The organism is Paraburkholderia jirisanensis (assembly GCF_054782355.1).
Genome location: NZ_BAAGSQ010000033.1, coordinates 1 through 115,343 on the forward strand (window position 1 = coordinate 1; position 115,343 = coordinate 115,343).

The 115,343-nt window shown below is 64.6% G+C and carries 95 protein-coding genes (1 of these 95 running past the window's edge); 43 read left to right on the plus strand and 52 right to left on the minus strand.

Translation table 11 applies throughout. The features are described from left to right. The coding region (locus tag ACYVNQ_RS32155) for an amino acid adenylation domain-containing protein (protein ID WP_460908686.1) at positions 1 to 6,786 on the plus strand (6,786 nt) is incomplete at its 5' end. A 93-nt stretch (positions 6,787 to 6,879) separates the two neighbouring features. Here the strand turns inward: ACYVNQ_RS32155 and ACYVNQ_RS32160 are convergent. Genes ACYVNQ_RS32160 through ACYVNQ_RS32170 form a run of 3 tightly spaced genes read right to left on the minus strand, consistent with a single transcriptional unit; the run spans position 6,880 to position 10,148 of the window. Continuing rightward, complete coding sequence (locus ACYVNQ_RS32160; protein WP_460908688.1) at positions 6,880 to 8,214, minus strand: ABC transporter ATP-binding protein; 1,335 nt, start codon at positions 8,212 to 8,214, stop codon at positions 6,880 to 6,882. Positions 8,215 to 8,226: 12 nt separating this feature from the next. Beyond that, positions 8,227 to 9,978, minus strand: coding sequence for an ABC transporter permease (locus ACYVNQ_RS32165; protein WP_460908691.1), 1,752 nt, complete (start codon positions 9,976 to 9,978; stop codon positions 8,227 to 8,229). After that, on the minus strand, positions 9,978 to 10,148 hold the full coding sequence (locus ACYVNQ_RS32170; RefSeq protein ID WP_460908693.1) for a hypothetical protein: 171 nt from the start codon (positions 10,146 to 10,148) through the stop codon (positions 9,978 to 9,980). The genes ACYVNQ_RS32165 and ACYVNQ_RS32170 overlap by 1 nt, the downstream gene beginning before the upstream one ends. Before the next feature lie 1,093 nt (positions 10,149 to 11,241). Here ACYVNQ_RS32170 and ACYVNQ_RS32175 point away from each other — a divergent pair. Further along, positions 11,242 to 12,684, plus strand: a complete 1,443-nt coding sequence (locus ACYVNQ_RS32175) for a carbohydrate porin (RefSeq protein ID WP_460911159.1) — start codon at positions 11,242 to 11,244, stop codon at positions 12,682 to 12,684. Between the two features lie 133 nt (positions 12,685 to 12,817). On the opposite strand, the gene ACYVNQ_RS32180 is transcribed toward ACYVNQ_RS32175, so the two are convergent. The 3 genes from ACYVNQ_RS32180 to ACYVNQ_RS32190 all read right to left on the minus strand — a co-directional run bounded on the left by ACYVNQ_RS32180 (position 12,818) and on the right by ACYVNQ_RS32190 (position 14,941). Then, entirely contained in the window at positions 12,818 to 13,123 is a 306-nt protein-coding gene (locus ACYVNQ_RS32180; RefSeq protein WP_460908695.1) for a helix-turn-helix domain-containing protein, read from the minus strand. Then, a complete protein-coding gene (locus ACYVNQ_RS32185; protein WP_460911161.1) occupies positions 13,104 to 13,487 on the minus strand; it encodes a type II toxin-antitoxin system RelE/ParE family toxin in 384 nt (127 codons plus the stop codon). Before ACYVNQ_RS32185 ends, ACYVNQ_RS32180 begins: the two co-directional genes overlap by 20 nt. Before the next feature lie 386 nt (positions 13,488 to 13,873). After that, complete coding sequence (locus ACYVNQ_RS32190; RefSeq protein ID WP_460908697.1) at positions 13,874 to 14,941, minus strand: TauD/TfdA family dioxygenase; 1,068 nt, start codon at positions 14,939 to 14,941, stop codon at positions 13,874 to 13,876. A gap of 355 nt (positions 14,942 to 15,296) precedes the next feature. Between ACYVNQ_RS32190 and ACYVNQ_RS32195 the strand changes: the two genes are divergently transcribed. The 3 genes from ACYVNQ_RS32195 to ACYVNQ_RS32205 are packed head-to-tail and all read left to right on the plus strand — an operon-like array spanning position 15,297 to position 19,476. After that, entirely contained in the window at positions 15,297 to 17,162 is a 1,866-nt protein-coding gene (locus ACYVNQ_RS32195) for an amino acid adenylation domain-containing protein (protein ID WP_460908699.1), read from the plus strand. 56 nt (positions 17,163 to 17,218) lie between these two features. Next, positions 17,219 to 18,172, plus strand: coding sequence for a syringomycin E biosynthesis L-threonyl-[L-threonyl-carrier protein] 4-chlorinase SyrB2 (gene syrB2 / locus ACYVNQ_RS32200; protein ID WP_460908701.1), 954 nt, complete (start codon positions 17,219 to 17,221; stop codon positions 18,170 to 18,172). A 47-nt stretch (positions 18,173 to 18,219) separates the two neighbouring features. Then, on the plus strand, positions 18,220 to 19,476 hold the full coding sequence (locus ACYVNQ_RS32205) for an alpha/beta fold hydrolase (RefSeq protein ID WP_460908704.1): 1,257 nt from the start codon (positions 18,220 to 18,222) through the stop codon (positions 19,474 to 19,476). Between the two features lie 163 nt (positions 19,477 to 19,639). Here ACYVNQ_RS32205 and ACYVNQ_RS32210 read toward each other — a convergent pair whose 3' ends face one another. Both ACYVNQ_RS32210 and ACYVNQ_RS32215 read right to left on the minus strand, forming a co-directional pair. After that, entirely contained in the window at positions 19,640 to 20,677 is a 1,038-nt protein-coding gene (locus ACYVNQ_RS32210) for a cupin-like domain-containing protein (protein ID WP_460908706.1), read from the minus strand. A 404-nt stretch (positions 20,678 to 21,081) separates the two neighbouring features. Then, on the minus strand, positions 21,082 to 21,789 hold the full coding sequence (locus ACYVNQ_RS32215; protein ID WP_460908707.1) for an autoinducer binding domain-containing protein: 708 nt from the start codon (positions 21,787 to 21,789) through the stop codon (positions 21,082 to 21,084). Positions 21,790 to 22,228: 439 nt separating this feature from the next. Between ACYVNQ_RS32215 and ACYVNQ_RS32220 the strand changes: the two genes are divergently transcribed. Continuing rightward, the gene (locus tag ACYVNQ_RS32220; protein ID WP_460908709.1) at positions 22,229 to 24,634 is read left to right on the plus strand and encodes a beta-ketoacyl synthase N-terminal-like domain-containing protein; all 2,406 of its coding nucleotides are present in this window, start codon (positions 22,229 to 22,231) and stop codon (positions 24,632 to 24,634) included. A 460-nt stretch (positions 24,635 to 25,094) separates the two neighbouring features. Then, the gene (locus ACYVNQ_RS32225) at positions 25,095 to 25,700 is read left to right on the plus strand and encodes an acyl-homoserine-lactone synthase (RefSeq protein WP_460908711.1); all 606 of its coding nucleotides are present in this window, start codon (positions 25,095 to 25,097) and stop codon (positions 25,698 to 25,700) included. Positions 25,701 to 25,877: 177 nt separating this feature from the next. On the opposite strand, the gene ACYVNQ_RS32230 is transcribed toward ACYVNQ_RS32225, so the two are convergent. From ACYVNQ_RS32230 to ACYVNQ_RS32275, 10 genes are all read right to left on the minus strand, one after another. Then, complete coding sequence (locus ACYVNQ_RS32230; protein WP_460908713.1) at positions 25,878 to 26,249, minus strand: DUF4902 domain-containing protein; 372 nt, start codon at positions 26,247 to 26,249, stop codon at positions 25,878 to 25,880. A 497-nt stretch (positions 26,250 to 26,746) separates the two neighbouring features. Further along, positions 26,747 to 27,553, minus strand: a complete 807-nt coding sequence (locus tag ACYVNQ_RS32235) for a 4'-phosphopantetheinyl transferase family protein (RefSeq protein ID WP_460908715.1) — start codon at positions 27,551 to 27,553, stop codon at positions 26,747 to 26,749. Between the two features lie 574 nt (positions 27,554 to 28,127). Then, the gene (locus ACYVNQ_RS32240) at positions 28,128 to 28,871 is read right to left on the minus strand and encodes a response regulator transcription factor (RefSeq protein ID WP_460908717.1); all 744 of its coding nucleotides are present in this window, start codon (positions 28,869 to 28,871) and stop codon (positions 28,128 to 28,130) included. 35 nt (positions 28,872 to 28,906) lie between these two features. Beyond that, positions 28,907 to 30,109 (minus strand): aminotransferase-like domain-containing protein, encoded by a 1,203-nt coding sequence (locus tag ACYVNQ_RS32245; RefSeq protein ID WP_460908719.1) that lies wholly within the window; start codon positions 30,107 to 30,109, stop codon positions 28,907 to 28,909. Positions 30,110 to 30,156: 47 nt separating this feature from the next. Further along, entirely contained in the window at positions 30,157 to 33,120 is a 2,964-nt protein-coding gene (locus ACYVNQ_RS32250) for an FAD-binding and (Fe-S)-binding domain-containing protein (RefSeq protein WP_460908721.1), read from the minus strand. After that, a complete protein-coding gene (locus ACYVNQ_RS32255; RefSeq protein ID WP_460908723.1) occupies positions 33,120 to 34,151 on the minus strand; it encodes a 2-oxoadipate dioxygenase/decarboxylase family protein in 1,032 nt (343 codons plus the stop codon). Before ACYVNQ_RS32255 ends, ACYVNQ_RS32250 begins: the two co-directional genes overlap by 1 nt. Before the next feature lie 64 nt (positions 34,152 to 34,215). Continuing rightward, on the minus strand, positions 34,216 to 34,569 hold the full coding sequence (locus tag ACYVNQ_RS32260) for a RidA family protein (protein ID WP_460908724.1): 354 nt from the start codon (positions 34,567 to 34,569) through the stop codon (positions 34,216 to 34,218). A 16-nt stretch (positions 34,570 to 34,585) separates the two neighbouring features. Continuing rightward, positions 34,586 to 35,902: an NAD(P)/FAD-dependent oxidoreductase gene (locus ACYVNQ_RS32265; RefSeq protein ID WP_460908726.1), complete on the minus strand. Its 1,317-nt coding sequence runs from the start codon at positions 35,900 to 35,902 to the stop codon at positions 34,586 to 34,588. Between the two features lie 60 nt (positions 35,903 to 35,962). Further along, positions 35,963 to 36,085: a hypothetical protein gene (locus tag ACYVNQ_RS32270; RefSeq protein ID WP_460908729.1), complete on the minus strand. Its 123-nt coding sequence runs from the start codon at positions 36,083 to 36,085 to the stop codon at positions 35,963 to 35,965. Positions 36,086 to 36,105: 20 nt separating this feature from the next. Further along, positions 36,106 to 37,512 carry an FAD-dependent oxidoreductase gene (locus ACYVNQ_RS32275; protein ID WP_460908731.1) on the minus strand — a complete coding sequence of 469 codons (1,407 nt, stop codon included), beginning with the start codon at positions 37,510 to 37,512 and terminating at the stop codon, positions 36,106 to 36,108. A 330-nt stretch (positions 37,513 to 37,842) separates the two neighbouring features. Here ACYVNQ_RS32275 and ACYVNQ_RS32280 point away from each other — a divergent pair, with 330 nt between their 5' ends. Both ACYVNQ_RS32280 and ACYVNQ_RS32285 read left to right on the plus strand, forming a co-directional pair. Continuing rightward, a complete protein-coding gene (locus ACYVNQ_RS32280; protein WP_460908733.1) occupies positions 37,843 to 38,565 on the plus strand; it encodes a pirin family protein in 723 nt (240 codons plus the stop codon). Positions 38,566 to 38,611: 46 nt separating this feature from the next. Further along, positions 38,612 to 39,934: an FAD-binding oxidoreductase gene (locus tag ACYVNQ_RS32285; RefSeq protein WP_460908735.1), complete on the plus strand. Its 1,323-nt coding sequence runs from the start codon at positions 38,612 to 38,614 to the stop codon at positions 39,932 to 39,934. Between the two features lie 34 nt (positions 39,935 to 39,968). On the opposite strand, the gene ACYVNQ_RS32290 is transcribed toward ACYVNQ_RS32285, so the two are convergent. The 6 genes from ACYVNQ_RS32290 to ACYVNQ_RS32315 all read right to left on the minus strand — a co-directional run bounded on the left by ACYVNQ_RS32290 (position 39,969) and on the right by ACYVNQ_RS32315 (position 45,727). Continuing rightward, entirely contained in the window at positions 39,969 to 41,102 is a 1,134-nt protein-coding gene (locus ACYVNQ_RS32290; protein WP_460911163.1) for a porin, read from the minus strand. 131 nt (positions 41,103 to 41,233) lie between these two features. Then, positions 41,234 to 42,235: a dipeptidase gene (locus ACYVNQ_RS32295; RefSeq protein WP_460908737.1), complete on the minus strand. Its 1,002-nt coding sequence runs from the start codon at positions 42,233 to 42,235 to the stop codon at positions 41,234 to 41,236. 16 nt (positions 42,236 to 42,251) lie between these two features. Beyond that, on the minus strand, positions 42,252 to 42,989 hold the full coding sequence (locus tag ACYVNQ_RS32300; protein WP_460908739.1) for an ABC transporter ATP-binding protein: 738 nt from the start codon (positions 42,987 to 42,989) through the stop codon (positions 42,252 to 42,254). Next, positions 42,986 to 43,816, minus strand: coding sequence for an ABC transporter ATP-binding protein (locus ACYVNQ_RS32305; RefSeq protein WP_460908741.1), 831 nt, complete (start codon positions 43,814 to 43,816; stop codon positions 42,986 to 42,988). The genes ACYVNQ_RS32300 and ACYVNQ_RS32305 overlap by 4 nt, the downstream gene beginning before the upstream one ends. Positions 43,817 to 43,820: 4 nt before the next feature. Then, on the minus strand, positions 43,821 to 44,756 hold the full coding sequence (locus ACYVNQ_RS32310; RefSeq protein ID WP_460908743.1) for an ABC transporter permease: 936 nt from the start codon (positions 44,754 to 44,756) through the stop codon (positions 43,821 to 43,823). After that, entirely contained in the window at positions 44,753 to 45,727 is a 975-nt protein-coding gene (locus ACYVNQ_RS32315; protein ID WP_460908745.1) for an ABC transporter permease, read from the minus strand. The genes ACYVNQ_RS32310 and ACYVNQ_RS32315 overlap by 4 nt, the downstream gene beginning before the upstream one ends. 455 nt (positions 45,728 to 46,182) lie before the next feature. Here ACYVNQ_RS32315 and ACYVNQ_RS32320 point away from each other — a divergent pair, with 455 nt between their 5' ends. The 3 genes from ACYVNQ_RS32320 (at position 46,183) to ACYVNQ_RS32330 (ending at position 49,756) form a co-directional block, all read left to right on the plus strand. Next, a complete protein-coding gene (locus ACYVNQ_RS32320) occupies positions 46,183 to 47,784 on the plus strand; it encodes an ABC transporter substrate-binding protein (RefSeq protein WP_460908747.1) in 1,602 nt (533 codons plus the stop codon). Positions 47,785 to 47,914: 130 nt separating this feature from the next. Next, positions 47,915 to 48,874, plus strand: coding sequence for a LysR family transcriptional regulator (locus tag ACYVNQ_RS32325; protein WP_460908749.1), 960 nt, complete (start codon positions 47,915 to 47,917; stop codon positions 48,872 to 48,874). Between the two features lie 168 nt (positions 48,875 to 49,042). Further along, entirely contained in the window at positions 49,043 to 49,756 is a 714-nt protein-coding gene (locus ACYVNQ_RS32330; protein WP_460908752.1) for an SDR family NAD(P)-dependent oxidoreductase, read from the plus strand. A 127-nt stretch (positions 49,757 to 49,883) separates the two neighbouring features. On the opposite strand, the gene ACYVNQ_RS32335 is transcribed toward ACYVNQ_RS32330, so the two are convergent. Further along, positions 49,884 to 50,870 carry an aldo/keto reductase gene (locus tag ACYVNQ_RS32335; RefSeq protein WP_460908754.1) on the minus strand — a complete coding sequence of 329 codons (987 nt, stop codon included), beginning with the start codon at positions 50,868 to 50,870 and terminating at the stop codon, positions 49,884 to 49,886. 167 nt (positions 50,871 to 51,037) lie between these two features. Between ACYVNQ_RS32335 and ACYVNQ_RS32340 the strand changes: the two genes are divergently transcribed. The 4 genes from ACYVNQ_RS32340 (at position 51,038) to ACYVNQ_RS32355 (ending at position 54,193) form a co-directional block, all read left to right on the plus strand. After that, positions 51,038 to 51,628 carry a TetR/AcrR family transcriptional regulator gene (locus ACYVNQ_RS32340; protein ID WP_460908756.1) on the plus strand — a complete coding sequence of 197 codons (591 nt, stop codon included), beginning with the start codon at positions 51,038 to 51,040 and terminating at the stop codon, positions 51,626 to 51,628. A gap of 197 nt (positions 51,629 to 51,825) precedes the next feature. Beyond that, positions 51,826 to 52,887, plus strand: a complete 1,062-nt coding sequence (locus ACYVNQ_RS32345) for a catalase family peroxidase (protein ID WP_460908759.1) — start codon at positions 51,826 to 51,828, stop codon at positions 52,885 to 52,887. After that, positions 52,884 to 53,432: a cytochrome b gene (locus ACYVNQ_RS32350; protein WP_460908761.1), complete on the plus strand. Its 549-nt coding sequence runs from the start codon at positions 52,884 to 52,886 to the stop codon at positions 53,430 to 53,432. The genes ACYVNQ_RS32345 and ACYVNQ_RS32350 overlap by 4 nt, the downstream gene beginning before the upstream one ends. A gap of 467 nt (positions 53,433 to 53,899) precedes the next feature. Further along, positions 53,900 to 54,193 (plus strand): DUF4148 domain-containing protein, encoded by a 294-nt coding sequence (locus ACYVNQ_RS32355; protein ID WP_460908764.1) that lies wholly within the window; start codon positions 53,900 to 53,902, stop codon positions 54,191 to 54,193. A gap of 93 nt (positions 54,194 to 54,286) precedes the next feature. On the opposite strand, the gene ACYVNQ_RS32360 is transcribed toward ACYVNQ_RS32355, so the two are convergent. The 11 genes from ACYVNQ_RS32360 to ACYVNQ_RS32410 all read right to left on the minus strand — a co-directional run bounded on the left by ACYVNQ_RS32360 (position 54,287) and on the right by ACYVNQ_RS32410 (position 69,350). Beyond that, positions 54,287 to 56,122 carry an FAD-dependent oxidoreductase gene (locus tag ACYVNQ_RS32360; RefSeq protein WP_460908766.1) on the minus strand — a complete coding sequence of 612 codons (1,836 nt, stop codon included), beginning with the start codon at positions 56,120 to 56,122 and terminating at the stop codon, positions 54,287 to 54,289. 186 nt (positions 56,123 to 56,308) lie between these two features. Next, a complete protein-coding gene (locus tag ACYVNQ_RS32365) occupies positions 56,309 to 59,272 on the minus strand; it encodes a putative bifunctional diguanylate cyclase/phosphodiesterase (protein ID WP_460908768.1) in 2,964 nt (987 codons plus the stop codon). A gap of 133 nt (positions 59,273 to 59,405) precedes the next feature. Then, positions 59,406 to 60,173 (minus strand): N-acyl amino acid synthase FeeM domain-containing protein, encoded by a 768-nt coding sequence (locus ACYVNQ_RS32370; RefSeq protein WP_460908770.1) that lies wholly within the window; start codon positions 60,171 to 60,173, stop codon positions 59,406 to 59,408. A 455-nt stretch (positions 60,174 to 60,628) separates the two neighbouring features. Continuing rightward, the gene (locus ACYVNQ_RS32375; protein ID WP_460908772.1) at positions 60,629 to 61,258 is read right to left on the minus strand and encodes an acyl-homoserine-lactone synthase; all 630 of its coding nucleotides are present in this window, start codon (positions 61,256 to 61,258) and stop codon (positions 60,629 to 60,631) included. Positions 61,259 to 61,435: 177 nt separating this feature from the next. Next, on the minus strand, positions 61,436 to 62,167 hold the full coding sequence (locus tag ACYVNQ_RS32380) for a helix-turn-helix transcriptional regulator (protein ID WP_460908774.1): 732 nt from the start codon (positions 62,165 to 62,167) through the stop codon (positions 61,436 to 61,438). A 468-nt stretch (positions 62,168 to 62,635) separates the two neighbouring features. Continuing rightward, entirely contained in the window at positions 62,636 to 63,544 is a 909-nt protein-coding gene (locus tag ACYVNQ_RS32385) for an SMP-30/gluconolactonase/LRE family protein (protein ID WP_460908776.1), read from the minus strand. Positions 63,545 to 63,601: 57 nt separating this feature from the next. After that, entirely contained in the window at positions 63,602 to 64,399 is a 798-nt protein-coding gene (locus tag ACYVNQ_RS32390; RefSeq protein WP_460908778.1) for an FCD domain-containing protein, read from the minus strand. Between the two features lie 39 nt (positions 64,400 to 64,438). Then, a complete protein-coding gene (locus ACYVNQ_RS32395) occupies positions 64,439 to 65,389 on the minus strand; it encodes a 3-hydroxyacyl-CoA dehydrogenase (protein WP_460908780.1) in 951 nt (316 codons plus the stop codon). Positions 65,390 to 65,411: 22 nt separating this feature from the next. After that, a complete protein-coding gene (locus ACYVNQ_RS32400; RefSeq protein ID WP_460908783.1) occupies positions 65,412 to 66,539 on the minus strand; it encodes an ABC transporter permease in 1,128 nt (375 codons plus the stop codon). Beyond that, entirely contained in the window at positions 66,536 to 68,080 is a 1,545-nt protein-coding gene (locus ACYVNQ_RS32405) for a sugar ABC transporter ATP-binding protein (RefSeq protein ID WP_460908785.1), read from the minus strand. Before ACYVNQ_RS32405 ends, ACYVNQ_RS32400 begins: the two co-directional genes overlap by 4 nt. Positions 68,081 to 68,090: 10 nt before the next feature. Beyond that, complete coding sequence (locus tag ACYVNQ_RS32410) at positions 68,091 to 69,350, minus strand: ABC transporter substrate-binding protein (RefSeq protein ID WP_460908787.1); 1,260 nt, start codon at positions 69,348 to 69,350, stop codon at positions 68,091 to 68,093. Between the two features lie 307 nt (positions 69,351 to 69,657). Between ACYVNQ_RS32410 and ACYVNQ_RS32415 the strand changes: the two genes are divergently transcribed. From ACYVNQ_RS32415 to ACYVNQ_RS32425, 3 genes are all read left to right on the plus strand, one after another. Next, positions 69,658 to 70,551 (plus strand): 2-hydroxy-3-oxopropionate reductase, encoded by an 894-nt coding sequence (locus ACYVNQ_RS32415; protein ID WP_460908789.1) that lies wholly within the window; start codon positions 69,658 to 69,660, stop codon positions 70,549 to 70,551. 102 nt (positions 70,552 to 70,653) lie between these two features. Further along, positions 70,654 to 72,030, plus strand: coding sequence for a GntT/GntP/DsdX family permease (locus tag ACYVNQ_RS32420; protein WP_460908791.1), 1,377 nt, complete (start codon positions 70,654 to 70,656; stop codon positions 72,028 to 72,030). Positions 72,031 to 72,303: 273 nt separating this feature from the next. Beyond that, a complete protein-coding gene (locus tag ACYVNQ_RS32425; RefSeq protein WP_460908793.1) occupies positions 72,304 to 72,975 on the plus strand; it encodes a hypothetical protein in 672 nt (223 codons plus the stop codon). A 100-nt stretch (positions 72,976 to 73,075) separates the two neighbouring features. Here ACYVNQ_RS32425 and ACYVNQ_RS32430 read toward each other — a convergent pair whose 3' ends face one another. From ACYVNQ_RS32430 to nthA, 3 genes are read right to left on the minus strand one after another with little or no spacing between them, the layout of a single operon-like run. Then, the gene (locus ACYVNQ_RS32430) at positions 73,076 to 73,441 is read right to left on the minus strand and encodes a nitrile hydratase accessory protein (protein WP_460908795.1); all 366 of its coding nucleotides are present in this window, start codon (positions 73,439 to 73,441) and stop codon (positions 73,076 to 73,078) included. After that, a complete protein-coding gene (gene nthB, locus ACYVNQ_RS32435; RefSeq protein WP_460908797.1) occupies positions 73,438 to 74,115 on the minus strand; it encodes a nitrile hydratase subunit beta in 678 nt (225 codons plus the stop codon). Before nthB ends, ACYVNQ_RS32430 begins: the two co-directional genes overlap by 4 nt. After that, positions 74,112 to 74,855, minus strand: a complete 744-nt coding sequence (gene nthA / locus ACYVNQ_RS32440; protein ID WP_460908799.1) for a nitrile hydratase subunit alpha — start codon at positions 74,853 to 74,855, stop codon at positions 74,112 to 74,114. Before nthA ends, nthB begins: the two co-directional genes overlap by 4 nt. A gap of 245 nt (positions 74,856 to 75,100) precedes the next feature. On the opposite strand from nthA, the gene ACYVNQ_RS32445 reads away from it, so the two are divergent. From ACYVNQ_RS32445 to ACYVNQ_RS32460, 4 genes are all read left to right on the plus strand, one after another. Next, positions 75,101 to 75,793 (plus strand): nitroreductase, encoded by a 693-nt coding sequence (locus tag ACYVNQ_RS32445; RefSeq protein WP_460908801.1) that lies wholly within the window; start codon positions 75,101 to 75,103, stop codon positions 75,791 to 75,793. Between the two features lie 360 nt (positions 75,794 to 76,153). Next, on the plus strand, positions 76,154 to 78,085 hold the full coding sequence (locus ACYVNQ_RS32450) for an ABC transporter ATP-binding protein (RefSeq protein ID WP_460908803.1): 1,932 nt from the start codon (positions 76,154 to 76,156) through the stop codon (positions 78,083 to 78,085). 382 nt (positions 78,086 to 78,467) lie between these two features. Continuing rightward, entirely contained in the window at positions 78,468 to 79,853 is a 1,386-nt protein-coding gene (locus ACYVNQ_RS32455; RefSeq protein ID WP_460908805.1) for a dihydrolipoyl dehydrogenase family protein, read from the plus strand. Between the two features lie 205 nt (positions 79,854 to 80,058). Then, positions 80,059 to 81,477 carry an MFS transporter gene (locus ACYVNQ_RS32460; RefSeq protein WP_460908807.1) on the plus strand — a complete coding sequence of 473 codons (1,419 nt, stop codon included), beginning with the start codon at positions 80,059 to 80,061 and terminating at the stop codon, positions 81,475 to 81,477. Between the two features lie 25 nt (positions 81,478 to 81,502). Here the strand turns inward: ACYVNQ_RS32460 and ACYVNQ_RS32465 are convergent, their stop codons facing one another. Together ACYVNQ_RS32465 and ACYVNQ_RS32470 are read right to left on the minus strand one after the other, a co-directional pair. Continuing rightward, entirely contained in the window at positions 81,503 to 83,464 is a 1,962-nt protein-coding gene (locus tag ACYVNQ_RS32465; RefSeq protein WP_460908809.1) for an ABC transporter ATP-binding protein/permease, read from the minus strand. A 198-nt stretch (positions 83,465 to 83,662) separates the two neighbouring features. Then, complete coding sequence (locus tag ACYVNQ_RS32470; protein WP_460908811.1) at positions 83,663 to 84,541, minus strand: extracellular solute-binding protein; 879 nt, start codon at positions 84,539 to 84,541, stop codon at positions 83,663 to 83,665. Between the two features lie 233 nt (positions 84,542 to 84,774). Here ACYVNQ_RS32470 and ACYVNQ_RS32475 point away from each other — a divergent pair, with 233 nt between their 5' ends. Continuing rightward, positions 84,775 to 85,203 (plus strand): TOBE domain-containing protein, encoded by a 429-nt coding sequence (locus ACYVNQ_RS32475; RefSeq protein WP_460908813.1) that lies wholly within the window; start codon positions 84,775 to 84,777, stop codon positions 85,201 to 85,203. A 35-nt stretch (positions 85,204 to 85,238) separates the two neighbouring features. On the opposite strand, the gene ACYVNQ_RS32480 is transcribed toward ACYVNQ_RS32475, so the two are convergent. Further along, positions 85,239 to 86,165 (minus strand): hypothetical protein, encoded by a 927-nt coding sequence (locus tag ACYVNQ_RS32480; protein ID WP_460908815.1) that lies wholly within the window; start codon positions 86,163 to 86,165, stop codon positions 85,239 to 85,241. A 199-nt stretch (positions 86,166 to 86,364) separates the two neighbouring features. Here ACYVNQ_RS32480 and ACYVNQ_RS32485 point away from each other — a divergent pair, with 199 nt between their 5' ends. Then, on the plus strand, positions 86,365 to 86,922 hold the full coding sequence (locus ACYVNQ_RS32485; RefSeq protein WP_460908817.1) for a molybdopterin-dependent oxidoreductase: 558 nt from the start codon (positions 86,365 to 86,367) through the stop codon (positions 86,920 to 86,922). Between the two features lie 153 nt (positions 86,923 to 87,075). Here the strand turns inward: ACYVNQ_RS32485 and ACYVNQ_RS32490 are convergent, their stop codons facing one another. After that, positions 87,076 to 88,263: a porin gene (locus tag ACYVNQ_RS32490; RefSeq protein ID WP_460908819.1), complete on the minus strand. Its 1,188-nt coding sequence runs from the start codon at positions 88,261 to 88,263 to the stop codon at positions 87,076 to 87,078. A gap of 693 nt (positions 88,264 to 88,956) precedes the next feature. On the opposite strand from ACYVNQ_RS32490, the gene ACYVNQ_RS32495 reads away from it, so the two are divergent. Then, positions 88,957 to 89,322 (plus strand): winged helix-turn-helix domain-containing protein, encoded by a 366-nt coding sequence (locus ACYVNQ_RS32495; protein WP_460908821.1) that lies wholly within the window; start codon positions 88,957 to 88,959, stop codon positions 89,320 to 89,322. 96 nt (positions 89,323 to 89,418) lie between these two features. Here ACYVNQ_RS32495 and ACYVNQ_RS32500 read toward each other — a convergent pair whose 3' ends face one another. From ACYVNQ_RS32500 to ACYVNQ_RS32515, 4 genes are all read right to left on the minus strand, one after another. Then, positions 89,419 to 90,786, minus strand: coding sequence for a DUF2325 domain-containing protein (locus ACYVNQ_RS32500; RefSeq protein ID WP_460908823.1), 1,368 nt, complete (start codon positions 90,784 to 90,786; stop codon positions 89,419 to 89,421). A 215-nt stretch (positions 90,787 to 91,001) separates the two neighbouring features. After that, positions 91,002 to 91,601, minus strand: coding sequence for a hypothetical protein (locus ACYVNQ_RS32505; RefSeq protein WP_460908825.1), 600 nt, complete (start codon positions 91,599 to 91,601; stop codon positions 91,002 to 91,004). Between the two features lie 144 nt (positions 91,602 to 91,745). Beyond that, positions 91,746 to 92,204, minus strand: a complete 459-nt coding sequence (locus ACYVNQ_RS32510) for a (2Fe-2S)-binding protein (RefSeq protein WP_460908827.1) — start codon at positions 92,202 to 92,204, stop codon at positions 91,746 to 91,748. Positions 92,205 to 92,303: 99 nt separating this feature from the next. Beyond that, positions 92,304 to 94,646 (minus strand): xanthine dehydrogenase family protein molybdopterin-binding subunit, encoded by a 2,343-nt coding sequence (locus ACYVNQ_RS32515; RefSeq protein WP_460908829.1) that lies wholly within the window; start codon positions 94,644 to 94,646, stop codon positions 92,304 to 92,306. 488 nt (positions 94,647 to 95,134) lie between these two features. Here ACYVNQ_RS32515 and mscL point away from each other — a divergent pair, with 488 nt between their 5' ends. The 9 genes from mscL to ACYVNQ_RS32560 all read left to right on the plus strand — a co-directional run bounded on the left by mscL (position 95,135) and on the right by ACYVNQ_RS32560 (position 103,242). Beyond that, a complete protein-coding gene (mscL, locus tag ACYVNQ_RS32520; RefSeq protein ID WP_460908831.1) occupies positions 95,135 to 95,602 on the plus strand; it encodes a large conductance mechanosensitive channel protein MscL in 468 nt (155 codons plus the stop codon). A gap of 122 nt (positions 95,603 to 95,724) precedes the next feature. Continuing rightward, positions 95,725 to 95,907 carry a hypothetical protein gene (locus tag ACYVNQ_RS32525; protein ID WP_460908833.1) on the plus strand — a complete coding sequence of 61 codons (183 nt, stop codon included), beginning with the start codon at positions 95,725 to 95,727 and terminating at the stop codon, positions 95,905 to 95,907. A 250-nt stretch (positions 95,908 to 96,157) separates the two neighbouring features. Further along, complete coding sequence (locus ACYVNQ_RS32530) at positions 96,158 to 97,216, plus strand: MurR/RpiR family transcriptional regulator (RefSeq protein WP_460908835.1); 1,059 nt, start codon at positions 96,158 to 96,160, stop codon at positions 97,214 to 97,216. Beyond that, positions 97,213 to 97,779 (plus strand): D-alanyl-D-alanine dipeptidase, encoded by a 567-nt coding sequence (gene ddpX, locus ACYVNQ_RS32535; RefSeq protein ID WP_460908837.1) that lies wholly within the window; start codon positions 97,213 to 97,215, stop codon positions 97,777 to 97,779. The genes ACYVNQ_RS32530 and ddpX overlap by 4 nt, the downstream gene beginning before the upstream one ends. Positions 97,780 to 97,835: 56 nt before the next feature. Further along, positions 97,836 to 99,443 (plus strand): ABC transporter substrate-binding protein, encoded by a 1,608-nt coding sequence (locus ACYVNQ_RS32540; RefSeq protein WP_460908839.1) that lies wholly within the window; start codon positions 97,836 to 97,838, stop codon positions 99,441 to 99,443. A gap of 39 nt (positions 99,444 to 99,482) precedes the next feature. Continuing rightward, the gene (locus ACYVNQ_RS32545) at positions 99,483 to 100,553 is read left to right on the plus strand and encodes an ABC transporter permease (RefSeq protein ID WP_460908842.1); all 1,071 of its coding nucleotides are present in this window, start codon (positions 99,483 to 99,485) and stop codon (positions 100,551 to 100,553) included. Continuing rightward, entirely contained in the window at positions 100,553 to 101,491 is a 939-nt protein-coding gene (nikC, locus tag ACYVNQ_RS32550) for a nickel transporter permease (protein WP_460908844.1), read from the plus strand. The genes ACYVNQ_RS32545 and nikC overlap by 1 nt, the downstream gene beginning before the upstream one ends. Before the next feature lie 3 nt (positions 101,492 to 101,494). Beyond that, positions 101,495 to 102,454 carry an ABC transporter ATP-binding protein gene (locus ACYVNQ_RS32555; RefSeq protein WP_460908846.1) on the plus strand — a complete coding sequence of 320 codons (960 nt, stop codon included), beginning with the start codon at positions 101,495 to 101,497 and terminating at the stop codon, positions 102,452 to 102,454. Continuing rightward, positions 102,451 to 103,242 carry an ABC transporter ATP-binding protein gene (locus ACYVNQ_RS32560; RefSeq protein WP_460908849.1) on the plus strand — a complete coding sequence of 264 codons (792 nt, stop codon included), beginning with the start codon at positions 102,451 to 102,453 and terminating at the stop codon, positions 103,240 to 103,242. Before ACYVNQ_RS32555 ends, ACYVNQ_RS32560 begins: the two co-directional genes overlap by 4 nt. Positions 103,243 to 103,470: 228 nt before the next feature. Here the strand turns inward: ACYVNQ_RS32560 and ACYVNQ_RS32565 are convergent, their stop codons facing one another. Then, positions 103,471 to 104,619, minus strand: coding sequence for a GGDEF domain-containing protein (locus ACYVNQ_RS32565; protein WP_460908851.1), 1,149 nt, complete (start codon positions 104,617 to 104,619; stop codon positions 103,471 to 103,473). Between the two features lie 228 nt (positions 104,620 to 104,847). Between ACYVNQ_RS32565 and ACYVNQ_RS32570 the strand changes: the two genes are divergently transcribed. After that, positions 104,848 to 105,573 carry a Pr6Pr family membrane protein gene (locus ACYVNQ_RS32570; protein ID WP_460908853.1) on the plus strand — a complete coding sequence of 242 codons (726 nt, stop codon included), beginning with the start codon at positions 104,848 to 104,850 and terminating at the stop codon, positions 105,571 to 105,573. Between the two features lie 65 nt (positions 105,574 to 105,638). Continuing rightward, positions 105,639 to 105,956 (plus strand): high-potential iron-sulfur protein, encoded by a 318-nt coding sequence (locus ACYVNQ_RS32575; protein ID WP_460908855.1) that lies wholly within the window; start codon positions 105,639 to 105,641, stop codon positions 105,954 to 105,956. Between the two features lie 88 nt (positions 105,957 to 106,044). On the opposite strand, the gene ACYVNQ_RS32580 is transcribed toward ACYVNQ_RS32575, so the two are convergent. From ACYVNQ_RS32580 to ACYVNQ_RS32590, 3 genes are all read right to left on the minus strand, one after another. Beyond that, complete coding sequence (locus ACYVNQ_RS32580) at positions 106,045 to 106,698, minus strand: glycosyltransferase family 2 protein (protein WP_460908857.1); 654 nt, start codon at positions 106,696 to 106,698, stop codon at positions 106,045 to 106,047. Beyond that, a complete protein-coding gene (locus ACYVNQ_RS32585) occupies positions 106,695 to 107,294 on the minus strand; it encodes an SAM-dependent methyltransferase (protein ID WP_460908859.1) in 600 nt (199 codons plus the stop codon). The genes ACYVNQ_RS32580 and ACYVNQ_RS32585 overlap by 4 nt, the downstream gene beginning before the upstream one ends. A gap of 189 nt (positions 107,295 to 107,483) precedes the next feature. Beyond that, entirely contained in the window at positions 107,484 to 108,662 is a 1,179-nt protein-coding gene (locus tag ACYVNQ_RS32590; protein WP_460908861.1) for an acyl-CoA dehydrogenase, read from the minus strand. A 260-nt stretch (positions 108,663 to 108,922) separates the two neighbouring features. On the opposite strand from ACYVNQ_RS32590, the gene ACYVNQ_RS32595 reads away from it, so the two are divergent. The 3 genes from ACYVNQ_RS32595 (at position 108,923) to ACYVNQ_RS32605 (ending at position 112,145) form a co-directional block, all read left to right on the plus strand. Continuing rightward, entirely contained in the window at positions 108,923 to 110,518 is a 1,596-nt protein-coding gene (locus ACYVNQ_RS32595; protein ID WP_460908863.1) for an FAD-dependent oxidoreductase, read from the plus strand. Positions 110,519 to 110,585: 67 nt separating this feature from the next. Then, complete coding sequence (locus ACYVNQ_RS32600; protein ID WP_460908865.1) at positions 110,586 to 110,855, plus strand: hypothetical protein; 270 nt, start codon at positions 110,586 to 110,588, stop codon at positions 110,853 to 110,855. Positions 110,856 to 110,894: 39 nt separating this feature from the next. Next, on the plus strand, positions 110,895 to 112,145 hold the full coding sequence (locus ACYVNQ_RS32605) for an HlyD family secretion protein (protein WP_460908867.1): 1,251 nt from the start codon (positions 110,895 to 110,897) through the stop codon (positions 112,143 to 112,145). A 113-nt stretch (positions 112,146 to 112,258) separates the two neighbouring features. On the opposite strand, the gene ACYVNQ_RS32610 is transcribed toward ACYVNQ_RS32605, so the two are convergent. After that, on the minus strand, positions 112,259 to 112,501 hold the full coding sequence (locus ACYVNQ_RS32610) for a hypothetical protein (protein ID WP_460908869.1): 243 nt from the start codon (positions 112,499 to 112,501) through the stop codon (positions 112,259 to 112,261). 133 nt (positions 112,502 to 112,634) lie between these two features. Here ACYVNQ_RS32610 and ACYVNQ_RS32615 point away from each other — a divergent pair, with 133 nt between their 5' ends. The 3 genes from ACYVNQ_RS32615 to ACYVNQ_RS32625 all read left to right on the plus strand — a co-directional run. Then, positions 112,635 to 112,931 carry a DUF4148 domain-containing protein gene (locus tag ACYVNQ_RS32615; protein WP_460908872.1) on the plus strand — a complete coding sequence of 99 codons (297 nt, stop codon included), beginning with the start codon at positions 112,635 to 112,637 and terminating at the stop codon, positions 112,929 to 112,931. 66 nt (positions 112,932 to 112,997) lie between these two features. Next, positions 112,998 to 115,241, plus strand: coding sequence for a VTT domain-containing protein (locus ACYVNQ_RS32620; protein ID WP_460908874.1), 2,244 nt, complete (start codon positions 112,998 to 113,000; stop codon positions 115,239 to 115,241). Next, on the plus strand, positions 115,241 to 115,343 hold the 5' portion of the coding sequence (locus ACYVNQ_RS32625; protein WP_460908876.1) for an endonuclease/exonuclease/phosphatase family protein. The gene runs 656 nt beyond the window's last position; 103 of the gene's 759 nt are visible here — the first part of the coding sequence; the start codon lies at positions 115,241 to 115,243; its stop codon lies off the right edge, out of view. Before ACYVNQ_RS32620 ends, ACYVNQ_RS32625 begins: the two co-directional genes overlap by 1 nt.

A 115,343-nucleotide genomic window follows, 5' to 3' on the forward strand; every position in this document is an offset into this window, starting at 1 on the left:
GAAGCGCTGCCCTACGCGCTGCAGCAGCGCTGCATGCAGGCACTCCCGCACACCGGCCTGCATAACCTCTACGGCCCGACCGAAGCCGCCGTCGACGTCACCAGCTGGGTCTGCTCCGACACGCTGCACCCCGGCATCGTGCCGATCGGCAAGCCGGTGGCTAACACCCGGATGTATATCCTCGATGCGCATCTGCAGCCGGTGCCGCTCGGCGTTGCAGGCGAGCTTTACATCGGTGGCGTACAGGTCGCACGCGGTTACCTGAACCGGCCGGAGCTGACCGCCGAACGCTTCATCGCCGATCCGTTCAGCGATGACGCCGATGCCCGTCTGTACAAGACCGGCGACCTCGCCCGCTTCCTCGCCGATGGCAACATCGAGTATCTCGGCCGCAACGACTTCCAGGTGAAGATCCGTGGTCTGCGTATCGAACTCGGCGAGATCGAGGCGAAGCTTGCCGCATGTGAAGGCGTGCGCGAAGCGGTTGTGATTGCCCGCGAAGACACTCCCGGCGATAAGCGTCTGGTCGCCTATCTCGCAGCCGACGACATCGAATCCGTCACCGCGGCCGCGCTACGCGTACAGCTTGCCACGCAACTGCCCGAGTACATGGTCCCGTCTGCGTTCGTCGTGCTGACCGAACTGCCGCTTTCGCCCAACGGCAAGCTCGATCGCCGCGCGTTGCCTGCGCCGGATGCTTCTTCAGTCATCACCCGCGACTACGAAGCTCCGCAAGGCGATATCGAAACCGCACTCGCTGCGATCTGGCAGCAGCTACTTGGCCTCGAACGCGTCGGCCGTAACGACCACTTCTTCGAACTCGGCGGTCACTCGCTGCTCGTCATCAGCCTGATCGAGCAACTGCGTCAGCATGGCCTGCACGCCCACGTGCAGACGGTCTTCACGTCGCCCACGCTCGCCGCGATGGCTGCGTCGGTCGAACGCGGCGAGGCTTGTGCCTTCGTCGTGCCGGCCAATCGCATCCCGGCCGGCTGCAGCGCGATCACGCCGGACATGCTGCCGCTCGTCACGCTCACGCAGGCCGAGATCGCACGCATCGTCGCGGAAGTGCCCGCAGGCGTCGCCGACATCCAGGACATCTATCCGCTCGCGCCGCTGCAGGAAGGCATCCTGTTCCATCACCTGCTCGGCACCGAGGGCGACGCGTACCTGATGCGCACCGTGCTCAGCTTCGACGCACGCGAGCGTCTCGAGCGCTTCCTCGGCGCGCTGCAAACCGTGATCGACCGGCACGACATCCTGCGCAGCTCGGTGCACTGGTCCGGCCTGCCGCAAGCGGTACAGGTCGTGCATCGCGAAGCGAAACTGCCAGTGCAAACCGTCACGCTCGACGCAACCGGCGACGCGCTGCAGCAACTGCTCGACGCGACCGATCCGCGCACGCTGCGCCTCGACCTGCAGCGCGCGCCGCTGCTGCGCGTCTACCAGGCCGCCGATCCGCATTCGGATGCATGGTTCCTGTCGCTGGTCGATCATCACATGATCAGCGACAACGTGACGCTCGAGTTGATCCTCGCCGAAATCGAAACGGTGCTGCAAGGCCGCGGCGACACCTTGCCGCCGTCGCTGCCGTACCGCAACTTCATCGCCCGCACCCGTGCGATTGCGCCGGCCGATCATGAGGCGTATTTCCGCACGCAGCTTGCGGACATCGACGAACCGACCGCGCCGTTCGGCATTCTGAACGTGAAGACCGACGACGAGCAGATCGACATCGCGGTGCTGCCGCTGGTGCCGAGCCTCGGCCAGCGCATCCGCGAATGCGCGCGGCAGCGCGGCGTGACCCCGGCGGTGCTGTTCCATGCCGCATGGGCGCAGGTGCTCGCACGCTGCACCGGGCGCGACGACGTGGTGTTCGGCACCGTGCTGTCCGGCCGTCTGCAAGGCTCGGAAGGCGCCGACAAGGTGTTCGGCATGTTCATCAACACGCTGCCGGTACGCATCTCGGTCGCACAATGCAGCGCCGCCGAACTGGTCAGCCAGACCTACCAGCGCCTTGGCGGACTGCTTGCGCATGAACAGACCTCGCTGTCGCTCGCGCAGCGCTGCAGCGCGGTGCCCGCTTCGATGCCGCTGTTCACCGCGTTGCTGAACTACCGTCTGAGCAACGTCGCCGACCGCGATACCGCCGAGCGGCTGACCTCGCAAGGCATGCACGTGCTGGCCAGCGAAACGCGCACCAACTATGCGCTGGACGTGGGCGTAGACGATCTCGGCAACAGCTTCTCGCTGCGTGCGCAATGTGTGCCCGGCATCGATCCGCAGCGCGTCGCCGCATATCTGGCAACCGCGATGGAGTCGCTGGTCGACGCGCTGCAGGGCAACGACGCGCAACCGGCCAGCGCGCTCGAAATTTTGCCGGCGCACGAGCAATACCAGTTGCTCGACGAGTTCAACGCCACCGCTGCGGACTGGCCGCACGACCAGCTGATCCACCAGCTGTTCGAAGCCCGCGTCGATGCGCAGCCGGAGGCCGTCGCGATCGTCTATGAAAACGACGCGCTGACCTACGGCGAACTGAACCGCCGCGCCAACCGGCTCGCCCACCAGCTGATCGCGCTCGGCGTGAAGCCGGACCAGCGCGTCGCGATCTGTGCGGAGCGCAGCGTCGACATGGTGGTGGGTTTGCTCGGCATCCTGAAGGCAGGCGGCGCCTATGTGCCGCTCGATCCGGCCTATCCGGAAGAGCGTCTTGCCTATATGTTGAGCGACAGCGCGCCGGTGGCGCTGGTCACGCAGCAGGCGCTGCGCGACACGCTGCCCGCAGCCGGTGTGCCGACACTGCTGCTGGATGGAACACCGGACGGCACGCAAGACGGCGTGCAAGACGCCGCCAGCAGCGACGCCCCGTTCCAGCACAACCCGGACGCCGCCGCACTCGGCATCACGTCGTCGAACCTCGCCTACGTGATCTACACGTCCGGTTCGACCGGCCGCTCGAAGGGCGTGATGGTCGAACACAAGTCGGTGGTGAACTTCTGGCGCGTGCTCGGCCAGACCACGCATCGCTACTGCCCGGCCTACTCGAGCGTCGCGGTGAACGCAGCGTTCTCGTTCGACATGTCGATCAAGGGGTTGTCGCAGTTGCTGTCCGGACATCGCGTGGTGCTGATTCCGCAGGCGGTGCGCGCAAGCGGCACCGAACTGCTGGACTTCCTCGAAAAGCACCGCGTCGACGCGTTCGACAGCACGCCGTCGCAGCTCGAAGGGCTGCTCGCGGCGGGCCTGCTCGAGCGTGCCAACTACCAGCCGGTCAGCGTGCTGCTCGGCGGCGAAGCGATCAACGCGACCACCTGGGACAAGCTGCGCCAGTCGGGCACCACGCGCTTCTACAACATGTACGGCCCGACCGAAGCCACGGTCGACGCGACCATCGGCCTGATTCCGGAGCTCGGCGAGCGCCCGAGCATCGGCTGGCCGATCGCGAACGCGCAGGTCTACGTGCTCGACGCGCAGATGCGCCCGGCGCCGATCAACGTGGCCGGCGAGCTGTACATCGGTGGCGCCGGCGTCGCGCGCGGTTATCTGGATCGTCCGGAGCTGACCGCCGAGCGCTTCGTGCCAGACCCGTTCAGCACGACGCCCGGTGCGCGCCTGTACAAAACCGGCGACCTCGGCCGCTATATCGCCAACGGCACGCTCGAGTATCTGGGCCGCAACGACTTCCAGGTGAAGATCCGCGGTTTCCGCATCGAGCTCGGCGAAATCGAAGCGCTGCTCACGCGCTGCGAAGGCGTGCGCGAAGCGGTGGTGATCGCCCGCGAAGACCAGCCAGGCAACCAGCGCCTCGTCGCGTATCTGACTGCGCACGAAGGCTACGAGCTGTCGGTCGCGCGCCTGCGCAACCGTCTGGGCGCGGCGCTCGCCGAATATATGGTGCCGGCCGCGTTCGTCGTGCTCGCCGAGTTGCCGCTCAATCCGAACGGCAAGGTCGACCGGCGCGCGTTGCCGGCGCCGGATTCGTCGGCGCTCGTCACGCGTGCCTATGTGGCGCCGCAAGGCAGTATCGAAGTGGCTGTCGCTGAAATCTGGCAGGACCTGCTCGATCTCGAACAGGTTGGCCGCTACGACCACTTCCTCGAGCTCGGCGGCCACTCGCTGCTCGCGGTGCAACTGCTATCGCGGCTGCGCAAGATGCTCGGCGTGCGGATCGCGCTGCGCGATTTCTTCGCGCAGCCGACCGTCGAAAGCCTCGCGCGCATCGTCACCTGTGCGACCCGCGCGCCGCTGCCGGCACTCGTGAAGGCCGAGCGCAGCGAGGTGCTGCCGACCTCGTATGCGCAGCAACGCCTGTGGTTCCTGAACGAGCTCGATCACGCGGCCGGTGCCGCGTATCACATGCCGGCCGCGCTGCGCCTGCAGGGTGAGCTGCAGCGTGACGCGCTGCGCGCCACGCTCGACCGTGTCGTCGCACGTCACGAGATTCTGCGTACGTCGTTCGCGGTGCACGACGATTATCCGGTGCAACGGATCGCGCCGCCGGACACCGGTTTCGCCCTGGTCGAAACCGATCTGCGCGCGCTCGATCCCCTCGCGCAGCACAACGAAGTCGAACGCATCAGCCAGCTTGAAGCGAGCGCGCCGTTCGATCTCGCCAACGGCCCGCTGATTCGCGGCCAGCTGCTACAACTGGGCGAAGCGGATCACATCCTGCTGGTGACGCAGCACCACATCATCTCCGACGGCTGGTCGATCGGCTTGCTGGTCGACGAAGTCAGCACGCTGTATGCCGCGTTCTGCCAGCAGCAGCCCGATCCGCTGCCGGCGCTGCCGGTTCAGTATGCGGACTACGCGGCATGGCAGCGCCAGTGGCTGCAGGGCGATGTGCTGAAACAGCAGCTGGAGTTCTGGAAGAGCCATCTGCACGGCGCGCCGGCACTGCTCGACCTGCCGGCCGACCGGGCTCGCCCCGCGGTGCAGAGCTACGCCGGCGACAGCGTGCCGTTCGCGCTGTCGCCGCAGTTGAGCGATGCGCTGCGACAGCTGAGCCAGCAGCACGGCACCACGCTGTTCATGACGCTGCTGGCCGGCTGGGCGGTCACGCTCGGCAGCTTCAGCGGTCAGCACGACATCGTGGTCGGCACGCCGGTGGCGAACCGCCAGCATCCGGACCTCGAGAAGCTGCTCGGCTTCTTCGTCAATACGCTGGCGATCCGCGTACGGTTCACGGAAAACTCCAGCATCGAGCAGTTGCTGGCCCAGGTCCGCGAGACCGCGCTCGCCGCCTATGCGCACCAGGACCTGCCGTTCGAGCAGGTGGTCGAAGCGCTGCAGCCGGTGCGCAGCCTGAGCCACAGCCCGATCTTCCAGGTGATGCTGAGCATGAACAACACGCCGGACGTCGAACTGTCGCTGCCGGGCCTGGCACTCAGTTCGGTGCCGCAGGCGCAGACCACCAACCAGTTCGACCTGTCGCTGTCGATGATCGACGACGGTAGCGCGGTGGCCGGTGCGCTGATCTTCGCGGCGGACCTGTTCGATGCGGCCACGGTCGAGGCGATCGGCGCGCGCTTCTGCGACGTGCTGACGGCCTTCACGGCGGATCCGCAGCAGCGCGTCGCGGATCTGGGCGCGCGCTTGCCTGCGCGGTTGCCCAAGCCGGCGCAAGCGGTGACGCATCTCGCTGCGGGCGCTGCGGGTGCTGCGGGTGCTGTGGCCGCGGCCGCCACACCGCAGGTTGAAGCCGAAGCCGTGCAGCTCCCGTACGAAGCGCCGCAAGGCAGGATCGAAAGCGCCGTTGCGCAGATCTGGCAACAGTTGCTCAAGCGCGATTCGATCAGCCGTCACGACGACTTCTTCGAACTGGGCGGCATCTCGCTGATGGCGGTGCAGATGGTGTCGAAGCTGCGCCCGCTCGGCATCCAGGCGAGCCTGCGCGACCTGTTCACGAACCCGACGCTGAAGGCGTTTGCCGCCAGCCTCGATCGTGAATCGGCGGCGAAGCATCATCCGAACCTCGTGCCGATCCGGACCGGCGGCAGCGCCACGCCGCTGTTCCTCGTGCACCCGGTGGGCGGCGAAGTGCAGTACGCGCGCAGCGTCGCGGCCGTGCTCGATCTCGACATCCCCGTCTACGGCCTCGCCGCACGGGGCTTCGCAAACGGCGAGACGCCGCTGCGCACGGTCGAAGCGATGGCCGACGTGTATCTCGACGCGATCCGTCAGGTGCAGAACAAGGGGCCTTACCGGATCGCCGGATGGTCGGCGGGCGGCCTGATCGCCTACGAAATCGCGCGCAGGCTGCTGGCCGCGCATCAGCGGGTCGAGTTTGTCGGCCTGCTCGATGCGTCGTGCCCGGCGCCGCGCGACGATGGCGTGTCGACTTTCAGCGAAATGGAGTATCTGCGCTACTGGCTGCCGCAGACCCTGCCCGAGTCGCTCGCGCAGCAGTTCGCGGCGTTCGGGGAAAGCGGCGACACGCGCGCGGCGCTCGCGTTCTGCAAGGCGCATGGGCTGCTGCCGAAGGAGATCGCGCACGACATCGAGGTCGACATGCTGCATCGTCACCTTGCGGTCGCGCATGGCATCCAGGAAGCCTTGCTGGCGTACCGGCCCGCGCCGCTCGTCGCAGCACCGGTTACCTTGCTGGCGGCGAGCGCAGTAGAACGCGCGGACCGTACGCTCGGCTGGGGTGCGCTGCTCGGCGAACGGCTGCAGGTCGTGCCAGTGGATGGCACGCATCTGACGATGGTCGAAGCGCCGCAGGTCGACAGCCTCGGCAAGGCGTTGTCGTTCGCGCTGGCGCCGAAGGCGGTCGCGGCTTGAGTGTGGCTTGAAGGTGGTCTGGAGGTAGCTTGAGCACGGCTCGAGCGCAGCGAGGCGCCGGCGGGTGGGATACGCCGGCGCCTCGTCGCCCGATCAGGACTCGACGTCTTCCAGACTGAACAGCTCGCTCTGGTCGTTGTAAGAGAAAATCTCGCCGTAACGGCCCCAGTTGATCACTGCGTCGAGCGTCTCTTCAGCGGCGCTGTCCGACAGGAAGTCTTCCAGCTCCTGCTCGAAGCGCACGCGCGGCGCCCGATGACCCGGCCGCTCATTGAGCACCTTCTTGATCCGCGCCGCCAGCGGCACATGCCGCAGCAGATGTTCGGCGAACATCATTTTGCGTTCCTGCGTGCCCGACTCGGCAAATACGCGCGCCGGCGGCGTCAGGAAGACGTCGCCTTCGCGCACGTCGGCAAAGCCCAGGTGCTGCAGCATTTCCGCAATCGGAAACAGATCGTCCACTTCCAGATGCAGCGAGCGCGCGATTTCCGGCATGTCCGCACGCCCGTGATACGGCGCAGCGGCCAGCGTCTCGATCAGACCGGCCATCAGGTTGGTCGACACATGCGGCAGGCCGCTATGCAGTTCGAGCTCCTTCCGGGTGGCCTCGCCGGTCTGGCGCGCGGTCATCTTCGCGTAGATGTCGTCCACGAGGCGCCGGAACGCCGGGTCCAGACGGTTACGCGGATGGTTGAACGGCACCTTGATCTCGGCGATCACGCGGCCCGGGTTCGACGACAGCACGAGGATCCGGTCGCACATGAACACCGCTTCCTCGATGTTGTGCGTGACGATCAGCACCGACTTGATCGGCATGCGGCCCTGCGTCCACAGGTCCAGCAGATCGGTACGCAACGTCTCGGCGGTCAGCACGTCGAGCGCGGAGAACGGCTCGTCCATTAGCAGCAGCGTCGGGTCGACCACCAGCGCGCGCGCAAAACCCACGCGCTGCCGCATGCCTCCCGACAGTTCGCGCGGATACGCGTTCTCGAAGCCGTCCAGACCAATCAGATCGATTGCCGCGAGCGCACGCTCGCGCCGCTCGCGGGCCGGCACACCCTGCGCCTCGAGCCCGGCCTCGACGTTTTGCAGCACCGTGAGCCACGGAAACAGCGCGAAGGTCTGGAACACCATCGCGACACCGCGGGCGGGCCCATCGAGCGGCTTGCCCATGTACGTGACTTCGCCGTCGGTCGGCTCGATCAGCCCGGCGATGATCCGCAACAGCGTCGACTTGCCCGAGCCCGAGCGGCCGAGCAGGCCGACGATCTCGCCCTCGCGCAGCGACAGGTTGACGCCGTCCAGAACAAGCAGCTCCTCCTGGGTCTTGTTGAAACCTCGGGTGACGTCCTTTACGCGCAGCACTTCGTCGCCGGGTACCAGTGGCGTGCGGAGCACGTCGGCGGATACAGCTTCAGGATTCAGCATGGCATTTCACTCTCAATCGAGCCGGAGCTTCGCTTCGGCATAGGCATACATCGGACGCCACAGCAGGCGGTTGAACAGCGTGACGAACAGGGACATCACGGCAATGCCGAGAATGATCTTCGGAAAGTCACCGGCGGCCGTGGTCTGCGCGATGTATGCGCCGAGACCGTGCGCGGCCAGTTTCGTGTCCCCCCACTGGACGAACTCCGCAACGATGCTCGCGTTCCATGCGCCGCCCGAAGCGGTGATCGCCCCCGTGACGTAATACGGGAAGATGCCCGGCAGCATCGCCCGACGCCACCACTGCCAGCCGCGGATGCCGAAATTGGCGGCCACCTCGCGATAATCGTTCGGATACGCGCTGGCGCCGGCAATCACGTTGAACAGGATGTACCACTGCGTGCCGAGCACGATCAGCGGCGACAGCCAGATATCCGGGTTCAGATGGAACCTGACGATCACGATCACGAACACCGGAAACAGCAGATTCGCGGGGAACGCCGCAAGGAACTGCGCGATCGGCTGCACCTTTTCGGCCAGCGCCGGACGCAGCCCGATCAGCACGCCGATCGGCACCCACACTACAGACGCAATCGCGATGAGCAACGCCACCCGCAGCAACGTAGCGAGCCCGAGCACCAGCACATGGCCGACTTCGTCGAGCGACACGCCGGTGCGCACGTACGTGACCACCCGATACACCACGTAGAGCGTGACCACAATCACGACGATCGCCCAGACGATGTCGCCAAGCTTCGACACGTTGCGGCTTTGCAGCTTCGGAAAGTTCATACGGCTGCGCGCGGGCAGCCGCATCGGCACGCGCGCGGCGTTCGCGAACAGCCAGCCGAGCGGCACCAGCAGACGGTGGATCAGCCGCGTGCGGCGAATCAGGCCGAGCAGCCACGATTCGGGCGCGTTGCCGGAGCTGGTGTTCTCCATGCGGAACTTGTCGGCCCACGCGACCAGCGGGCGGAACAGCAGCTGGTCGTACGCGAGGATCACGACGGTCATGGTCAGGATCACCCAGCCGACCGCATGCAGGTTCTTGTCGGCGATCGCCTGCGCGAGATACGCGCCGACGCCCGGCAGCGTGATCGTGTTGTCGCCCACCGTGATCGCTTCCGACGCGACGACGAAGAACCAGCCGCCCGACATCGACATCATCATGTTCCAGATCAGGCCGGGCATCGAGAACGGTACTTCGAGCTTCCAGAAGCGCTGCCACGCGGTCAGATGAAAGCCGCGCGACACTTCATCCAGATCGCGCGGCACGGTGCGCAGCGACTGGTAGAAGCTGAACGTCATGTTCCACGCCTGGCTCGTGAAGATCGCGAAGATCGCTGCCAGCTCGGCGCCGAGCACACGCCCCGGAAACAGCGCGAGAAAGAACACGACCGTAAACGATATGTAGCCAAGCACCGGTACCGACTGCAGGATGTCGAGAATCGGCACCAGCACCGTGCCCGCGCGACGGCTCTTCGCGGCGAGTGTGCCGTACACCAGCGTGAAGAACAGCGAAGCGACCATTGCCGCGAGCATGCGCAGCGTGGTGCGCATCGCATACTCGGGCAGATTCGCCGGATCGAGCGAGATGACCTGGGTCTTCAGCGCGGCGATCGGCGCCATGGTCTGGTGAAAGCCGATCGCCACCATCGCGATCACGCAGATGATCAGCGGGAACGCGACGAAGTCCCAGCGGTTGGGCAGCACGCGCCATGCGGACGCATGGGCGGTGCGGTTCGGATTGAAGCTGAAGTCCATCAGGCACCGCCGCGATCGTGGTTCGGCGCTGACGAAAACAGCGCCGTAAGGGTGTGCCAGCAGGCTGTGAATCGATGCGGCTCGCGGGCGCGCAACGCAAGCATGCTGTCGTAGTGGGCGCGCGACTCGTGGACGTGCGGCAGGTGCGGCAGGAGGAGGCCGAAGTTCATGATATTTCTCCGCGTGTCTGGCTTGAACGGATTCACGGAAAGTCGGCAGACACGCAGCTTGCGCAGTTCGAACGCGCAGCGACAGACTGTCTAGCCGCTTCCCTCGGGTAAGGGTTGGGCAAGGCAACGTAAGGGGCAACTATCACTGTCGGGCATATCGGCTCCTTTGTGCAGGTGCGCGAGACGGGCGCACGTGGGTCCAGGTGTTCTGATACGCGAGCCACTCGGGCTGGCGCTAACGAACACCATCGCGAGCGGATGAACGAATGAACGCTCGCGACGCGATGCCATGTGGACGTGCGAATCCGCTGCGTCCAGATGGCGCAAAAATCAAGGGTGCACGGAAGCGATTGACTGCGGCGCGCACCGTCTGCCTGCTGGCGAGACGGCGGCTAAGAGAAGAAAGCGCGGACGTCTTGCCGGTCAGGCAGCGAAACTGTTCGAAGATCGACTACTGCTACTGTCCAAGGCATTAGCCCCTTTTGTGACGACCGGCGAATTCTAGACACCCCTGAATACGGAAGTCAACATGATTCCATAAGCAGAGCCAGGATCGCTGCGACGCGCGTCGGCAAGTCGCGGCAATCCCCGTCTGAACGGCTGCATCAGTCTTTCGGAACCGCTGCTTTTTCACGATTAACGAAAGATTTTTGCAAGGCACATCAGGCCGCTTGCAGTCGCTTCGCTACCGCGCTTCGCGACCGCTTGTCCGGCGCGATGTTTATATGGTTTTTTTGCTTGCGGCATCGCTTGCGTGGCGACTAAAATTCGCCCGTCTTTACACAAGGAGTCCTTCGTGGACGCATGCAGTAGTGGCAGTCCGATGCCGGCTCGTGCCGGCAACCCCACCGCGAGATAGCAGCCGCAGGACCCTCTCCTTCGCCGCTCGCTCGCACTGGTCAAGTTAGCGCGCTTCATTGCCGACTGGCTTTCTGCCGGTCTGTCAGCCGCACGCTCCCTCTGTTTTTCCGCTTTTTTTCGCTGTTTTTCCGCTTTTCGCACGTCTGTCTGCGAGACGCAGTCACGTCTTCATACGTCGCCTGACCGGGTCGGGCTGGACGGGAGTGGGCTTATGTTCTTCAAATCGATCGTGATGTCTTTCGGTGGCGGGGTGATGGCGCGTGGCCCTGTCGCCGTGGTGCTGCTGACGCTCGCTATCACGCCGCCGGCGCTCGCCCAAACGAGCGGCGGTGCGACGCTCGTTACGCCGCCGGCAACAAGCGACTCAAGCGACACAAGCGGCTTCTGGGATCGCTCCAACCTGTTCGGCGACATCGGCGGCTTGCGGCCGTGGCTCGACCACTACGGTGTGACGTTCAACCTGCAGGAAACCAGCGAATATCTCGGCAACCTGTCCGGCGGGGTGAAGCGCGGCGGCGCTTACGATGGGCTGACCCAGTTCGGCGTCGCCGTCGATACGGATAAGGCAATCGGACTGCCGGGCGGCACCTTCAACGTTTCGGGCCTGCAGATTCACGGCACCAGTCTGACCCAGCGCAACCTGCTCACCTTGCAGAGTGCGAGCGGCATCGAAGCCGACAGTGCCACACGGCTGTGGGAACTCTGGTATCAGCAATCGCTTGCCGCAGGGAAGATCGACGTGAAGGTCGGCCAGCAGAGTCTCGACCAGGAGTTCATGGTGAGCCAGACCGCCACGCCATTCATCAACGCGACGTTTGGCTGGCCGGTGCTGCCATCCGTCGATCTGCCGGCGGGCGGCCCGGCCTATCCGCTTTCATCGCTGGGCGTGCGGGTGCGCGCGCGGCCCGCCGATGCATGGACGGTGCTGGCGGGTGTGTTCGACGGTTATCCGGCGGGTGGCGAGCCGGGCGACCCGCAGCAACTCAACCGGCACGGCACCCACTTCAACCTGTCCAACGGCGCGCTTGTTATCGGCGAAGTGCAATACGCGCTCAACCCGCCGTCGGCTAACGCAACCGGTCCACAACCGGTCGGTCTGCCCGGCACCTACAAGCTGGGCTTCTGGTACGACACCGGGCACTTCGCGGACCCGCGCTTTGACAACACCGGCCTGTCGCTCGCCAATCCCGCAAGCACGGGCATCGCCGCGAGTCACAACGGCAACTACAGCGTCTACGCCGTTGCCGACCAGACGGTCTGGCGTGCACGCGCGAACAGTGCGCAAGCGGTGTCGGTGTTCGCAAGAATCACGGGCGCACCGGGCGATCGCAACCTGGTCGATCTGGGCTTGAACGCGGGGGTGACGCTCGGCGCGCCGTTCGAGGGGCGCGACCACGATGTGATGGGACTGGCACTCGGCTACGCGAAGATCGGCGGACACGCACAGCGCCTCGCGAGCGACATGGCGGCTCTTGGCACAGGAGGGTATCCGTTGCGCAGTGCCGAGACCATCGTCGAGGCCACCTACCAGTACCAGGTCGCGCCGTGGTGGCAACTGCAGGCAGATGTGCAGTACGCGTTCCGTCCAGCGGGCGGCATTCCGGATCCGGACCACCCGACGGAGCGCGTGCGCGATGAGGCTATCGTTGGCGTGCGAACCAGCATCACTTTCTGAGCAATCGAGGTGACGGGCGAGCCGGTTCAGCACACCATCTCACGCCATCAGCTTCTCGAGTTCCGGGCGCGTCATCATTTCACCCATCGCCACCGCGATCTTGCGCGCACCCTGGAACACGCCGGCGGCTCGATCAGATGATGGCCTGCAAGCCCTTGTCAGCGATGATGTTGAGCAGCTTGAGGGCGGGACCGGCGGGGCGCGTGTCGCCTTGTTCCCATTTGCGTACTGTCGATGCGGTGGTGTGTAAATGATGCGCGAACACCGGCTGGCTGAACTTCAGCCGCTCGCGCAGACGCTTGATGTCGTCGGCACTAAACTCCCGCACTGGCGGTGGGCTGATCGCGTCAAACTCGCGCATCGTCACCTTGTTGATTGCACCCGCTTCATGCAATGCGGCCAGGTCGTCCCGCAGGGATTCAATGATCTTGCTCTTCACAACACACCTCCAGTAACACGCCCGCCTGCAACGCCTTCGACAACGCTACTGTGGGCAGCGTCAGGAACACCTTGCCGGCATATTGCAGTGCCCTTCTCTCTTCCTGCGTGATGTTCGCCTTGTCGCTTTTAGGGAACCCGTGCAGGAACACATAACGACTGCCGATTTTCGCCGACAGCAACGTGCGGTATCCGCCACTCTTGCCGCCGCCTGGACGTGCAACCCGCTTCTTGTAAAGGAAGCCACCCAGGTCCGCATCAATCAGACCGCTTTCCATTTCCTTGACCGCCTTGCAAAGAGCGGCATCCGGCAGTTTCTCGCCTGCCTGCCACCGTGCGAAGTCCTTGCGCTTGAGGACTTTCATATCCATTCAACTCCATTACTATACCCGAAACGGGCATACTTTTCCATCTATCCAATCCGCCGTCGAGCGAGCCCGAAGGCGACCTGCCGTGCCAGTGTCGCGACAGGCGACGCCCCCGGTAATCCCTCTCCCTGATTCGCCGGGTGAATGACGCAGCGCTGCGATCCGTCTGGCTTCTATCTGGCTAGACAAATCGGATAGCTTATCATTTCATCATCGCTGACAAGGTGAGCTACCCGACAGGAATTCACCCTATCGGTCCCGGGAACGGCCTTGCGCTGCTTGCCAGCGTTGATGCCACACCGGCATGAAAATAAAAACCCGCGGACGATCGCTCGTGCCGCGGGTCTACCCCCTTCTTCAGACAATCGGTTCAGCACACCATCTCACGCACCCATCAGCTTCTCCAGTTCCGGGCGCGTCATCATTTCACCCATCGCCACCGCGATCTTGCGCGCCCCTTCGTACGGATCGCGCGCATGCGCGGTCAGCATGTTGTCGAGCATCACGACGTCGCCCTTGCGCCACGCAAAACGCACCGCGCAGGCCTCGTACGCGTTGCCGATCAGCGCCATCGTTTCGTCGTCGATCTGCGTGCCGTCGCCGTAACACACGTTGCGCGGCATGTATTCCAGACCGACCAGATCCAGCAGCCCCTCGCGGATGCCCGGCCCGAGGCAGTATGGGTGGTGCAGTTGTACCTGATTGAAAAACGCGCGCTCGCCCGTCACCGGATGGCGGATCACCGCGGCGCACGCGGTACGCATCTGCAACGCGTCGCCGTCGAGCCATCTGAATTCGGTGCCCACCGCGCGACAGCGCGCCTCGACCTCGGCGCGCTCATCGGTCTTGAAGAACTCGCGCCACGACAGGTCCAGCTCTTCCGTGAAGGTGCGGATGTAGATCAGCCCCTTCTGCTCGAAACGCTCGACCACCTCCGCGGGCAGCGCGCCGATCATCTGGCGGATGTCCACCAGCGGTGTCGCGCCACCCTTGAGCGACGGCTGCTCGCAATAGAACCATTGCTTGCGCGGCCAGCTCTCCAGATGCGAGCTCTCGTTGTGATACAGGATCATCTGCTGCTCGGGGTACGGCGTCGAGCGGTAGATGTTCTTGCCGCCTTCTTTCTTCGGCAGGTCACCGTAGGTGCCGTGCAATCCCGGCGACAACGCCTCGGCGAACGCCTCGAAATGAGGCGGCGCCGGTAGCTGGAAACCGCGGAACAACAGCGCCGCATGCCGGCACAACGCATCGCTGACGTCGCCGCGGTGCTCTGCCGCCCATGCTACCGGGTCGAGTTCGCCCACCGGCTCGATCACCACCGGAAAAGTATGCTGCCCGCTCAACTGCGACAGCGTCACCGACGCGCCGAACTGCGCAGCCGACACCTGTAGCAGCGCCTGTTGCGCAGCGCTGTCGAACGCGGTGTGCTGCTGCTTGCTGGTCGCATTCATCGCTTCCTCCCATTCATGGACATCCTCGTAGACGGTTGCTGGATTGATCGGACGGCCACTGCCGCCCGACCCTGGCGGCCCTCACCTGGCACCTTCGCCTGGCACCCTCGCTGGCAGCCCGAAAACACGCCCGCCCATTGCAGCATCCCGCGCATGTGCTGTCTGTCACTGCAATCCGTGACACGCACGCAGGTGCCCCGATGTCCCCGAATGCCGTGACATACCGCGCCGCTTGCCGATGCTTAAATCAATCGTGTCCAAGGACTCTCGCGCCAGCCGGACGAAGCGCTGCGACAACCCTCGACCTTCGGGTGACAGGGTGCGCGCCCCTCTTCACCCTTTAGGAGAATCAGCAATGCAGATGTCTACGAGCGATAACGCGGCGGATCCGACCAGCGGGTTCAGATTCCCTGCGGATTCGCTTCCCGAAGTTTTCAGCGCCCGCGCCAGGCAGTTCCCCGCCCGCTTTGCCGCCACCGACGGCGAGCGCTCGATCACCTATGCGCAACTCGAACGCGCGTCGTCCCGCCTCGCCGCCGAACTGGTGCGCAAGGGCGTCGGGCGCGGCGCGCTAGTGGGCCTGTACATGGAGCGCAGCATCGACATGATCGCGTGCCTGCTCGGCATCCTGAAGGCGGGCGGCGCGTATCTGCCGATCGACCCGACCTATCCGGAGACGCGCATCCGCTACATCCTGAAGGACAGCGGCGTAAAACTGGTGCTGGGCACCGGCAGCAGCGTGCAAGCCATCGGCGCGCACGGCATCGACACGCTGGCGGTCGACCAGCTGGTCGCCCCCGACAACCTCACGCGCGCCGAAGAACCCATCGCGGTCCGCTGCACGCCGCAGGACCTCGCCTACGTGATCTACACGTCGGGTTCGACCGGCAACCCGAAGGGCGTGATGATCGAGCATGCGAACGTGCTGCGCCTGTTCGAGGAAACGCATGCGTGGTTCGGCTTCGATGAGAACGACGTGTGGTCGATGTTCCATTCGATCGGCTTCGATTTCTCGGTATGGGAAATCTGGGGCGCGCTGCTGTTCGGCGGCAAGGTGGTGGTGGTGCCGTACGACGTGTCGCGCTCGCCGGCCCAGTTCCATCAGCTGGTCGCGCAGACCGGCGTGACCGTGCTGAACCAGACGCCGTCCGCGTTTCGCAACTTCGACCAGGCCGACCGCGCGTCGGGCGCGCCGCTCGCGCTGCGGCACATCGTGTTCGGCGGCGAAGCGCTGACCCTCGCGATGCTCAAGCCGTGGCTCGCACGCCATGGCGATGCGCAGCCGGCGCTGATCAACATGTACGGCATCACCGAAACGACCGTGCACGTGTCGTACAAGCGTCTGTCGCGCGCCGATATCGAAGACGCGCAAGGCAGCGCGATCGGCGTGGCGATCCCGGACCTGCACATGCATCTGCTCGATACGCAGCTTCAGCCGGTGCCCAACGGCGTGCCGGGCGAACTGTATATCGAAGGCCCGGGTGTCGCGCGCGGCTATCTGAACCAGCCGCAACTCACCGCCGAACGCTTCGTCACGCTGCCGCTCGGCGAAGCGGGCCAGCCGGTGCGCGTCTACAAGACCGGCGACATCGCGCTGCGCACGACGGCGGGCGACTTCATGTTCGCCGGCCGCGCCGACGACCAGCTGAAGATCCGCGGCTTTCGCATCGAACCGAAGGAAATCGAAGCCTGCCTGCAACGCGATCCGGCGGTGGCCGCATGCCACGTCGACTCGCACGACTATGGCGACGGCGACGTGCGTCTGGTTGCCTACGTGGTGCCGCACACGCCGCTCGCCGACTGGAACGACGCCGCTATCGACCAGCTGATGCAACGCGCGTCGCAGGACCTGCCCGACTACATGAGGCCTTCCGCGTATGTGCTGCTGCCCGCCTTGCCGCTCACGCCGCACGGCAAGATCGACCGCCGCGCGCTGCCCTCGCCCGAGACGAACGCATGGAGCCGCCAGACGCACGCGGACCGCCCGCTGTCGGACATCGAACGCCACGTGCTGCAGGTCTGGAGCGAGCTGGGGCTGAGCGGCATCGGCCTGACCGACGACTTCTTCGACGCCGGCGGCACGTCGCTGAGCCTGATCCGCTCGCTCGCGCTGCTGAAGACGCACTACAAGACCCGCCTCGACCCAAGCATGCTTGCGCAAGGTGCCACCGTGGAGACGCTCGCCAGGATCATCGGCTCGTCGCTGAGCCAAGCCGTCTGAACCCGCGTCTCATCCGCGCTCAAACCACGCCTAACCCGACTGACAGGAGCTTGACCATGGAACTTCTCGACACGCCGACCCGGCAGTTCGCCCTCTCGCAGCAGGAACTCGAATCGTTCAGGACCAACGGCTTTATCGGCCCGTTCACGCTGTACTCGCCGGAAGAAATGCGCGAGCACTGGAAGCGCGCGCGGCTGCGCCTGCTCGATCGCAGCGCCGCGGTGTACCAGGACCTCGATGCGATTTCCGGCGCGACCAACATCGCCAATTACGACCGTCATCTGGACGACGACTTCCTCGCCGATCACATCACGCGCCCGGAGATCTGCGAGCGCGTCGCAAGCATTCTCGGGCCGGACCTGCTGTGCTGGCGCAGCGAGTTTTTCCCGAAGTACCCGGGCGACGAAGGCACCGACTGGCATCAGGCCGACACCTTCGCCAATGCATCCGGCACGCCGCAGATCCTGTGGCCGGAACACGAGGAATTCGGCGGCACGATCACCGTGTGGACCGCGTTCACCGATGCGACGCTCGACAACGGCGCGCTGCAGTTCATTCCGGGCACGCAGAACAGCATGAACTACGACGAAACCAAGCGCATGAAGTACGACCCGGAACAGGCCACCGGCGTGCTGAAGGAAGGCACGCGCCGCGGCTTCTTCGGTTACGACTACCGCGAACTGCAGATCGACAAGGACTGGAAGCCGGATGAATCGAAGGCCCGGTCGATGGTGATGCAGGCCGGCCAGTTCATCGTGTTCTGGTCGACGCTGATGCATGCGTCGCATCCGCATAACGGCAAATCGCAGGAAATGCGCATGGGCTTTGCATCGCGCTACGTGCCGTCGATGGTCAAGGTCTATCCGGATACCGACTACGTCGAGGAATACGGCGGCAAGATCAGCCTCGAGCGCTACGGCGCGGTGCAGGTAGCAGGCGACCATGTGCCGGCCTACAACTCGCGCATCGCCACCCATACGACGCGCGGCAAGCCGTTCAAGCGCAACTGAAGCGCGCGTCGCTCCCGCTCCATCGAAACGCATCTTGAGGAATACCGATGTCGATACCTGACAGAGTTGATGTGGACGGCGCGCGCCTGAACGCGCAACTGTTGCGCGCCGTGGCCGCACTGCGGCCGCTCGCGGCGCAACTGCCGCGACCGCTGCGCGTGGCGTTGCTGGCGGACCCCGCCGCGTCGGCCGATCCAGTTGCCTTGGCCGACCTGGCGGCGCATGAACCGCATGCTGCCGACGCCGTGCACGAGGTGGTCGGCGCTGCGTTTGCAGCGGCAGGCATCGACGGGTTGCGTTTCGCGCCCGCCGGGCAAGCCGATTTTTCGTCGTTCGAAATGCTGATCAGCGAGACCGTATCGCAGGCACTCGAATACCGTTACGACGGCTTCGCTCATGCGTCGCGCAGCGACGCCGCGCTGCGGGCGGTGCGCTCGTTCGACTTCGTGCAGCCGGCGGCGCACGTCGTGCACAGCCGGCTGCCGGTCGGCGCGGGCACCGCCCTTTCGGTGTACGCCTCAGCCGCACGCAACCGGCCGGCGCTGGTGCTGGTGCCGCCGTTCGGCATGCCGTTCGGTCTGTATCGCGACTGGTTCGTGCGGCTCGCGCAACGCTACTTTGTGGTCAGCTGGGAAACGCGCGCGCTGTTCGGCGAATGCACCGACTTCGATCGTGCCGACACCAGCATGGCCGCACAGGTCGGCGACCTCGTCGCGGTGATGGATCATTTCGGGCTCGACGAGGCACACGTGATGGGCATCTGCGGCGGCGCAGCGGTTGCGTTGTGCGCGGCGCCGCGGCTCGCGCAGCGGATCGATTCGTTGAGCCTCTGGTACGGCGACTATCAGCTTGGCGATGCGTCGTTGCGCACGCAGCATCAGCAGAATTTCGAATGGCTGATGGAGACCGCGGCGCAAGACCGCGAACAGGCCGGGCAGATGCAGCAGCTGTTCACCGATCCGTCGATCCTCGGCACGGTGCCGCGCAGCATCGCGCATCTGGCGCTCTATCCGTACGCCAATCCCGAGCTGATGTACCGCTATGCGCGGCTGAACGCCGGGCTCTACGCTGCGCAGCTGATGCCGGCCCTGCACGGCATCGCCGTACCGACGCTGGTGGTCAGCGGCGACAACGACAGCACCACGCACTGCGGCGGCTCGCAATTCATCGCGCAGCAGATCGCCGGCGCGCGTTTCCATCTGGAGCGTGGCGGCAATCATGAGGGCCTGTTTAGCGTACCGGACGGATTGCACACGCTGTTGCTGGAGTTCCTCGAGACCGCACGCGAGGAAGCGGTCAACTGATTCTCCCTGAAGTTCCCGTAGTGCTTGGCCGGCGTAAGCCGGCTTTTTTTATGCGCTGCGCAAAGCCGGCAAAAACCTGGTCGATATGGCGTTGCTGCAGCGAAAACGGCGCAGCGGCAGATGGGCCGCTGCGCCGTTTTCGTGGCTTTCGCGAGCGCGTGGGTTACGCGCGCTGCGGCGTGTCGAGCACCGACAGGCAGCGCCGCAGCATCCGGTAGCCGAGCGAGTACGCGATCGCGCCCAGCAAAAGCGGCGCGTAGCGCGTGCGCACGTAGGTCTGGAACAGCTTGCGCATCGCCGGAAAACGCAAATCGCCGTTGATATGCAGCGGTGTCATGAAAGTCGACGCCACCGTGATACCGAAATCGGTGCCGATCGATTCGACCGCATGCCACCAGAACACCGGGATGTAGAGCGCATCGCCCTCTTCCACCACTGCGCGTATCGGCTGCAGCTGGCCGAACTGCGGAAACTTGCGCGCATCGACGTCGAACAGGTAACCGTTCTCGCGAATCACCGGCAGCAACGCCTGCCATGACGCGTTATCCGGCGGCAGGATCAACACTTCCTTGTCGCCGACCACCTGGGTCATCAGCGTTTCGTCGGTCGAGTGAAAGTGCCAGTCGGTGTACGAGTCGCGGTAGATGAACGCGCGATACGGCGTATAGAGCAGCGCCCGCTTCGGCGACGGCAGGAAGCGATAACCGCCGATATCCCCCTCGAGTTGCGCCATCGGCGAGCCGGGTTCGATCGGACACGCGGGCAGCACGAAGTAGTCGCCTTGTTTCGGCACTTCGTCGAGGAAATCGTGCAACGGCATCGCGCGGTGCGTAGCGGCGACGTTGTCGAGCAGCGTCTGCTTGAGCTTCGGCTCGGCCCATGCGATCAGTTCCGGGCCCGGCGACGACGCGATCTCGACCTTGTGATTGGTCGTGCGGCTCTTCAGGTAGTCGATCTGCCGCCAGCGCGCAAACGCCGGCCAGTGCCGTGCCGCGCCCTTCAGCACGCACGGGCGGTTGCGGTTCACATAGTTGTCGAGAAATTCTTTCTCGGTGATCTTGCTGGCCGGGATCTCGTCGACCGGCAGCGCGTGCTGGTAGTTCGGGAAACCTGAGAAATGCCAGCGAGCGTGCTGGCCGGTTGCGGGGGTATCGCGGGTTTCACTGGTATCGGGCTGTTCCAGCGTAAGGGTCTGTTCCATCGTGCGCACCATCCTGTCAGGTCCAATAGGGGATGTGGGCCATCGCGATGGCCGCTAGCGCATTTGAACAGTCCACCCTGCGCGCGTCTGTCACGGCATACCGTGACAGCGTCGCGCGATCCGGCGCCCCGCACACAGGTGGGGCAAGTGTCCCGCTTTAAGGTGACATACAACGCGGTGGCAAAAGACTCTAATAGATTCACGACGACGCAACGTAGCTGTATCGCAACGTCGCACCGGCCGCGCTACCTCGCCCAGGCTTTTCGCGGCTTCATCGACCTTCTGGAGGAACACCTATGGCGCAATGAAACAGGCCATCGGCCTGCAAACTGATCATAGTCACAGTACCGATGTTACCGAGTCGGGGGACTCGAGTCGGGCAAGGTTTCCCCTTGCCCGACACCTTAGCGTAGCAGCCCCATCAGCGCGGCCTTGGCGACCGCCTGGATCTTGTTGGTGCAGCCGAGCTTGGCCACGATATTCTTGATGTGAAAATTGACCGTGCTTTCCGCGATGTTCAGAATTCGTGAGATTTCATATGCGGTCTTGCCGTCGGCGGTCCATTTCAGCACGTCGGTTTCCCGTGCGGTCAGCGTGCCTTCGACGAACTGCCCGGTATTGAGCAGCGGTGCCATCACCGTATGCGCGGCTTGTGCGAGCAGCACCATCACCTGCTCGTTGATCGCCTGTTCGGTTGCGGTGATCGGGCTGGTGCTGCGCGACAGCGTCAACAGCCCGGTGGTGCCGTCGGCGCCGCGCGATGCCGCGGACCAGCCGTGCACGATGCCGAACGCCGAAGCCTCATCCCAGAACGCACCATCGCCTCGTTTGTCCTTGCCCGACCACGCGACCGGCCCGTCGGCACCCAGCGCATTTCTGACCGTCGGGTCGACTTCGATATAGCGGCCTTCGATGTAGCGCGCCTTCCACTCGTCAGGATAGGTCGACGCCATGATGATCTGCGGCTTCGTGATCGGAAAGGGACGCCGCATGCCGTAGGCGGCGTACTCAAAGCCCAGTTGACGCGCTGCCCGGTTCAACACCGACAGCACGTCGGCCTCGGTCCGGCTGGCCGAGACTTCACTGATCCACGACAACAGTAGTTCATGCATTTCCGTACTCTGGTGAGCAATGCATCGGCATTCAACACCTTACATGCCAGCATCCGGGGGTTACCGCACGATGACACTGCGCTGCATAAGCAGCGCACATGAGCATAGAGGTCCGTTGCTGATCCCGTCCTCCTGCGATATCGCAAGCGATGCTATCGCTTGTCGCAACAACTTGCACATGCATGGGGACGCATCGGATCCGCAACCGGTGACATAACGCTTCAGACGCTGCTTCTATTCCACGGTAATCGCGCGCAACACGCATCGCCAATACAGAGCGGCGCGCGTCTGTCACCTGTGAACTCTCATAGTGCCCGGCCACTCGCGCAGCTCTTATGCTCGGCCGCACTGCCCTCACTTTTCCCGAAGCTTTCGCCATGACGCTCTGTTGCCCGTGTGCCCGATGCAGCGGTGGCCGTTTCCAGCAAGCGGGGCCGCCATGGACCCGGTAGCCATCATCGGCGCGCAACTGCGCCTGCCGGGCGCGGACTCGCTGGAAACCTTCTGGGCCAACGCGCTCGGTACGCCGGCGAGCCCTGCCGCGGCAGCGGACCACGGCACCGGTTACGACGCAACTGCACTGCTCGACGGACCCGCACGGCTTGCGTGGCCCGGCACCACGGGTCGCATCGATCTGTTCGATCACAGCCTGTTCGGCTACACGCGCGCGCAGGCCGCGGCGATCGACCCACAGCAACGCATCCTGTTGGTGCTTGCGTACCGCCTGCTCGAACAGGTCGGCATCACCAGCGATAGCGTCGGCACCTTCGCCAGCGTCGGCTTTCCGTATTACCTGCTGCGCTGCCTCGCCGTGTCGCCGCCGCTGCGAACCCCGGTTGCCGAACTGATCGCCGAGAACAGCCCCGACCGCACGGCGCCGCGCATCGCGTACAAGCTCGACCTGCACGGCCCCGCGATGTCGATTCAGGCCGGCAGTGCATCGGCATTGCTTGCCGTGCATATGGCGCGCATGGCGATTCTTACCGGACAGTGCCAGGTCGCACTGGTCGGCGCGGCCTCGCTGCGGCTCGCGCAAAACCACACGGATGCCGCGGCGTCGACGCGTGCGAAAGACGCGCGCAGTATGCGCGATGTAGCCGGTGGCACGCCGCCCGAAAATTTGCCGGCGAGCGGTGCCGTGATGGTCGCGCTGAAGTCCGTGCATGCCGCGCTACGCGACGGCAACGAAATTCTCGGCCTGATCCGCAGCTCCACGATCAATCACGATGGGCGCCGCAAGCGCTCATTCGCCGAACCGAGCTACGACGGCTACAGCGAAGCGATTCGACGCGCCTATGAAGGCTCGGGCACGGCGCCCGACACGATCGGCTATCTCGAAGCGCACGGCACCGGGCTCGCGCGCGGCGATGCAGTGGAGACTGCCGCGCTGAAGGCAGTGTTCGATGCATGGTCCACGCGCAAGCGTTACTGCGCGTTCAATTCGACGCGGCCCGAGGTCGGCCAGCTGGGTGTCGTGTCCGGACTCGCGAGTCTGCTGAAGGCGGCACTGTGCGTGAAATTCGCGGTCAAGGCGCCGTTCAACGGCGCGCGCGCCGCCGAACTCGAAGCGCTGTTCGTGCAGTCGCCGTTCTACGTGTCGACGGTCGCGACCGCCTGGAGCGCGGCACCCGACCATCCGCGGCGCGCGGCCGTCAGCGCGTTCGACGCTGGCTGCAATGCCCATTTGATCATCGAAGAAGCGGCGCCACGCGAGCTCGCGCGCGGGATCGATACCGGCCCGCTGTTGCTGTGCGCGCATACGGTTCGCGCGTTGCACCGGCTCGAACAGGACACGCGCGCGATCGTCGTGCACGACCCAGAGCGGCGCGGCGACTTGCGTTACACCACACAGCTGCAGCGGCGGCATGACGGCCATCGGGTAGCACTGGTGTTCGCCGGCGAAGCAGCCAACGCCGCCCAGGTTTCAGACGCTCCAGATGCTCGAGACGCCAGCGCGTCGCTACGCTCGATCCGGCGCACGCAAGACTGGTCGCAGGCCCGCGTCGGACTGATCTTCGACGCCCGGCAAGCGCTTTATGCGGGAATCGGTGGTGCGTTGCATGCGCGCGGTGGGCATTTCCGCGTGACCTTCGACGACTGCGCCGCCCAATTCGCTGCGCGCGGCTGGCCCGACGCGCGCAAACTGCTTACCGGTACGGAAGCGCCGGCGGCCGATGCCGCGCATTATCCGCACTTCCTGTTCTCGCTGCAGTACGCGTTGGCGGCCATGTTCTCGGCTGCCGGCCTGCCGGTCAGCGCGGCCTTCGCCGCCGACGAGACCAGTGAATACGCGGCTGCGACTCTCGCCGGTGTATTCAGCCAGCAGGACGCGATCCGGCTGATGTGTGAGCGGGCCAGGCTCGCGCGCCGGCGGCCGCGCGACGCAGGCGTTGCATCGCCATCCGCAAGCGGCGACGGCAGCGAGTCGTTGCGAGCGGCACTGGAAGACTGCGCGCCGCGCGCGCCGTATTTCCGGCTGGTCGCCGCCGACGGCAGCGACGACGCGGGCGCCTATGCAACGCCCGACTACTGGCTGCAGCGCACGCGGCGCGACGCCCTCGCCGCACCGGCAGACGCGAACCATTTGCTACATGGTTGCGACGTGCTGATCGAGATCGGACCCGGTACGCCCGCACGCACCGTGCAAGCCGTGCATCATGCAAGCGCAGTGCGCTTCGCCACGCTGCTGCCCGGCGAGGAAACGGCCCTGGTCGACACCGTGCTGGCGCAATGCTGGGCCAACCGTATGCCGATCGACTGGCAGGCGCTATATGGCATCACACGCGGCAATGTGGTGCCGCTGCCGCCTTATCCGTTTGAGCAGAGCTCATGCTGGTACGAATGAGGCCGTGTCAGCGCGGTTAAAACAATGCCCGATGCATCGACAGAAAAGCGCCGCCGACGGCGCTTTTTTATTCCCCCCGTTTCACCGAATTTTTCAAATAAATATTCCCCGTTTGTTTGTTCTTTACGCGTAAACACATCAGGTAATGACAGCCTCATGAATTGGTAAAACAATTCAACTAATCTCACATTCTCAACAATACTTTCACACTGCATCCATTCGCTAAATACAGCGTAAAAACACCCCGTTCTCCGCTTTCGCCGGCGCCGTTATCCGTTCGCAAACACCCCCTTCCTTATGCGCGCCCAATGGATTTTTCTCCCAATACGAAGCTAACCGCGAACAATTAAAAAATCATGCCATGCGCAACATCGACTTTACTGTGAAGAATGCTAGTTTTTATCCAAAGCCAATAGCGCTCTAATTGAGTCACCCCCTCACTCAGTGACAGAGCCCAGAAATGATCACGACCATCACAAGAAGTGGCAGGAACCTTGCCGAACTCAAGCGCGCGCTCGGCGAGTACCGTTACAAGATCTTCATCGAACAACTCGGCTGGCAGTTGCCGACACGCGACGGCATCGAACAGGATCAGTTCGACCTGGACGACACGCTCTATGTGGTCGGCATCGACGAAGCCGGCGAGATTCACGGCTGCGCACGCCTGTTGCCCACCAGCAATCCTTATCTGTTATCCGAAATATTTCCGCATCTGGTCGCGCCCGCGGCGCCGCCTTGCAGCGACAGCATCTGGGAACTGTCGCGCTTCTCGGTGAGCCGCGCCGGCGACTCGAGCCGCGCGATCATCGATGTCGAAGCCAGCACCCGTATCATGCTGGCAGCAGCGATCGCCTGTGCCGAAGAGCATGCCGCGGAACGCCTGATCACGGTGTCGCCGCTCGGCATCGAACGGCTGCTGTCGCGCATGGGCGTCAATGCGCATCGTGCCGGCGCGCCGCAACGCTGCGATGGCAAGCCGATCTTCGCATGCTGGATCGAGATCGACGACCAGACCCGCAACGCGCTGGCGATGGCTACCAGCCCGCGCCAGCTCGAAATGGCGTAACGGGCAGTGTCTACCCGGCAGCCTCTGCCGGGTAGACCGGCACACCAACTCATATCACCGCTTCACCCGGTTTTGGATAGGCAAACGCGCGGCAAATGCGCTGCGATGTGCGTATACACCGATGCGCAACACGGCCGGCCCTGCGACAGCAGGCCGGCCTTTTTATGTTCGATTGCGTCAGTGCTCGTCGAGCCCGGACTGCACGCTCTGCTGCCACTGCATGGTCGCGATACGGGAGCGCAGAAAGTCGTCCGTCACACCGCGGCCCAGATCTTCGCCACCCGCTCCGACCAGCATCAGGTTCGTGCCGATCGCACCGATTTTCCGCGGCGCCATTTCGAAGCGGCCTGCGGAACTCTCATACCAGGTCCAGCCGACCGTCACCGGATCGCTGTCGCGCGAGCCCATCCATTCCGTATAGCCGCCGCACTTCGAATCAAGGCCGGCGGTTACCAGTTCGGCCTGCACGTCGTCGTCCGGCACTGACCAGCAATGGGTCAGCCGAAGCGCGTTGAACTCCGGTATCGTGAGCCTCAAATATCCGTCCACCCGCATTTATTCCTCTCTCCCTGAATCTTCGTTACTGTAATAGCCGTCTCGCGCAAATGCGGCAAATGCCGGTAAAGCCGGATTACACCGATCGCACATACGGTGTTTTCGGCGCCGCGCCGTCGGGCGGCCATGCAGAAACACGCCCGCACCCACGGCAGCACCCACGGCAGCACATTGGCCGCGCCTAAGGAAAATGCGGGGATTGATTGACGACCCATTGTCCGTACGAACACCACTATTGCAAATACCACGATGGTTTAATCTTGCTGACCGGCGATTGGGTGCACACCGGTTGATGTAGACATGGACACGCAGAGCCTGCAATTGAAATTCGCGCCGCTCGTGCAGGATCCGGCGCCGCAAGACGGCGACCGGGAACTGCCATATTGCTACAAAAAATTTTTTCCGCCCATGTCTATACCGCGCTCAAATACATACGCAAGTGCGAACGCATATTCATACGCGACTTCCGCACACCCTGCTCGCCACTGCTTTCATTTAACTTTCGCAACTTCGGGACCCGGCGGCGGCGCTTCGCGGATGCGCACTGCCAGCCTCGCTGCGCTGCCATACCGCACCGCGAGCGCCAACAGATGCGTGCCGCCCAGTTCATGCAGCTCGAATTGCCATTCGTTTGCCCGGTCGTCGATTCGCGTATCGAAAGTGGCGCGAATCGTGCCCTCGGCCAGCGCAAAGGACAACTGGCTCAGGCCGAGTGTCAGGCCGACGCCGGTCCCTTTCGCGTACGCCTCCTTCAAGGTCCAGTGTTCGAAGAAGCGCCGGTTGCGTGCCGCAAGCGGCAACGCGTCGAGTGCCAAGCGCTCCTCGAGCGAAAAATAGTGGCGGGCGATCTCATCGAGATCGGCCTGCCGCGACAGGCTTTCGACATCCACGCCCACGTCCGCGCTACGCGTGACCGCGCACACCACCAGCTCGCGGGTGTTGGACAGGTTAAAGCGCAGCGGCGGCGCCGCGCCCCCACTGTCCACTTCCGGGCGGCCGAAGCCGTTCTTCCGGAAGCGCCAGTGAGCAGGCGCCACGTCCGCGTATAACGACAGCACACTGCGGCACAATGCCCGCGTGACCAGAAATTCGCTCTTGACGCGCTCGAGCGCCAGCCGGTTCAGCCTGGCTGTCTCGTCCACGCCTAGCAGCGACTGGTAGTACGCGCGCAACGGCGGGCGGTTCCATGCGTCGACCCATGCGCACCATACGTGCACTTCGTCGGCCGGCAGATCCGTGCGGCGCAATGGCAAAGCCAACGCTTGTGGCATCGGTCGCGGCAGCATCACGTCGTGCATCGTTCGTTTTTCCGCGCAGCGCGCGGGGAAATCAGGCACGCCATGTCTGTCAGCCGATCGTTATCAGGTTCGCGTCAGAACTGGAGACTAGGCTATGCCGCCGCGTGCCTCAACTGTGAAACTTAACAGGATGCGAAGCCGCTTCGCATGCGGCATGGGTGCCCGGAAGATGGGAGTTCGGGCGTATCGCGCGGCGGGACGGCCGTACGCCGGTCACGTTGTGGATGCTGCTGCGCTGCGGCACAGTTACGGTGACTTCGCTTACGCACGCATTGGATCGTTGTAAGCGAGCCACTTGAGATACGTGCCGACCAGGCCGGCAACGCGTTAGATGACCTGGCGGCGAATCTGGCCGCTAAACTAGCGTCGTGAACTAGCTGAACTAGCCTCGTCAGGCACCACCTGCAAGCGAAATGGCTTTCGCACAGGTTACAGCCGGCGCGCACATTCGTTTGCTACGCGACCGAATGTCCTCTACTGATGCAATTCGAAACGACTGCCGTGCGTCTGCCGGCAGACCCTGCTGCGTATCCGTGCTGCCTACGCGTGCTGCCGCAATGCGCTCGGTGCATGCTCACGAGCGCCATATCGGCCGGCAGGCGGAAACCCATATCGCCTGCTCTCTCCTGACCCACTCTTCCCGCGGCACAACTTCTCGACGAGACGCTCCGAGGCCCATGCTGATCCCTTTTCTGACCAGATCGGCAACCGTTCTCGAGCCTGTTTTTCGCATTACTTCTCGTCGATACGTCTTAACCGTAATCTCGCTGAGCCCCAGTTCCGCGGCAATCTGCTTGTTCAACAGGCCGCCGACTACCAGCGACATCACCTCGCGCTCACGCGGTTTCAACGCTTCGTACTGGCGTTGTAGCGACGCATAGGCGTCTTCCATCTCAACGCGCCTCCGGTCGACACTCAACGCCTGAAACACGATCTCGAGCAATTCCTGATCGCGGAATGGTTTGGTCAGGAAATCAAACGCGCCGATCTTCATCGCTTTCACCGCCATCTCGATGTCACCGTATGCGGTAATGAAGACAATAGGCATCGGAAGCGGCTCCGCCATCATCTGCGTAAGCACCGTCATGCCACTGCGCCCCCTCACCCAGGTCTCCAGCAAAAGACACGATGGGCCCCGAACGCGATCGGTACCGAAAAAATCGGCAAGGGACGCAAATGTCTCGACGCGCAGACGAGCCGACGCAAAAAGCGATGCCGTATATCCTCGCATCGTTTCGTCATCGTCTATCACGTAGACAATCTCGCCGCTGTCATTGCTGACATTGCCGACCACCGAACAATCGCCCCCATCCTTCATATCGCATGCTCCTCATGACCTCGTTGCACCGCCACTTACTGTGCGGTGTCACGAACCGCAATCGCAACGCGACTCACGCCCTCGTTGATCTCCGGTATCGAGGGCGCGGCAAACGAAAGTCGAAGGGTTGCGCTGTCCGCGTTGTCCGCGTAGAAGGCAGTGCCGGGAACAAAGATGACCTTCTGTCCGATTGCGTGCTTCAACAGATCGGCGGCGCTGCCCCCGTCACGCAGTCGCGCCCATACGAACATCCCGCCTTTCGGCTCGATAAAATCGATCGCGCCGTCTGTTTGCGTGCGAAGCTCGTTGCACAGTGCCTGACACTTTGCGTGATACGCGCGGGTGATATCGCGAAGGTGTCCAACCAGCCTGCCGCTTTCCAGGTACCTGGCCGCAATCGACTGGGTCCATGGCGCACTGCATAGATCAGCGGTTTGTTTCGCGATGACGCAACGGCGGATCACTTCGGCCGGACCGATGGTCCAGCCGGTCCGCAGACCTGGCGCGACGATTTTGGACAGGCTTGACAAGTACACCACCCAGGCCCTGGCGCCCGGCACCTGATCGGCAAGCGACAAAATAGAGGGAACCCTTTCGTCGGTAAATCGCAGATCGCCGTACGGATCGTCCTCTACAACAACAAACCTGTAACGCACGGCCAGTTCGAGCAACCGGACTCGCCGCTCTTTCGACAGGGTTGCGCCTGTCGGATTCGCAAATGTGGGCACCGTATAGAGAAGTTTTGGACGCTGAGCTTTGGGAAGCGCGGCCAGCAACGTCTCCAGCGCGGCAACATCGAGTCCGTCGGCGTCGATCCCCACCGGTCTGATTGTCGCCTGCTGCAGCCTTAAAGCCGCAAGCGTGGCCGGGTAAGCAGGTTGTTCGACGAGCACCGTGTCGCCCGGCTCCAGCAGCACGCGCAGCAACAGATCGAATCCCTGTTGAGCCCCTGTCGTGATCAAAAGCTCAGACTGCGCGGGTGCGGTACCGCGTTGCGCCATCAATTGCGTGATCGCGTTCTTTAGCGCCGGAAGGCCGTCCGTCGGTCCATACTGCAGGCACGTGCCGCTATCCGCATAGGCTGCTTCGGCCGCGTCTCGCAAGCCCTCCTTGTCAAACAGGTCGATGGCCGGATAACCGCCGGCAAACGAGATCATGCCGGGCTCGCCCAGATACCTGAACAACTCGCGGATCGGAGACCCGGCTGGATTGGCAAACGGTGCGCTGAAAGCGTACATGGCTGACGAATAGCTCCTTAAATGCAATGGCTCTTTGCTGCGTCGGTCTAAACCTGTTGTGCAAACTGCGGTTCGTCACTGGCTGTGCCGGATGCGGCCTCGTCCAGTAACTGGGCCAGCAGTTCCGCGATATGCATCACACGCCGTCCGGTCCCATGCGCGATCTGCTCGCGGCAACTAAAGCCGTTAGTGACGACGATGGTTTCCCCGTCTGCGCGGCGGATCGCTGGAAACAGCACGCTTTCGCCAATTTGTTGCGAAAGCGGGTAGTGCCGCTTGTCGAACCCGAACGAGCCGGCCATGCCGCAGCATCCGGAGTCCAACACAGTAAAACGTGCGCCGATGCGTTTGAGCAGAGCAACATCGCCTTCCATGCCAAACACCGATTTCTGATGACAGTGCCCGTGCACCAGCACTTTCGCCTGGAGCGTCGGCCACTTCATCTGCGTGTTGCAGACGAATTCCGAAAACAGATGCGTTTGCGAAGCGAGCTTGCGGGCCAATGCATCGTCGGGGAACTGCTTGAGCAGTTCATCCCTGAACACGGATACACAGCCCGGCTCGAGCCCGACCACGGGAATGCCCACCCGGATTTCCGGGCCCAGATTTTCAATGATCGCCTTTAGTTGTTCCTTTGCCTTGTCGAGCAGACCGAAGTCGTACAACGGTCTGCCGCAGCAAAGGCCGGCCGGCGGAATGATCACTTCGTAGCCGAGCCGCTCGAGCACCGCGTAAGCAGCGCGCGCAATTTCAGGCGTGAAATTTTCATTGAAGGTATCGACCCAAAGGATCACCTTGCCGGCGGTGTCGTTCAGGTGCCGGCGAGACACCGGACGTTGCCGCATTCCTTTTCTGAAGCCCGACGCAGCAAATTTCGGCAAGCTTCTCTCGGCAGCGACACCGGCCAGCCACTTTCCGACAGACGCGAACCCTGGAGCCGATGTGACCAGATTCGCGAGGCGCGGAAGCTTCGATGCAATCGGTGCCCATTGCCCGATTCGCCCCATAAACAGCGCTTGACGCGGGCGGCGGTGAAACCTGTAGTACTGGGACAGAAACTCCGCCTTGTACGACGCCATGTCGGTGTGCGTCGGACAGTCGGATCGGCATCCCTTGCAGGCAAGGCACGTATCGAGCGCCGCTTTCACCTCCTTGCTCTTCCATGCGTCGACAATGACGTTGCCCTGCAGCATCTCCCACAACAGATGTGCACGCCCGCGTGTTGAAAAGCGCTCTTCGCGGGTTGCACGGAAGCTCGGGCACATGGTTCCGCCCTCGAGCGAGCGGCACTTTCCCATGCCGATGCACCGTTCAACGCCGCGCTGAAAGCCGTCGCCTTCTGCACTACGGAAGTTCAACGTGGTGACGAGATTGACGACCTTATAGTCCGGGCCCATCCGGAGATTCTCATCTGCCCGGTACGCATGGACCACCTTGCCGGGATTCAGGCGGTTTCGCGGGTCCCAGATGGCCTTGAATTCTTCCATCGCCTGTATCAGTTCCGGACCGTACATGATCGGCAGAAACTCCGCTTTGGCCTGACCGTCACCGTGCTCGCCGGACAACGAACCGCCGAACTCCACCACTAGCGTGGCGGCCTGGCGCAGAAACGCGCGCCATTCGCGAATGCCTTCCGCGGTCCGGATTGCGAATGTGATACGGGCGTGGACGCAACCGTCGCCGAAATGGCCGTACAGACAGGTCTCGTATCCATACTGGTCGACCAGCGCCTGGAACGCGCGCAGATAGTCGCCAAGCCGTAAGGGGTCGACTGCGGCGTCCTCCCAGCCCACAATCGGATCGGGCTTGCCTGGCTCGACCGTCAACGCGACCGCTGATGCGCCGGTCTCGCGGATCGACCAGATCTGGCTCTGAGCCGCTTTTTCGAGGAACTGCCTGGTGGTCACGCGGGGACCCGCACTGCCGTTTTCGAAATAGCGTTGCGCGGCCCCGGCGAGCATCGCCGCCTCCTCACCGGTGTCGCCGCCAAACTCGAGCACGACCCACGCGTCGCCGTCGGGCAACAGCGAAATTTCCTCGGCCTTGAGGCCGCGCGCCTGCAGCCCGCGAATAATCCCGCGATCCAGGCCTTCAATCGCAATTGGCCCGAGGCGCATGAAATGAGCAACGGCATCCGCGGCGCAGAAAATATCTGCGAAACCCACCACCACCAGGCTGCGATGCGGCGGACTCTTCACCAGGCGCACTTTCGCGTTCAGGACAACGGCGCACGTGCCCTCGCTTCCCACCAGCGCGCGGGCAACATTAAATCCATTCTCGGGTAACAGTTGATCCAGATTGAAGCCCGACACCCTGCGCTTGATGTCGGGAAACTTCTGCCGGACCAGGTTCGCATACCGGTCCCGAAGGGATGCGAGGGCCGCATAGATCTGCCCGCGTCTGCCGCCGGCTGCAATGATCTCCGCCAGTTCCGCGTCGCTGGTGGGCCCGACCCAGAATCTCGCGCCATCGTATGTGAGGATCTCGAGCGCTTCGACATTCTCGACCGTCTTGCCCGCCATGACCGAGTGTGCGCCGCACGAGTTGTTGGCGATCATGCCGCCAAGCGTGCAACGGCTGTGCGTGGCAGGGTCGGGAGCGAAGGTCAGCCCATGCTTCTCGGCTTCATTGCGCAAGGTATCGCAGATCGTGCCGGGCTCCACCCATGCGAACCGTTGTTCGGCGTCGATCATTTGCACACGGTTCAGGTATTTGCTCGTGTCCGCCACGACCGCAACGTTGACGCCCTGACCATTCTGCGACGTGCCGCCGCCTCTCGCCAGAACCGGCACATCATGCCGCGCGCAAAGCGCCACGGCCGACACGAGATCATCCACGTCTTTGGGAATAACGACGCCAATCGGCACCTGACGATAATTCGATGCATCCGACGCATAGATAGCCTGACTCGCGCGATCGAACCGGACCTCGCCGCGAAGCTGACTGGTCAGATCGACCTGCAGTGCCGACAGGACTTCCGGTCGAATACGAAATGCTGTAGCGCCTTGCATTATTTGTCGGCCTGGCCCGCAGTCATCCTGAAGATGCCTTGTGCGTTACCTGCGTCGAAACGAAGGTCGGTCTTCCACGCACCGGTACCTCGGTCCAGTTCGCGATGGCGAGTGATAAATTCATAGAACGAACCCGGCACATTGCGCACCACGATCGCGCCGGCAGCGCCAATGAATTCGCGCTCGACCATATCTGCGTGGTATGCAGTCTGGAACACACGCCCCGAGCGCGAGCGCTCGACCTCCGGCTTGATCGGTCGGCCTTTGGCTTTCTCCGCTGCGCTAAGCGCGAATACGTCGGCGACACGATCGGTCGCATGGTTGAACGCATTCCCTTCGGTCGCGATCCACGCCATCTCCGCGGACACGTGCCGCAAGGCTTCGTAATCCGTGACGCTCGGCACATCGTGCTGGCGCGCAAAGCAGGCCAGCAGAACGGGTAGCAATGCTTTAGCGATATCGACCGGCAGGAAGCCGTCGCGTTGCAGATCCAGCAACTGCGCTTGCGCAAGCGGTGTGAGCGGATCGCGCGACGAACCGACGACCTTGGTTACGGTAGCCTGAAACTCAGCGGAAAAGCGCTCGGGATGGAGTTCGCTAACGAAGAACTGGGCGATTTCGTCAGGGGCGTCTTCGTGCAAATACGCGCGGCCCGTCATCCCTAGCTTGTCCAGCGGGTAACGTCCATTCAGCCTGAATCCGAGCGGCAGCAGAATGCGCGTGAACGCTGCCTCGCCCGGAGGCAGCGCGCCGTTGCGCTCCCAGCGGACGGTGCGAAGCGCGCCGTGATCGAAAAACACCTTGCCGCCCGATGCGATCGCTTCCTTCGTATAGGCGCGGCCCGACGGCGAACGATCGAGGAGATCGTCGAACAGTGCCATGTTCATGGCCTGCGCGAGCTCCGCGCGCGTCACGCACCCCGGCTCGTACTGAAGCAATACAGCGGGAAAATTGAGGATCGATGCCAGATGGCCAGCTTTGTCGCGACCGATAGAGGTTTCCAGCAGTTGCTGGACATTCGGGTTAAGCATGGAGAGTTGCTCCGGTATTGATGTTCTGCAGGATGGCAAGGTGCAGGCTCGCCGGCTTATCGGCTTATCGGCGAGCCGCGATCACCACCACTTCGATCAGCTTGTCGGGAGCCGCGAGGCGCGCTTCTACTGTTGCGCGAGGCGGGGTGTGTTCCGGATCGACCCATTGGTCCCACGTCTCATTCATTTCAGAAAACAGCGAGATGTCGGAAATGAATATCTGGCAGCTGAGGATCCGGGTCTTGTCGCTGCCGTGCTCGGCAAGCAGTCGATCGACTTTGGACAGCACCTCTTGCGTCTGGCCGGCCATGCCGCGTGTGACGTCCGACGCCACCTGTCCAGCCAGAAACAGCAGGCCGTTGTATTCGGCAACTTGAGACAGGCGCTTGCCGACGTGGCTTCTCTTTAGCGGGTACATATCGAATCCGTATGGTTTAGCGTTCGAGGCCGGCGAGTGCGGCCTGGTAGTGAATCGAGGACATGACGCCGATGCGTCGGAACGGTTCAGGCGGAAGCCAGGCGGGCCCTTCCATTTCAAGCACATCGCTGAGTTCCTGCGACTGTGCGCCAAGCAGCATGTCGCCCAACAGCCTGCCGAAAGTACTTCCTTTAAGGATGCCTGCGCCGTTGCATCCTGCGCACGCATAGAGCCCAGGTTTTAGCTGGCCGAAATACGTCGCACCGTTGCGCGTGAGTGCCGTCGTCCCACCCCAGACGTGTTCAAACGCGTGCGAATGCATTTTCGGATAGCGTCGCCGATAGATATCGGTCAAGACGGCAACTGTGTCGCGCAGCGACTGCTCATGCTCGTAGGAGTAGGCGCTTCGAACCAGCAGGCGTCCATCCGCGGTTCGCCGTAACGTCGCACCAAGCCGGTTGGCGGGAATGATTCCCCATTCGGCAAGATCGCCTAGCCGGGCCCGTTCTTCTTCAGGCAGCGGCGGTGTCAGCGCGGCATACGTGTAGATGGTGAACAGACGGTCGCGTAGCAAACCGAGCGATCGGGCAAACCCATTGTTGGCCACCACCACGTGATCGGCGGTGAAGTCACCCTTCGATGTCGAGACACAAAACGGAGCCTCCGCGGAAAGCGACAGCACCGGTGTCTGCTCCAGCACCACGACATTCGGCGGCAAGCTCTCAGCCAGCCCGCGAATCAGCGCGGCCGGCTGCACGAACACGTTGTTCAGCGAGTGAAAACCATAGCGAAAGTATTCGGTTCCCACCTTATGTCGCAATCCTTCGCGGTCATACTCGGAAAACCGGATGCCCCATGCGCGGTACTGGTCCAGTGTCGCCTTGAGGCTGCGCTCGCCTCGTTCGGTCGCCGCCGCGTGAAACTTGCCCGCCGGATTCCAGCCGCATTCGATCCGGTGCTCGCGGATCAGCTCTTCAAGCCAGCTCAGCCCCTGGGCGTACACGCGGATCTGCGTCCTCGCGCTCTCTATCGGGCTCTGGTGACTGCCTAGCCGGGTGTTGTGCGGCAAATTGATCACGAAACCGGAATTCCGCCCGGCTGATCCTTCGGCTACCGTACTCGCTTCCAGAATCAGTACTGCCGCGTCCGGCTTTGCCTGCGCAATACGTCGCGCCGCCGCCAGGCCGGTATACCCGGCTCCAATCACGATCGTGTGATAGCGCTTGTTCAAAGGTACGGCAGTCGATGCGCCCCGTTTGGGAAGGAGAGCATTCCAGCCGGCAGGGTTCTGATACGACGGGTAGATTCTTTGCGAGCCACTGAAGATAGACATTGTTTGTGTACGGCAGCTGTGGCGACACGGCGTGTCACCCTGGATGACACGGAAAACGAGTCACGTCACTGCGGCCTTGATTTCCCACGAAGCACTGCCTTCGTGATCGCTCATGTCGTTCGTCGAAAATCCGAGATCGCAGTGTAGCCAGACGGCTGCCGCTTCTTCGGCAATATTAGACATACTAATATCGGCATGAAGCGTTACTTACCAGAGTCGCGGCGCTTGTCGTCGCGCGGAAAATCCGGTGCGCTGTCGCGGGCCGCGTCGAACTCCGCGGCAAGACGCTTCACCTTCGCGACCACCTCTTCGGCCTGAATTTCAGAGGGCGGCTTGAGCAGTGAGATCACGTTGAACAAGCGCCGGTGAACGTCGGCATCGAGGTAAGCCGCGCGGTGGAGCGCGACGTTGTACTGCAGCATCTCGTCGAGATTCTCAGGTCGCTCGCCGCGAGTCTCGGGGTAACCGAGATCGGGCAGCACGGATGAGCGCCAGATGTTGTCCAGCAGCGGCGATACTGCATCCATCAACGCTTCGAACAGACCGGCGAGGGGACGCACGCGCAGGCGCCGGCTGTCCAGCAGGTTGCGCAAGATCACGGCTGTTTGCGCCGCCGCGGTCATACCCTGTGCGTACACCGGGTTGAAGCGGCAGATCGCATCGGCGAACGGCACCAGACCGACCGGCCAGTTCGCGCAGCGCTCGAAATGCCTGCGCCGGCTTTCCGGAAACGCGAACTGGATCACCTTGCCGTGCAGTTTCGCGTGCCTGAGCACGTTGTGCAGCGTCGGCGTCGACAGCGCCGAAGCGAAGTCGACGAAGCCCGCCCAGTCGGCGGGCGGCGCGTCCTTGCCGTGTCCGCCTAACACCGCGAACCAGTACTGATCCTCGCGGACGACTATCGCGCCGTAGCGGCTGCTCAGCGGCGCCTCGGGCAACGTCACCATCACGTGATAGTCGGGGATGTGCCCGTCGGCAAATTCGACGAGTGCCGTGGAATAGGTCAAATCGATGCCAATCGTGGTTTCCTCGGGCGCCGCGCGCCCGGTCGCGCACAGGAAAGCGAGCGTCAGATCGCCGCGGTTCGATGCATCGACGACCAGCTCTGCGTCGTGCAATTCCTGTGTGCCGTCGCGGGCTTCGCATCTGACCGCCGACACCGCATCGCCCGCTGGCGTGGCGACGATCCCGGTGACGCGGCGGCCGTCCAGCAACACCACGCTCCTGTGCTGCTGAACGTAGCCGCGCATCGCACTTTCGATCAGCGGCCGCGACGCCTTGAGCTGCGTGATGTTGAGCTCGCGCTCGGGCAGCGCACGCTGGCCCGGGAATTCGTAGAGAAAACGCATCCCCATGTCGGCCACTTTCGCGCCGGCCGCGAGCATCGTCGCGCTATAGCCGTCGAACAGATCGTCGAGCGCGGCGAGTCCGCCAGGCAGCAGCGCATGGGGGTGGCGTCCTTGCGGAACACCGGCGCGCGGTGTCGCGCCGGCCGGCAACACGTCCCGTTCCAGCACGACGATTTCCTCGAATTTGCCAACTAGCGCTTGCGCAGCCGTCAGCCCGCCCATCCCCGCGCCGATCACCACCGCACGCTTGCCGATATGCATCCCTGCTCTCCTGGTTGTTGCGACTTCGCATCTCGGACCTTGTGAATGTCCGGGTGGTCTTTCAACAACGCAGGTTATGTTTTAATTCCATTTAATGGCATTCTTTTTTTATCAAACCGTTTTAATATATTTATATATGTTCTGTGTTGACCGTAAATCACGAATTAAAATAGCGGTCCGGCCAGGTAACGATATTGCTTTAAACATACGCACCTGATACAAATAAGAAACGTCAATTAGCTTCGCGATGGCAGGCATCCTGACGATATCCGGCTGCAAAGCAGTAACATCCGGCCCCATGTGTCGTAACGCAAGCATCCAAAGGGCAACATGGTTGAACATCGAACTCTTGCCGAAATTGGTGGCACCACCAATAGCTGGCTCAATGCAAAACACCATTTTTCGATAGGCAAGTACGGCAATCCGGCGCACCTGCCAGCTGGTGCGCTATATGTCTGGAACGACGACGAGATCGCCCCTCAATCCGGATTTCCACTCCACAGCCATTCCGATGTGGAGATCATTACCTATGTCCGCGACGGGATTCTTACCCATACGGATAGCCTCGGAAATCGCGAGCAGCTCGAAGCAGGGAACGTGCAGATCATGAGTGCCGGGACCGGCATTCAACATGCCGAGCGAAACGAACACGAGACGACCACCCGGATTTTCCAGATCTGGATCAAACCGCATCGGGGTGGCCCGCCACATTGGCGCTCCCAGTCTTTCCCTCGCCACGACCGCGCAGACCGCTTCGTTCCACTCGCTAGCGGTCGGTCTTTGCCGCAAGCGCTGCCGATCCGCGCGGACGCGGACGTCTATGGCGCATTGCTGGGACCGGAAGTCACAACGGAAATCGCGATCGCCATGGACGACACGGCCTATCTCGTGCCGGCGGTCGGATCGGTGCGGGTAAACAGCGTTCGTATCGAGCAACGCGAGGGCGCGCTGATCAGCGAAGTGAACCTCATCAGCGTCACAGCGCTTACCCATGCGGAGCTTTTGCTCGTTGTCGCCCACCCACACATGCAACAGGATTCCGACCATGGCTGACCGCACTACGCTCAGGCATCGCGATGGCCGCGAAGTCGAACGCTCAGTGATCGAAACCTTCTCGGCGAATTTTTCCGGCCAACTGGTTCCGCCTGATCACGCAGACTACGACGACGCCCGCAAGATATGGAACGCCGACATCGACAGGCGGCCTGGCTTGATCGCACGTTGTCGCGGAACAGCAGACGTGATCGACGCGATTCGCTTCGCCCGAAACAACGACGTCGTTGCCGTCGTGCGCGGTGGCGGCCACAACGTCGGCGGGCGTGCGGTTTGCGACGACGGATTGGTCATCGACCTGTCGCTGATGCGAGGTGTTTATGTCGACCCTGCGCATCGTACCGTCAGAGCGCAAGGTGGCGCGCTGCTCGGTGATGTCGATCGAGAGACTCATTTGCACGGTCTTGCGGTCCCTTTCGGCGTGGTGTCGAAGACGGGCATCGGCGGTTTGACACTCGGTGGCGGCGTTGGCTGGCTCACCAGAAAATACGGCCTGACATGCGACAACGTCCTGTCTTTTGAAGTGGTGACCGCTGAAGGTACCGTGCTGACCGCCGATGCGACCAACCATGCGGACCTGTTCTGGGCATTGCGCGGCGGCGGAGGCAATTTCGGCGTCGTGACTTCGTTCCTTTACCGCGCTCATCCTGTATCTACCGTGTTTGGCGGCATGGTGCTCCATGCGCGTGCCGATGCGAGCGCCGTGCTGCGTCACTACCGGGAGTTCATGAAAAGCGCTCCGGATGAGTTGACCGTCTATGGCGGTCTGATTACCCTGCCTGACGGTACGCCTGCCGCGGGGCTGTTACTGTGTTACTGCGGCGATCCAGCCAGTGGTGAACGTATCGTAAAGCCGCTGCGCGACTTCGGTAATCCGATAGCCGATACCTTGCAGGCCATGCCGCTGCCTGCGATGCAAAAAGCCATCGACGAACTCGGGCCGCCTCGCGCGTCCTTCTACTGGAAATCGTCGTTCGTCACGCAGTTTTCCGACGACCTGATCGACGTGCTGATCGAGCACGCCGGTCAAGCCGGGTCGCCGTTGAGCTCGATTGTTATCGAATGTTTTGGCGGCGCGGCGAACCGGATCGCGCCGACGGCAACCGCGTTTGCGCACCGTAATGTCGCCTATAACATCCAGATTTCCGCACAATGGACCGACCGCGGCGAGCGCGACCGGCATATCGACTGGGCGCGCACAGGTGGCCAGAAGCTCGGGCCGTTCTCCAGCGGCGCCGCGCTTCTGAACTACGTGGGAATCGGGCAAGCCTCCGAAATCGAGGCGGCCTTCGGCACTAACCTGCAAAGACTGAAGGACCTGAAGCAGAAGTACGATCCCCACCATTTCTTCCAGCCAGTCAGGATGTGATGCCGCGGATGTGATGCCGGCGGTCGCGACCGGGTCAGAACCTGTGCCTGATACCGAGCGCCGCCAGCGCCTGCCAGTTTGCACCTGCATTGACGTTCGACGATGCGATCACAGCTTGCGCGGCACCCTGGCCATTGGTGCCGGACGCATGCACCCACCCGGCCATCGCGTAGAGATCGGTGCGCTTGCTCAACAGATAGTCGATCGCACCGGTTACCTGATTGTATGTCGCCGACGAATGTCCGCTTGACCTCAGGTAGTCGTAACCGATTTGCGCACTGAAGGCCGGCGTCACATGCCACAACGCATACACCGAGCCATTGTTGTAACGTTCGCTTCCACGGAAAGCCGACGACGCGTCCGAGGTGTACTCGGAAAAACTATAGTAACCGCCGATCATCACCTGGCCCAGCGTGTATTGCGTAGCGATACGCGCCACGGTGATCGAACGGGCGGTTGAGTAAGCGCTGTTCACCGACGACCCGAACAGACTGTCCGCCGTCGTCGTGCCTCGCGTCGACAGGGTCGCGCTGCCGTTGTCGATATGGAACATCCCGCCTGCGATAGCGAACTTGTCCAGCTTGTAGTCGATCGCCGCGCTGTATGACTGGCCCGACGCCACGGAACCCGAGACGCCTCCGGCCGAATAGGTTGCGACGACCTGCACGCCCGCCCATATGGGACTGGTCCACTTTATCGTATTGTTAAAGCGAACCGTGTTGTCCGTATTGTCGATATCGCCCGGTGTGCTCGAATATTCTAGTTGCCAATTGCCTTGAAGCGGCTCGACGAGATCGCGCATCGCGTCGTATTGGCGACCGAGGGTCACCGTGCCCCACTTCGGCGAAGCGAGACCGACATACGCCTGACGACCGAACAGCCGGCCGCCCTGCCCCAGCGCGCCGGTATCCACGTTAAAGCCGTTCTCGAGGCGAAATACTGCCTTCATGCCGCCACCGAGATCTTCGCTTCCCACCATTCCCCAGCGGCTAGCCGTCTGGCTTCCCGATTGCATCGCAAAACGGGTACTTTTGCCGCCGGCATTGTGGATGTACTGAACGGAATTATCCACCACGCCATACAGCGTAACGGAGCTCTGCGCCGAAGCGGTCATCGACGTTCCGAATGCACCCAGCAGAGTGACGAAGCCTGCAAGTTTTTTGGCCATTTCGTTATACGAAGTAATTTGAATAATATGAATGACAAACAAAGTCTATTCTGGATATTTATGTGAAGTGACCGCGACGCATCTCGATACGCCGCGCTCATGCCTCGCTTTGTCGCCGCCTGTGCAAATGGCTATTTCCAGCAAGCCTTTGCGACGCGCAGATGATTACCACCGAGAATCTTCAGCATCGCCTCTTCCGGATAACCGTGATCGAGCATCGTCTGCACAATCTCCGGTAGTCGTTCCGGCTCGACCATCGGCGTCGGTTTGATATATCCCAGCTCGGGCGGGAATAGATCCGGTCTCGACTTGAAGTGATGCATCAACTGGTTCTGATCGAACACATAGTCCAGCGCGAGCCCGACATGATCGGGGCCGACCAGCTGAACCATATAGTCGAGGTGGCGAAACACTGCGCCGGTACTGTTGTCGTGCTCGCCGTCGGCTTTTTTGCCGATGAAGCGGCTTATGCCGTTCAGGCCGATCACTCCGCCGGAAGCAGCGCAGGCCTTGATCAGATCGTCCGGAATATTGCGCTGGTGATTGAACACCGCATAAGCGTTAGAGTGCGAAAAGATAACCGGACCATCGACGTACGCCAGCACTTCACGGGCGGTTTTCCACCCGACGTGCGAACAGCACGGCACCATCCCGACGCGTCGCATCTCGTCCAGTACGTCGCGGCCGAATGCGGTCAAACCGTTGTCTTCGTCCTGGCAACCGCCTCCGGCGGAGTTGCTCTTGTTATAGGCCATCAGCATCCAGCGAACGCCCAGGTCGTAGTAAGCCTCGATCATGCTCAACTGGTCGCCAAGCGCTCGCGTCCCCTCGAGATCGAAGGTTACCGCGAGCTTGCCTGTGCGCCTCGCAAGCATCACGTCATCCACGGTCTCGACCAGAATAAAGCGGTCCGGGTGACGCTTGACCCAATGCCGGAAATGGGCAAGCACGCGAAAATCCTCTTCTATCGTCTTGATGTCGTAACCGACATTCAGCGATACGACGTTGTGCCCACTCTGACGATAGCGTTCGAGCTGTCCGAGAAATTCGTCGTCGGCTCGTAGCGGCATGCATCCGTGGTTGTCCCACACTAAAGCGCGGCTGATGACGGCCTCTACCGTTTTACTGCTCATGTCGTGTTTTTCCTCGCTATATGGCATCAATCTCTACGCTCAGTTCGCGCAGGCGCTCCGTGTACGTGTGCTGGACATGTCCCGCACACAGGTCGTCGGCCGATACGGTTTCGAGCAGCGCGCCGTTCTGCATCACGCCAATCGTGCTGCACAGATGTGCGACCGCCGCAAGGTTGTGCCCGACCATGATGTAAGTCAGACCGCGCAATTCGCGGAGATCCGAAAGCAGGTTTAATACTTCGGCCTGCACCGAAACGTCCAGTGCACTGGTTGGCTCATCGAGCAACAGGACTTGCGGTTCCGCGATCAAGGCCCGGGCAATCGCAACGCGTTGGCGCTGACCGCCGGATAGCTGATGCGGATAGCGAAACCGCGCCGACGCCGGCAACGACACTTCGTCGAGTGCGCGCGAAATCCGCGCATCGACATTGCCGATGCGATGCACGAGCAGAGGTTCGCTGAGCGCCCTGTCGACGGTTTGACGAGGATGCAGCGAACCATACGGATCCTGGAACACCATCTGCACCTGCCGGTAGAACGCTCGCGAGCGCTTCGCCGTCTGCGGTATGCCGTCCACGCTCAGGTGTCCGCTCCATGACGCATTCAGGCCCGCGATCGCGCGCAACACCGTCGATTTTCCAGAGCCGCTTTCGCCCACCAGGCCAAAGGCCGCGCCGCGTTTCACTTGCAGCGATATCGACCTGACTGCTTCGAAATCGCCGAAATGCACGCTCAGGTTGTTGAGATCGATCACGAGGCACTCCATTCCGGGCTGCGGGTCAGCGTTTGCAGTCGAGCCCTCCGATGCTTCAGCGACGGCAGGCAGCCGAGCAGGCCGAGCGTATAAGGATGACGTGCGTGCAATAACTCCGAAGCCTTCAGCTCTTCGACCACACGCCCTGCGTACATCACCAGAACCCGATCGCAAAAGCGCGACACCATAGGCAGATCGTGACTGATCAGCATCAGTCCCATGCCGCGCTGATCGACGAGTTCTTCGAGCAGCCGCAGAATTTCAGCCTGAACGGAGACGTCGAGTGCGCTGGTCGGTTCATCGGCGACCAGCAATTCCGGATCCGGCGCCAGCATCATCGCGATCATGGCCCGCTGCCCCATACCTCCCGACAGCTCGCCTGGCATCGCCGCCGCGACCCGTTCGGGTGAACGTATCTGCATTTGCACCAGCAGATCGACGGCCGCTTCCTTCGCCTCCTTGCGTCCGCCGCCCCGATGAGTGCGCCACGCTTCGGCGATCTGGCTGCCGACGGTCATCACCGGATTCAGCGAGAACTTCGGGTCTTGCATGATCAGCCCGACGCGCTTGCCGCGGATTTTGCACATCGTGCGTTCGCTTGCGGCGAGGATGTCGGTGCCGTCGATCGTCAGCGCATCGGCGCTCGCCTTGGCACGCGGCGGCAACAGCCGCAGGATTGAACGCGCCGACAATGATTTTCCGGAGCCGGACTCGCCGACGATACCGAGTTTTTCCGCGCCCATTTCAAAGGAAACGCCGCGAACCGCTTCGACGGGTCCGTGTGGCGAAGGAAATGTCACGCGCAAGTTGTTGACGGTGAGCTTCATGAACTTAATCCGATTTCGGGTCGAGCACGTCGCGCAGACCGTCGCCGAGTAAATTGAACGATAGGGAAGCGATGAAGATAGCGATGCCTGGAATCGTCGGCACCCACCACTGCTCGAGGATCAGGCTGCGCGTACTCGCGATCATGGTGCCCCACTCCGGCGTCGGCGCCTGCGCGCCCATGCCGAGGAAGCCCAGCCCGGCAGCGGTCAACACGATGCCGCTCATATCGAGCGCAACCCGCACGATCAGCGACGACACGCACAGCGGCGCGATATGCCGAAGCAGAATACGCGGCGCCGAGGCGCCCGTGAGCCGGACCGCCGCGATAAAGTCCGAATGCCGGATCGACAGCGTTTCCGCGCGGGCCAATCGCGCATACGGCGGCCACGCGGTCAGCGCAATCGCGGCGACCACACTGCCAAGGCCCGGCCGCATCGCGCTAACCAGCGCAAGCGCGAGTACGAGTTTCGGAAAGGCGAGAAACAGATCCGTGACACGCATCAACGCACGATCGATCCAGCCACCCGCGTAGCCCGCGACCGCACCGATCATCAGCCCAAATGGTGCGACCACGATCACCACCGCGATGACCATCCCGAGCGTGACGCGTCCGCCATATACCAGGCGGCTGAACGTATCGCGGCCGAGCTCGTCCGTGCCGAGCCAGTGAATGGCCGATGGCATCGCAAGCCGGTGCGACAGATCCTGCGCAACCGGGGAATGCATCGCGAACAGCGGCGCACAAAGCGATGCGCACACGATCAACAGCAGTGCCACGAGCCCGGCCATCGCGAGATGATTGCGGCGAAACTGCAGCCAACCACGGTAGGCTCGCACCCAGCCGGCGTGCCGGCGAGACGCCGGTGTCTCGCTGAGCAGCCACGCACGCAGGCGGCCTGGTTTGCGGTTCGAATAGGCGACGCAAAGCGATTTGTTCAAGATTTCACCCGCGGGTCGAGAATCAGATAGGCGACGTCCGCTACCTGGTTGAGGACGACATAGATGCCGCCGATCACAAGCGTCGCGCCGAGCACCGCGTTCATATCGGCATTGAGCAGAGATTGCGTCAGATAGAGGCCAAGCCCTGGCCAGCCGAATACGGTTTCCGTCAGCACTGCGCCCTCGAGCAAGCCGGCATAGCCGAGCACGATCACCATCACCAGACGTCCGGCGACATTCGGGAATGCGTGTCGCCACAGTACGCGCATCGCGGATAGCCCTTTCGCACGCGCCGTCACGACGTATTCGCCGCCCAGCGCGTCGAGCATGAAGGTGCGCGTCATTCGGGTAATCATCGAGCAGCTGACGTACGCGAGCACCAGCGACGGCAGGACCAGATGGGCTAGCGCATCGCGAAAGGCGTCCCACTGCCCGTCGAGGGCGGCATCGATAATGAGCGCGCCGGTGTGCTCCGGCACGGTGCCCTCGAAACCCAGATCCTGTTGGCCGATACCGGGCGCGATGCCCAGTTTGACGTAGAACATCAGCAACGCAATCAGACCGAGCACGAAGACCGGTGTGGACTGACCGGAAATACTGACGAAGCGCACCACATTGTCGAACACCGAGCCCTGTCGCGACGCGGACATCACGCCGAGCGGCACGCCTACCAGCACGGCGATGATCATCGCGATGCTCGCGAGTTCGAGTGTGGCGGGAAAGAAGTGCAGCACGTCCTCGACGACGGTATGCGACGTCATCACCGATGCGCCCAGATCGCCATGCACAAGATGCTTCAGATAGATCCAGAACTGTTCGAGCAGCGGGCGATCGAGTCCGAGCTCCTCCCGGACACGCGCCACGACATCAGGTGTCGCACGCTCACCGACGATCGCGATGACCGGGTCGACCGGAATGGTTCGCCCGATCAGAAACGTCGCCAGCATCAAGCCGAACAGCGTCGCCAGCATGCTGGAAAGCGAGGCAAGCGCGCGGCCTGGCCCTCTTCGCCGGGGCGCGCGTTTGCGCGGAAATGACTTCACCACGATTGTGTCTCCTCAGGGTACCTGTCACTGGCGACAGGGCCTTGCGATTTATATGATCACGCAATCTTCTGCGCGCTGCGGGCTCCGTCGCACGCGCTTTACTTTTGACTCGACGGAATGAGCGCAGCGTAAGACGCCAGAAACAAAAAGTCCCAAGCTTAAGTTTTTCTAATGCATTGATTTATCGTGCATGAAGCTGATCGCCAATGCGACTACCCCGCAGTCAATCCAACCGGCCCAGGCAGCGCTTGTTAAGTTTCACCTTATGCTAACCATCAGTTTGCGCGAACCACCGGGCCGCGCTTTTCGGCGCCACTACGATCGCGGCACGACCGCTTTGGCCGGATCACAACAATCGTCAGACTACGAAGAGGATTTCTATGCAATCGAGCCGCCGGACCTTTCTTGCCCAGACCGCGGCCCTCACCGCCGGCGTATATGGACTGTCGAAACCGGCTGGCGCTGCCACCCCCAAAGCGATGGTTGTGGTCGGCCAGACGATTGACGGCATTGTCAACGGATTCGATCCCGCGGAAGCCTACGACGTCAGCTCGGAGACGATCGGCAACCTGTACCGCATGCTATTTACCGCCGATCCCGCGAACCCGGGTCAACTCACCGGCGATCTCGCACAGAGCTGGAGTGTGTCGCCGGACGGCACGCAGTACACGTTCAGATTGCGTCCGGGCAACCGTTTCGAGAGCGGCGCGCCGGTCACGGCAGACGATGTCGTGTTCAGTCTGCAGCGCGTGATGCGTCTGAACCGGGCTGCCAGTTTCATGCTGATCCCGCTCGGGATCAATCATGTCAACGTGGATACCGTGGTGCGCGCGAGCGCGCCCGACACGGTTGTCTTGACACTGCCCCAGCCGCGCGCAAGCGGCCTCGTGCTTGCGACGCTGAGCACCACCTGTGCCGCCGTAGTCGACCGGAAGACCGTGCTCGCCAACGAAAAGAACGCCGACCTCGGCAATGCATGGTTGCGTACGCATTCGGCCGGAGCGGGCTCATATCGGCTTTCCGTGTGGCAGGCAAGCGACCACATTATTCTCGATGCGAATCCGAACGCGGCGATCAAACCGCGTACGCCGCGTCTCGCGTTCCGTCATATGCCCGAGCCGGCGACGGAGTTGCTGCTGCTGCGGCGCGGCGATATGGACATCGGCCGCTCACTGGGCTCGGACCAGTTGAAGACGCTTGCCGGCGACCCCGGTCTGAACGTGATCGAAAAGGACGCGCTGACGCTGCTACTACTGCAGGTCAACACTGCCGTGCCGCAATTTCAAAAGGTAGAGGTGCGTCAGGCGATCAAATGGGCAATCGATTACGACGCAATCGCGCACAACATCACGCCGAGGCTATGGACCGTGTGGCAATCTCTGCTTCCGAAGGGCGCGCCCGGCGCGATCGGCACACGGTTCTTCCAGCACGACGTCGGCAAGGCAAAGGCGCTGATGGCACAGGCTGGGTTGGCAGGCGGATTTCAGGTCACGCTCGATCACCCGAACACCTGGCCGTATGTCGACATTGCACAGGCACTGCAATCCGATCTTGGACAGATCGGCATTCGCGTCGAACTGCTTTCGGGCAGCAACGGGCAGGTGCTTGCCAAGCGTCGCTCGCGCACGCATCAAATGTCGTTGGGACGCTTCGGCGCGGACCACCTGGATCCCAGCTCATTCACGTCGTATTACTGCACGAATCGCGATGACAGCGCGAACAGCCACAACCGGAACGGCGCATGGAACGCGCACTTCGTCGACGCGAAACTGAATGCCGCGGAACTGGCCGCGCAAGAGGAAATGGACCCGGTCAAGCGACTGTCGATCTACACCGACATACAAAAGCGTTTTGCCGAGGTTGCGCCGTTTATCTTCCTTTTGCAGAAGCGCGATATTGCCGTACAGCGCAACGGCGTGTCGGGCATCTCGCTGGGCGCCGTTAATGTCTACACGCGATTCGCCGACGTGCGCAAAGTCTGATGCATGCGATGAAACCGGCTCGTCGCACGCAACGCATGCAACGCACGCAACATGCCGCGAGCGTGGCAGCTTTGCCACCTGATGAAGACAAGCTTAAGATGAGCCTGTTTCGTGCACACGTCGTCATGGTATGAAAAAGCTCACCTTCGATTTACATGCGCTCGAAGCCTTCGTCGCGATCTGCGAAAGTGGCTCGATGATCGACGCCGCGCGCAAGCTCAACGTCACACAAAGCGCGATCAGCCAGCAGGTAAAGAACCTCGAGACGCAAAACCACGTGCTGCTGTTCGATCGCGACTTCCGGCCATCGCGACCCACTGCCGCGGGGCGCCTGCTGCTCGAACTCGCCAAAGACCTGCTGGGGCATGCCCATTCCGTATCGGAGCGACTGCTCGATGTTGCGCAGTCCGAACACGCGCAGATCAGGCTTGGTGCGGTCGATTCGTTCGCCGCGACAGTCGGCCCGCCGCTGGTGCGCGCGATGTCCGGAACCGCCGGGCAGATCGCACTATGGACAGGCCTGACGCCGATGCTCAGCGAGCAGTTGCAAAAGCGCGAACTCGATCTGGCGATCTGTACCGAATGGCCGATGTCCGATCCGAAGATCGAGCAGCGGCTGCTATTCACTGAAATGTTCGTCGCAGTCGCGCCCAGATCGCTGGACCCGATGCCGACATCGGCGTTGAGCGGATTTGCAGATTTGCCGCTCTTGCGGTATTCGAGGCGCTCGATCATCGGACAGCAGATCGACCGCTATCTGCGGCATATCGGGCTCGCTGCACCCCGCAGGCTTGAGTTCGACGCAACCGATGCACTGCTGAGCATGGTCGCGTCAGGACTCGGCTATGCGGTAACGACACCCTTGTGCCTGTGGCAATCGCGCCATTGCTTGCCGGACGTGCAGGTCCTGACCTTGCCGGCGAGCCCGCTGGGTTGCCGTAACTTCTTTCTGCTGTTTCGCACAGGCGAGTGGACCACCCTGACCGAAGAAGTGGCGATGGTCACACGACAGGTTCTCGAGCGACAGATTTTTCCGGCGATCCGCCAGGCGCTCCCCGCTGTGCCGGCCAACGCAATCGAATGGCGATAGCGCGATGGCGAAGCGCCGCTCGCGCTGAAGCGAGCGGTTGCCCGTTTCTCACACGATCGGTCTTGTCAAACTCGCACGCCCATACTTGTTTCGGGCATTTCAGGTACGCCGACGGTGAAAGAATCGCGACAATCAGCGCCTCTACAACCCAACGAAGCAAGGTGAACCGTGCAGCAAACCAACTCGAAAGTAGCGGTGGTAACCGGCGCGTCGCAGGGTCTGGGCGAAGGTATCGTCAAGGCTTTGCGGAACCGGGGCTATCGTGTCGTCGGCACGTCGCGCTCGATCAAGCCATCCGATGACCCTGACTATCTGACGATCGCAGCCGATATCGGTGACCCCGCTACCGGAAAGAAGGTCATCGACGCAGCGCTGTCTCGCTTCGGGCGCGTGGACACGCTGATCAACAATGCCGGAATTTTTGTCGCCGGCGAATTCGTCAAGTGTACGGAGCAGCAATACCGGAACGTCCTCGCGACCAATCTGGACGGCTTTTTCTTCATCACCCAGCCTGCCATCGAGGCCATGCTCGAGCAAGGCGGCGGGCACGTGGTCCAGATTACGACGACGCTGGTCGAGCATGCCAATTCGGCCATTCCTGCCGTGCTTGCATCGATAACAAAGGGCGGCCTGACTGCAGCGACGCGCGGCCTCGCGATCGAATACGCGCGCCGCAATATTCGCGTCAACGCCGTGGCGCCGGGACTGATCAAGACTCCGATGCACGCCCCCGAAGCGTACCAGGCACTGGCAGCGTTTCACCCGCTCAACCGGATGGGTGAAGTCGACGACATCGTGCAGGCAATCCTGTATCTCGAAGACGCCGCTTTCGTCACCGGCGAAATCCTGCACGTCGACGGCGGCCAGATCGCGGGACATTGAGCGAGCGGCACGCCCGGACTAAAGCTTCCCGGCTGGGCCACTCACCCGTGGCCAGCCGTTTCGCGTGCAAGCGCAGCGGCGCGATCAGCCGTCGATCCATCCGATGGAGTAAGCGCGGGCGTGCCGCTTACTTCCCCGCGTCGCCCTTGCGATACTCGATGCTGACCTCGTCCAGTTGCGCCTTTACCGTGCCGTCGAGTGCGTAATCCACGGCAGCCAACGTGTCGGTCAGGTGCTCGAGCCGACTGGCACCGAGAATGACCGAAGTGATCGCGGGATGGGCCAGCACCCAAGCAATCGACAAGGTCGGCATCGGCGTTTGTCGCTGCGCGGCAATCTGCTGGATTTTCTCGACCGTCGCAAACGCACGCTCATGCCAGTAACGCGCGTGATACATCGCACCGAACCCGCCGAGTTCCGACGAAAAGCGGCCGGTGTCAGGCGTCTCGTCATGCCTGTATCGACCGCTCAGCAGTCCGCCGGCGAGCGGATTGAACGGAATCACCGCGATCCCCTCTTCCTGTGCCAATGGGAAAAGATCGCGCTCGACTTCGCGAAACAGCAGGTTGTAACGCGGTTGCGCCGACACAAAACGGACCAGCCTGAGCGTGTCCTGTCGTCCCAGTGCCCGGGCCAGCCGGTAAGCGAGGAAGTTGGAGACACCGATATAGCGCGCCTTGCCGGTACGCACGATGGTGTCCATTGCGTGCGCCACTTCGTCGAGCGGTGTGGCGGGGTCGTCCATATGCAGCTGATACAGGTCGACGTAGTCCGTCCTGAGGCGGCGCAACGATGCATCGATGGCGTCGAGCAGGTGCTTGCGCGAGTTGCCCACATCCCACGCGGCGGCCCCCATGCGGCCGCCGCCTTTGGTGCCGAGGATAAAACGTCCGCGCCGGTTGCCAAGCCAGCGGCCCGTGATGAGTTCCGCGCCGCCCACCTCCGCACCCGGCGGATAGATGTCCGCGGTGTCGATGAAGTTCACGCCGGCGTCGGCCGCCTTATCGAGCATTCGATGCGCCTGCGCTTCGTCCGTCTGCTTGCCAAATGTTCCTGTGCCTATGCACAGACGAGATACCGTCAAACCGGTTGTGCCGAATTGTTTGAACTGCACGTTGCCTCCGTCATTGAGAGAGAAAACACTCAGCCCTTTGTTGCGGCTGCCGATCGCATGAGCCACTCGCGCGGCTCAATTATATCGATCACTATATTAGCAAGACACGGCTGGCCAGGGAAGAAATATAGTGAAGGCTATAATCGGGATCACGCTGGCAACGAGGCATGCAACTGATGGCAAGAACACGGGTGTTCGAGATCGACCGGGCGCTGGAAATCGCCACCGACCTGTTCTGGCGACATGGCTATGAACGCACGTCGCTGTCCGACCTGACCACGGCGATGGGGGTTACGCCGCCCAGCTTTTACTTTGCGTTCGGCAGCAAGGAGGGGCTGTTCAAGCGCGTGCTCGAACGGTACATGCGCACGCGTTTGAGCTATGCGGAAGATGCGTTGAACCAGCCGAGCGCGCGCGAGGTCGCGGAGCAAACCCTGCTCCGGCTCGCGCAGCTTTATACGGACCCTGACTGTCCGCCTGGCTGCCTAGCGGTGAACTGCTCGTTTCCCTATAACGAAGGCGCAACACCCTTGCGGCATGAACTCGCCGCCCTTCGCGAGGCACGGCGAGGAAGACTGCGCGAGCGTCTGCAACACGCCCAGCAGGCGGGCGATCTACCGGCCGATTGCGATCCAGGCCAACTGGCGGACTTCGTGCTGGTGGTCGGATGGGGACTGGCGCTCGCCGCGCAGTCAGGGGTCACGCGCGACGACCTCTATCGCACCGTCGAGACCGCCCTGAAGGCCTGGCCGAGCTGACTCCAGCGTTGCGCACTGAGCGATGCCACGCGAAGCCTGCCCACGCAGCGCCCGGCAGCCGGCGCCGACAACATTTATGAAACGCGGCACAATCACGGTTGTCTGCGAGGCAAGGCGAACTTTGCCCGTGCCATCGGTGGACTGGATACAGACTGCGCCCGATAGATTGCCCCCCAATCGCTGCCCGGAGAAGTCCGATGGATGACAAACCGAGCTCCAGCCGCCCTGCGGCTGCTTCGTTCGTGCTTATCGCAGTTGTCGTCGTGGTGCTGGTCGCCATTTTTGCCTACACCGCCGGCTGGCTGACGCCACGTCGGCTCACACCAGCCGGCCTCGTCGATGCATTGGCGCCGCCCGGCGGCCCCGCGCTGGGATACCGGCGCAATCATGCCAAAGGCATCTGCTTCACCGGCACGTTCGAGTCCAATGGCACGGCCGCGTCGGTGTCGAAGGCGCCGATTCTCGCAGCCGGTTCCTATCCGGTCGTCGGACGGTTCAATCTTGGAACGCCAAACCCCAAGGCCGCCGACCCGACCGTTCGTGTACGCGGTCTCGGCTTGCGTGTCGTCGCACCGGACGGCACCGAATGGCGCACCGCGATGATCGATGCGCCGTTCTTCGCGGTGTCGACGCCACAGGCCTTTTACGCGTTGCTGGAAGCCGCCGGACGCAAGGACGACCCGGATGCGATGAAGCAGTTCATGGCCGCGCATCCTGAGTTCGCCCCGTTCGCCGAGTGGGCGAGCAAGACGCCGATGACCGCGTCGTATGCGCAGGAGCAGTACAACAGCCTGAACAGCTTCATCTTCACCAATGCCGGCGGACAGGACAGCATCGTGCGCTGGTCGTTCGTGCCCGCGGCGAAGCCTGAGTTGCTGAGCGCCGACGAACTGAAGCAGCGCGGCCCGGACTTCCTCGACACCGACATCACGCAGCGGGTCGGCAGTGCGCCGCAACGCTGGACGCTGGTGGTCACCGTCGCGAACCCCGGCGACCCGAGTGCCGACCCGACCCGCGTGTGGCCCGACGATCGCCGCAAGATCGAAGCCGGCACGCTGATCGTGACGGCGATCGAGCCCGAACCCGACGGTCCGTGCCGCGATCTGAACTTCGATCCGACGGTGTTGCCGCCGGGCATGCATGTGTCCGACGATCCGTTTCCCGCCGCACGCTCGGCTGCGTATGCCGTGTCGTTCAACCGCAGGACCGCTGAAGACCGCGACTATCCGCATACCCCGGCGAAAGGATCCGCACCATGAACGCACCCGCTACGCGTTTCACGCCGCTACAACGCGCGCTCCACTGGCTGATGGCGATCTGCATCCTCGCGATGCTGTTCATTGGCGTCGGCATGGTGTCGACGGTCAAGCCCAAATACCTGACGCTGGTGTCGATTCACAAACCGCTCGGCATCGCCATCCTGATCCTCGCGCTGATCCGTCTGGTGGTGCGGCTGATGCGCGGCGCGCCGCCGCTGCCGCTCGATATGCCGCCGCCGATGAAGCTCGCCGCGCACCTGTCGCACCTCGTGTTCTACGCGCTGATGATCGCGCTGCCGCTGCTCGGCTGGGGCATGCTGTCGGCTGCGGACTATCCGGTCGTGGTGGCCGGCATGCGCCTGCCGCCGATCGCGCCGCATAGCAACGAGCTGCACACGTTGCTGTGGAATGCGCATCATTTTCTGGCACTGTGTTTCTTTGCGCTGATCGTGGTTCATCTGGCCGCGGCGCTTTATCACGCGCTGATCCGGCGCGACGGCGTATTTCAGACGATGGGACCGGGACGCACATCGGCGCGCCGCTAACGGCGGACGTCGACCGGCAGAGGCGGATCCGCGAGGTCCGCGAGGTCGGCCATGCCGATGACTGCGTGGCGCCGGCCGCGCGCCGCGCACGTCATCGGCGCTGGGTGGCATCTCACACTCACGCCGGCGTATTCTCATACCACTGCCCGCGCGACCCGCGCGTTTGCGCCGGCATTCGCCGGTTGCAGGCAGCAAACAGGCATTACCGCGCATAGCGAGCGATTCGCCGTGGCCGCATCCGCTGCGCGCGCCTATGCTGAAGACTCGAGCGCCCATCCGTTCTCACAGCGACCACGCTGCCTCCCTGACCGCCCCGGCTGTCCAGCGCATCGATGCGCCGAATCCGTGTCTTCGCGCAGCCGCGGCTGTTTGAAGATCGATTCATTAGAAAGCGAATAATGCTTGAACGGGGTAATAGTCGGGGTGCTTGCTGTTCGTTGTCTGAAGTAACACCGGAGCTCATCATCATGAAGACGCTCATCCGCGCCATTGCGATTGCCTCTGTACTCGCCACCCCAGCCGTCACGTCCTCTGCGCAGGGAGACGGGACAGTCACCCGCGCGCAAGTACGCGCCGAACTCGAACAGCTTGAACGAGCCGGCTATAACCCCGCTCGCAGCGCAGAGCCGAATTATCCTGACGATATCCTCGCAGCCCAGGCACGCATTCTTCAATGGAACGCGGCATCGCAGGCAAATCCCGGCGGGGCGGCGGACCGCACGACGATCGGTGCGCCGCCTTCGGGCAATGCGGCACCCTGAAAGTCGACAAGCGCGCCGCCCCGCGACACCGCGGCCGTTGTCCACGATCTCGCCGTCCGGTTGCAACGCGAGCGCGAGGCGAGCCCTGTCGAACTAGGCTGCGCCCGCACCATCGGGCGGTTGTAAACGGCGCGCCGCCAGCAGCGCATGAATTTCCGACACCACGGCCGCGCCCTCGCCGACCGACGACGCGACCCGCTTGATCGATGACGATCGCACATCGCCCACCGCGAACACGCCCGACACGTTCGTCTCGAATGCAAAGCGCTGCCCCGAGCCGTCCGGTCGTTCAGTGTTGCCGGTCAACACGAAACCGCGGTCGTCCACTTCGACGCCGCAGTCGTGCAGCCAGTCGGTGCTGGGTTCCGCACCGGTGAACAGGAACAGATGCCGGGTTCGAATCGACCTCTGCCCGGCCGGCGTCGTGAACGTCAAAGCGGTCAAGCCGTCGTCGTCGCAATCCACCGATTCGAGCGCGGCCTGCGTGTGAATCGACACATTCGCCAGCGCCATCACGCGCGACATCAGATAGTGCGACATCGAGTGGCTCAAGCCATCGCGTCTGACCAGCACATGAACATGCGACGCATAACTGGCCAGAAACACGATCGCCTGCCCCGCCGAATTTCCGCCGCCGACCAGCACGATCTCGGTATCGCGGCACAGCCTGCCTTCGATCGACGATGCCCAGAAATACACCCCACGGCCGGCGACCCGCTCGAGGCCCTCGATGCGCGGCCGCCGGTAAGCCGCGCCACTGGCGATCACGACGGTGCGGGATCGCGCCATGCGGCCATCGGCGAGTTCGACCTGCAGCGGCGTCATCGCGCAGTTCAGGCGCGTCACCTTCGACTGGATCACGATATCCGCACCGAACTTGACGGCCTGTTCGAACGCGCGGCTCACCAGCACATGCCCCGAGATTCCGGTTGGGAACCCGAAGTAATTTTCGATCCGTGCGCTGGCGCCCGCCTGTCCACCAAAACCTTTGGCATCGAGGACCAGTACCGACAAGCCTTCCGATGCCGCATACACGGCACACGCGAGCCCGGCCGGCCCTGAGCCGACCACCACCACGTCGTAGAGCCGCGCTTCGTCGAAGCCGGAAAGGATGCCCAGCGCCCGCGTCAGACCGACTTCGCCGGGGTTCTGCAGGATCGTGCCGTTGACCAGCACCACCATCGGCAATTGCGCATCGTCGAGCGACACATGCGCGAGCAATTCGGCCGCATCGCGCTCCGCTTGCGGATCGAGCACGCGATGCGGATGATTGGCCCGCCGCAGCGTATCGGTGAGCGCGAGCAAGGCCGGATCCGCCGCCCGGCCGATCACGATCGGGCCGCTGCCGTCCTGGATCAGCCCCACGCGCCGCAAGATAAACGCGCGCATGATTTCCGAACCCAGTTGCGCTTCCGCGACCATCAGCGAGCGTAACTGTTCGGGCGACACGAGGATGACCTGGACGTCGGTCAGCGCCAACGCGTCGACCAGATACGGTTTGCCGCTCAACGTAGCGGTTTCCCCGAGAAACTGCCCTGCGCTGATCTCCTCGAAAACCCGCGAAGCGCCAAAGCCGTCCCGCGCGGTGATTTCCACGCTGCCGCTCACCAGCACACGCATGCCTTCGCTCGGCTCGCCGGTACGAAACATGACGGTGCCGGCTTTCCAGTATTCGGTGCAGCCAAAGCGCGCAATCTTCGCGATGCGCGCTTCGCTCAGACGCGGGTACATCTGGTATCTGCGCCGCTCGATCTGCGTGCGCTGCGCGGCTTCCTCGACGTCGTAGCGGTCCGGCACGAGGCGCCGTGTCGCCGTCGACGGGGTATCCGCTGCTTGGGCCTGGGCTTGAGCCTGGGGTCGGGTCTGGGCTTGATCGGCCGGCGTCGCGCGCGGGTCCTGACCGGATTTATCGTGACTGGAATCAGACATGGCCGCACATCATGAACATCATGAAACTGAAGGGATAGGCGTGAGCGAGAGCAGGCCGGGCAGGTTCCTGCCGATCCGGCCAACACGCTTCTACGATATCGCAAGCGCCGGCCGGCGGTAGCGACACACCCTAGCGCCTTGTTTTGATGGCGGTTTTAAATTCGCGAGCGGTGCTGCGCGGAAACTTCAGGCGGTGCGGTTGCGCATGCCGTACCCATCGTCGGCGAACGCGCGCGGCGTGCCCAGTTCCTCGATGAATACCGCCACCTCTTCGCATTCGACGAAGCTCGCCGCCGACGAGGCGTCCAGAATCGCCTCGCTACGCTGCGGTTTCGCAATCGCAAAACCCTGCACGTAGTCGACGCCGATTTCCTTCAGCGCGCGCAGCGTTTCCACATCCTCGACCCACTCCGCGATGCTGCGCATGCCGAGATTGTGTGCGAGCGCAACGATCGCTTCGACGATCGCGGTATCGGCTGGGTGCTCGCACATCGTGCGCACGAATGCGCCGTCGATCTTCAATGCATCGACCGACAGCTCTTTCAGATACTTGAACGACGTATGACCCGCGCCGAAATCGTCGAGCGCGATCTTCGCGCCGAGATCGTGGGCGCGCGCAATAAAGCGCTGGGTGTTTTCCAGATCGTGCAGCGCGACGCTTTCGGTAATCTCGAGACACAGCAGGTGCGCGACCGACCGGTAACGCCCCAGCAACTCGAAGATGTCTTCGATGAACTGCTCGTCGTTCAGCGACCCGCCGCTCAGGTTCACGCAGATAAAGCGCGTGTGACCGAGCCCGGCCCGGTTTGCGGAGATCCATTCGAGCACCGAGGTCAGCACCCAGCGGTCGATCGCCGCGATATTGCCGGAGTCTTCTGCGGCCGCGATCAGCTGGCCGGCAGGCGTGATCGAGCCGTTCGGCGCGCGCAGCCGCAGCAGCACCTCGAAGTTGAGCGACTCGAACGGCTCGTGCATCGACATGATCGGCTGCATCACGAGGAACAAGCCCTCCGGCAGACGGCTTTCGCCGAGCGTCTCCATCAGGTTGATTTCGCGGGCGCGCTCCTCGAACGCGGCGGCGCCCTTGCGATACGTGACGAGCCGGCCGTGGCCGTTGCGCTTCGACGCGCGGCACGCGCGGTCCGCGTGCGCGAGCGCATCCTGCACGCGGTCGCCCGGCGAACACTCGACCACGCCGATCGACGCCTTCACCTGGAACGCGCGCGCGCCGATCTGATAAGGCGTGGTGCTGAGCGCCGTGACCAGCTCACGGCACTGATCCGCGGCCTGATCGATCGCGACGTCCTCGAACACGCACACGAATTCGTCGCCGCCGATCCGGCCAACCGGATAGCGCACCTCCAGATGGCTCGACAGACGCGCGGCAACCAGCTTCAGCACCTCGTCGCCGGCCGGGTGGCCGAACAGGTCGTTGATCAGCTTGAAGCGGTCCAGATCGATATACGCGAGCGACCACGAACGGCTCTCGTCGGACAGCCGCGCGATCGCTTTCTCGATGCCGCGCCGGTTCAGCGAGCCTGTGAGCGGGTCGTGATCGACGAGGAAATGTAAACGGTCGACCGCCTTCGAGCGCTCCGTCACATCCTCGAGCGCCCCTTCGATCGAGCCGTTCGCCAGAATCGCCTTCAGCGCATAGCGGCGCGCGGTGCCATCGGCGCCGGGCAGCCCGTTGATCTCCATCGACGCGGTGCTGCCCTGGCCGGCCAGCAGCATCAGCGTGTCCCAGGCGCCGTCTTCGAAGTAATCGCGCAGGTGGCGGCTCTTGTACTCGCTGCCGCGCAGGCCGAGCATCGCGTGCATCGCCGGGTTGGCGCGCACGAAACGGCCGTCGTTGTGCAGCGTGAACAGCCCGATCGGCGCGACGTCATAGGTGTTGCGCAATTCGATCTGCATCTGGCGGCGGCGCTCGCGTTCCGCGCGCATCTGCTCGGCGATCGCGAACGCGGCCATCATGCTGGACGACAACGCGGTGACCACCGGATTCACCCCGCCGAACAGCATGCGCGTACCAAAGGCAGCCGCCAGCACTTCGGACAGCGTCGCGAACAGCACCACCGCCATCGACGCGACGTACCACAGCACCGTGCGCGAGCGTGCTTTCCACACTAACTGCACGAGCAGGAAAATCAGCGCCGCCATGCCGATGCTGCCAAGTGCCCACAGCACCGGAATGAACTGCCGGTATTCGAGCGCGAACGCGGCCACCAGCAACAGCAGGCCGCCGCACTGCACCGCCCGCACGACGGGCTGCAGCCCGACCTGGCGCAGTTCGCGGCGAAATAGCTGCCCAAACAGCGTCGCGGTCAGCAGGTAATAGGCGGCGAAAGTCAGCTGCCGCACGAGGCCCAGATATTCAGGGGCGATCTGCCGCCCGACCCAGCCGATGTCGAAGCCGAGCGCATTGGCGCTCAGCCGCAGGTTGCCGATCAGCCAGGCGGCGAAGATCACGTAGGTCCATTCGTGATTGATGATCGCCGTTACGAACACGAATACCGACAGCGTGATCAGGCCGCCGGTGATCAGCGCGGTGCTGCGCTCGAATTCGAGCGCGGACGCCGCCAGCGCGCGGCCGTCGGTTGCGTCGGCAGTCAGATAGGCCGGGCCGGAGAAGCTGGCCTTGCACAGCACGGGTTCGCTCGCGCTTTGCGCATCGAGCTTCAGCGAAAAGCCGGCCTTCACCGCGCGCAGGCTGCCGCTGACGCCGACCCGGTCGGCGGTGCCGAGCCATGCATGCGAGCGTGCCGACCAGCAGGTCATGGCCTGCGCATGGCGCGATGGAAAATCGATAAAGCTGGTGGTGGCGTTCGGCGCCCGCGCGGGCGGATCGATGACGAACCACACCGGCGTTTCGGCCAGATGGGTGCCGAAGCGGGCGGTCAGCGGCGCGTTTTGCACCGCGCGCAGCGCGGCATCGGGATCGAGCGCCGAGCGCGTATCCTGCAGCGCGCGAAATTGCATGGGGTGTGCCTGCGGCGTGCCGAACTCGCGCGGCATCCACACTAGTGCGACCAGCGTTCCGAGCGCAATCACCACCGGCACGAGGTAGATCGAAAACCGGTACAGCAGCCAGTCGATCGTGCGGCCGATGCGCGTTGACCTCGAAAGCGGAAACTCCCTCGCCCACCTCATACGTCGAATTCCTCTCGTACCGACAAGTGGTCGGGTGACGGACCCGCCGTGACGAAAGGCGGGCCCGTGGCTTGAACTACCGGTCAATCAAACCATCCAGCCGGTCGGCCGGACGTTCGATGCTACCCAAGACTTATGCAATATGCATATCCTCGACGGATCGCAACGTACTGGCCGCAAGCTTCAAACTGTTCGGCATCACGTCGATATCCGGGTGGAAAGTCTCGAACACAAATTTGTACAGCGGATGACCGACCTGCGCCCAACGCTGCTGTGCGGCAGCAACCGGCTTGGCCAGCACACGATGCGGCATCCCGCCGACATGCGCCATCGGCAAAAACTCGTTCTTGCCAAACACGTCGCCAAACAGCATGGCCTCGTACTCCCGGTCGAGAGGAGAGCGTGCGGTGATCACCATCCAGTCGATCTCCTGCTGTCCACAATACATGAACAACGCCTTGCACAGCGCGATTTTGACCATCCGCCCAATCGTCCCGCCCGCCACGCCCAGCCGGGTTGCCTCGGCAAGCCGTGCGCCGGCCAGCCAGTCGGGCAGCTGCACGGACTGCTGCATCGCCAGCGGCCGCTCGACATTGGACTGGATGCGCATGGTACCAAGCGCCGCGCCGTCCAGACGAGATTGCGCAAGCATCACGACGGTATCGGTCGCGCGATCGGCTGCCTCGATGGACATCGTGTCGGCGAACTCCGGCAAGTGACGCCGGTACGCGGCACGCCGCATGTCGACGGCCTTCTGCAAGCCCGCTTCGTCATTCACGATGCTTATAGTAAACGGCAGTCTCTCCGTCTTCTTGAGTTGTGCGTGCGGTTGGTCTTCGCCGGTGACATTGGCGTGGCAGGAGGCTTGATTGGCCAGAACAGCCGGATTAATACGGTCCATGAATAACCCCATTTACAGTTAGTGAAAAAATTAGTCGTGCCTTGCAAAAAGCATTTCCGGGCACGACTCGCTAAGAGTCTCACGAACCTAAGGGGGTGACATATCGAAAGTAACGTCATGATTTCATGGCGATTCCTCCAATCAATCCGAATTGCCGAGCTATGCCGGATGGCTATACGTGATTGCCTGCGAAATGAGCTGGACAGCTCAATTTACGCAGTGCGCATAATTCTCCGGGGATGACAATAAAGCGGGCTTCGCAAACGATTGCGTTATCGCATTTATATTTTTGGCGAGCGATTATTTGCGCTTTATTGCGCAGCGCATCGAATGCGCTTATGCGGGTGCGCTCAAATGCCAGGACGCCGGTGCGCAGGCGCCAGCGTGGTGCATGGGTTCATCGAATCGTCAAAAACGGGCGCGAAGCCGGGCGTCAAAACCGCCGTTGTCGCCACTCAGGCTGCGCTGACATGGCCTGCCACCGGTTCGTCGCTTGGCGCAAGCGTCGGTAGCGTGCGCGGCAGCCCCGCGCCGACGCGGCCCAGATCCTCGGGGCGCAGCAGGATCGCGACCGCCGGGCTCTCGCCCAGCCGCTGCGGCCGCCCCAACCGTTCGCAAGGCACGCCGGCGTGGCGCAGCATGCGCTCGATGCCGAGCGTCGTGACGGTCACATAGCGGGCAATCCGGTGCTCGAGCGCAAAGCGATGCACTTCACTGAACATCGCCTTGGCGGCATCGCCGAAACCGAATGCATGTTGCACGTCGCCGCGGATCGCAAAGCGGCTGAGCTCCCACACCGCCGCGTCGCAGGGCGCCGGGGTGTCTTGCAGCAGCCCGGCGAACGGTTCGCGCAGCATGTACGGCCCGGTGGTCGGCAACAGGCGCCAGCAACCGATGCAGACGTCGTCGCGAAACGCCACGAGGTAATGGGTGAGCGGCGTATCGTAGCCGTCCGTTTCGAGCGACGCGCTGGCCGGCAGGTCCCAGCCGAGCCGTTCGATAAACACGCCATGCCGCAGGCGGAACATCGCCTCGTGGTCGGCAGTCCACGGCGCACCGGTCAAACGCTTGAACTGTATCGTCACATCGCATCTCCAGGAGGGCTTTGGAGCATGATTTGATCCGAGCGCAATGCCTGCTTCCACTACAAGAACGGGTAGGGTCGTGCTCCGCGGCGGCGACTGCTGCGACGCTTCAGTGACGTCGCGATGACGCCTCGGTGACCTCGCGGTGACGTGCCGGTGACGCTTATGCGTCGCGCCCTAGACCAGCCCGCAGGCAATCGCCTTGAGCACCGCCACGTGGCGGGTCTGCGCATCGAACTTCAGCATGATGTTGCGGACGTGATACAGCACGCCATGTTCCGAGATGCCGAGAATCGACGAGATTTCCCACGTCGATTTGCCGATCGCGATCCACTTCAGGCATTCGAGTTCGCGTCTCGTCAACGGTGCGCGCAGCACGTTCTCCTGCTTGTTGACGATGCGCGTCATCACGTCGTGCATAAATGCCGCGACCAGCACGCCCTGCGCGAGCGTCAGCATCGCGCGCTGCGCGTCGGCCGGCCCGGTGGTCTGGCGCACGCGGCGTGCGAAGCTCAGCACACCGATATCGCCCTGCTTCGAATGGATCGGAAAACTGATGCCGCTGACGAGACCGTACGCGCCGGCTTCCTCCATGAATTCATGCTGCTGGCGCGACGTACACGCGAGGTCGCCCCACGCGATCGGTACCAGCCGCGCGCTGCAGTGCTGCATCACCGGGTCGATCTGGATGTAGTTTTCCGCGTCGTATTTGAGCCGCCACTCGGCGGGATAACCGGAGACGATCTTCAGGATGCTTTTCTGCTTGCCCAGGCTGAAGATACCGCCGTAAAGAAAGGAATCGAAGTCGAGCATCGCCGCGATGTCGGCGAGACGACTGCGCATGTCCTGCTCGGTGCTGATGGTAGTCAGCTGTTCGAGCATTGCTTGCGTCAGTACCCCTGGTACCATGATGACGTGCCCCTTGATGTGCTTGACCCGGCTTTCTTGTTTTGGTGTCGGGTATCCGGTTATGGCTGGCTTACCGGTGGTCGCTGCGTCGACTTCGCGGGTGCGGCGACACGCGCGAATCGAATGCGTAGCGAGGTGCGGATTGCGCATGAAGCGCAGCGCATCGCGTGCGCGTACGACGCGCAGCGGCAGCGCGCAGGGTCGATGTAGTCATGTGGAAGGTCTCAAGACGTCCTTGCGTTTGAGCGGACGTCGCGTGGTCTCGGATGACCTCACTCTAGCGGATTTTCAAACGCTTCTACCTATTCAAACAGATAGTGCGGCAGCGCATTCAATAACGAAAAACGCGCCGCAATGCGGCGCGCTTAGCGCGTGACCATATGGATGCACAGTGCATGGTCCGGCGATGGGGCTCTGCAGCGGCGGGCGCGCGGCACCTGTTCCGGGTGCCGCGGCGCGCGTGAGGCGTTACGGCGTCTGAACGCCCTGCGTGTTGACGAACACCGCATACAGCGCCGAGCTGGCCGCAATAAAAAGCCGGTTGCGCTTAGCGCCGCCAAACGTGACGTTGGCCACCGTTTCCGGCGTCAGGATCTTGCCGATCAGCTTGCCGCTCGCATCGAAGCACTGCACGCCGTCGCCGGCCGCAACCCACAGATTGCCGTCGACATCGAGCCGGAAGCCGTCCGGCACGCCTGGCTCGATCACCGCAAACACGCGCCCGTTGCTCAGGGTGCCGTTGTCGGCCACGTCGAACACGCGGATGTGATGCGGCGCATCCGGTCCATGCGAGCGCCCGGAATCGGCGATGAACAGTTGCCGTTCGTCGGCCGAAAAGGCGAGCCCGTTGGGTTTGACGAAGTCGTCGGTCAGTTGCTTGATCTCGCCGGTTTGCGGATCGCAGCGATACACGTGGCAGCCACCGATCTCGCTGTCCGCCTTGTGGCCTTCGTAGTTGGTCAGAATGCCGTACGGCGGGTCGGTGAACCACACGCTGCCGTCCGATTTGACCACTACGTCATTGGGCGAATTGAGCCGCTTGCCGCCCACGCGCTCGGCCAGCACCGTAATCGTGCCGTCCGGTTCGGTGCGCGTCACGCGCCGGTTGCCGTGTTCGCAGCTGACGAGCCGCCCTTGCCGGTCGCGCGTATTGCCGTTCGAGAAGCCCGACGGGTAGCGAAACACGCTGACCTGTCCGCTCTCTTCTTCCCAGCGCAGCATCCGGTCGTTCGGAATGTCGCTGAACACGAGGTAACGGCCATCCGCGAAATACACCGGGCCTTCGGCCCAGCGCGTGCCCTTGTACAACGTCTCCAGGCCGCACACCGGGATGATGTACTGCATGAATTTCGGATCGATCGCTTCGAAGTAAGCCATCAACACTGTCTCCGTTGTGATAAAGCCGGCCGTCGGCGTGATGCCGGCTGGCTCGTTCTAGTCGGTGCTGCCGTGTTTGCCCGCCGTGCCGTGCGGCCCATGCTTGCCGTGTGCGTCTTTGGGGATATCCGTGCGCACCTCTTTACGCACGTCCCAATAGTACGTCTCGACCTCGGTCAGATGCCGCCGCATCACCTGCTCCGCGCGATCGGGCTCGCGCGCGACGATCGCCTCGAACAGCTGCGTGTGGCAGCGGATCGCCGCAGCCAGCGCATCGGCGTGCTGCAACGACGTGTGACGCTGATCCTGCAACACGCTCAGCACGCTGCGATACAACGCGTCGATCAGCGGATTGTGCGCAAGACTGGCGACGCCGAAATGAAACGCGTCGTCGGTGCGCGCGAACGCTTCAGTGTCGCCAGCGCTCGCTTCGTTGTCGCGCAGCAGCAGCTCGAGGCGATTCAGGTCCTCGGCCGTGGCGCAGCGGCATGCCTCGCGCGCCAGCGCCACCTCGACGAACAGGCGCGTCTGCTGGAACTGCTGCATGCCGCGCGCCGTCGATGCAAACAGCAACGCGGCACCCGACAGATGCTCGAGCAGTTCGCCCGGATCCGGTTCGACCACCCGCGCGCGCTCGCCCGCGCTGACCGAGATCAACCCCTTCTTGTTCAGCCACAGCAGCGCTTCGCGCACCGCCGGGCGGCCCACGCCGAAACGCTCCATCAGTTCGCGCTCGGACGGCAGCGCGTCGCCCACGCCCACCTCGCCCGACAGGATCATCGCTTCCAGGTGTTGCGCGACCTGGTCGAACAGGCGCTGGCGTTTGATCGTGAAGGGCGGCGTGGAGCTAGACATGGAGCGCGTCCGTGGATGACGGTGGGGAAGCTGACAATGCTACACGCTGTCCTGTTGTGCGAGCACGCGCCGTTTTGCGGCAACCACTGCGGCCAGCACCCGGTCGCGCCAGGCACGGCGCTGCGGCAGTGCTGCGGCCGCGGTCGCCGTGCGGCGCTGACGCTCGATTTCCTGCACCAGCGGCGCCTGCCATTCGCGCGGGTCGGCCTGCTCTTTCGCGAGGCCGTAGTACATCGGGCCGAGATTGCGGCAGTACTCGGCGACACCGTTGGCTGCATTCAGATCGATGGTTTCGAACGGGCCCATGAAGAACCAGCGCAGGCCGAGACCATCCGCGACTGCCTTGTCGACGTCGGCCACCGACAGGATGCCGTCTTCGACCAGCCGGAACGCTTCGCCAAGCAGCGCGCTTTGCAGGCGGTTCACGACGAAGCCGTTGATCTCGCGCGACAGGCGGATCGGCGCCTGGCCCACTTGCTCCATCAACTGCGCGGCACGCTCGAGCACGGCCGGCTCGGTCCACGGCGCGGGCACCAGTTCGACCAGCGGAATCAGATGCGGCGGGTTGATCGGATGCACGACGAGGCAGCGCTCGCGATGCTTCAGATGATCGGTGAACGACGAAGCCGGCAGACCCGACGTCGAGCTGGCCAGCACCACGTTCGGCGCGGCCAGCGCATCGAGTTTCAGATACAGCTCGCGCTTGATCTCGACACGCTCCGGCGCGCTTTCCTGCACGTAGTCGACGCCTGCGAGCGCCTCTTCGAGCGTCGCGCACGGCCGCAGCCGCGCACACACCGTGTCGGCGCTTTCCGCGCCGCCGAGGCCCTGCTGCACGAGGCTCTCGAGCGAGTCGCGCACGAACGTCAGGGTGTGCTGTACCGCTGCCGGCGTCGCGTCCCATACGGCGACATCGAGCCCTGCCCGCGCGAACACGAGCGCCCACGACGAGCCGACGACGCCACATCCGACTACCGCGATCCGTGTCATAGAGGATTTACTCCGATAAAGGTTAGCTGGCTGCCTTGACGGCAGCCTTGCGGCGGCGGATCGCCGCGTACACGGACAGTGCGACCGCGACGATCAGAATGCCGCCATTGAAGAAATATTCGACGTAGAACGGCGCGCCGAGCTGCTGCACGCCGGAAAACGAGAACGCAAGAATCAGGATCGCGAGCACGGTGCCGCCGACGTTGACGCGGCCCGGTCTGATCGAGGTCGCGCCGAGCAGCGAGCCGGCGAAGGCCGGCAGCAGATACTCGGCGCCGACCGACGGCGTACCCGAGCGCAGGATGCTGCCGAGCAGCACGCCAGCGGCCGCGCATAGCACGCCGGACGCGGCGAAGGCGCCGCCGATGTAGCGGCCGGTGCGCAGCCCGGACAATTCGGCGGCGCGCGCATTCGAGCCGATCACGTACAGGCTGCGGCCGACCGGCAGCCGCTCCAGCACGACCCACAGCACCAGTGCGACCACGGCCACGTAGACCGCGGGCAGCGGCACATAGCCGAGCACCTGCGACAAATTCGCAAACGAGTCGGGCAGATTGAAGCCGGCGATCTGCTGGCCGCCGGTGTACCAGTTCGATACGCCGTACAGCAGCGAGCCCATCCCCATCGTCGCGATAAACGAGTCGATCTTGAACTTCGTCACCAGCACGCCGTTGATCAGGCCGACCACGATGCCGATCAGCATCACCAGCGCGGCGGCCATCGGCCACGACATCGCGTTGTTGACCTGGAAGCCGATCACCAGCACCTGCGCCATGCCGACGTGATAGCCGACCGACAGGTCGAAGCGGCCGGTGGCGAGCGGCAGCATCACCGCGAATGCGAGCAGCGCGGTGACCGACTGGCTGGTCAGCAGGTTGCCGATGTTGCCGCTGCTGAGAAACGTATCGGGCCGCAGCGATGCGAATACGATCAGCACCAGCGCGAAGACGACGATCAGCCCGTAGTTCGCGAACAGGTCGGCGAGCCGTTTGGCGGCGCCCGGCGGCGGTTTGCGCGCGGGCTCGCGGGTGTCGCGCGAGTCTCGCGTACCGTTGCTGTTGTCGGCGCCACTGCCTGCGCTGCCTGCGCTGCCTGCGCTGTTGCCAGCGCTGTTACCAGATCCAATGCCGTTTCCGCTGGTGCTGTTCATACGTTATCCAGGTTGTTGGGCTGGGCCGGCCCGCGAGCGCCGCGGCTCTCGCCCAGCGACGAGCGCGCGATCAGCGCATCCATCGTCAACGCCGCGCCGGCCACTTCACCGGCCACGCGGCCGCGGTCGATCACCAGCGCGCGGTCGCAGACTGCCGCGACTTCTTCCAGATCGGACGACACGACGATCACCGCGGCCCCTTCCGCCGCGGCCTTGCGCAGCATCTGGTGAATCGACAGCTTGGCGCCGATGTCGACGCCGGCGGTCGGCTCTTCGAGTATCACGACCCGCGCACGGGCTTCGAGCCAGCGCGCCAGACAGACTTTCTGCTGATTGCCGCCGCTCAACCAGTCGATCAGCGAGGCCGGATTGCGCGGCCGCACGTCGAACTGTTCGAGGCGCGCCTCGACCTGGGCGCGCTCGCGTGCCGGCGCGCGCAAACGCCATGGGCTGCGCGCGGAGATCAGCGGATTGGGCAACAGGTTTTCGGCGAGCGTCATACCGGGGAAGGTGCTCTCGCGCATCCGGTCGCCGGCCAGCAGTACGATGCCCGCGCGAATCCGTGCGCCGATATCGTCGTGGCGCGCCAACGTCTTGCCGTCGAGCACGATGCGGCCCGCATCTGCCGCGAGCGCGCCGAAGATCGCGCGGCCCGCCGCTTCCTGACCGCCGCCGCGCAGACCGACCAGACCCAGCACTTCGCCGGGGCTCGCATCGAACGTCAGCGGCCCGCGCCCTTCCACCATCAGCTTGTCGACCCGCAGCACCGGCGGCCGGCGCGTTGCATCGTGGCGGGCCTGCTCGACGCTGGCAAGCGGCCGGCCGAGCATCTGCTCAATCAGTTGCTCAGGGCGTGTGTTGGCGATGTCGGTGGTGTGCACGTGGCGGCCGTCGCGAAACACCGTCACGCGATCGGCGAGGCCAAACAGTTCGTTCAGGCGATGCGATACGTAGATGATGCTGGTGCCCGCATCGCGCAGCCTGCGGATCGCTTCGAACAGGCGCTGCGCATCGGCTTCGGGCAGCGCTGCAGTGGGCTCGTCGAGCACCAGTGCGCGCGGCTTGCCCGCGAGGCTGCGCACGATGCCGAGAATCGCTTTCTCCGGCAGGCTCAGCGTCACCACCAGCCGTTCCGGATCGGGCGGCTCGACATCCATCGCCGCATACAGCGGCGCGGCCTGGCGCATCACCGCGCGCCAGTCGATCATGCCGCCCTTGCGCGGATAGCCCGCGATCAGCGCAATGTTTTCGCCCACGCTCAGATCGTCGACCAGCGCGAGATCCTGGTGAACGAACGCGAGCGGCAACGCCGCAACGGCGGGATCGACCGGCTTGCCGTCGAGCAGAAACTCGCCGCCGTCGGCCTGGTACACACCCGCCAGAATCTTGATGAAGGTCGATTTGCCGGCACCGTTCTCGCCGATCAGCGCATGAATCTCGCCGGGCCGCAGTTCAAACGCGGCGGCGTCGAGCGCCAGCGCGCCGAAAAAGCGCTTGGTGACGTTGCGCGCCGATAGCAATGGCACGGTGCCGGTACTCATGGTACGAACCTCAGCTCTTGCCGCACGGCGTGTTCGAGCCGCGCCAGATGTTCTGGTAGTGACACGCGAAGCCGTTGCTCGGGATGAACTCGTTGCTCTTGCCGCCTTCGCTATCGGCGTTTTCCTTCGTCACGAGATAGGTCGGCTGCACGAACTTCGACGGTTCCTGCCCGGCCATCGCGCGCACGATCGAATCGACCGCTTCGTAGCCGAACAGCGTGCTCGGCTCCGGCACGGTGGCGACTTCGTATTCGCCCTTGCGGATCATGTCGTATGCGGACGGCGGCCCGTCGGAGCCGACCAGATGCACTTCATCCGGCTTGACGCCCGAGGCGCGCAGCGCGGAGGCCACATACGGATAGAAGTTGTCGCAGCAGGTCGTGCCCCACCAGCCCTTGCCCTGGTTCGCGACGATGCCCGAAATCACCGACGGAATCCGGCGCGTCTGGTCGGCGATCGGAATGTTCACCATATCGACGAACTTGCAGCCGCTGCAGGCCTTGATCGGATCGGTCGCGGCCTGCGCCTTGAAGCGCGCAATCGCGAAGCTGTTGTCGAGGAAATGCAGCTGTTTCGCGGTGCCGTTGCTTTGCGCGATCAGATAGGCGGCTTGCGTTTCGCCGATCTCGGCGGGGTTCGACGAAATGTTGTTGAACAGACCGAGTTTCGGATCCGGGCCCGGGAACGCCGTGGCGTGAATGCCGATCACCGGAATGCCGGCCGCGATCGCCTGCTTGATCGGACCTTGCAACGCGCTGGCGTCGGCCGACGTGACGATTGCCGCCGGCTTGCTGGCCACCGCCTGCTGCATCGCGGCGAGCGTGCCGGTTACCGTGCCCTGCCCGTTCAGCACCACCGCGTTCCAGCCGAGCGCCTTGGCCGCATCGGTGACGCCGCGGCCCCAGTTGACGAACGACACGTACGACTGGTCGGCCGACACATAGACGATCGTCAGCGGTTTGGTCGACGCGCGCGGGCCGCTGGTCGGACCTTTCCAGTCGGTTTGCGGCTGCGTGCGTTGCTTGACGAGGGTCTTCGCCTCGTCGACTGAAAGGGTCTTGCGGATCTGCGGCTGCGGCCATGCGTCGAATGGTGTCGCGCGGGTTTGCGCGTGCGCGTGGCTGGCGGCCAGCAGGCCCACGCCGGCCAGCGCCAGCATCGCCAAACCATTGCGCAATGCCGTCAATGAGCCGTTCAGGGCGCGTGCGCCCATCGAGGCGGTACGGGTTCGAGCCCCGCTCGCGCGCGGGCTGTTCAGGTGCAACTCCATGATGTCTCCTTCGGTGGAAGCGCCCGTCGCACGAGATTGTTTTGAACGACCGAAAGCGGCTGCGCAGGCGTTCAACTAGTATGACAAGTTGCTATGTCGATAGTCAGCAGTGTATACCCGTATCAGCATAATTCGCTGCAGTTCCCTGTTTTGTGCGCGCAAAATACTGAGGAAACCGCTTTCTGGTTTCAAATTGCCTACAGTCGGCGGGCGGCAGCCCTCGCGCAGCAGTCGCGCGATCCGCGCCACCTTCTGTACCATCCACACTCTCCCCACCCCGTTTCCCCAACCGATTAGCGAGGACAACATGGCAAAAGCTGGATTCATCGGGCTCGGCATCATGGGCGCGCCGATGGCAGCCAATCTGATCAAAGGCGGTCATACGCTGTTTCTGCATAGCCGCTCGGGCGTGCCCGACGAGCTCGTCAAGGCAGGCGGCAAGGCCTGCGCGACGCCCGCCGAGGTCGCGCGCGAAGCCGACATCGTGTTCGTGATGGTGCCCGACACGCCGCACGTCGAAGCCGTGCTGTTCGGCGAGAACGGCGTCGCGTCGACGCTTGGTAAAGGCAAGACCGTGGTCGACATGAGCTCGATCTCGCCGATCGCCACCAAGGGCTTCGCCAAACGCATCGAAGAACTCGGCAGCGACTATCTGGACGCGCCGGTGTCCGGCGGCGAAGTGGGCGCGAAAGCCGCCACGCTGACGATCATGATCGGCGGCCCGCAAGCGACCTTCGACAAGGTCAAGCCGCTGTTCGAACTGATGGGCAAGAACATCACGTTGGTCGGCGGCAACGGCGACGGCCAGACCGCCAAGGTCGCCAACCAGATCATCGTCGCGCTGAACATCCAGGCGGTGGCCGAAGCGCTGCTGTTCGCGTCGAAGGCCGGCGCCGATCCGGCCAAGGTGCGCGAAGCGCTGATGGGCGGCTTCGCGGCGTCGCGCGTGCTCGAAGTGCACGGCGAGCGGATGATCAAGCGCACTTTCAACCCGGGCTTCCGGATCGGGCTGCATCAGAAGGACATCGGCCTCGCCAACGAAGGCGCGAAGGCGCTGGGCGTGGCGCTGCCGAACACCGGCGCCATGGCGCAACTGATGAACGCGGGCATCGCGCTCGGTCTCGGAGACGCCGATCACTCGGCGCTGTGTCAGGTGATCGAAACGCTCGCCGCGCATCGGATCGACGGCGGCAAGAACTAGACACCGGAGAGACACCGGAGAGGCACCGGTGGCGCGGTAGCCGCGGCTGCGCGCTCGCGCGCTGCCGCGCCTCACGGTATCCATCGACATGCAGGAGACCCCGTGCATCTGACAACAACCTTCACGCCGTGGTCGGCACACGACACGCGGCTGATCCTTTCCTGCCTGCTCGGTCTGGTGGTGATCATCGTCGCGATCAGTGCGCTGAAGCTTGCGCCGTTCCTGTCGATTCTGGTCGGTACCTTCGCCGCGGGCTTCACCGCCGGGCTGCCGCTCGACACCGTGGCAAGCTCGTTCAGCAAAGGCGCCGGCGCGCTGCTCGGCGACGTCGGCATCATCATCGCGTTAGGCGCGATGCTTGGCGCGCTGATGGCCGATTCGGGCGCGGCCGACCGTCTGGTCACGACGATTCTCGAGCACAGCACGCCGCGCCGGCTGCCGTGGCTGATGGCGCTGGTCGCGCTGATCATCGGCTTGCCGCTGTTCTTCGAAGTTGGCCTCGTGATGATGGTGCCGATCATCTTCGTGATGGCGCGCCGCTCGCAGCAACCGATCCTGCGCGTCGCGATTCCGGCCTTAGCCGGTATGACCACGCTGCATGCACTGCTGCCGCCGCACCCGGGCCCGCTGATCGCGGTCGCCGCGCTGCATGCTGACCTTGGTATCACGTTGGGCCTCGGGCTGATTGTCGCGATTCCGGCGGTGATCCTGGCGGGACCGCTATACGGCAATCTGCTCGCGAAACATATGCAGATCGCCGAGCCCGAAGAAATGGGCAAGCTGTTTCGCAGCGACACCGCGCAAAGCGAAGCGCCGGGCTTCGCGATTTCGCTGATCACGATCTTGCTGCCGGTCGTGCTGATGCTCGGGCGCACCGTCGCGAAGCTGCTGCTCGCACCCGACACGCTGCTGTTCGACACGCTGAATTTTCTCGGCGAACCGCTGATCGCGCTGGGGCTAACCGTGCTGTTCGCGATCGTCGCGCTCGGCTGGTCGCGTGGCATGCCGCGCGAACGGGTCGGCGCGATCCTGCGCCGCAGCCTGCCGCCGATCGCCGCGCTACTGCTGACGATCGGTGCGGGCGGCGGTCTCAAGCAGACGCTGGTGGCCGCCGGTATCAGTATGACGATCGGCAAGATCGCCGTCGGCGCGCATCTGCCGCTGGTGCTGCTGGCCTGGCTGATTGCGGTGGCGCTGCGTCAGGCAACCGGGTCGGCCACGGTTGCGACCACCACTACCGCGGGCATCGTCGCGCCGGTAGTCGTGGGGCTCACGGCAACGCACAATTCGCTGATCGCACTGGCGATCGGCGCGGGCTCGGTGTTCTTCTGCCATGTGAACGATGCGGGGTTCTGGATGGTGCGCGAATACTTCGGCCTGCAGTTGAAGCAGACGGTATTCGTGTGGTCGATTCTGCAGACGATCGTGTCGGTGGTCGGCCTTGCGTTGACGCTCTTGCTATGGGGTGTGATGACGTAAACTCAGACTTTACGCCGTGCTTAAGGCACGGCTTTAAGCCGTGCTTCATGTCGCGCGTTAAGCCACATCTGTCGTGCCGGTTTTAAGCGCACGCGGCACGCTAAACGCATATCAAATGACGAAGCGGCAGTCTCCTTGCAGTTCCTTTTTTGTCAGATGCAGCTGTGTGCATAAGCGCACAAAAGCACACATCGCAGAGTTGCCTTGCATGTGTTTACGCGCTAGTTTCAAGGCCGGCATCGAGTTCATAAAGGACCTCACAGGAGACTAGCCGTGTTGCCCGCAAACTGGCAAAGCCGTATCACGCTTGGCGTGTCGATCGTTGCAGCCGCATCCATTTCGATGACGGCATCCACCATTGCCGCGGCCGACAGCGCCGCACCTGTTGCAGTGAGCAGTCAGCCCGCCACTGAACCGACAGTTCAACCGCTTGCTGAACCGCTTGCACCGACGGCGAATCCGACCGCGGCACAGCCCGCTGCAAGTGCGCCCGATGCCCAGGCCAATGCCGGCCCGCCGGATATCGGCGGCCCCGTGATTCTCGGCGACGGGTTTGTCTATCAAGGCGGACTGCGCGATGGCAAGCCCGACGGCAGAGGCATCAAACGCTGGCCGACCGGCGAATGGGTGGTCGGCAATTTCGTGCAGGGCAAGCTGGAAGGCGAAGCGACCATCCACAATTCGGAAGGCGGCACGTTGAGCGGCGTATTCAGGAACAACGCGCCGTGGGATGCCACCGAAAAGACCGACGATGGCAGGGTCATTACGCAATACAGCGGTGGCGTGATGCGGCAGGTGACACAGCCGATGCCAGCCATGCAGGCCACTAACCAGGTCAACTCACAAGCCAACCCGCCAGCCGCGGCGCCCGCTGCGGCTACGCCAGGCGCGCAGCCCGCGGTGGCGCAGCAAGTGCATTCGTCTGCCGACGTGCCGAAGCAATAAATCCCGCACGGCTGTCGCGCTTTCACGCAATAGACCGGCCGCCGCGCTTTCAAGCGCGGGCGCGCCGGCTTCACGCCTGATCACGCTTCGTACGATCCGCTCAAAGCTCGATCGGCATGCCGTGCGGCGTGCGCCGCGCGGCGGCGTCCCACGCGTGCTGACGTTCGCGCAAACCGTCCGGCGTCACACAGCCTTTGGCCGCGGTGATGCGTTCGAGCGCAGTCAGCCAGTGCAGGTAGTAGGTGTCGCCGCGATCAGGGTCGCCGGCTGCCTGCGCGTCGCGAATCGCGGTGTGCAGCGCTTGCGCCCACTCGGCCCACGTGAACACGCCGCGTTGATGCAGCGCGAGCGTCATCGCAAAGGCCGCCGCTTGCCACGGTGCGCCGAATACCGGGCCGGTTTCATTGCGCGGCAGTTCCGGCAACTGATCGTACAGTTCCGATGCATCGGAAACGCATGCGCTCATACCGGCTCCTCGCGCGCGTCGGCAAACTCGAGATACGACTCCCAGCAGTCGGCGCACACCGATGCTGCCGTGGTGTGCTCGCCCCAGAGTTCGCGCGCGTCGAAGCGTACCGTGTACAGCCACTGCGGCTGCTCGCCCTGGCCGAGCGCGTTGGTATCGGGAAACACGTGCACGCCGCGCGCCGCGACGATCTGCCCGCGTTTGTCCCGGCAGTAGCGCGGCAGGCGCGTATGAGTGGGTGGATTCATTTGCCGGGTGCGCACGAAGTCGCCGTTTGCAAAGCGCGGCGCGCTCGACGCCGGCCGTTCGGTGGGTGCGCCACGCGCCAGCGCAGCCTTTACGTCGGCGGCTTGCAGCACGCGCGGCAGCGCGCCGGGCGGCTGCGTCGAGCGGCCCGAATCGATTTCCGCGGCGCTGGCGAGTTGATGGTCGATCAGCAGTTTGCGCAAGCCTGCAAACCAGATTTCGTAGTAGCTGCTCGACAGATACTGCGCGGGCGGCAGGCTCTCGCGCGCGGCGCGCGACGTGTCGATATTCCATTTGCCGGTGGCGCCCATCGCCAGCGTCAAGGCCAGCACGCGGCGCTCCCATGGCGCATGAAAGAGCGGCTCATTGGCTTCCTGCAGCACCGGGCCGAACGATTGCATGCCGCCGAGATCCTGGGCTCCGTTCATGCGGGCGCTCCTTGCATTGCGTGCAGCGCGCCGGGTTCGAGCGCGATGCCGGTGCCGATCATCGAATCGCGCGTGACGAGTTCGGCCAGTTGCGCCTCGCTCCAGCCATCGGTGCCGGCCGGACGCATCGGCAGCACCAGATAGCGCAACTCCGCGGTGGAATCCCAGACGCGGAATTCGACCTCGGCCGGCAGTTCGAAACCGAATTCTTTCAGCACGCCGCGCGGGTCGATCACCGCGCGCGAGCGGTACGGCGCCGACTTGTACCAGACCGGCGGCAGACCGAGCACCGACCATGGGTAGCACGAGCACAGCGTGCAGACGACCATGTTGTGCACCTGCGGCGTGTTCTCGAGCGCGACCATGTGTTCGCCCTGGCGCCCGGTGTAGCCAAGCGATGCGATCGCGGCACTGGCGTCTTCGAGCAGCCAGCTGCGGTATGCGGGGTCGCTCCATGCCCGGGCGACCACGCGTGCGCCGTTGCGCGGGCCGACCTGGTGCTGGTAGGTTTCGATCAGCACGTCGAGCGCTGGCGCATCGACGTAGCCCTTCTCGACCAGCAGCGATTCGAGCGCGCGCACGCGCAGGTCCATTTCCGACAGCTCGCTGCCTGCGTGTGTGTGGTTGTGGTCGTGGTCATGCGGATCGCTGTGTGCATGGCCGTGCGCGCTGCTGGCGGCATGATCGGACTCGTCATGTTCATGCTGCTGCGCGCGGTGCTGCGGATCGTGGCCGCTCATCGGAACACCCCTCGTCCTCGTCGATGCAAGGCACCCAGTATCGTTGCGTCGGGCAGCGATTGCAAACGGCAGTGCGGCTTACGGTTGCATGGCAACAGGCAACGGTACGCAGCGACAGGCGACGATAGGCAGCGGCTGCGGCGAGCGGCTAGAATCGACGTGGCCTTTAAGCAACCAGCGCGGCACCATGCCACGCGCATTGCCACAACGTAGCGACGCCGTTCCGACATTCGCGAGGAGCCTGCATGAGTCGTACCGATACCCCGATCGACACCGTCATCAAATCGCGCCGCTCGGTGCGCGCGTTTTTGCCCAAAACGGTCGCACGCGAAGACATCGAAGCGATCCTCGAGACCGCCAGCGCAGCGCCTTCGGGCACCAACCTGCAGCCGTGGAAGCAGGTGTATGTGGTGAGCGGCGACGCGCTCGCGCGCATCTCGCAGGCGCTGCTGGAAGCGCACGACGATCCGGCGCGCGATGAGCGGTATCAGGAGGAGTATCCGTACTATCCGCGTCAATGGGTGTCGCCTTATATCGACCGGCGGCGCAAGGTTGGCTGGAGCATGTATGGGCTGCTCGGCATCGACAAGACCGAAAAACACAAGATGCATGCGCAGTTCGGCCGCAACTACCGGTTCTTCGATGCGCCGGTCGGGCTGTTCTTTACGATCGACCGGGTTCTCGAGCTGGGTAGCTGGCTCGACTACGGGATGTTCCTGCAAACCGTGATGATCGCGGCGCGCGGACGTGGGCTCGATACGTGTCCGCAGGCGGCGTTTACGCCGTTTCATAGCGTGCTGGCGCCGATGCTGGGATTGGCGGAAAACGAGCAGCTGGTGTGCGGTATGTCGCTCGGCTATGCGGATCCGGATGCGCCGGTGAATCGCTTGCGCACGGAGCGTGAGGCGGTGGCGAGTTTTACGACGTTTGTGGAGTGACGGGAGCAGTCCTGCTTCATAGCCCTTGTTGCCGATCGGTCTTCAAAAATTCGCACCGCGGCACGATACTGGCGCGTGACCAGACCCGCTTCGTCGAGGCGGCGCGGAGGTACAATCGCGTTTCGCAGTCGGCGCTGTGCGTCCGTCGAGCATGAGGCCAGCCCAAGGGCGAACCGGACGGCAAGCCGAACGGCGAGCCACTCAACATGGCCCGGCAGTGCTTCACGAGCGCCCTCCTACATCGCTTCGTCCTTAGCGCCGCCCATGCGTGCACTGCGCCCTCCGCGCCGCGCGCCCGGCTTCCGCTCCACCCGTTCTGAATGGCAGGCTCACGGCCCCACGCGCCGCCGCCTGTGACTTATGGCTGACAACAAAACCAACGCCGGCTCCGCCGCGTTTCGCAACGTTTTGACCTTCACGTTCCAGCACTGGCGCAAGCAGCCGGTGCGGGTCGGCGCGATCATGCTCGTCGCGCTGTGCTCGGCGCTCGCCGACGTGCTCACGCCGCTGTTCGCCGGTCGCCTCGTCGACGCGCTGTCGTCCGGCGCCGCCGGCACGACCGCGCGCTCGCTCGCCGCACATGCGGCCGGCACCGCGTTCGGCGCGCTGATCGCGCTCGGCATTGCCGGCATGCTGCTGCGCCAGGCCGTGTACCGCAACATCATCACGATGACGCTGCACATGATGAGCGAGATCGCCGCCAGCGGTTTTCACCGCGTGCAGCGCTTCTCGACCGACTGGCACGCGAATGCGTTCGCCGGCTCCACCGTGCGCAAGATCACGCGCGGCATGTGGGCGCTCGATCTGCTCAACGACACCTTGCTGATCACGCTGCTGCCGTCGTGCGTGATGCTGATCGGCACCACCGTGCTGCTCGGCAGCCACTGGCCGGTGATGGGCGCGATCGTCGGCGCGGGCTCGCTGCTGTATGTCGCGATCACCGGCACGCTGTCGCTGCGCTATGTGGCGCCGGCCGCGCGCCTGGGCAATATGTGGGACACGCGCCTCGGCGGCGCGCTGGCCGATGCGGTCAGCTGCAATGCGGTGGTCAAGGCGTTCGGCGCGGAACAGCGCGAAGAGTCGCGCCTCGAACGCGTGATCAGCAAGTGGCGTAAGCGCACCCGCCGCACATGGCAGCGCGGCACCACCAACGGCGGCCTGCAAAGCGTGATGCTGGTCGCGATGCAGGCGGCGATCGTCGGTACGGCGCTGCTGCTGTGGCAGCGCAACGATGCGAGCGTCGGCGACATCACCTTCGCGCTGACCACCTTCTTCATGTTGCAAGGTTATCTGCGCGACATCGGCCAGCACGTGCGCAACCTGCAGCGCTCGGTCAACGATATGGAAGAGCTGGTTGCGCTCGAGCACGAGCCGCTCGGCATCGAAGACCGGCCCGGTGCGCGTGCGATCGCGATCGGCCCCGGCGAGATCCGCTTCGAGCACGTGACGTTCCGCTACGGCGCGCATCCGACACCGCTGTATCAGGACCTGTCGATCCGCATCGCGCCCGGCGAGCGGGTCGGGCTGGTCGGGCATTCGGGCTCGGGCAAGACCACCTTCGTCAAGCTGATCCAGCGCCTGTACGACATCGACGCGGGCCGCATTACGATCGACGGCCAGGACATCGCGCAGGTGCAGCAGGCTTCGCTGCGCCGGCAGATCGCGATCGTCCAGCAGGAGCCGGTGCTGTTTCACCGCTCGCTCGCGGAGAACATCGCGTATGCGCGGCCCGGCGCGAGCCACGACGATATCGTGCGTGCCGCACAACAGGCCAGCGCGCACGAGTTCATTGCGGCGCTGCCGCAGGGCTACGACACGCTGGTCGGCGAACGCGGCATCAAGCTGTCGGGCGGCGAACGGCAGCGCATCGCGATCGCGCGTGCGTTTCTCGCCGACGCGCCGGTGCTGATCTTCGACGAAGCCACGTCCAGCCTCGACAGCGAAAGCGAAGTGCTGATCCAGCAGTCGATGGAGCGGCTGATGGCGGGCCGCACCACGCTGGTGGTCGCGCACCGGCTGTCGACGGTGCGCTCGCTCGACCGGCTGCTGGTGCTGGACAAGGGGCGCATCGTCGAGGACGGCCCGCACGAGCAGCTGATCGAACTGCGCGACGGGCTGTACCGGCGGCTCTTCACGCGCCAGGCGATGGAAATGGCGAAAGGCATGCTGGACGATGGCGCGCAGGCTGCGCCGCAGCAGGATGCGAGCGACGATGCCGCGCTGGACCCGGGCGCGGCGGTTGCGCCGGCGCACGTGCACGCGGACGGCCCGACTGCTGAGCCGGGGCGCTAGCGGCGCGGCGCTGAAGACGCATGCGCTGCTCGGCAAGGCCGGTGGCGCAGGGGATTCAAACGCGGCGGGTACGGCCCGAGCATGCGCGGATTGCGCCGATCGACGCGATTCAGCCGGTTCAGCCGATTCAGCCGATTCAGCCATTGCGCCGATCGCCGGCTGAATCATCCAGCCATTGGCCCGCCCGGTCCGGCTGAACCCATCGAACCAACCGAACCAATCGCACCGACCGGTCCGTTTTGCCCGCATCGCACCATTTGAGCCGATCGATGCATCCGAATGCGCCGATCGGACGTCTCGTCGTCAGGTCTCGCCAAGTACTCTCCGTAACGTTGGCGGGCCTCCACGCCCGCCCCCGTCAAAAAATTCAACGGAGGTTTTCATGACGACGGTCGAGCAGTTCGAATACGTGTTCCTCGGTGGCGGCAAAGGCGGCAAGACCCTCGCGATGGAACTGGCCAAAGCCGGCAAGAAGGTCGCGGTGGTCGAGCGCGGCATGATCGGCGGTTCGTGTATCAACGTCGCCTGTATCCCGACCAAGGCGCTGATCCAGACCGCGCGGCTGTTGCATGCGGCCCGCGAAGCGGAAAAACTCGGCGCCGCGCCGCAGCCCGCCGGCCTCGATATGAAGCGCGTGTATCAGTATGTGCGCGGCGTGGTCGACGGCATGGTCGATCTCAATCTGAGCGCGTTCAACGCATCCGGTCTCGAACTGCTGATCGGCGAAGGCCGCTTTATCGGGCCACGCACGCTCGAAGTGACGTTCGCCGACGGCAGCCGGCGCGTGGTCGAAGGCGAGCATGCGTTTATCAACACTGGCACCACCGCGGCCATCCCCGATGTGCCCGGCCTCGCCCAGGCCGCGCCGCTCACGCACGTCGAAGCGCTCGAACTGGAGACGCTGCCTGAGCACGTGATCGTATTCGGCGGCGGCTATATCGGCCTTGAAATGGCCCAGGCGTTGCGCCGTCTCGGCAGCCGCGTGACGGTGCTGCAAGAAGGCCCGCGCGTCGCGATGCGCGAAGACCCGGATGTGGCCGCGGCGATCGTCGCCGCGTTCGAGCACGACGGCATCGACGTGCGCACGAGCGTACGCGCGGTCAACGTAACGGGCCGCTCGGGCAACGCCGTCGAAGTGACGCTCGCCGACGGCACGACGATCAGCGGCTCGCATATCCTGGTGGCGGCCGGGCGTACGCCGAGCACGCGCGGCATCGGCCTCGATGCCGCCGGCGTCGAACTGGATGCGCGCGGCTTTATCAAGACCGACGCGCGCCTTGCGACCACTGCGCCGAACACCTGGGCGATCGGCGAAGTAGCCGGCACACCGATGTTTACGCATGCGTCGTTTGACGACTATCGGGTACTGAAGTCGAGTCTCGCGGGCGGCAGCTACACCACCGCGCAGCGCGTGATCCCGTATGCATTGTTCGTCGAGCCGGAGCTCGCGCGCGTCGGGCTCAACGAAACCGAAGCCGCGGCGCAAGGCATCGCCGTGCGCGTCGCGCAATTGCCGATGGCGGCTGTCCCGCGCGCCCGCACCAACGGCGACACCACCGGTTTCATGAAAGCGCTGGTGGCCGCCAACTCCGACGAAATCCTCGGCTTTACGATGCTCGGCGCGCAAGCAGGCGAAGTGGTGTCGACCGTGCAGATGGCGATGCTCGGCAAGCTGCCTTACACGGCGGTGCGCGACGCGATCCTGAGCCACCCGACGATCGGCGAGGGCCTGAACCTGCTGTTCGCGAAGGTGCCGCCGCGCGCGTAACGGGCGATGCAAAGCGCCGAACCTTTGGCCCTCGGTTGAGCGAAACAGATGCGATGCGCGATGGCGAGCCGCCGCGCACCGCATCGCACAAGCTCGCGCTGAAACCGTCGCAAGCGGCAAAACCCTGCAGCGCGTGCTTAAATCCCCCGACACCTATGTAATAATCCTCACTTCGCCTCCCGCGCATCGCCGACGCTCGCCGCCCATGTCGTCTGCCCAGAAGGGTCTCATTGCTCCATTCATCGTCGCGTTCGCGATGTTCATGGAGAGCGTCGATGCGAATGTGATCGTCACCGCGCTGCCGGAAATGGCGCGCACCTTCGGCCGCGATCCGGTCACGCTGAAAATCGCGGTGACGAGCTATGTGCTCGGTCTCGGTGTGTTCATTCCCGTCTGCGGCTGGCTGGCCGACCGTTTCGGCGCGCGTACGGTGTTTCGTACCGCGATCGGTATTTTCGTCGCCGGCTCGCTGATGTGCGCGGCTTCGTCGTCGCTGGCGCTGTTCACCGCCGCACGTTTTATCCAGGGCGTCGGCGGCGCGATGATGGTGCCGGTCGGGCGCATCATCATCTTCCGCGTGGTCGAGCGCTCGGACTTCATCCGCGCGATGAACTATCTAAGCTTCACATCCCTGCTCGGCCCCGCCGCCGGGCCGCTGCTCGGCGGCTTCATCACCACCTATCTGCACTGGCGGCTGATCTTCTTCATCAATATTCCGGTCGGCCTGTACGGCATCTATCTGACCAACAAGCACATCGCAAACACGCGCGAGCCGCATCCCGGGCCGCTCGACTGGTTCGGCTTCGTGCTGTCGGCGGGTGGCGCGTCGGCGTTCCTGCTGGGTTTGTCGCTGATCGGCAGCGAGCTCGCGTCCGATTCGACCGCCGCGCTGATGACGCTGGCCGGCGCACTGATGCTGATCGTCTATGCGCTATACGCGCAGCGCGCGACGCGGCCACTGCTCGATCTGCGCTTTCTGCGCGTGCCAACCTTTGGGGCGAGCGTGATGGGCGGCTCGCTGTTTCGTATCGGCCTCGGCGCCGTGCCGTTTCTGCTGCCGCTGCTGCTGCAGGAAGGGCTCGCGATGAGCGCGTTCGAGTCGGGGCTGATTACCTGCGCATCGGCGTTCGGCGGGCTGTTCATGCGCACGCTCGCGTCGAGCATGCTGCACCGCTTCGGCTTTCGCACGGTGCTGATCTATAACGCGGCGTTTTCCGGCATTGCGATTGCCGCGTGCGGCATGTTCTTTCCCGGCACGCCGACATGGGTGATCTGGCTGGTGGTGCTGCTTGGCGGCTTTTTCCCCGCGCTGCAGTTCACCAGCCTGAACTCGATGACCTATGCGGAAATCGCGAGCCGCGACGTGGGCCGCGCAACCAGTCTGGGCAGCGTGGTGCAACAGATTTCGCTCGGCCTCGGCGTGACGGTGGCCGGTATCGTGTTGCAGATCACGCGTTCGCTGCATGGGCACGCCACCGTGCAGTGGTCGGACTTCTGGCCGGCGTTCGTGACGGTCGGGCTGCTGACCTTCGCGTCGATTCCGGTGACGCGCCGGCTGGCGCCGAATGCCGGCGATGAGATCGCGCGCGGCAAGCGGGGCGATGTCGAAGAGGCGCCGCATTAGCCGTGCGGCTGGCGCACCGGGGCGCTTACGCGCGGGTCTGCTCCGTCGCGTGCGGCCACACCGACACCTGCTGTGGATCGATGCTGAAACGCGCCGCGCCGGCGGTGACAGGTACGCTGTCGTCGCACGCGATATCGAAGCGGTGCCCGCCGATGTCGAGCACCGCGTAGCGGTCGCCGTGACGTAGTTCGATGCCCGCGAGTGTGCCTTCGTACAGGCGCGCTTCGGGCGAGAGGCTTTGCGCTACGGACGCGCCGCGCGCCGCGCCTGCACTGCGCGCACCGCCTTGCTCCGACGCATCGCCCACCAGCGCGATCGCACGCGGCGACACCCGCCACATCACTCGCTGGCCCGCAGTCAACCCTGCAGTTAGCCCCTCCGGCCACCGATGCGGCGCGCAATCGAGCACAAGACCACGCGGCGTCTCGATCCGCCCGTCGGCACGCAGCACGCCATCGCCGACGTTATGCAGACCCAGCAGCTCTGCCACCCGCAACGTCGCCGGCCGCTCGAACACCGCGCCGATCGCGCCGGCCTGCAACACGCGCCCCTGTTCGACGATCAGCACTTCGTCGGCGAGCAGCGCGGCCTCGTCCGGATCGTGCGTGACCAGCACGGTGACCGCATCGATTTCGCGCTGCAGTGCGCGCAGCGACTGCTGCAGGCGGCGCCGGCGCGGCGTATCGAGCGCCGCGAACGGTTCGTCGAACAGCAGCAGCTGGCTGTGCCGCGTCAGCGCGCGCGCCAGCGCGACACGCTGGCGCTGGCCAAACGACAGCTCGCGCGGCAGGCGCCGGGTCAGCGTGGCAAGGCCGAGATGCTCGAGCCAGTAACGCGCGCTCGACGCATCGGCATCGACCGGAAACGCCAGTTGCTGCGCGACCGTCATGTGCGGGAAAAGCCCGTAATCTTGCGGCATGTAGCCGATCTGCCGCTGCTCGGGCGCGCGCGCCGCGAGGTCGAGCTCGCCGAGCCGCACTGTGCAGTGGTCGTTGCGCTCGAGCCCGGCGATCAATTTCAGCGCCAGCGATTTGCCCGATCCGGACGGCCCGATCAGCGCCAGCCGCCGCGTCGCGGGCGTCCATGCGATATCGAGATCGAACCCGCCGAGATTGCGGCGCAACGCAAACGACAGCCGCACATCCTGCTGCGCATTCGGCGGCTCCGGCGTGCTAACCGTAGCCGGCGCGGTGAGTTCGTCGCCGTTGTCCAGCAGTTCGACGTCTGCGTCGGCACGCGGCGCACGGCGATATACCGACAGCACGGCGCAAAGCACCGCGATCGCGAGTGTCGGCAGCAGCAGCGGCATCATCGCGGGCAAGCCCTGGCCGCCGAACACCACATACGTGTAGACCGGCAGCGAATACGGGTGATACGCGACCATCACGGTCGCGCCGAACTCGCCGAACGCACGCAGCCACGCGAGCGCGAGGCCCGCGCGGATCGCCGGCCATGCGATCGGCAGCGTAACGCGAAAGAAGCGGCTGCCGGCGTGATGGCCGAGCGTTGCGGCGACGTCGTCGTAGACCGGATCGACCGCGGCAAACGCCGAGCGCGCCGCGATCACTAGGAACGGCGCGGCCACGAAGGTCTCGGCGAACACCACACCGGCGAACGAATCGGTCAGCATGCCGCCCGCGAGGCGGCCAAACAAGCTATACGGTCCGAGCAGGAACAGCAGCAGCACGCCGCTGGTAAGCGGCGGCAGTGCCAGCGGCAGCTGCACGACGAAGCCGAGCAGCGCCACCGCGCGCGACGACGAGCGCGCCAGCCAATAGCCGAGCGGCACACCGCCGATCAGGATGATCAACGCGGCGACACTCGCGCTCCCCACCGACACGCCGACCGCCGACCACATGGTGGGCCAGTCGACGCCGGCCCAGTCCGCGTGGCCGATCTGCGGGATGCTGGCGATGAACGGCGCGCACAGGTAGACCGCGAGCAGCGTGCCGAGCCATAGCAAGGGCCTGGCTACGGTGCGGGTCATCGCGTTTGAGCGCGGCGGGCCGGCGCCGCGCCGCGTGTGGAGTTCGCTTCGGATAGCGTCGGCGGGGTGCGCCGCGCGCATGCCGGCGGCCGCGCGCGGCCGCATTGCACGTCGATACGAGGCACGTCGATGCGAGGCACGTCGATACGAGATGCGCCGATGTGCGGCAAGTCGCCCCGCCGCCGCGCCGCGCCGCGCTTATTGCGCGCCATCGATCACCGCTTGCACCGACGAAGGAATCGCCTGTGCGTTACCCGTGACGGTCGGCTTCACGATGTCCACGCCGTGTTCTTTCAGCAACTCGCGGCCCTTCGCGCTCAGCAGGAAATCGACGAAGCGCGTCGCGCCCTTCGCATCGGGTGCGTCGCTCAGGATCGTCAGCGTGTAGCTTGCCTTCGCCTGCAGTTCAGGCGCCGGGTGGATCGCCGGAATCTTCAGATCGGAGGTTTCGGTCGAGTAGAAGAAGCCGGCATCGAGCTGCCCCGACTGCAGACGGCCCACCAGCGTTTCTTCCGGCAGCACCTGTTCGGGGTTCTCCGGCGTGCCGAGCGTCTTTTGCACGAGGTCCGGCTGTTTGTACAGCTCGGCGGCCTTCGTCATCATCTCGACCGTGAAGGCGCCCTTCGGATCGAGCTTCGGATCGGTGCGTCCAATGCGGATGCCCGGCTCCTGCAGCACCTGGTCCCAACGCTTCGTCTTGAACTGCGCGGCAAAACGGCTTTGCGGGTTGTAGCCGATCATCAGCGGCGATTCGGCGAAGGTCACGTACCAGTTCACGTGGTCGCCATTGGCCGCGCCCATCAGGCTCGTGTTGACCTTCGGGCTCGCGCTGATGAACACGTCGCCGCGACGCAGCTTGCCTTTGATCTCATTGGCGATCTTGTTCGAACCGGCGGCATAGCCGTCGAAGTGCAGGCCCGTTTCCTTTTCGAACGCGGGCTTCACGCTGCGCTCCATCAGGTTCACCAGCGAGCCGGCGTACAGCACGTTGACGGTATTGTCCTGCGCCGACGCCTGCTGTTGCACGCCGAACATCCCTGCCATAACCGCCGCCGAAATCAAAAGCTTACGAATCATTTCATTCCCCGCACCGTTATTAAGGCGCATATATTACGATGACTATGCGCAACACTGCATCGACTTCGATACCCGCTTGAGTGCAATTTAATGCGTTCCGAGCGGCGCTTTCCTTTGCCATGCCACGACTTGCCGCTAGACTCGCGCAAGCCCTTTCAACCTGTTGAGATGCGTCTCGCACGGCATGCATCGCATGACTCGCCCGCACTCAACCCCACTCAAGGAGTTCCCCCATGCGCACCAGCGCCCGCAACCAGTTCGCCGGCACCGTCACCGATGTGAAGACCGGCGCAGTCAATGACGAAATCACGCTGCGCACCCAGCACGGCCTGGAGATCGTCGCGATCATCACGCACGGCAGCGCCGCTTCGCTCGGCCTCGCGTCCGGCAAGCCGGCTTTCGCGCTGATCAAGGCATCGTCGGTGCTGGTGATGGTCGATACGGACGCGAGCAAGGTGTCGGCACGCAATTGCGTGGCCGGCACGGTCGCCGCGCTGAACAAGGGCGCGGTGAACGCCGAAGTGGTGATCGCCGCACAAGGCGGCGCGCAGATCGTGGCGATCGTCACCAACGACAGCGTCGATCGCCTCGGGCTCGCGCAAGGCAAGGCTGCCAGCGCGATCTTCAAGGCTTCGAGCGTGATCGTCGGCGTCGACCAGTAAGCGGTACGCCGCGCGTTGAAGTATCGCGCGGCATTTCATCGCAGCGGCAGCGAGCGCACGTAGCTGGTGCCGCCGGCCGCCGCGCGATCCACTACATACAGCGTGTGGCGCGACTCGTCGAGCGCGACGCCGCGCGCGTCATGAAAATCGTTGGCCAGCTGCGTGAGCTTGCCGTCCGGGCCGATCCGGCAAAAGCCGGTCTTGCCGCATTTCGTGTAAAGCGCGCCGCTGCTGTCGGCGGCCAGCAGATCCGGGCTATCGACTTGCGCGAACACCGTGGCCGAGGCTGCGGGCGCCGGTTGCGCAGCCGCCAGTAGCGTATCGAGGCGCGCCGTGACGATGCGGTTATTGGCCGCGTCGGCCACGTACACATTGCCGTGTGCAATCGCCACGCCGACCGGCTTGCCGAAGCCCGTCAACAGATCGCGTTCTACCGCACCGCCCGTGGTGGTGTCGTACATCAGCACGCTCAAGCCCGCACTGTGCGGCGCGTTGGCCGGCTGGTCGTCGCGCTTGACGAACCACGTCGACAGCACCTTGCCCGGCGCGATCACCGCGAGACCGAGACGGCGCCGCACCGGGTCCGGACCGGCGAAGCTCGTGATCTGCTGCGGCCCCGCCACGCCGAGCAGCGCGCCCGCGGTGCCGAAGCCGAAGCGCGCCACCAGCAGCAGACGCGGCTCCGCAAAATCAAGCTGGCTGAGGCTGCGGTTCGCGTCGCCTGCCGGCAGCGCCGCATAGCGCGTGAAGCTGTGCTGGTCGGTCGCGACCAGCACGCTGTTGGTGGTGTCGTCGGTAATGAATAGCGCGCCGTCGCCGCTACGCACCGCGATGCCATTCGGCCGCGCCTCTACCGCGATGCGTTGCGGCGCTGCGCCTGCGGCGCTTTCAGCCCCCTTACCGCCGCCCAGCGCACAAGCCGCGAGCCACAGCACCATGCCGGCTGCCAGTGCGCCGCGCATGCGTCTCGATCCCGCCCAACCCGCCATGCCTGCTCCTGTTTGAAATCCGTGTCGCTTTGCGGCCGCCTCACGGCATACGTTCGGCGATATGGCCGAGATCGTCCGGATCGCCCAAGCTGTCCGGCCGCACGCAGCGTAATATACCTACCGACATATCGGCGGGCAAGCGAAGCCCGGCGATCGGCAATGGGAGAGCACGATGGGGAATTCAGACACGGCGGCCACGTCACCGCTGACCGGCGAGGTGGCCCGCGACGTGGCCGGTGAAAGGGCCGGCGAAGCGGCCGATGAGCCGAAAGATCAATCGAAAGACGGCGTCATTTCGCTGACAGGCGATTTTCTGCGGCCGCTCACCGTGACACTCGACGAACTGCGGCAGCGCGCAAGCGTGGCGGCCGATCCGTTCGATCTGCGCTGCTTCACGACGAACCGCTTTATCCGCAAGGTGGACAGCTATCGCGGCGTGCTGCTGAAGGATCTGATCGAGTTCGCCGGGCTGCGCAATGCGAAGCCCGGCGATTTCAAGCGCACCATTTTTATCGCGGTCGCGCGCGACGGCTACGCGGTGACCTTCTCATGGCACGAACTGTTCAACACGCCGGTCGGCGAGCGCGTGCTGATCGCGTTCGAGCGCGGCGACGCGCCGATCCCGATCGACGACGGCGCACCGCTGCTGTTCTCCGCCGCCGATATTCTGCCCGCACCGCGGCACGTGAAGCGGCTGGCGGGCATCGTGGCGCGTGTGGTCGCACCGTAGGACGGTTTGAGCTCACGCGGTGCTTCGTCGCGGGGCCGGCGGCGACGGTCGCGCGGGTGGGCGTACGGGTGGGCGTACGGATAGGCGCGGCGATAAACGCACCAGCCGACGCACGGGTGAGCGCAGGAGTAAACGCACCAGCGGGCGCGCAGACTAAAAACGGTGCCGCACGCCGACGCGCGCCGCCACCTGATTGTCCGCACCGGTGCCGGAGGTGCCCAGCAGGCTCGGGCTGGTACCGATCTGCGCCTGCACCGGCACGCTGCGCCCGGCGATCGTATTGCTGCCCGCCGCGGTCTGCCAGACGCCGAGCAGATACACGTCGGTGCGCTTGGACAACGAATAGTCGAGCGCGCCGGTCAGCTGATGCCACTTGCCGGTGAAGCGGTCGTCGAGCTTCGAGAACGTATAGCCGAGCCCCGCGGCAAGCGCCGGCGTGAAGCCGTAGCGTGCGCCGATTTCGTAGTTGTTCAGCCGCGACGCGCCGCCGGTGAGCGGTTCGAAGCTCGTGTGAGTCCAGTTGCCCCATACCAGCCCGGCGCCGAGCGCGATCCGCGCGCCGACCCCATAGGTTTCCAGATCGCGCAGCCCGCCGGTGTTCACGTTTGCGATGCTGACCGAAACCGGCGGCGTCGCGCCGTTCGGATAGCGGAAGTTGGTGTACGCCGCGCCGATCCCGAACGGCCCTTGCAGATAGTTGACACCGAAGCTATACGCGCTCGACGAACCTTGCCGCGTGGTTCCAGCAGCGGTAACGGTCGGCGTGCCGGCAAACGCGCCGGCCTGGTTCGAAAAGCCGTACATCGCACCGAACGTGAAGCCTGCGAAACGGGTGCTGCTGAACTTCACCGAATTGTTGATGCGGCTTGCAATCAACTGGTCGACGTCGTTGATGTGCCAGCCATAGTTGCCGGCTGGCGTCTGGCTGCCGATCGTGTAATTGGTGCCGAGATATTCGGTCGAGAACGAATACTGGCGGCCGAAGCTCAGCGCGCCGATGCCGTCCTTCGACAGGCCGACGTACGCTTGCCGCCCGAACAGCGCGCCGCCCTGCCCGAGTGCGCCGTCGGCGGTGGAGAAGCCGTTTTCGAGCACGAACAGCGCCTTCAGGCCGCCGCCCAGGTCTTCGCTGCCGCGCACGCCCCAGCGGCTGCCCGACGCGACGCCGTCGCCGTATTTGACGAGTTGCGAAGAGCCGTTCGGCGCGGCCGAATGCGAAACGTAGCTGATGCCGGCGTCGAGAATGCCGTACAACGTGACACTGCTTTGCGCGTGGGCGACGGTGGTGGCGGTGGCGCTCAGGCTGCCGAGCACAGCGGCGGCAACGAGGGTCTTTTTCATTAGCGATCCTTTTTTATTGAAGCCGCGCGCATGTTGCAAAGACATCGCGCGGCGGAGGTTGCAAAGCGGATGCCGTGCTTATCGCGGCGCGCATGCGGCCGCCGGCGCGCAGCGATGCGTGCCGGGGCGATATGGCGGTCGGAATAGGACGCGGCGATACGGAGCGCGCCGGCGTTTCCAGAACGAACTGCAGAACGAACTGCAAGACGGACGTCAGAAGGAACGTCAAGACAAGGCGTCAGGACAAAACGTCAGGACGCAACGAGGCCGCGGCGCGCATGAGCTGGTTGCATGATTGACGCAACCGCCAGACGCGACTGGCTGACTTGACTGCCCGATGCAACTGCCCAATGCAGCTACTCGATGCAACTGCCCGATGCAGCTTCCCGACGATCCGGTTCGGAGAAAACGATGGCGGCTCGGCAGCCGGCTCGATGGCCGGCTCTTATCGCCCGCAACGGGCGGCCCGCGGGTCCGCCAGGGTATGGGGAGTGTGCGCGATGCGTTATGTGCCAGGCAATGTAGCGCGGCCTTACGTCTCAATAAAGGGTTTGCAAGCGCGCTGTATCTTTTTGCAGACAGCCCGCGCATGCGGTGGCACGCATGCGTCGCCGTATGCACACGACGCGATGCATCGAACGACGCGAGGCGCGTCGTGTATGCTTGCGCAGATCACGAATCCAGCCCATAACGATGAAGACTTCCACCAGCGTCCGGCCTGAGGTCAAGTTCCGGATGCGCATCCAGCAAGCCGACACGATCGCGCTTGGTCCAGGCAAGGTCGCACTGCTCGAAGCCGTGCGCGAACACGGTTCGATTTCGGCGGCGGCGCGCAGCATCGGCATGTCGTACCGCCGCGCATGGCTGCTGATGGACGAGCTGAACCGCTCGCTGAAGTCGCCCGCCACGCTTGCCGAACACGGCGGGCAAAGCGGCGGAGGCAGTGTGTTGACGCCGGTTGGCGAAGAGATCATTCGCCTTTATCGCAACATCGAGGCGCAGGCTTACGAAGCTTGCGCGGCCGATATTTCGTCGCTGACGAAGCTGATCAAGCGCTAGCCGGTCGGGTCAGGCGCTCGCCGGTCGCACCCGGCGCAGGTTGCCGCGCCCGGCCTCGCGTTCAGCCCGGGGGCAGCCCGCGGTTCAGCCCAGGGTTCAGCCGTGACGCAGGCAAAAACGCGAGGCCGGCACAGCACCTGACGCACCGGCGCCCGACGCATCGGCGCCCGACGCATCAGCAGCTAGCCGCGCGATCAGCTCGACAAAGCTCGCCACGCTCGCCGTGCGCAGCGGGTAGTACGCGACCTGGCTGCGCTCGCACACGCGTTTGAGCATGTTCATCGAATCGTGGTCGATGCAGTCGACCGGGAACACCACCATGTCCGCGTTCGGCAGCGCCGCGGCAAGCAGCCCCTTGCGGTCTTCGATACCACCGTCGTGCACGGTCATCTGGCCGCCGGCGGATTCGACGAGGCGTTTGAGCGCGTTGTTCGAGCCCGGCCGCCCGCCGACGTACACCACCCGCTTGCCCTGCAACGCATCGAGCGCGTCGTCGCGCGACGCCGATGCATCGTTCGGTGCATGCAGCGCGCGCTCCAGTGCGTTCGCTTCGTCCTGCAGCACCGTCAGCAGATCGAGCGCCCGTTCGAGGCTTTCACGCAGCGTGCGCGCGCGCTCTTCTTCTGCTGCCGCGCGTTGTTCGGCCGCGGCCCGCCGGCTCGTGTGCAGCGCGACACGTGCATCGCGCGCCGCGAGCGCATCGCGCAGGCTGTCGATCTGCGTCTGCAGTTCACCGTGGTTCGCTTCGGTGGGGCGTGCGCTCAACCGCGCGATCTGCGCGTTCAGTTCGCGTATCGCCGTGTCGCGTTCGATGCTCATTTCGCGCAGCCGCTGCTGTTGCCGCTCGAGCTTGGCGTGCAGCGTGGCGTTTTCCTCTTCCAGCGCGACGAGGCGCCGGATGTCCGCGCGATTGGCCGCGCCGACCAGATGCGACAGCATGTGCAATTCGCCGAACGCCGCCTGGCGCACCTGCAGCGTGGCCTGCGGATGCGTCATCAGCGCCCAGTACGCAGGCGGAATATCGCCGCTCTTCAACGACTCGTTCCACATTGCGAGCAGCGCTTCGTCGTCTTTGGCTGCGTCGAAGCGGCGCAGCGCACCGGAATAACGCTCGTCGAGCGCCTTTTGCAGCGCCTTGCCGCCCGCACCGCCTTCGATGGCCAGTTCGACCGCCGCATGGTGAATCTCGAGATCGGTGGCTTTCTGCCGGTCCAGCTGCGTGAACTTCGGCACCAGCTTGCGCAGTTCGTGTGTGGTCAGGCAGGTACCGATGATCGAACAGTGCAGGTGCGAGTCGAGCTCGCCTAGACGCGTGCGGCGCTTCGTGCTCTGCGGCTTGTCGGCGCGCGGCTGCGCCGGCGTGCAGCAGGCGTCGGGGCCAGCCGCGCGTAGGCGCTCGCCAAGGTAGGCATCGGTTCGTTCCACGCCGGAAAGCGCAGCAAGGCGGAACGGAGGTGCTTGCATGAGGGCCTCTTGTCCGGTTCAAGTCGCGCCCGGGGCGCGCTGTACCGCCTGACGCGAGGCGGTACGGTTACTCACAGCGAAATATATCATCGAATATAACGAATCGCACTTCACGACCGGCATGATTGCGGCGGTAACGTGGTACCGCACGTCCCATCGCGCTGGGCGGCTCCCGGCTCTCGGCTCTGGCGCTCCAGCGTCGAGCCGCGCTGTCGCTAACCCGCCTGAGCGCGTGCCGGCGCAGCGAGCCGCGCATCGGCAAGCTTGCGCCGGCTGCGTCGCGGCGCAACCCGCGGCCTTTGCTCGGCCACCGCATCGGCCCGCGGCGCATAAATCGCCGTGGCCAGATGCCGTTCGAGCACGTGCTCGACGCACAACCCGACCAGCAGCGCATCGACGCGCTCGAGCTCAGCCGCGGCGGCCTGCAGCGCGACCGGATCATTGCTGAAAGATTCGGAAAACACCGCATCGCGGGTTTTTTCCAGCGAGCGCGCATCGCGGATCGCGCGTTTCAATTCGCGCATCCGGTCGAACTGCGCGGCCTGCGCCTCGCTGGCGAGAAGCGACAGCAGCCCGCGCAGCGACGCGGCCGCCGCCATTTCATGCGCGCGCGGGGCACTCGCGTCGCTGGTGAACAGCTGCACAAAGCGCAGCACGCTGTTGCGCAGCCGTACGAACCCGTCGATCACGTCGCGCAGCAGCGCCGCGCGGTCGTATCCAGACGACGGCTTCATCGTGCTGATATGCGCAGCCAGCGCGCTGGCCGGCGCGTCGGGCTTGCCCATGTATCCGATTGCAATGCGATGGCTGCTCACGGCACCATCCTCCCGGGGAAACCATTGGTCGATTCGTTATATTCTACCGAATATATCGGTACGTGGCGCAAGCGCGATTACAGATGGGTTGCAGAGAGTAGGCCCGCGGTGTGTGAAAGGCCCGCCGGCGCACCGCGCGTGGCCCTATCGAGGCTTCTGCCCGCTGGCCTCGTAGATTGCCTGGCGGATCCGCGGATAAGTGCCGCAGCGGCACACCACCGGCGTCATCGCGGCATCGATGTCGGCCGGGCCGGGCTTGTGGTTGCGCTTGAGCAGCGCACTGGCGGCCATCAGCTGCGCGCTCTGGCAATAGCCGCATTGCACCACGTCCAGACGCGTCCACGCGGCCTTCAGCGCGCGCGCCTCTGCACCGTCGAGCCCTTCGATGGTAATGATCTTGCGGCCCGGCAGTTCGCTCACCGGCCGCATGCACGACGCTTGCGCCTGGCCGTCGATATGCACGGTGCACGCGCCGCACACGCCGACGCCGCAGCCGAACTTGGTGCCCGTCAGCTTCAGCTCGCAGCGCAGCACCCACAAGAGCGGCGTGGCCGGATCGGAGCGCACCTCAGCCGGTACGCCGTTGATGTCGAGCGACAGCATCGTCTCCTCCCCTGCCCGCGCCGGCGGGCGGCATCAGCGTAGAAGCAGCGGCATCGACACAGCGGCACACGCGCTGCGCCCGACACCGCATCACAAAAGTCACGCAACCCGCAGCGGCAGCACGCGCAGCCGCTGCCCCGTCAGCTTGAACAGCGCATTGGCCAGCGCCGGCGCAACCGGCGGCGTCGCCGCTTCGCCGACCCCTTGCGGATGCGCGCCGCTTTGCATGATGTCGGTGCGGATCTCGGGGCACTGGTTCATGCGCACCACCGGATAGTCGGTGTAGTACTTCTGCTGCACCGCGCCGTTATCGAGCGTAATTGCGCCGAACAGCGCCGCGGACAGCCCAAACACGATCGCCCCCTCGAGCTGCTGCGCGATCAGATTCGGATTCACCGGCAAGCCGCAATCGATCACGCAGAACACGCGGTTCACGTGAATGGTGCGGTCGCCGTCCACCGACACCTCGGCGACCTGCGCCACGATGCTGCCGAATGCTTCGTGCAACGCGACGCCGCGCGCCTGCGCGAGACCGCGCGCGTCGGTCGTAAGCGGCGTGCCCCAGCGCGCCAGTTCCGCCACGCGATGCAGCACCGCGAGATGGCGCGGATGATGCGCGAGCATCGCGGCGCGAAACGCGACCGGGTCCTTGCCCGCGGCCGCCGCCAGCTCATCGACAAAACTCTCGACGAAGAACGCCTGATGCGAATGCCCGACCGAGCGCCAGAAGCCGACCGGCACCGGCAATTCAACCGCCTTGTGGCCGACCCGCACGTTCGGCCATTCATACGGCTGATCGAATGCGCCCTCCGCATTGGTCTTGTCGAAGCCGCGCCCCAGATGCGCGCCGAACGCCGGCACGCCATAGTTGCGCGCGAGCCAGCTGGCGACGATCGACTGGCTTGCCGACGTGTTGTGCCACGCCACCACCGCGCCCGCTGCGTCGAGCCCCGCGGTGAAGCGGGCCACGCAGGCGGGCCGGTAGAAGTCGTGCGTCATGTCTTGCGGGCGCGTCCACAGCGTCTGCACCGGCGTGCCCGGCACGCGGCTCGCGATCGCCACGGCCTGCGCGATGTAATCCATCTCGAGCCGCCGGCCGAACGCGCCGCCGATCAGCAGTTGCCGCAGGTCGACCTGGCCATCCGCGATGCCGAGCACCTGCGCGGCGCACCGGCGCGCGACATCGGGCACCTGGGTGGCGGCCCACACGATGGCCGTATCGCGGTTCACCTGCGCGGTGCAGTTGACCGGCTCGAGCGCCGCATGCGCGAGATACGGCACGCGATACTCGGCGTGCACGGTGCGTGCCGCGCCGGCCAGCGCGTGGTCGACGTCGCCTTGCACATACCATGCGTGCCCGTCGCTGTCGTCGAGTGCTCGCGACAGGCGCTGCTCGACGTCGGCGCTCGATACTTTGCTGGCATCGTCGATGTGCCATTCGACTGTCAGCACGTCGAGCGCGATCATCGCGAGAAACGCGTTGTCGGCGATCACCGCGACGCCGCCGGTGCCGCCATGAAACGGCGGCAGCGCGAACACTCGCGCGACGCCCGGTAGCGCGGCCGCCACCGAGCCGTCGAAGCGCGCCACTGAACCGCCAAGCGTCGGACACATCAGCACGCTCGCATACAGCATGTCCTCGGGCCGATCCGGGCCATTGCGCACTTCAGGGCCGCCGCGCACATCACGCCCATCCGGCAACGCATCGATACCGAAGCGCGCGCTGCCATCGAGCTTCGCCTGCGCCTCGATGCGCGGCAGCGGCTTGCCGATCAGCGTGAAACGCGCGGGATCCTTTAACTCGATGTGGCGCGGCAACGACTGTTGCGCAGCCAGCGCTGCCAGTTCGCCATAGCTCGCGCTACGCCCCGATGGATGCAGCACGCGGCCGAGTGCGGTGCGACACTCGCCGGCCGGCACGCGCCACTGCGCCGCGGCGGCGCTCACCAGCAGCGCGCGCGCCGCCGCGCCGGCTTCGCGCATCGGCTGCCATGCATCGTTGAGCGAGCTCGAACCGCCGGTCATCATCGCGCCGAACTCGCGCACCGCCTTGCGCGTGAACCACGTGGCAAGGCCGTGCATCGTGCTGTCGTCGTCGGGACGCAGCGGCAGGCTGCTGAGCACGCTTTCCACGTTGCTGTAAATCTTGTCGAGCGGCGCGTAGTCGACGGCGACCTTCGACCAGTCGGCATCGAGCTCTTCGGCGAGCACCATCGCGAGCCCGGTGTGCACGCCCTGGCCCATCTCGGCGCGGCACACCATCACGGTGACGCGGTTGTCGGCGGCGATCTTGACCCAGCCGTTCAATGCCACTTGCGCGGGCTGCACGGGCAACGGCGCAGACGTCTCGAGCCGTTGGCGCGGCGGCAACGCCGACCAGCCGACCACCAGCGCACCGGCTGTCGCAGCGCCACCGAGCAGGAAGGTTCTACGCTTGATCATCGGGCACGCCTCGAGGCGGATTGACCTGCGTGAGCACGTTCCGGCGCTACAGAGGCTGGGCGCGCCGGTTCGCACAACAATAAAACGCATCAGCTGCGGACCGAATGAAACGTGGTTCGATCCTGGTGGTTCGTGCTGCGCTGCCGTGCGGCGGCACACGCGCGTGGGCTTGTTTGCTTGCCCATGAGCCCTTGCTTGCGCACGACTGCGTACGTGACTGCATATTAGGCGCCGCTTACGCACAACGAGCGAGCGACGACGTGCAACGCGCTCGCGCCGCAACGTACGCGGCGGTCTGCGGGTGCGCCGGGCGGACCCTATCCACACCCCCACGCCATGCACCAGGCGCCCCGCGCGGGTCCGCGCCTTGCGCACCGCGGGGCGTTGGCGTGCTCGCCCGTGCAACGGCATCGCACGCGCGCAGCGGCGCCAGCGCAGGAATGCAATTCGCTAACCGTTTCATCGTCGACTACCACGGAGGGTTCAACATGGCTGGCGTTTTTCAAGACTTCAAGCAGTTCGCAATCAAGGGCAACGTGATGGATCTGGCGGTGGGTGTGATCATCGGCGGCGCGTTCTCGACGATCGTCAATTCGATCGTCAAGGATCTGATCATGCCGATCGTCGGCATCGTGTCGGGCGATATCGACTTTTCGAACAAATTTTTCAGGCTCGGGCACATACCGGCCACCTTCAAAGGCAATCCGGATTCGTACAAAGACCTGCAGACGGCAGGCGTCGCGGTGTTCGGCTACGGCTCGTTCATCACCGTGGTGCTCAACTTCGTGATTCTTGCGTTCATCGTGTTTCTGATCGTCAAGTTCATCAACCGGCTGCGCGAGCTGGAAGCAAAGCCGGCCGACGCGGCACCGGCCGCCCCGCCGCCGCCGCCGGAAGACGTGCTGCTGCTGCGTGAGATTCGCGACGAACTGAAGGGCCAGAAACAGGGCGCGTAACGCAGCTGGCGTGGCAGCGGGTACGGCATGTGCTGTGGACCATGAAGAGGCGCACGACGCGCGCCATCCGGCGCGCGATGCGCGACCCGCCTGCCACGCAGGCACCCGCGAAGGGAGTCCTTATGCTGCCGCACTACGCATCCGATCCAGCGTCCGATCCGCCGATCCCGGACCAACCTGCCGTGCCGCCCGGTACACCGTCGCCGACCGAGCCGAGTCCCGGCCGTCCCGCCGACCTGCCAGACATCGGCGCACCGGAGCCGGAACCGGACCAACCGCCGCCCGCCACCGGCGTGCGCGCATAACGACATCCCGCAGGCCGCCCGCGCCGCCCGGGCGTTCCGTGCCTTTGCGCGCGGCGGCCGCGTCCTTCCCGGCGACCTCCGCAAAACCCTCCCGCCGAACCGCGCGCCACCCGTCGCGCGATGCGCGCAACCGCCTAAACCTATTACCACCACAACGCCAATTGATTTTTTAAGCTGGCGCGCATCTTATTGGCCCTGTTAGATGCATGACATTCACAACACCAACGACAGATAACTAACCATCGCCGCGATGCCGACCGCGTTCGCCCAAACCGTCGAAGCCCGTTTTGCCGGACTCACACCGACGGCGAAGCGCATCGCCAGTTACATGCTGGCGAACCTCGACCGGGTCGGTCTCGAAACCGCCGATGAAATCGCGCAACGCACCGGCACGAGCGGCATCTCGGTCGGGCGTTTTCTACGCAGCGTCGGCTATCGCAATCTCGACCACCTGAAGCGCGAACTACGCGGCACGCTCGAGCGGCCGTGGATGATCGCCGACCGGCTCGACGAATACCGCCGGCGCGCGGCAGCCCTCGACGACGCACCGCGCGACGAGCGCACGCAGCAGCCGCGAACGCACACGCACACGCACACGCACACGCAAACGCGAAGCCAGCCGCATGTCCATGCGCCCCACAGCGACGCCGCCAACCTGACCGACACCCGCGCGAATCCGCCGCTGCCCTCTGCCGCCAGCACGACACTCGCCGCGTCGCTGCAACTCGAGCAGGACGCCATCGGCCACGTGTACGCGCTTGCGCAAGGCGAAACCTTTACACGCGTCGCGCAACAACTGGCGCGTGCGGATGCGGTGTATATCGTCGGCATCCAGTCGACGCGCGGCATCAGCCACGCGTTTTTCAGTCACCTCGAATACATCCGCCCGCGCGTGTTCTACTGCGACGGCATGTCGGGCTCGTACGTCGACTCGCTGAACTCGGAGTTCGCGGCACCGTACCTGATCGTCACCGACACACGCGCTTATTCGCCTCATTCGCACATCGCACGCCGCTATTGCGAAACAGCCGCGCGCCGCGGCCTGCGCTTTGCGCTGGTCACCGACCCGTATTGCCCATGGGCGCGCGATTTCGCCTGCGACCTGCTGCAGGTAAAAACCGACGTCGGCCAGTTCTGGGACTCGCTCGCACCGCTCACCTGCCTGTTCAATCTGCTGATCACATCGGTAGTCGAACGACTCGGCCCGGCGCTCGATGCGCGCGTGGCCTGCAATCGCGAACTGCAGCGCGAACTCGAGCGGTTCGACCTGCCGGCTGCCCCACGTCACCCTCACCGCCCCGCTTCATGACAGACCACCTAACGCTGATTCCGATCACACCCGCCAGCCACGGCGTAGAAATCGACCTCGCCTACGCGAGCCCGAACAACCTGACCGGCAAGCCGATCTACCAGGCCGCGCACTGTCTGCTGCTCGCGCCGGCCGAAGCCGCGCTGCGCCGCGCGATCGATATCGCGGCGAAAAGCGGCCTGACGCTACGCATCTTCGATGCGTACCGGCCGCCGCAAGCACAGCAGGTGTTGTGGGATTTTCTGCCCGACCCGACCTACATCGCGGACCTCAAGCGCGGCTCGAATCACAGCCGCGGCACGGCCGTCGATCTGACGCTGGTCGATGCCGCGGGCACCGCACTCGACATGGGCACCGCCTTCGACGCGATGACCGAAGACTCATGGCACTTCCACGCGGGCCTGCCCGCCGCGGTGCAGCGCAACCGGCTGCTGCTGCTCGGCATCATGCATGGCGCCGGCTTCACGCATATCGCGAGCGAATGGTGGCATTACGAACTGCCCGGCTCGCTCGCGCTGCCGCTGATCGACAACGCGGACAGCGGACCATTGCGGCTGATGTAGCAAACCGGTCGCGATTTACAACAGTTTCCATTCCACTCTCTTCCAGGGAACCCCATATGAAACGGGTATTGCGCAACGCGCTCGCCGCTGCGGCGGTAGCCGGCGCGGCGAGCTTGAGCCTGACGGCGCTGCAGCCCGCGGCCGCAGCCACACCGAAGGACATGCTGGTGATGGCCACCATGCTCGACGAATTCTCGACGCTCGATCCGGCCGAAGTCTACGAACTGGTGCCCGAGGAGTACATCGCGAACACCTACGACCGGCTGATACGCGTCGATCTGAAAGATCCGTCGAAATTCAACGGCGACGTCGCGCAGTCGTGGAGCGTGAGCCCGGACGGCCTGACCCTCACGTTCAAGATCAGGAGCGGGCTCAAGTTCCACTCGGGCAACCCGCTCACCGCCGACGACGTCGCGTGGTCGATCCAGCGCACCGTGCTGCTCGACAAGGGCGCGGCGGCGGTGCTGCAAGGCATCGGCCTGACCAAAGACAACGTGCTGAAGAACGTGAAGAAGATCGACGACACCACGGTGAGCGTGACGACCGATCAGAAATACGCGCCGACCTTCGTGCTGAACGTGCTCGGCGCATGGCCGGCATCGGTGGTCGACAAGCAATTGCTGCTCACGCACCAGCAGAACAACGACTTCGGCAATGCATGGCTGCGCACCAACGAAGCGGGTTCGGGCGCGTACAAACTGGTCAGGTGGACCGCCAACGAAAGCATGATCCTGCAGCGCTTCGACGGCTACCGTGTGCCGCTTGCGATGAAGCGCATCGTGCTGCGCCACGTGCCTGAAGCCTCCGGCCAGCGCCTGTTGCTGGAGAACGGCGATGCGGACGTCGCGCGCAACCTGAGCCCCGACGATCTGACCGCGCTCGCGAAATCCGGCAAGGCACGCGCGGTCGCGGTGCCGCAGGCGACGCTGCTGTATCTCGGCCTGAACGTCAAGAATCCGAATCTCGCGAAGCCCGAAGTGCAGGAAGCGATGAAATGGCTGATCGACTACAACGGCATCCAGACCAACATCGCGAAGTCGACCTACAAGGTGCACCAGACCTTCCTGCCCGAAGGCTTTCTCGGCGCGCTGAACAGCAACCCGTACCACCAGGACGTCGCGAAGGCGAAAGCACTGCTCGCCAAGGCTGGTCTGCCGAACGGCTTCAACGTCACGATGGACGTGCGCAGCAGCTACCCGTACAACGAGATCGCGCAGGCGGTGCAGGCCAATCTCGCGCAAGGCGGCATCAAGGTCGACATCATTCCGGGCGACAACAAGCAGACGCTCGCCAAATACCGCGCCCGCCAGCACGATATCTACATCGGCGAATGGTCGGCCGACTACATCGATCCGCACAGCAACGCGCAAGGCTTCACATGGAACCCGGACAATTCGGATAAATCCAGCTACAAGATGCTGGCATGGCGCAATTCGTGGGACATTCCCGAGCTGACGAAAGAAACCAACGCGGCGCTGGCCGAATCGTCGAGCGCGAAGCGCGCGCAACTGTACGAAACGATGCAAAAGCAGATGCTCGCGCACTCGCCGTTCGTGATCATGTTCGAACAGGTGTCGCAAGTGGCGACGCGGCCGGGCGTGAGCGGGCTCGAAGTGGGGCCGATCAACGACCTCGTCTCGTATCTGCATGTGAACAAGCAATGACGCATAGCGCACGCGCCACGTCGTTTAAGGATTGAATCGATGTCGACTCCCGTCACCGCGCTCGACCGGCTGCGCGCGCTGCCCGCACGCAGTGCCGGCGCGCGCGCCGCGCTGTTCGCGCTGCGCTGGGTGGTCACGCTTGCCGTCACGTTCGTCGGGCTGCTCGCGGTGACCTTCGTGATCGGCCGCAAGGTGCCGATCGATCCTGTACTGGCGGTGATCGGCGACCGCGCGTCGGCGAGCGCGTACGCGGCCACACGCACCGCGCTCGGACTCGACAAGCCGCTTGCGGTGCAGTTCTGGATCTACACGCGCGACGTGCTGCACGGCAATCTGGGCACTTCCTTGCTGACGTCGAACCCGGTGCTCACCGACATCCTGCGCGTGTTTCCCGCCACCCTCGAACTCGCGACACTCGCCACCCTCATCGGCGTGCTGATCGGCGTACCGCTTGGCGTAATCGCAGCGGTGCGCCACAACCGGCTGATCGATCATGTGGCGCGTTTCATCGGGCTGGTCGGCAGCTCGGTGCCGGTGTTCTGGCTCGGCCTGATGGGCCTGTTGCTGTTCTACGCGAAGCTGCACTGGGTGTCGGGCCCGGGCCGGCTCGATCCGGCCTTCGACGGCATGGTCGATACGCACACCGGCAGCCTGCTGATCGATGCGCTGATGGCCGGCGAATCGGAGGTGTTCTTCAATGCGCTGTCGCATATCGCGCTGCCGGCCGGCATTCTCGGCTACTACTCGGTCGCGTACCTGAGCCGCATGACGCGCTCGTTCATGCTCGACCAGCTGAGCCAGGAATACATCACGACGGCACGCGCCAAGGGCCTGCTGGAACGGCGCGTGATCTGGGTGCACGCGTTGCGCAACGTGATGGTGCCGCTGTTGACGGTGATCGCGCTGTCGTACAGTTTTCTGCTCGAAGGCTCGGTGCTGACCGAGATCGTGTTCGCGTGGCCCGGCATCGGTTCCTATCTGACCGGCGCGCTGCTGAACGCCGATATGAACGCCGTGCTCGGCAGCACGCTCGTGATCGGCGCGACCTTTATCGCGCTGAACCTGCTGACCGACGCGCTGTATCGCGTCTTCGATCCGCGTGCCCGCTGATGAGTTCGCCCCAGCATTCGCCCCACCCCGCCGCGCAGCCAGGCTGGCGCGCCTGGCTGCTGACCGACACGCCCGCGTCGCGCCGCCAGGCTGCGCTCGGCCGCGCGTACCGGCGCTGGCAGCGCTTCGCCGGCAATCCGCTGTCGCTGTTCGGCTTCGCGATCCTGCTGCTGTTGATCCTCGTCGCCGCGTGCGGGCCGTTGCTCGCGCCGCACGACCCGTTGCACCAGGTGCTGTCCGACCGTCTGCTGCCGCCCGGTTCCGCATCGCACTGGCTCGGCACCGACCAGCTCGGCCGCGATATCCTGTCGCGGCTGATCTACGGCTCGCGCATCACGCTGTCGATCGCGATTCTGGTGGTGGTGATCGTCGTGCCGATCGGCCTGTTGATCGGCACGACCGCGGGCTTCTTCGGCGGCTGGCTCGACAACCTGCTGATGCGCATCACCGATATCGCGCTGGCGTTCCCGAAAATCGTGCTCGCGCTCGCCTTCGCCGCCGCGCTCGGCCCCGGCGTGATCAACGCGGTGATCGCAATTTCGATCACCGCATGGCCCGCGTATGCGCGCCTCGCGCGCGCCGAAACGCTCCGGATCGTGCAGGCCGATTTCATCCACGTCGCGCGGTTGCAAGGCGCGTCGCGCATGCGGCTGCTGTTGCGCTACATCGTGCCGCTGTGCTCGTCGTCGGTGATCGTGCGCGCGACGCTGGACATGGCGGGCATCATCCTGACGGTCGCGGGGCTCGGTTTTCTCGGCCTCGGCGCGCAGCCGCCAAGCCCCGAATGGGGCTTTATGGTCGCCTCGGGTCGCAATGTGCTGCTCGACGCATGGTGGGTCGCGACGATTCCCGGCTGCGCGATTCTCGCAGTGAGCCTGGCCTTCAACCTGCTCGGCGACGGCCTGCGCGACGTGTTCGATCCGCGCCACGGAGACTGACGGATGACCACCGACCTTCGCGATACCGATACCGCCGCAGCCGCAGCGTCCGCCGCCGACACGTCGCCGCTGCTCGCCGAAATCGACGCGCTGCGTATCGCGTTTCGCGGCCACGACGGCACACTCGTCGACGCGGTACGCGGCCTGTCGCTAACCTTGAAAAAAGGCGAGCGCCTCGGCATCGTCGGCGAATCGGGCTCCGGCAAATCGCTGACCGGCCGCGCGCTGCTCGGTCTGTTGCCGCCCGCTGCGAAAATCAGTGCCCGCGCGCTGCGCTTCGAAGGCGCCGATCTGCTGGCGATGTCGCCACGCGAGCGGCGCCGGCTGTGCGGCCGGCAGATGGGCATGATCCTGCAGGACCCGAAGTACTCGCTGAACCCGGTGATGACGGTCGACGCGCAGCTGCGCGAAGCATTCGCACGGCACGCCCCGAAAGCCGGCCGCCGCGAACTGCGCGAAAAAATCGTCGACGCGCTTGCCGCGGTGCATATCCGCAACCCTGAGCGCGTCGCCGATGCGTACCCGCACGAACTGTCGGGCGGCATGGGCCAGCGCGTGATGATCGCGATGATGGTGTCCACCGGCCCGCGTCTGCTGGTAGCCGACGAGCCGACCAGCGCGCTCGACGTGCTGGTGTCCGCCCAGGTGCTCGGCGTGCTCGACGAGATGATCGCGAAACACGATACGGGGCTGATCTTCATCAGCCACGACCTGCCGCTCGTGCAGTCGTTCTGCGACCGCGTGGTCGTGATGTACGCGGGGCGCGTGGTCGAAACCTGTGCGGCGCGCGATCTGTTGCATGCGCAACATCCTTATACGCGCGGGCTGCTGGCCGCGAATCCGCCGCTTGCCAACCCGCCGGACGAACTACCGGTGCTGGCGCGCGACCCGGCCTGGCTCGACGAAGCGCGCCATGACGCTTCCGATCAGGCACACACCGGCGTGCACGGAGCCTCCGCATGATCGACGTCGACGCAGCCACCATCCGTTTTCGCAGCAAAACCGGGCCGTTCGACGCGGTGCGCAACGCCAGCTTCAAGGTAGACGCGGGCGAGGTGTTTGGCCTCGTCGGCGAATCCGGCTCCGGCAAATCGACGCTGCTGCGCGCGCTGACCGGCCTCGTGCCGCTTGCGCAAGGGCGCGTGTCGATCGGCGTGCACGAGGCCGGTGCCAACCGGCAGGTCGCAGCACGCGCGTTGCGGCGCGACGTGCAGATGGTGTTTCAGGATCCATACGGCTCGCTGCATCCGCGCTTCACCGTCGACCAGACGCTGCGCGAGCCGCTCGCGATCAACCGGCTCGACCGCCAGGACGAGCGCATCGCCGATGCGCTGCGCGAGGTCGGGCTCGGGCCGGGCTTTCGCTTCCGCTACCCGCACCAGCTATCGGGCGGCCAGCGCCAGCGCGTCGCCATTGCGCGCGCACTGATCGTCGAGCCGCGCGTGCTGCTGCTCGACGAGCCGACCTCCGCGCTCGACGTGTCGGTGCAGGCCGAGATCCTGAACCTGCTGCGCCGGCTGCATCGCGAGCGCGGGCTGACGATGATCGTCGTCAGCCATAACTTCGCGGTGATCGGCTTTCTGTGCTCGCGCGTCGCGGTGATGCGCAACGGCGAGGTCGTCGAGGAACTGGGCGTCGAAGCGATTCGCGCGCAGCAGGTGCAGCACGAGTACACGCGTAGCCTACTGCTCGCAACCGGCGGTTACCGGCGCAAGGCGGTTGACGCGATCGGGGTGGACGTGGCGTTGTAGCGGTGAGCGCGGCGGCGCACGCACCGCGTTTTCGGGCTGCCGTCCCGCAGGTTGCCGACGTGTGAGTTGCTCACGAAGCGCCGTCGTGCAGTTCCTGCGTCGAGCGCTTGCCCAAACCGTCACACCCATCGCGTATCGCGCGTACTTCGCTCACGCTGCGAGCGCGCGGTTGCGACGTACGCGATGCGCGCTGTCACGACCTGCACTACGTGCCGCCGCGCACTTCCCTCACGCCGCCATCACGCAATTCCTGCCGCGCGCCTTCGCCGCATACAGCGCCGCATCGGCGCGCGCCATCAGATGCGCGAGCGTCTCGCCGCGCTGGTATTCATCGACGCCGGCGCTAAACGTGTAGACCAGCAGCCGCTCGTCGGCAATCCGGCAGCCGCTGGTGGCCACCAGCGCGCGCATCCGGTCGAGCTGGGTGACCGCGTCGGGGCGTCCGGTGGCCGGATACAGCACCGCGAACTCCTCGCCGCCCAGGCGCCCGAACAGATCGGCCGCGCGGATATTGCTGGCCACCAGCCGGCCGAAATGCGCCAGCACCTCGTCGCCGCACGCGTGCCCGTACGCATCGTTGATCGATTTGAAGTGGTCGATATCGAGAATCGCAATCGACAGCCGCCGGCCTTGCGCTGCCGCGTTCGCGAGCCGCGCTTCGGCTTGCGCCAGAAACGCGCGGCGCGTCAGCGCGCCGGTCAGCTCGTCGATATTGGCCCAGCGCTCGAGCCGCTCGGCCATGCGGTCCTGCGCAAGCATCACCATGCCGATCGACAACGACGGCAGCGCCAGAATACCCAGGCCGAGAAACGCGATATTGACCGGTGTCGGCTGCAGCAGCGCCGGCTGCGCGACCAGACCGAAGCCATACACCAGCCCGCGCGTCATATGCCCGAACGCGCCGAGCCATGCCGTGACGGTGACGAAGTAATAGCTGTATTTCGGCCGGCCCGGCTGGTGCCCATGCCACGCGTTCCAGCCCACCGACGCATAGACGTACGCATGAAATCCCGACGACAGCGCGATACGCGCACTGGTATCCGGCACGCGGTAAGTCCAGAAGATCATGCCGAGCAACATCGCGGCCCACAGTGCGTATTCCGCGCGATTGAACGCCGGCTGCCCGAAAAACTGCCGGCAACCCTGCAGCATGAGCAATACCGCCAGCGAAAACACGCCGTTCGCGAACACCACCGATAGATACGGCGGCGTCGTGCGTTGCAGTGCGAACAGAATCAGCCCGACGATCGCGAGCGCATTGGCGCTGATCCAGTACGTGACGCCCGGAATCCGCGCCGGTCGCAGCGAGCCGAGCACGGCCATGCTGATGATGCCGGACAGCACCGTCACGATCAGGATGCTAACCGGATCTAGCATGGCGCGAAGCGCGGTGAAGTAGCGAGATTCATGGGCGGCGAGCCGCGCGCAGGATCTCTGCCGACGGCACAAAGGAAGAACGGTTGTTGTCAGGTTTACGGCATCCAGCAAGCATTTCTTGAAAGCAATCCCCGAGATGGCGCACCGTACCCAATATGCATGCAAGGCGCGCTGAGCCTTATCGCTGCGCATTCTGCACCGCTCCCGCGGCACGGCTAAAATCGACGAATGGCTCTAAATCCGACTCCTCCCGCCGCCGCGCGGCACGAATTGCCGCTCCCTACGCCGAGCGCCGCGTCGCGGCTGTGCGCCGGCGTCATCGCGCTGATCGCGTGGCTCGCGTTTGCTGCGCAGGCCGATATTACGATCGGCCGGCTCGCAGCGCGCGGTTACGGTGTGCTCGATGCGTTCGAGCGGATGAGCAGCTACCTGACCAACCTGACGGCACTCGCGTGCGCGATCTGCTTCACCTGCATCGCGCTGCGACCGCCGACGCCGATCGCGCGGTTCTTTCGCGCGCCGACGGTGGTCACGGCGACCGTCGTCTACATGGTGTTCGTCGGGCTTGCGTATAACCTGCTGCTGCGCGGGATGTGGACGCTGCACGGCTACCGTTCGCTGGTCAACGAGAGCCTGCATACGGTTCTACCGGTGTTGTGCGCGATTTACTGGCTGCTGTTCGTGCCGCGCTTTCATCTGACGCTGCGGCAATGCCTGCTGTGGCTGATCTATCCGCTCGCTTATGTGGCCATCACGATGGCGCGCGGCGCGCTTTCGGACTTCTATCCTTATCCGTTCATCGATGTGCTCGAGCTCGGCTACGCGCGCGTGCTGCGCAATGAAATACTGCTGGTCGGCGCGTTCGTCGGGCTCGCGGCGCTGTTTGTCGCGATCAATCACCGGCGGCCGCGAGGGCCGACGCAAAAGCATACGGTAAAGCGGGAACCGCAATAATTGCACGGGGCTTGCGGTGGCGTAGCAGCGCCGCGGGCCGCCGTGCAGCATCGCAGGAGTTGACCATGACGTTTTCGCGCCGCACGTTTCTCACACGCAGCGCCGGCCTCGGTTCGGCACTGGTGCTTGCGCCGCTGGCCCGCGCCGCGCGCGCCGATGGCGACAAACTCAGTGTGGCCGATCCGGCGGCGCGCGCAGTCGGCTATACCGAAGCCGCCGCGCAGGTCGACAAGGGTAAATATCCGACGTGGTCGGCCAGCCAGAATTGCGGCAATTGCTCGCTGTTTCAGGGTAAATCCAGCGACGCATGGGGCGGCTGCACGCTGTTCGGGGCGAAACAGGTGGCCGCTGCCGGCTGGTGCAGTTCGTACACGAATATGTAGGCTCGCGGTTCGGCAACTGGTTCGCCAACTGGTTCGTCACGGGCTTTGCCATGCGGTTCGCAAAGGGGTTTGCCACGGGGTTCGCCACTTACCCCGCTGCGAGCGCGGCCAGCGTGTCACCAAAACCACCGCGCACACGCGCATCGCGGCGCCCGCTCGTCACGACGCGCGGCGCCGCGCTCCATGCGATCCGCGCGCCGGATGCCGCAAGCCGATCCACCAGCGCGACATCCTCGCTGCACGCGAGCGGCGGAAAACCGCCGGCACGCTGATACGCGGCCGCCGACACGCCGAGATTCGCGCCATGCACATGCGAGTGTCCGTCGGCATCGAGGTAGGACAGATAGAACGCCGAGCGCGCATGCGGCGGATGCGCGCTCCAGTCGTCGACGCTGACCGGGCCGCATACCGCATCGGCATGCAACGCGAGTTGCGCGGCCAGCCAGTCGGGCGCGACGCGGCTGTCGGCATCGGTAAACGCGAGCCAGCGCGCACCGCCTGCCAGCAGCGCGGCAGCACCGGCCGCGCGCGCGACGCCGACATTGCGCGCCGCCAGATGCAGCACGTCGACCGGATAGCGGCTCGCCACCGACGCAGACGCATCGCTGCAGTCGTCGAGCACGACGACGATGCGCACCGGCTCGCCGCCGAGCGCGGCATCCGCAGCGGCCGCGCAGGCCGCCTGCAGGCAGGCATCGAGCAGCGCCGCTTCGTTGTGCGCGGGAATCGCGATACCGATCATGCGAGCCCCTCGTGCTCGGCCACCGAGCGTCCGTCCTTCGACCACACGTCGAGCAGCAAATCGCGCTCTTCGTGATGCACCAGCTTGACGAGCGACGTGCAGCGGTCGAACGCCGCATGCGCGTCGACGGCCGATTGCAGGCTTTCCGCGAAAGCGTGGCGCCAGTGGCACGCGAGCAGCGTGCCGTCCGCAGCCAGCGATGCGCATACGCGTCGGGCGAGCGCGTCGGTTTCGCCGGCATCGAGGTAGTACGCCAGTTCGCCGATCACGATCAGATCGAACGACGCCAGCGGCCACTGGTGCGGCATCACGCGTTGCTCGACGCTGACGTTCGGCAGACCGGCGCAGCGCCGCCGTGCGGCGCGCACCGCCTTGCCGCTCAGGTCGGATGCGAGCAAGGTGTCGCAGCGGGCTGCCAGCAACGCAGCCAGTTCGCCGTTCGCACAGGCCGGCTCGAAGCCGTGCCGGTAACGTTCGCGCGGCAATACGGCAAGCGTCAGCTGCTGCTTGCGGCGCTCGTACCAGCGGTGGCGATAACCCCATGGGTCGTCGCCGACGCGATACATGTCGTCGAAATAGGCGGCGGAAAGCGGCATCGGTGGTTCCCTGGTGATGGCGATGGTGTGATATCGGCGGCTCTTGCGACGGCGTGACGGCGTGTCGGCGTAACCGTCTGCCGGCTGGCGACCTCGCGGGTTGATCGCTAGCCGGGCCGGGTTACACGGCGGTGCGATGAAGCGACGGTGCGCGGCCAGCGGGTTCACCGCAGTGCACGCGCGGCGCCGTTAAGTGTCGTCGAGCCGCCAGGCCGAATCGAGCGTTGCGCACGCATTGGCCGAGGGCTCTCCTGACGGCGCGACGTCGGCATCGACGAGCGCCGCGCCGAGTGCCGCTTCGTCGCGCTCCGCGTGGCTCTGCCGCACAAACACCGGCAGGTCTGCCACAGCCCGCGCAAACCGGCGCTCGCCGCACAACGGCCCCGCGCCAAGCGCGCGCGTCACATGCATGAGGACCGCGTTCGCCGCGTGTTCGACCGCGAGCCGCGCGCGCAGCGCGCCGTGCATCGCGTCGGCATCCGGATGACGGTCGATCTCCGCCGCCGTTTCGCGCAGCAGCGCACCGGCCGCGGCCAGTTGTGTATCGACCGCGCCGAGATGGGCGCACGCATGCGGGTCGCGACGCCGGCCCACCGCTGCGCGCAGACGTGCGCCAAGCTGCGCCGCACTGCCGTACCAGCATGCCGCGATGCCCGCTCCACCGTGCCAGAAACCGGGCCGCTCGAGATAGGCGTTGGGCTCGCCGACCTGCTCCGCATAGGCACCGTCGAAGCGCACTTCGGCAGTGCCGGTAGCAGCCATGCCGACCGCCTGCCAGCCTGCGTCGGACACGCTGATCGAACGCTGTGCGAGGTCGACTGCAGCGAGCACCGGTGCGCCATCGTCACGCGACACGGTGACGAGCGCATGGGTCAGCGCGCCCGCGCCCGAGCACCACGGCTTTACGCCTTGCAGCAGCAGTGCGCGTCCGCTGCCGGCGCGCGCCTTTACCTTGGGTTGCGGCGGCTCGGCGGCCCACACGCCCCAACGGCTGTGCGGCACCGCGAGCGACGCGGCGTCGAGTTCTGCGAGGATCGCGAGCGCGTCGGTGTGTCCTTCGTACAGTTTGACCAGCGCGAGATCGCAAGCGGCGACCGCGGCGAGCGCACTCCAGCGCAGCGCCGTGTGGCCATGGCCGGGCAGCGGCAGGCGGTCGAGCGCGGCAGCACAGAGTGCTTGCAGCGCCTGTGCGCGACTTGCAGCGTCATCTGAATCGAAGCGCAGTAACGCAAGCCGCTCTTCGAGATCGCGTAACGGGAAATGGTTGTGCACGCAGCTATCTCGCGAGGCACGCGGCGTCGCCCGGTTCTGGTTGATTGAAGCAGCAGCACGTGTGCTGTGGGTCGCTTCGTCGACAAGGTCGCTCATACATTCTCCGTGACAGTGGCGAAGCACGCGACGGCAGCGCGCGGTGGATCCTGTATCTGCGGTTCTGCAAGCGACATACCTGGCCGCTTCGTACGTGGAGCGACTGCTGAATGCACCTCGGGCACTGCGCGCGCCACACCCGCTACCGCACCGGGCGCCCGTCGCTACGCAGACGAATACGGCCCGCCGCAGCGGCACAGCATTTGCAACAACATCTGAATCCGCCGCCCGCAAGGCGCGTTTCCAACCGAGGTTCCCCGATGTCCACTCCCGCCCCCATGCAAAAGGTCGCCGCACTCGCCGACCTCGAAGAAGCGCGTCCACGCCGCGTCAAACTCGGTGACACGCCGATCCTGCTGATCCGCAGTGGCGCTACGGTTCATGCGCTCGGCGCGGACTGCCCGCATGCGGGCGCGCCGCTCGAAGAAGGCGCGGTATGCCGGGGCCACCTGATCTGTCCGTGGCACAACGGCACCTTTGAGATCGAAACCGGTGCACTCGTCGAGCCGCCGCCGTTGCAGCCGCTGCCGCGCTATCCGGTGCGGATCGAGAACGGCGACGTGCTGGTCGGCGCAACGGCCGAGCAGCCCTCCAGACCAGCGCCCGTGTGCGACAACCGCGCCGACTTGCGCAGCGTTGCGCCGCCGTCGGCGCAACGCGTATTCGCGATCGTCGGCGCCGGTGCAGCCGGCGCAGCCGCCTGTGCGGCACTACGCGAATTCGGCTGCCGTGAGCGCATCGTGTTGATCGATGCGGAAGCGCAGACGCCATACGACCGCACGTCGCTGAGCAAATTCGTGCCGTCCGGCGAGATGGAACCGGCCGACGTGCCGCCGCTGCTGCCCGACAGTTTCTTCGACGAAGCACGGATCGAGCGGCTTGACGCGCGCGTCACGCGGCTCGATGCCGCACAGCGCGAGATCGAATTCGAAGACCATGCGCCGCTGCGCTACGACGCCGCGCTGATCGCGACCGGCGGCACGCCGAACATGCCGAAGCTGGATGGCGCGGAGGATCCAGCCGTCAAACCGCGCCTGCTGCTGCTGCGCAACCGCGCGGATGCAGAACGGCTTGCCGAACATGCCGCACACGGCAAACGCGCGGTCGTACTCGGCGGTGGCTTCATCGGGCTCGAGATTGCGGCGTCGCTGGCTAAGCGCCACGTGCAGGTGACGGTCGTCGCTCAACAACAGGTGCCGTTCGAAAAGCAGATGGGCGCGGAACTCGGCCGCATCTTCATGCGCCTGCACGAAGCGCACGGCACCGTATTCAGAATGAACTCGCAGATCGAAGGCTTCGCCGCCGGCGCACCGCTCGATGTACGTCTTAAGGGCGGCGAGACGCTGTCATGCGACTTCGTCGTGATCGGCACCGGCGTGACGCCGGCCACCGGCTTTGTCAGCGGCGTCGCGCGCAACGATGACGGCAGCCTGAACGTCGACGAATCGATGCGCGTGACCGAACATCTGTATGCGGCGGGCGATATCGCCGCGTTCCCGTTCGGCGACAACCGGCGCGTGCGCATCGAACACTGGCGCGTCGCGCAACAGCATGGGCGTGCCGCCGCGCGGGCGATGCTCGGTCTGCCCGCGGTGCCGGCCGCGCCGCCGTTCTTCTGGACTTACCACTTCGACAAGACTTTCGATTATCTCGGCCATCCGCAGTCGTGGGATGAAACCGTGATGCTGGGTGACCCTGACGCGTATCGCTTTATCGCGCTGCTATGCAAGCATGGTTATGTCGCAGGCGCGCTCGGCTGCGGCCGCGATGCCGACATCGGGCGGCTTGGGGAGGCGATGCGCGAACCGCTGAGTCGAGCGGATGCCGAGAAGCTGATCGAGCGTGGCGCGTGCTGACTGGAGACAAGCGTTGAGGAACGCTCCTTGCTGACGGGTCTCCAGGTTCACTTCACGGAGAATTTCCATGCTCGGTCAACCAGAGTCCAACCACCGGACAGGCGCGGCGCACGACGTGCGCGCCGCCGGCAGCGGCGCGCCGAAGCGCCAGCACGAGCAGCACCCGCACGCGGACCGTTCGGAAAAGCAGATCGACAAGAGCGTCGAAGATACCTTCCCGGCCAGCGATCCGCCTGCCACCGGCGGCACGACGCGCATCGATCCTGCCAGTCCGTCGCCGCGCGGCGACGGCCCAGGCAAACCGGAGCACTCGAGCGACAAAGGAAGCAAACGATGATGCGCGGCCCGGTCAACGCACTCGCGGGAGTGCTGCATCATGGCTGAAGGTCCGGCGCAGGAACGGGGCGAGCACGATCGGGACAACGGCCGCAACAGCGACAACGACGACGGCCGTGCGCACGACACCGCATCGCAAAACACTGCGGGTGACGATGCCGGGCGCGGTGCAGCCGACAGCAAAGACGCAAAGGACGACAACGCCGACAAGCATGGCAAAGGCGGCAAGGATGACAGCGGCGACAAGGAAGGCGGCCACAAGTCGCGCAAACCGCTCTACATCCTCGCCGCCGGCGTAGTAATCCTGCTGATCGCCGCAGGCATCTACGCCTTCGCCACCCGCAACCAGCTGACCACCGACGACGCCTACACCGACGGCAACGCGATCACCATCGCGCCGAAAGTATCCGGCTACGTGGTCCAGCTGAACGTCGACGACAACACCCGCGTACACAAGGGCGACCTGCTGGTGGTGATCGACAAGCGCGACTACATCGCGCAAGTCGATCAGGCGAAGGCGCAGCTCGGGCTCGCGCAGGCGCAACTGAACGCCGCCGACATCCAGCTCGACATCGCGCGCGTGCAGTACCCCGCGCAATTCCAGCAGGCGAAGGCACAGGTGAACTCCGCGCAGGCGACGCTGAACCAGGCGCAGGCCGCCTACCAGCGACAGCACAGCGTCGACGTGCGCGCCACCACGCAGCAGAACATCGACACCGCCACCGCGCAGCAGCAAACCGCCAGTGCCGGCGTGCAGCAGGCGCGCGCGCAATTGCAGACTGCGAGCCTCGTGCCGCAGCAGATCCGCCAGGCGCAAGCCACGGTGGCCGAGCGCCGCCAGCAGGTCGAACAGGCGCGCGCACAACTGGAGCAGGCCGAACTGAACCTGTCGTATTGCGAGATCCGCGCACCGTCCGACGGCTGGATCACGCGGCGCAGCGTGCAGTTCGGCACCTTCCTGCAGGCAGGCGTATCGCTGTTCTCGGTGGTGGCGCCGCAGGTGTGGGTGACCGCGAACTTCAAGGAGTCGCAGTTGACCCGTATGCGCCCCGGCGACGCGGTGAAGCTGGACGTCGATGCGTATCCCGACCTCGAACTGCACGGCCACGTCGACAGCATTCAGGCCGGTAGCGGATCGCGTTTCTCGGCGTTCCCGGCAGAAAACGCGACGGGTAACTTCGTGAAAATCGTGCAACGTGTACCCGTAAAGATTCTGATCGATCGCGGGCTGCCGCAGGATCATCCGTTGCCGCTCGGGCTGTCGGTGACGCCCAAGGTCTACCTGAAATAGCAAAGCCCGACGGAAACAACGCCAGCGAAAAATGCAATGAAGTCCAATGAAAAAGCCGGCGCGTGCGCGGAATTCCTTCCGCAAACGCGCCGGCCGTCGTATCGAGCGTCCGATTACCAGTCCGGATTATTCACTTCCTGCCGATGCCCGTAAGCATGGTTGACGAGCCGGTGCGGACGGCCGCCAGCCTGCAGCACCTCGCGCCAGCCGCTCAATTCGGCGAGCGAGTCGGTATGCAGCGCCACGTAGGCTTTGCCGTCGGTGCTGGCGGCCGGAAACAGTTCGATTGCGTTTTCGCGGGCGACGATCAGCATCGTCATATCCGCCTGCAAGACCTGCATTTCATATTGCGTCATGCGCTTCTCCCGAGTGGCGTGAACAGGCCAGCCTGACGAATAAAGCAAACGCCGTTCCAGTACGACGTTGGACCGCCGCGGCACACCCCATGCTAGGCGGAAATGCATGATAACCCTTCGGACGCATTTCGCCATGATTCCCCATTCCCGCAAGCCGCGCGGTGCAAGTGCCGCGCTCATCGCCGCCGTGTGCACAGCGCTCGGCGTGGCCGCTGCAGCGGCCGGCAGCGCCGCACAGGCACAGCAACCGAACCCGGCTTCGCAAGGCTCGACGACCACGCGCGCCGCGCAAAAAGCAGAGGTCAAGAAACTCGAGCAAAACGGCTATCAACCGGGTACCGACGATCAGCATTACCCGCAGAACTTGCAGAACGCGGAAAAGAAGGCACACGCCAACGCGGCGGCGGGAAAACCCGCCCCGGCGCCGTGAAATGCGGGCAGGCTTGACCCATCAGCCGCCTCAGTGGGCCGAGCCATCCTGGTTGCCTGAACACCGATGAAAACGCCCCTGGCCGATCCGACCGACGCCGGGCTTCCGCTGCAACACGGCCACACCGCAGCGCTGCCGGCCGATGCGAATGCGCGAAGCGCGAGCGACGGCGCGTGGCTGGCGCCCGGCCGCACCTGCGCATGGCTGCGTCATGCAGAGCGCTTTCGCGTGCTGATCGACGCTGCCGATTACTTCACGGCGCTGCGCGCCGCGATGTTACGTGCGCGCGACACGATCTTCATCGTCGGCTGGGACATCGATAGCCGTCTGCAACTGATCCCCGCCGGCGCGCGCGACGGCCTGCCCGCCAAACTCGCCGATTTTCTGTGCGCGCTGGTCGAGCGGCGGCGCGACTTGCGTATCTACGTGCTCGCATGGGATTTCGCCATGCTGTATGCATTCGAACGCGAATGGTTGCCGGTCTACAAGCTCGGCTGGCGCACGCACCGGCACATCACATTCAAGCTCGATGGCCGGCATCCGCTGGGCGCGTCGCATCATCAGAAGCTCGTCGTGATCGACGACCGGCTCGCGTTCGCGGGCGGCATCGACCTGACCAGTTCGCGCTGGGATACACCCGCGCATCATCCGCAGACCTTGCTCAGGCGCAATCCGGACGCGGCACAGTACCAGCCGATGCACGACGTGCAGGCGATGTTCGACGGCGCGGCGGCGCAGGCGCTCGGCGAACTGGTGCGCGAGCGCTGGCGCCGCGCGTCGCCACAGCCGGTCGATGTGCCGCCGCTGGCAGACGCTGCCGCCCCGGCACCGCAACCGCGTGCCGCCGAAGACCACACCGACCCGTGGCCGCCCCACGTCCGCGCCGACATCGGCGACGTCGAACTCGGCATCGCGCTCACCGAACCCGCGTACGACGGGCGCCCAGCCGTACGCCAGATCGAGCAGCAATATCTGGAGGCAATTGCCGCGGCACGCGAGCACATTTATCTGGAGAACCAATACTTCACCGCCAGCGGGATCGGCAACGCGCTGGCCGCGCGCCTCGAAGCGGCCGAGGGTCCGGACATCGCGGTGGTCGGCCCCGAACGGCAGACCGGCTGGCTGCAGCACGCGACGATGGGCGTGATGCGCGCGCGGCTGCACCAGTTGATGAAGCGCGCCGACCGCCACGGCCGTTATGCGATGTATGCGCCGGCGATCGGCGGCATCGGCCCGGACGAATTCATCAACGTGCACAGCAAGCTGATGATCGTCGACGACGAATACCTTGTAATCGGCAGCGCGAATCTGAACAACCGCTCGATGGTGCTCGACACCGAATGCAATATCGCGCTCGATGCACGCGGCGACCCGCGGGTACGCGCGATGATCGCGACCGTGCGCAACCGGCTGCTCGCGGAGCATCTGGACGTCACGCCCGAAGCAGTTGCCGATAAGCTCGCCCACTCGCGCCTGAACGCGGCAATCGCCGCATTGCGCCACGGCGAACGCACGCTGTCGCCACTCGACCCGGACGCGCCCGCCGAGCTCGACGAGCTAAGCGAGCGGATGTCGGTGTTCGATGCTGAAGCGCCGCTCGCACCACGCGAACTGGTGCGCCAGTTTTTGCCCGAAGCCGAAAGCCGCCCCTTGCGCGGCAAGCTGCTGGTGCTCGGCGGATTCGCGCTGGTGGTCGCGCTTGTCTCGGTGTTATGGCGCTTCACGCCGCTCGGCGATCTGCTGAGTTTTACCGCGCTGGTGCACGAAGCACAGCAGTTGCAAGACTCGCATCTCGGCCCGCTGGCGATCGTCGTGGTGTATGCGCTGGCGGCCAGCGTGTCGGTACCGGTCACGCTGCTGATCGCCGTCAGCGGCTTCGTGTTTGGCGCGCTCGCCGGCAGTCTGTATGCGCTGGCCGGCACGCTGATCTCCGCCGCCCTCACCTACTACGCCGGCGCATCGCTCGGCCACGACGCGGTGCGGCGTCTCGCAGGCACGCGGATCAACCGTCTGAGCGAGCGGCTCGGCAGCAAAGGCTTCGTCGCGGTGGTAATCGCGCGGGTGGTGCCGGTGGCGCCGTTCACCGTGCTCAATCTGGTGGCCGGCGCATCGCATATCGGCTTTCGCGATTACATGCTCGGCACGCTGACCGGCATGACGCCGGGCATCGTGCTTGCCACCAGCTTTGCCCATCAGCTGGTCGCCGCCGTGCATCATCCGTCGCCGGCCGGGCTTGCGCTGGTGGCTACGATCGGCGCGGTGCTGGTGGGCATGTCGATCGCGCTGCAACGCTTCTTCGCGCGCCGCTGATGAGCCCGAGCCCGTTTCTCGTCGAACCTGCCCACGTGCATGCCGCAGCTGACACCGCTGCGAGCGTGCTACGCATCGCCACCTACAACATTCATGGTGCGA

What these genes read in the sequence shown, in the direction of transcription:
- ACYVNQ_RS32525 (WP_460908833.1), top strand. Translation starts at nt 95,725, where the DNA reads ATGCTGCCGCACTACGCATCCGATCCAGCGTCCGATCCGCCGATCCCG.
- ACYVNQ_RS32250 (WP_460908721.1), bottom strand. Translation starts at nt 33,120, where the DNA reads ATGCAAGGCGCTACAGCATTTCGTATTCGACCGGAAGTCCTGTCGGCA.
- ACYVNQ_RS32620 (WP_460908874.1), top strand. Translation starts at nt 112,998, where the DNA reads ATGAAAACGCCCCTGGCCGATCCGACCGACGCCGGGCTTCCGCTGCAA.
- ACYVNQ_RS32460 (WP_460908807.1), top strand. Translation starts at nt 80,059, where the DNA reads ATGTCGTCTGCCCAGAAGGGTCTCATTGCTCCATTCATCGTCGCGTTC.
- ACYVNQ_RS32160 (WP_460908688.1), bottom strand. Translation starts at nt 8,214, where the DNA reads ATGCTGAATCCTGAAGCTGTATCCGCCGACGTGCTCCGCACGCCACTG.
- ACYVNQ_RS32395 (WP_460908780.1), bottom strand. Translation starts at nt 65,389, where the DNA reads ATGACACGGATCGCGGTAGTCGGATGTGGCGTCGTCGGCTCGTCGTGG.
- ACYVNQ_RS32475 (WP_460908813.1), top strand. Translation starts at nt 84,775, where the DNA reads ATGCGCACCAGCGCCCGCAACCAGTTCGCCGGCACCGTCACCGATGTG.
- ACYVNQ_RS32410 (WP_460908787.1), bottom strand. Translation starts at nt 69,350, where the DNA reads ATGGAGTTGCACCTGAACAGCCCGCGCGCGAGCGGGGCTCGAACCCGT.
- ACYVNQ_RS32480 (WP_460908815.1), bottom strand. Translation starts at nt 86,165, where the DNA reads ATGCGCGGCGCACTGGCAGCCGGCATGGTGCTGTGGCTCGCGGCTTGT.
- ACYVNQ_RS32210 (WP_460908706.1), bottom strand. Translation starts at nt 20,677, where the DNA reads ATGGAACAGACCCTTACGCTGGAACAGCCCGATACCAGTGAAACCCGC.
- ACYVNQ_RS32445 (WP_460908801.1), top strand. Translation starts at nt 75,101, where the DNA reads ATGAGTCGTACCGATACCCCGATCGACACCGTCATCAAATCGCGCCGC.
- ACYVNQ_RS32385 (WP_460908776.1), bottom strand. Translation starts at nt 63,544, where the DNA reads ATGGCTTACTTCGAAGCGATCGATCCGAAATTCATGCAGTACATCATC.
- ACYVNQ_RS32595 (WP_460908863.1), top strand. Translation starts at nt 108,923, where the DNA reads ATGTCCACTCCCGCCCCCATGCAAAAGGTCGCCGCACTCGCCGACCTC.
- ACYVNQ_RS32280 (WP_460908733.1), top strand. Translation starts at nt 37,843, where the DNA reads ATGGTTGAACATCGAACTCTTGCCGAAATTGGTGGCACCACCAATAGC.
- nthA (WP_460908799.1), bottom strand. Translation starts at nt 74,855, where the DNA reads ATGAGCGGCCACGATCCGCAGCACCGCGCGCAGCAGCATGAACATGAC.
- ACYVNQ_RS32370 (WP_460908770.1), bottom strand. Translation starts at nt 60,173, where the DNA reads ATGGACCGTATTAATCCGGCTGTTCTGGCCAATCAAGCCTCCTGCCAC.
- ACYVNQ_RS32405 (WP_460908785.1), bottom strand. Translation starts at nt 68,080, where the DNA reads ATGAGTACCGGCACCGTGCCATTGCTATCGGCGCGCAACGTCACCAAG.
- ACYVNQ_RS32600 (WP_460908865.1), top strand. Translation starts at nt 110,586, where the DNA reads ATGCTCGGTCAACCAGAGTCCAACCACCGGACAGGCGCGGCGCACGAC.
- ACYVNQ_RS32380 (WP_460908774.1), bottom strand. Translation starts at nt 62,167, where the DNA reads ATGGTACCAGGGGTACTGACGCAAGCAATGCTCGAACAGCTGACTACC.
- ACYVNQ_RS32490 (WP_460908819.1), bottom strand. Translation starts at nt 88,263, where the DNA reads ATGAAAAAGACCCTCGTTGCCGCCGCTGTGCTCGGCAGCCTGAGCGCC.
- ACYVNQ_RS32165 (WP_460908691.1), bottom strand. Translation starts at nt 9,978, where the DNA reads ATGGACTTCAGCTTCAATCCGAACCGCACCGCCCATGCGTCCGCATGG.
- ACYVNQ_RS32500 (WP_460908823.1), bottom strand. Translation starts at nt 90,786, where the DNA reads ATGCAAGCACCTCCGTTCCGCCTTGCTGCGCTTTCCGGCGTGGAACGA.
- ACYVNQ_RS32585 (WP_460908859.1), bottom strand. Translation starts at nt 107,294, where the DNA reads ATGCCGCTTTCCGCCGCCTATTTCGACGACATGTATCGCGTCGGCGAC.
- ACYVNQ_RS32485 (WP_460908817.1), top strand. Translation starts at nt 86,365, where the DNA reads ATGGGGAATTCAGACACGGCGGCCACGTCACCGCTGACCGGCGAGGTG.
- ACYVNQ_RS32195 (WP_460908699.1), top strand. Translation starts at nt 15,297, where the DNA reads ATGCAGATGTCTACGAGCGATAACGCGGCGGATCCGACCAGCGGGTTC.
- ACYVNQ_RS32470 (WP_460908811.1), bottom strand. Translation starts at nt 84,541, where the DNA reads ATGATTCGTAAGCTTTTGATTTCGGCGGCGGTTATGGCAGGGATGTTC.
- ACYVNQ_RS32175 (WP_460911159.1), top strand. Translation starts at nt 11,242, where the DNA reads ATGTCTTTCGGTGGCGGGGTGATGGCGCGTGGCCCTGTCGCCGTGGTG.
- ACYVNQ_RS32205 (WP_460908704.1), top strand. Translation starts at nt 18,220, where the DNA reads ATGTCGATACCTGACAGAGTTGATGTGGACGGCGCGCGCCTGAACGCG.
- ACYVNQ_RS32360 (WP_460908766.1), bottom strand. Translation starts at nt 56,122, where the DNA reads ATGTCTGATTCCAGTCACGATAAATCCGGTCAGGACCCGCGCGCGACG.
- ACYVNQ_RS32340 (WP_460908756.1), top strand. Translation starts at nt 51,038, where the DNA reads ATGCAACTGATGGCAAGAACACGGGTGTTCGAGATCGACCGGGCGCTG.
- ACYVNQ_RS32265 (WP_460908726.1), bottom strand. Translation starts at nt 35,902, where the DNA reads ATGTCTATCTTCAGTGGCTCGCAAAGAATCTACCCGTCGTATCAGAAC.
- ACYVNQ_RS32560 (WP_460908849.1), top strand. Translation starts at nt 102,451, where the DNA reads ATGATCGACGTCGACGCAGCCACCATCCGTTTTCGCAGCAAAACCGGG.
- ACYVNQ_RS32400 (WP_460908783.1), bottom strand. Translation starts at nt 66,539, where the DNA reads ATGAACAGCACCAGCGGAAACGGCATTGGATCTGGTAACAGCGCTGGC.
- ACYVNQ_RS32355 (WP_460908764.1), top strand. Translation starts at nt 53,900, where the DNA reads ATGAAGACGCTCATCCGCGCCATTGCGATTGCCTCTGTACTCGCCACC.
- ACYVNQ_RS32415 (WP_460908789.1), top strand. Translation starts at nt 69,658, where the DNA reads ATGGCAAAAGCTGGATTCATCGGGCTCGGCATCATGGGCGCGCCGATG.
- ACYVNQ_RS32565 (WP_460908851.1), bottom strand. Translation starts at nt 104,619, where the DNA reads ATGCTAGATCCGGTTAGCATCCTGATCGTGACGGTGCTGTCCGGCATC.
- ACYVNQ_RS32450 (WP_460908803.1), top strand. Translation starts at nt 76,154, where the DNA reads ATGGCTGACAACAAAACCAACGCCGGCTCCGCCGCGTTTCGCAACGTT.
- ACYVNQ_RS32185 (WP_460911161.1), bottom strand. Translation starts at nt 13,487, where the DNA reads ATGAAAGTCCTCAAGCGCAAGGACTTCGCACGGTGGCAGGCAGGCGAG.
- ACYVNQ_RS32540 (WP_460908839.1), top strand. Translation starts at nt 97,836, where the DNA reads ATGAAACGGGTATTGCGCAACGCGCTCGCCGCTGCGGCGGTAGCCGGC.
- ACYVNQ_RS32510 (WP_460908827.1), bottom strand. Translation starts at nt 92,204, where the DNA reads ATGCTGTCGCTCGACATCAACGGCGTACCGGCTGAGGTGCGCTCCGAT.
- ACYVNQ_RS32545 (WP_460908842.1), top strand. Translation starts at nt 99,483, where the DNA reads ATGTCGACTCCCGTCACCGCGCTCGACCGGCTGCGCGCGCTGCCCGCA.
- ACYVNQ_RS32590 (WP_460908861.1), bottom strand. Translation starts at nt 108,662, where the DNA reads ATGAGCGACCTTGTCGACGAAGCGACCCACAGCACACGTGCTGCTGCT.
- ACYVNQ_RS32315 (WP_460908745.1), bottom strand. Translation starts at nt 45,727, where the DNA reads ATGCTGGCGACGCTGTTCGGCTTGATGCTGGCGACGTTTCTGATCGGG.
- ACYVNQ_RS32615 (WP_460908872.1), top strand. Translation starts at nt 112,635, where the DNA reads ATGATTCCCCATTCCCGCAAGCCGCGCGGTGCAAGTGCCGCGCTCATC.
- ACYVNQ_RS32225 (WP_460908711.1), top strand. Translation starts at nt 25,095, where the DNA reads ATGATCACGACCATCACAAGAAGTGGCAGGAACCTTGCCGAACTCAAG.
- ddpX (WP_460908837.1), top strand. Translation starts at nt 97,213, where the DNA reads ATGACAGACCACCTAACGCTGATTCCGATCACACCCGCCAGCCACGGC.
- syrB2 (WP_460908701.1), top strand. Translation starts at nt 17,219, where the DNA reads ATGGAACTTCTCGACACGCCGACCCGGCAGTTCGCCCTCTCGCAGCAG.
- ACYVNQ_RS32610 (WP_460908869.1), bottom strand. Translation starts at nt 112,501, where the DNA reads ATGACGCAATATGAAATGCAGGTCTTGCAGGCGGATATGACGATGCTG.
- ACYVNQ_RS32515 (WP_460908829.1), bottom strand. Translation starts at nt 94,646, where the DNA reads ATGATCAAGCGTAGAACCTTCCTGCTCGGTGGCGCTGCGACAGCCGGT.
- ACYVNQ_RS32530 (WP_460908835.1), top strand. Translation starts at nt 96,158, where the DNA reads ATGCCGACCGCGTTCGCCCAAACCGTCGAAGCCCGTTTTGCCGGACTC.
- ACYVNQ_RS32325 (WP_460908749.1), top strand. Translation starts at nt 47,915, where the DNA reads ATGAAAAAGCTCACCTTCGATTTACATGCGCTCGAAGCCTTCGTCGCG.
- ACYVNQ_RS32240 (WP_460908717.1), bottom strand. Translation starts at nt 28,871, where the DNA reads ATGAAGGATGGGGGCGATTGTTCGGTGGTCGGCAATGTCAGCAATGAC.
- ACYVNQ_RS32190 (WP_460908697.1), bottom strand. Translation starts at nt 14,941, where the DNA reads ATGAATGCGACCAGCAAGCAGCAGCACACCGCGTTCGACAGCGCTGCG.
- ACYVNQ_RS32260 (WP_460908724.1), bottom strand. Translation starts at nt 34,569, where the DNA reads ATGTACCCGCTAAAGAGAAGCCACGTCGGCAAGCGCCTGTCTCAAGTT.
- ACYVNQ_RS32455 (WP_460908805.1), top strand. Translation starts at nt 78,468, where the DNA reads ATGACGACGGTCGAGCAGTTCGAATACGTGTTCCTCGGTGGCGGCAAA.
- ACYVNQ_RS32235 (WP_460908715.1), bottom strand. Translation starts at nt 27,553, where the DNA reads ATGCACGACGTGATGCTGCCGCGACCGATGCCACAAGCGTTGGCTTTG.
- ACYVNQ_RS32320 (WP_460908747.1), top strand. Translation starts at nt 46,183, where the DNA reads ATGCAATCGAGCCGCCGGACCTTTCTTGCCCAGACCGCGGCCCTCACC.
- ACYVNQ_RS32465 (WP_460908809.1), bottom strand. Translation starts at nt 83,464, where the DNA reads ATGACCCGCACCGTAGCCAGGCCCTTGCTATGGCTCGGCACGCTGCTC.
- ACYVNQ_RS32605 (WP_460908867.1), top strand. Translation starts at nt 110,895, where the DNA reads ATGGCTGAAGGTCCGGCGCAGGAACGGGGCGAGCACGATCGGGACAAC.
- ACYVNQ_RS32290 (WP_460911163.1), bottom strand. Translation starts at nt 41,102, where the DNA reads ATGGCCAAAAAACTTGCAGGCTTCGTCACTCTGCTGGGTGCATTCGGA.
- ACYVNQ_RS32570 (WP_460908853.1), top strand. Translation starts at nt 104,848, where the DNA reads ATGGCTCTAAATCCGACTCCTCCCGCCGCCGCGCGGCACGAATTGCCG.
- nthB (WP_460908797.1), bottom strand. Translation starts at nt 74,115, where the DNA reads ATGAACGGAGCCCAGGATCTCGGCGGCATGCAATCGTTCGGCCCGGTG.
- ACYVNQ_RS32170 (WP_460908693.1), bottom strand. Translation starts at nt 10,148, where the DNA reads ATGAACTTCGGCCTCCTCCTGCCGCACCTGCCGCACGTCCACGAGTCG.
- ACYVNQ_RS32305 (WP_460908741.1), bottom strand. Translation starts at nt 43,816, where the DNA reads ATGAAGCTCACCGTCAACAACTTGCGCGTGACATTTCCTTCGCCACAC.
- nikC (WP_460908844.1), top strand. Translation starts at nt 100,553, where the DNA reads ATGAGTTCGCCCCAGCATTCGCCCCACCCCGCCGCGCAGCCAGGCTGG.
- ACYVNQ_RS32345 (WP_460908759.1), top strand. Translation starts at nt 51,826, where the DNA reads ATGGATGACAAACCGAGCTCCAGCCGCCCTGCGGCTGCTTCGTTCGTG.
- ACYVNQ_RS32430 (WP_460908795.1), bottom strand. Translation starts at nt 73,441, where the DNA reads ATGAGCGCATGCGTTTCCGATGCATCGGAACTGTACGATCAGTTGCCG.
- ACYVNQ_RS32255 (WP_460908723.1), bottom strand. Translation starts at nt 34,151, where the DNA reads ATGCTTAACCCGAATGTCCAGCAACTGCTGGAAACCTCTATCGGTCGC.
- ACYVNQ_RS32215 (WP_460908707.1), bottom strand. Translation starts at nt 21,789, where the DNA reads ATGCATGAACTACTGTTGTCGTGGATCAGTGAAGTCTCGGCCAGCCGG.
- ACYVNQ_RS32270 (WP_460908729.1), bottom strand. Translation starts at nt 36,085, where the DNA reads ATGTCTAATATTGCCGAAGAAGCGGCAGCCGTCTGGCTACACTGCGAT.
- mscL (WP_460908831.1), top strand. Translation starts at nt 95,135, where the DNA reads ATGGCTGGCGTTTTTCAAGACTTCAAGCAGTTCGCAATCAAGGGCAAC.
- ACYVNQ_RS32555 (WP_460908846.1), top strand. Translation starts at nt 101,495, where the DNA reads ATGACCACCGACCTTCGCGATACCGATACCGCCGCAGCCGCAGCGTCC.
- ACYVNQ_RS32390 (WP_460908778.1), bottom strand. Translation starts at nt 64,399, where the DNA reads ATGTCTAGCTCCACGCCGCCCTTCACGATCAAACGCCAGCGCCTGTTC.
- ACYVNQ_RS32245 (WP_460908719.1), bottom strand. Translation starts at nt 30,109, where the DNA reads ATGTACGCTTTCAGCGCACCGTTTGCCAATCCAGCCGGGTCTCCGATC.
- ACYVNQ_RS32495 (WP_460908821.1), top strand. Translation starts at nt 88,957, where the DNA reads ATGAAGACTTCCACCAGCGTCCGGCCTGAGGTCAAGTTCCGGATGCGC.
- ACYVNQ_RS32295 (WP_460908737.1), bottom strand. Translation starts at nt 42,235, where the DNA reads ATGAGCAGTAAAACGGTAGAGGCCGTCATCAGCCGCGCTTTAGTGTGG.
- ACYVNQ_RS32365 (WP_460908768.1), bottom strand. Translation starts at nt 59,272, where the DNA reads ATGAGGTGGGCGAGGGAGTTTCCGCTTTCGAGGTCAACGCGCATCGGC.
- ACYVNQ_RS32220 (WP_460908709.1), top strand. Translation starts at nt 22,229, where the DNA reads ATGGACCCGGTAGCCATCATCGGCGCGCAACTGCGCCTGCCGGGCGCG.
- ACYVNQ_RS32580 (WP_460908857.1), bottom strand. Translation starts at nt 106,698, where the DNA reads ATGATCGGTATCGCGATTCCCGCGCACAACGAAGCGGCGCTGCTCGAT.
- ACYVNQ_RS32575 (WP_460908855.1), top strand. Translation starts at nt 105,639, where the DNA reads ATGACGTTTTCGCGCCGCACGTTTCTCACACGCAGCGCCGGCCTCGGT.
- ACYVNQ_RS32275 (WP_460908731.1), bottom strand. Translation starts at nt 37,512, where the DNA reads ATGCATATCGGCAAGCGTGCGGTGGTGATCGGCGCGGGGATGGGCGGG.
- ACYVNQ_RS32350 (WP_460908761.1), top strand. Translation starts at nt 52,884, where the DNA reads ATGAACGCACCCGCTACGCGTTTCACGCCGCTACAACGCGCGCTCCAC.